The organism is Treponema peruense, assembly GCF_016117655.1.
GTDB classification, from domain to species: domain Bacteria; phylum Spirochaetota; class Spirochaetia; order Treponematales; family Treponemataceae; genus Treponema_D; species Treponema_D peruense.
Map to the genome: position 1 here is coordinate 2,129,055 of NZ_CP064936.1, position 113,039 is coordinate 2,242,093.

A 113,039-nucleotide genomic window follows, 5' to 3' on the forward strand; every position below is an offset into this window, starting at 1 on the left:
GTCATTCCAAGCATGGAAGCAATCTCGTCAAGTTCCTGAGCCTCAGTCTTTTTTGAAGAACCTGATACGGCTTTTCTTGCTTTTTCTATCTGAAGAATTTCATTTGTTCTGTTCATCGGAAGGCGGATTGCGCGGCCCTTTTCATAAACAGCCTTAAGAATTGACTGGCGGATCCACCATACAGCGTACGAAATAAAATGATATCCACGGTCTACATCAAAGCGTGTAACAGCTTCAAGAAGTCCAACATAACCTTCACTTATAAGGTCTTCAAGATCAAGACCCCTGTTCTGGTACTTTTTTGCTACATTGACAACAAAGCGCATGTTTGAAGAAACCAGCAGATCGCGTGCAGCCTTGTCTCCCGAAGCGGCTTTTTTTGCAAGTTCTACTTCCTTTTCATTTGAGAGAAGAGGAATCTTATTGATTTCGTTCAGATGAAGTTTCATTACGTCTAAATCTTTGCAAAAACTGTCTTTCATATTGCCACCTCGTAAAATATTTCTTATACTTTATATATAGCATATAGTGTGCCAACATTTAAAAAAGACAAAAAAAAATCAAAAAACTTAAAAAAAAGCGGATTCTGGCGCAAATTCTGTGTCATTTTAGACACAAAAAATTTGTCAGAAAAAAAACTGAGTCAAATTTTCCCGCCGCAAAAAAAAGATAAAAAAAAGTGCGTCATTATGACACACTTAAACAGAATAATATGGAAATTTAAGACCGTCGGAATAAATTCTGACGATCTTTTTTCATTTTATAAGAAAATAAACTTACTCTACAACAGCGATGATATCAGAGTTCTTAAGAATAAGATAATCTTCACCGTCAATTTTTATTCCGGTTCCGGCATACTTGTCATAAAGAATCTTGTCACCGACCTTTACAGTAATTTTTTCATCTTCTGTTCCGGGACCTACAGCCTCTACAGTTGCCTGCTGGGTTTTTTCCTGTGCTGTGTCAGGAATAATAAGTCCGCCGGCAGTCTTTGTTTCTGCCGCAACCTGCTTTACCAATACACGATCTGCCAATGGTCTGATTTTCATAAAAATCCTCCAGAATTAAAACTATTTTGAAAATTCAGCATGTTCATCCAGTATTACCCGGAATTTCACGCTTTAATCTGCATTTTCGTATTTATAAGTTACAAAGATTCGGGCAAATAGTCAAATTTTTTTATTGTCTTTGGGACTGTATTTTTCTTAAATAAAGTGCAGCCTTTCTGTGGGACGGGTTAAGCGAAAGTGCATACTGAAGGGAGCGTATTGCAGAAGCTTTCTGCTCATTTTCATACTGAACGCAGGCTGTTCTGTAAAGGATTTCGGCCTTAAGGGTTCCTGCAGGCGTTATGGAAGAAGCTTTGTTCAGATATTCAAGGGCGCGCGAAGCCTCACCGGAGTCCTCACATATTGCAGCCATGTTTACAAGTGAACGTATTACACTTTTCCTTGTATCCGGGGAAAAAGCAAAGTCCGCAGGCTTACCGTACTGACTCTGAATTGCATCATACAAAGAAAATGCTTCTGATACATTGTTTTTTGAAGCAAACCAGGCCGCATATTCCCTTTCCCAAAGTTCACAGTCAGAAAAATCACAGCCGGCACCGTATTTACCGTAAATATAGCCATCAAAAATGCGGCCAGCATCCTCTTCATTACCCGCCGCGCTAAGTTTTTCTACTGCATAGCGCACAACCGGCTCTGGGTATGAAAAAGTTCCGTCTTTGGCGTTGCTTTCGTTGTTTTCAAGAAAGGTCCACACTCTTGGCAAAAGAAGTGCAGAGCCTTCACTTTCATGAATATAAGAATAAAGTTTTTCTGCAAGAACACTCAGAGCGGCAAAATCCCTTCCTGCAGCTTTTTCTGATTCTGCAGCCTGCGTAATGTGCAAAAGTGCATCTTCTGCATAAACCGCAGGAATTGAATCCTTTTTTTCCATAGAGAGAGTTTTCAGTCCAACCTGCCTGAGTTTTTGAATCAATTCAGATTCAGGAGGTTCTGCTGCCAGATCCAGCGCAAAATCTGAATAGCAGGCAAGAACACGTTCATTCACCGGAAATTTTTCCAATGCCTCCGAAACATACTCATACCGTTTAAGTTCATTGTTCTCACGAAATGCATATGAAGCCAGATTAACATAGGCATTAGCTAAATCAGAGCGCACAGATTCATCTGTTTCAGGAACAGAAGCGGCTGCCTCAGTCAAAGTTTTGGAACAAAGCGCCGAACTTTTATAGTCCTCCAAAAGATAATGCAGGTCTGACTCAAGGGAAAGCGCTTCAAAATATGCAGCATAATCAGCGCCCGTTGCATAAGAAATGTCTTTCGTTTTGAGAACATCAAGACTTTCTGCAAAAAGCCCTGAATCATAAAAAACTTTTGCCCAGAAAACTGCAGAACGGCCGTCATTTACCCCGTCCTGAAAAAGAGACACTGCCTTTTCAAAGTTTCCTCTCTTCAAATAAACGGCTGCAGCATTCATAATCCACCGGGAATCTTTTGAACCGTTCCACGCATTCAGGTAAACCGGAATAAAACGTTCTTCCTGAAACACGAGTTTTTTTTCGTCTTCACCGGCAGAAGAAAATTCAGTATAAAAAGCTTCACTCAGAACCGCTTCTGCCAGTACAGACGAATAGGGTGTATCAGCCAGATTCTTTGCAACAGAAGCAGCAAGTGTATAATTATTTTCAGAAATAAGAATATCGGCATAAACAGCGCAGATTTCGTTATTTTCGGGCAGACTTTTATAGGCACGTTCAATTACTTTTCTTGCAAGTTCGTTTTCGCCAAGAATTTTGTATCTTTTGTAAACAGCAATTCTTTCAAAAGAACTGTATGAGTGTTTTTGGGCACGTTTCAATTCAGTCATTGCATCAGAAACATTTCCCTGTGAAATACAGTTATCTATGGAATTAAGAATGGCGGTAAAGGAGTCGCCTTTGGAACGGGAGGAACATGAAATAAAAAACGACACCAGCAAGGCCAGTGCCGTAATAAATACTTTTTTCAAGAAGCAGTCTCTTTGCGGATATTGTCCAGCACTGCATTAATGAACCTGAACGAGTCTGTTTCGCCGTAATCCTTTGCAATGGCAATAGCTTCGTCAATAACAATCGACGGATGCACATCTTTTTGAAAAAGAAGTGTAAAAATGCTTATTCTAAGAATTGCAAGCGAAACTTTGTTTACACGCTCAAAATCCCAGTTGTCTGACAGATGCTTTTTTATAAGAGCGTCTATTTCTTCCTGATGGTTAATCGTGCCCGAAACGAGAATACGGGCAAAATCATAACTGTCTGGTTCTGTCTCAGAGCCTTCTTTTTTATCCCACTCAAAGCGAAGAAGTTCATCAAGCGGAACTTCACCGACATCATGGGAATAGAGAGCCTGAAAAGCCAGAATGCGTCCTTTTCTTCGTGACACTTTTGTTTCCTTACCAGTTAAGCAGTTTTACAAGATCATCACCGGTTTTCTTGCGTTCAACATTTTCCGGAGTATCCAACTCTTCAGCTATCTTCTGTACAGATTCGGAAAAATACTGGCTCTGCTTCTGGGATGTAAGATTCTGCTTGATGTAGTCATAAACAGTTACTGTTGTTTCAGGCTGAACCACATCGCTCAGAGCAAGCATTTTTGCATCAAATTTTTTGAGAACAGCATAGAACTGAAAGTCTGTGTCTGTTTCTGTAATTTCACTGACAAATCCAATGTCCTTGCCGAAAAGTTCTATAATTTTGTCATAAGACCAGCCAAGCTGCTGTGCCTGCTGTGCAGTTTTGGCTACTGTAAGATCACCGGCTCTGTATTTTTTTCCGTTGTCTTCAGAGACCTTCATCTTGGACCCCTGTTTGTTGTCCTTTACATACTGGTTGCGAAGGTCAGTGGCAAGAGCGCGTGCTGCGACCTTGTCGTCACCTGCCGGAACAATAACAAGGAAAAGTTTGAGCATGTCATTCCATACAAAAGTTGACTTGTTCATCTCGTAGGCATTGCGGATTTCATCATCTGTTGCAGCCACTTTCTGAAGCTCGTTCTGCTTTTTTGTATAAACATACTGCTGTGCAATCAACTGGTTCTTGAGATAAGCCTTGTATTCGGCTGTACCCATTCCGCTGTTTTCCTTAAGGTATCCGTCCAGAGTAAGGCCGGTACGCTGTTTGATAAGATCTTCAAGCTGTGCTTCAGTAACAGAAGTACCAAGCTGCTGGCTGAATGTATTAAGGAAAGCACTTGTCACCTGACTGTCGGTAACAGACATTCCTTCTTTTGCCGCTGCCTGAGTAATAAGCTTTTCGTCAATAAGATTCTCGAGAATCTGCTTTTTCTGGTCGGAAGTCAGTTCCTTTATTCCGTAGGGCTTATACTGTGTAAGAACAAAATTTGCTCTTGTCTTAAGCTGTTTTAAAGTTATTGTCTCGGATTTATTCAGCTTCACAACTGCCAGCGGCTGAAAGTCATTCTGTGCAAAAACACCTGCAACAGCCGAAAGAAGAAGTGCAAATCCAATAGCTAATCGTTTCATAAAAACCTCTGCAAAATTTTTAAACGCACGAACACGCACGATTCTTTTTAATATAACATTTTTTTTGCTGTTTTGTTACAGTCTTTTAAGGCAACCTTAGTCAATAACAGCCCTGATTCTTCTTACTCCTGCAGAAGAAGACTGTTCCTTTACAATATGGAAATGACCGATAAGTCCCGTATGCTGAACATGTGGTCCGCCGCATACTTCCTTACTGAAGTCACCGATTGTATAAACAGAAACCTGTTTATCGTACTTTTCACCGAACAGGGCTCTTGCGCCTGATTTTTTTGCAGCTTCAAGATCCATAACTTCCATTGTTACGGGAAGATCTTTTGCAATCTGTTCGTTTACGATATCTTCAACCTTCTTTATTTCTTCTTTTGTCATTGCCCTTTCAAAAGAGAAATCAAAACGCATGCGCTCTGAAGTAATATTTGAACCCTTCTGTGCAACCTGCGGTCCGAGTACGTTGACAAGTGCCTGCTGAAGAAGATGTGTTGCAGTATGATATTTTGTAGTTATCTCGCTGTGGTCAATAAGTCCGCCCTTGAACTGCTGTCCGCTGGTGTCGCGTGAAAGTTCCTGGTGCTTCTTTTCGGCTTCCTTGAATCCTTCAACATCAACTTTCATTCCGTTTTCTTCGGCCATTTCCTGTGTAAGTTCAATTGGGAATCCAAAGGTATCGTAAAGACGGAATGCCACACGACCCGGAATTATCTTCTGCGGGTTTTTCTGAAGATTTGGAAGAAGCTTTTCAAATTCAGCCTCACCCTTTTTGAGTGTGTTGAGGAATTTCTTTTCTTCGTTTTCTATTTCTTTGAAGATAAAATCTTTGTGTTCTTCAAGTTCGGGGTATGCATTCTTGTATTCTTCTATTACAACAGCAGCAGGAGCGGTAAGGAATGTTCCGTCAAGGCCCAGTTTTCTTCCGTCTCTTACAGCGCGACGGATTATGCGGCGAAGAATGTAACCTGCACCCACATTGCTTGGTGTAACGGCCTGTGGGTCTCCAAGAATAAATGTTGCAGTTCTTACATGATCTGCAATTACGCGGAATGAACGGTCTGTTTTTTCGTCAGTTCCGTATTTTTTTCCAGAAAGTTCTTCTATTTTGTTTATAATAGGAACAAAAACGTCTGTGTCATAAACAGTTGCCTGTCCGTTAAGCATTGCTACGGTTCTTTCGGCACCCATTCCGGTGTCAACACATTTTCTTGCAAGCGGAGTGTAATGGCCTTCTGCATCCTTGTTGTACTGCATGAAAACGTTGTTCCAGATTTCTACGAATTTTCCGCAGTGGCAGCCAGGTTTACAGTCAGGTCCGCACTTTGGCTTTCCTGTATCATAGAAAATTTCTGTATCGGGACCGCAAGGACCTGTCTGACCGGCAGGACCCCACCAGTTGTCTTCTCTTGGCATAAAGTAAATGCGTTCGCGCGGAATGCCCATTTCTTCCCAGCGTGAAGCAGCTTCGTCATCGCGCGGAATTTCTGTTCCGTTTGCATTTTCGCCTTCAAAAACTGTAACTGAAAGCTTTTCTGAAGGAATTCCAAGATATTTTGGATCTGTAAGAAATTCGTAACTGTACGCAATGGACTCCTGCTTGAAATATGCACCCAAAGACCAGTTTCCCAGCATCTCAAAGAAGGTAAGATGAGCCGGGTCTCCGACAGAATCGATATCTCCTGTACGGACACACTTCTGGTAGTCGGTAAGTCTGGTTCCCGATGGATGCGGTTCGCCTAAAAGGTACGGTACTAGCGGCTGCATTCCGGCAGTCGTAAACAAAACTGTAGGGTCATTATTTGGAATAAGTGATTTTCCGCTGATTTCAACGTGTCCCTTTGACTTAAAAAACTCAATATATTTTGAGCGAAGTTCATTAACGGTCATAGTAGTTTATAGTAGAATATACTGCCGTTTTAGTCAAGAAAGTAACAACAATCGCACGTCTGAGGTTTCTTTGTGATTGTCGGAGAAAACTCGGTTCTTATACATATTCACAAGCTGGCTTTCAGGATTCAAAGCGTCATAAGGAGCGTCAAACCACGCCGTCACGCTGATCGTTCCCCGCATGTTCCTTTTAGCCAGATGGACAATCAACTCATCACGCAGAACTTCATTTTCACTGATAGTATGCTTTAAATATTCCCCAAAAGATTTGCCAACCTAGGCGATATCGTAGAATTTACAGACCATGAGGGACCTCCTGATTTTTATTTGGCCGTTACCTTCTAGCCCCAGAAAGAAATTTCTTCCGATACATCACGGATTTTTACTGCCCTACCCTTTCCGGTTATGGAACATTCCCAAACAACGCCAACACGCCAGCCGTCTTTTTGAAGCTGCTCAATTTCGGCCTTATCACGCTTTTTGTTGCGGTCGATAAATGAAAGCTGTTTTTTTGTTATCATTTTTCAGCTCCCCTACCTTAACCAGTCTTCTTCAAGCAGAAACTGTTCAATTCCAATATATTGAATTCCCTTGTCATCCTGCCAGGGTTCAATATTGTCTTTAACTACCACTATCTTGCTGAAAGAATCATCAATACGGTTAAGAGAAGCTGTTTCCTGCTCTTTTTTCTGTTCATCATCAATATTCAAAGCTGACTGTATATAAAATTTCTTGCTTCCAAGATTTGCTATAAAATCAACTTCCAATTTTGAACGCTGGCTTTTGCCTTCTGAATCCTTGTAGTTATATTCAACAACTCCAACATCAACGTTAAAACCGCGGAGCTTGAGCTCGTTGAATATAATATTTTCCATTACTTTTTGAATTTCATCCAAAAAAACATAGTATTGTTTTGCAGAATCTTTTGTACATTCCCTAAAGGACGTGTCTGCAAGTCATTTTTGGAAATTTTTGCGTATTTACACAAAAAGACCTATTTAGCCTTTTCAGCACATAAAACAAATTTCAACTCCTTTGCCGGAAGTGTGTAGATATATTTCTCAAGTTCTTTTTTTGACATTTCTTCTATTTCTGAGGGAACAGAATCAATAACAGGTACCTCTTTGTTACCAACTTCAAGACTGTTTATTTTTGTAACAGTCAAACCAACCCTATTAGCAAAAGATAAAATCTTGTCATAAACTTCTACCCGAGGGCGTAAAATTAAAAACATTTTGCAAATGGCTTCTTGAGAAAAAAGAACGTAAAATTCTTGAAAGCTCAAAAACAAGGCAGGCAATGAATTACTGTCTGAACCGCTGGGAAAACCTGACGCGTTATCTGGATTATTCATTTCTGACTCCGAGTACCAACGAAGCGGAGCGCACTGTAAGACCGTTTACGCTGCTTAGGAAAAATTCGTTGTTCTACGGAAGCGGGAAAGGGACCGAAAGCAGCTGCTGGATTCTGACATTGATTGAAACTTCAAAAATCCACAATTTGAGCCCGGAAGATTATCTGCGTTGTATTTTTGAGCGCACACCTTACTGCGAAACAACTGAAGACTGGCAGAAACTTTTACCGTGGAATATTAAAATTACACCGTTCCAGCCACAGGGCCAATGGCTTCCTGATTAAAATAAAAAGCATCCGCTATTGATTTTGGATGTTTTTTTTGTGCGTAAATTTCAGGGTTGATTTGACGGTTACTTTATAAAAATTACTTTTACGATTTCATAGTGCATATTTTTTTCTTGCCTTTATATATCAATTATGATACATTATATTTATGAGAGAAGAAACTTCAAAATACAAGGTACTTGTCAAAAGAAAACTTAGCCAAAATATTGGAAAACTTCCGGAAAATGTTCAAGACTTATTTGATGAACTGACCGATGACTTGGAAGCAAATGGTCCTGAACAACCTTCTTGGCCTAATTATTCCAAACTTTCAAAGACAACGTATCATTGTCATTTGAATTATAGCTATGTGGCTTGCTGGAAATGCGAGAATAACAATATTGAAATTGAGGTATATTATGCAGGTAGTAGAGAAAACGCGCCATATTAATGCAACATTCAACGGACATGGAATTCCACTTATTAAGGAAGCAATTTTAAAAGCATATCCAAATGCACAAATTATAGAAGATGAAAACGATGATGAACTTCTTGAAGAATGGAAAACTACAGATGTTGCTAAGGAAATCAAAGCAAGAAAGACTCCTGGAAGAATACTTTCAATTTATCGTGAACGCTCAGGACTGACACTTGTTCAGCTTGCAGAAATAGTTGGAACTAAATATACAAATCTTTCTGCAATGGAAAATAATCGCCGTACTATCGGTCTTGCAATGGCAAAAAAACTTGGTAAAGCATTGAATGTTGATTATACAAAGTTTTTGGAGTAAATAAAGCCAAGAACAAAAAGATCAAACTATAATTCCGATAATATACTCATGACATACGGATATATCAGAGTAAGCACCGACAAACAGGACGGCGCAAATCAAAAACTTGGAATTGAGGATTTATGCAAAAAGAAATAGAAACTTTTCTTGAAGTCTCGCACCCGACGACAAACGGAATAATCAAGCGTTTGGAAGAAAAGCAGCTTGTAAAAACAGAAATGACAATAAAAAACGGAAGAATGTCTAAAAATGTCGCCATAACAGAAAAAGGAATCGAGCTCTGCACAAAAAATGACGCGGACAAAAATCTGCTGGAAAATAAATTTGGCGAATGGCTTTCGGAAGATGGAAAAAACACGCTTAGAGAACTTCTATTAAAAATCTATGAAAATCTTGAAAGCAAAAAATAGCTTCCTGCGGATGTGGAAGTTTTAGAAAATCTAAAGGAACTTTTTTAGGCGGATGCGGTAGCGCTGGAAGCAATGCCGAAGGCAGTCCGAACAAAGTGAGGACCGCGCGCAGCAAGTTGCGGACATAGCGCCGGCAAGCGCCGGAGGTGATTGCCGGACCGCCACGTATGCAAAGCATTGTGGGAACGCCAATTTATTGTATATATTATTTTTTCTTTAATTCTGCTATTGCTGCATAATGAAGAACGTCGAATTCTTCTGGTGCTATCTGTTTAAGAAGTTCTCTGTGTTCTGTTTCCCATGCAACAATTTCTTCTTTTGAAAGCGAAGCGCCGATTCCACGGCAGGCTTTTATCCGTCCATTCCATGATTCGCGAGTAAAATGAACCTTTAGTGGAAATTCTTCGTGATGTACAAGTTGAAAATATTCGTTGTAGATTTCTGGAATTTGGATTTGATGGATTGTTTCTCGTCCACCACTCCAATTTGGGCTATATTTTAGAACAAGATCCTCACTGGCTCTTGCAATTTTGTCATCGAAAGGAAGCCAAGCCATATAAAGAATCAAAAACCGGCCTTCTTTCTTTAGTATTTTGTGAAAATTTGGAGCTGTTACTTTGTGTTTGAAATACCAAAAACACTGGCATGCTGTTATAATATCGAAAGTTTCATTTGGAAAATTTAAATCTTCTGTTAAGCTTACAAAATAATTAATTTTCTTTCCAATTGAAAGAAGTTTTGCCTGTTCTATCTGGTTTTCTGAGATGTCCGCTGCCGTCCATTCTGCACCGTAGTGGTAAAGATTACGTGGAATAACTCCAGTTCCCGTTCCAATATCGAGTACGGACTGTCCTTTTATGCAAAGCTTGCGTTTTATAATTTTATCGTAAAATTCTTTCGGGTATATGTCGCGGTATTTTGCGTAATCCGATGAAGTCCGTCCCCAGTCAAAAGCCTTTCCTTTGTCAATATTTTCGTCTTTTATTAACATTCTGTACCTTTTAATTTAAAAAGAAAATTAAAATCAAAATTTTTATTCAAATTTATGTTTAGTTTTATCCGCAGGTTGTTTTCTTATGCTTGTTATTTCTCCGCAGATTCCGCCTTTTTTAGTTCTGCCGCAAGGTCGGAAAATTTTACCGTTGCAAGCTTTTGCTCAAACACTTTCTGTGCGTCCGCAAGGTGGGAGTCGAGTATGTTGTGAATGTTTCCGCCAACAGGGCACGCGGGATTCGGCTTCTCGTGAAAACCAAAAATATTTTCTTCCATGCTGCCCGAAGCCTTGTAAATGTCAAAAAGTGTAAAATCCTCCGGCTTTACCGCAAGCTCAGCTCCGCCAGTTCCGGCCGCAACGTTCACAAGACCCGCCGCCTTGAGCGAAATGAGCGTCCGCCGTATAATCACAGGATTTACGCCCGTGCTTCCGGCAATAAAATCCGAAGTAACCTTGTATTCTTTGTTAAAACGGTAAATGCACAACAACGTATGAACCGCCACCGTAAATTTGCTGCTTATTTTCATACGCCAACTTTAACAGATTTTTGATGTAACTTCAATTATTACAGGAAAACGATTTTATTCCATCTGATTTTTTTTAAGAATGTCCGCAATTTCAGAAAGAATTTTTCTATTTGCAGGAGAAAGATTGTTTTTCAGAGTTTTTATTTCATCGTTAAGATAAGAATTTGACTGAACAACCGTGCCGTCAAGCAGCTCTGAAAAATTACAGTCCAAATATTCTGTTATTTCCGAAAGCGTGTCTAAACTGATTTTTGTAACTCCGCGTTCAATCTGGCTGACATATCCCACCGAAACCGAAAGTGCTTCCGCCATTTGTTCCTGCGTTTTGTGAAGTGTTTTTCGTCTTTTCTGAATCCTCTGTCCTACAGTAAAAAAATCAACAGCCATAACTTTATTAAATAGCTATTGCTAAAATTTTACAGATACTTATAAGTATAATTATAGTTATTACTATTGATTTATTTTTAAATTTATGATATTGATTTCTTGAATTTGCAAAAGGACAATCTGAATGAACAATTCTTTTAAATTGAGTTTTTTTATTTTTACAGGCTTTATTTGTGTGTCATGCGAATCAACACGGCTTATCTCTAATTTTTCAGGATATGATTATAAAAATCAGACTAATCTAAATTTAAAAGTTCGACCTGAGTGGACTACAAAAATTCCGATTGAAGAAGATACTGTTGATGGAAAAATTTATCATTTTATAGGCTCTTATTCTGCATCTGAAAAAGAAGCAAACGGAAGCCAATTGGAATTTGTAAGAACCAAGGCAGCGGAAGATGCTAGAATTCAAGTTTCTAATTTTTTGAACAGCGAAATAAAATCAACTGTAAAAGATTTTGTTCAAGAATCAGGTGTATCTTCTGACAAAAATATTAACGGAAAGAAAACTTCCGTTGAAAACCGAAAATCTGAAGATGAGCTTTACATTGAATCCTATTTCAAATCTTTCTCTTCTTTTGGCGGACTTATAAGGCGCAATGAATTTTGGGAATGCTACGAAAGTCAAAAGAAAAAAGACAGAAAAACTTTTTACAAAAGCTGGATTCATTACACAATAAGCCAAAAAGATATTGACAAGGCAAAATCCGAAATGGAACACAAAGAGAAAATTTCAGAAAAAGAAAAGCGGATGTTTGAAAATTATTCTTCCCGCTCAACTTACGTAATCAAGTTGATTCAAAATACAAATTTTTTAGAAAAAGAATCGGAATATAAAAATCTATATTTTGAACTATGCGAAATAAATTCTGTCTTAAAAGGTTTGACTTATTACAGCACGTTGGATCTAGCTGACGAAGAACACCGCAAATATGAAGCTTGCCTTGAAACAATAAAAAAAACATTGGAAGAATTTGATCCGACCGATGTTCAGAAACAGCAATATTTGTATGTGATTAGAACTCAGGCCTCGGAACTTGAACAAAAATCTGATTACATACAAAAACTTGAATCTGACATTTCTTTTTTAAAGCAAGAAAAATCTGGAATTGTAAAGGAATTTGAAAATCAACTTTCGCTGAAAAATGAAAAAATTGAGCTTACAAACAATCTTATAAAAGAGTTTCAGACTGGAATTTATGATGAAATTTCAGAACTTCAAAAACAGGGAATCCGTCTTGTTTCAACAAATATTTTTGCAGTTTATCCAGCAAAACCTGAATTAAAAAACTCTGAAAACGGTTTTCAATATTGCGTGAATGCAGTTACAAACCGAGAATGGATTTCTTTTCTTACAATGAAAGGAATGGCTGATTATTCAAAAGCGGAAAACGGACTGGACGAGCCTGTTCAAAATTTGAGTTTTTATGATGCGGCATCCTACTGCAACTGGCTAAGCCGTCTTTATGGTCTGCCAGAATTTTATTCTATTGAAGAAGATAAAATTGGTTTCAACAACAATTCCGGGTATAGGCTTCCATTTAAAAGTGAGATGAACGAAATCCAGAATGAAAAAATATTTTCAACTTTCTCAGAAACATTCTCTTGTTGGACTAATGATTTTTGCGTTTATTCTAGCAGTTTTGGAAAGTTGCAGATTCTTTCAGAAGAAATTCCACCTTCCATGTTAAAAGAAAAACTCGCCGGATTAATAATTGCAAGGTCGAACGATGCAGATAAATAAAAAATGCTTTCTTGCAGTTTATTTAATTTTCTCAATTGCAAAATGTTTTTCAGAAATTTGCATGAATGAAAACACATTCAGAAATTTCCTTGAAAGCAATATTTCCGGTTACAAAACATATCTTTCAGTTGAAGAATTTTCTGAATTAAAGACACTGCAAGAAAGTTATTTTTATCTTTTAAAAGCCGGGGAAACAAAACTTGCTGAAAACATTTTAAATTTAAGCAAAGAAAAATATATTCCACTAAAAAATTCCGCAGATGAAAAATTTTCGCTTCAAATTGAACAAACTGAAAATCGTTTGAAAATTATACAAAAAAAATTTCCAGACAATAGCATTTCAAAAACACAAAGTGAATTCTTAAAACTAAAACTGCATTTTTCAGACACAAAAATTGTACCGCCCCAAAATTCAGTCTTTTTGGAAATTGACCGTCTTTATAATTTTGCAATGATTGAAAAAATTGCAGAAAAATATGTTGTAAAGAAAAATGACTGCCTTGTAAAAATTTCAGAACAGAAATTCGGAACATATAAAAAATGGAAAAGCATTTATGAACTTAACAAAAACAAAATGCCCTGGCCTGAAAATCCAGATTTGATATATCCCGATATGATTCTTGTTCTGCCGTAAAATAAAAAGAAAGCCTTGTTGCTTTTTATAAATTAAATTGGAGGATAAATCTTATGAAAAAGATTGCCAATGTAGTAGGCTTTGCTCTTGGATGTGCAATAGCCATGATTTCTGTTGCAGGCTGTGCTTCAACTCCCGCAAATTCAGCACCTACTGTTGAAGCGCCAAAACGTGTGATTGGAGCAGAAGGAGTTCCCATGCCAGAATGGGTAAGAAATATTCCTGTTGCAGAAGATGTTATGTATTTTGTCGGCGAAGGCAGAAATGGAAAAACTGTAACTGCAAAAAAGAATTCAGCTGTTCAGGATGCCGCAAGACAAATCGGCGAATGGAAACAGTCTGTTATAACGAGTTCTATAAAAGATTATGTTGAAGAAAGCGGAGAAACTGGCAACACGCAGTCTTTGGAAAATTTGGAAATTGCTTCTATTACAAAAGCAAAAGCGAATACAAGCGGAATAAGACAATCACTTTCCTGGATAAATCCAGATGGATATTACATTGTTCTTGTTGAATATCCAAAAGAAGATTTGAAAAAAGACTTTAAATCTTCTTTGAATGAGTTTGTCAGAAATGAATCTGCGGCATTTGCAGAATTCAAAGCTGATGAAGCATACCGTGCTCTTGAAGATAATTTGAAATAAGTTATCAGATTCAGTTTGACAAAAACAGGCGGCAAAAAATTGCTGTCTGTTTTTTAGCATATTTTTAGTATGAAGTTTTTCCTTATTCTTGTATTTTTTACTGTTTCTCATTTCAGTTTATTCTGCGAACCTAAGAATTTTATGCAGACAAGAAACACTTTAAATTCTGTCCAAACAGAAATTGAAGAAATAAATTCAGTCTTGAACACTACGGAGCATGGCAACTTTACATACATCGGTTTGTCGCCAAAAATGGCGAGCCACAAAAAAGAAATTCAGCAGGCGAAAATTCATATTGCAAATCAAATTGCAATGAACCAGAAATGCAAAATTGATGTCGGATTCATATCGCTTTATACAGAAAATTCTTTTAAAAGCAACAAAGATTCATTTATTGATTATTTCGACGGGGAAACAAAATTTTTTGTTGATGACATAGAAATTTCTGATGTTTACTATTTTTCAAATTTGACGGTGGTTGTCGGAAAATACAAAAACGCGGCAACAGAATGTGAATTAAAAATAAAACGAAATTTTGGCGAACGGCCAGAATGGATTTACAATATTCCAAAAATAGACGGATTTTATGTTGGCGTGGGAATGTCTGCAAAATATTCTGTTCCATATAAATCGATGCTTGTTGCGGATGTTGCGGCGGTTCAGCAAATTTCCATTGAAAAAAATGCTTTTTTATCTTCATTTTATTATGAAAATATTACGAGTTCGTCCTATAAATCTCTAAATTCAGAAAAAATTTCAGGCGGAGATTTGAATCTGTCGCAATCTGAATTATATGGATTTTATGTCATCGACAGATGGATTGAGCCTGACGGTTCAACTTTCTATTCACTTGCAATAGCTGAAAAAAAATAAATCTTACAGGAGTTTTTATGAAAAAATCTTTTTTAATTTTGCTTGTTATGTCTGTGTTTTCTATTTTGCACGCTGAAAATGATTCTGTTTATAAGGCGAGGATTCAGCAAAAAATTGCGGAACTAGAATTTGACGGACTTCTGTCGCTTTGGATTACTGACTGCGACACAGGAAAACCTGTCCAAGAGGCAACGGTTGATATTTCAAATGTCGGCGCTTTTAAAACTGACAATAATGGAATCGCGTCATTTCCCGCACTTGCAGATGGAATTTATGATTTTGCAATAATTCATGATGAGTATGTTCCTACAACTGAAAAATTTGAAGTCTTTGGAGAAAGCATTTTTTTCTACAAATATTCTGTTCCTAAAAAAGTAGATTACAAATGTATAAAAATAATTCTTGACTGGGGAAAAACTCCCAAAGATTTGGATGCGCATTTGATAAAAGAAAATTCTTATCACATTTCATTTCGCGACAAAAGAAAAAGCGATGATAAAACAGTTTGGCTTGACAAAGATGACATGGACAGTTTTGGTCCAGAAACAATTACAATAACGGAACTTGATACAAATTCAACTTATAAATATTTTGTGTTCAATTGGACAAACCGAAACGATTCAAACAGTCTTAGCCTCTCAAAATCAGGAGCAAAAGTCAGAATCTATGCGGACAATAAATTTTTGCAAACATTCAAAATTTCCAGTCAAAAGCAAGGAATAAAATGGGACGTGTTTAATATTGAACAAGGCAAATTTATTCCTGTAAACGAAATTGAATAAAATATTTATATTTTATTTGCATATCATATTCTCAATAAATCAGCATGAGTTCCGGTGCGTGAAAGCGTAAGAATCAGTTCCGTCTTGTTCTTTATATAGACCAGAATCCAGTCGGCTGAATGTGCAGTTCCCGGAATTTCTTCAGCTTGCCTTTCAGCTGGTGGTCGCAGTACTTTTCGGGGAGCTTTTTGCCGCTTTTCAGCCATTCCAAAACTTCTGTAAGAGCATTCATGTCAAGATGTCTCTTTTCTGCAAGACGAACATCTTTTTTGAACGATGATGTATAAATCAGTCTATATGTCATGGTTTGTACTCTGGCTCATCCTCTGCTACAGAGTCGCTGTCGCCTGGGGCATTTTTTGAGACAAAGCCCTTGATTTTTGCTCCATTGTTTTTACAACAAAGCCGTGTTCTATCATTTTTTTGCAAGAATCAAAGTGTAATAACAACCGTCGCTGACATTATTTGCTCCAGACTTATTTACACTGCTGACAGCAAACCAATTCACATCTGGATTTTCAAGATTTTTTCTGGTTCGGGAATTTGAAGCCCAAAGATTTACAATTTCATCGACTGCAGCATCATCCATAGTCATAATCTTGCTAAAAGCAACATTTTGAGCAACGAATTCATAGCCATCAGATATTTTTTTCACATTTATATTAAAAATCTGCTTTTTATTTGCCATTTTTTTTGAATGAGTTTTGCAGATTTCATACAAGTCCCAATCCCAGCACATGATGGAAGCCAGACCTTTTTGTTTTCTGTATTTATAGATTGCATCAAAAATTTTCTTATCATAAGCACCGCAATTATAGAAACCGTTTGTCGGAGCACTGGCTTCATCCGCAAGCTTTTGTTCCATCACGGACTGAAATTCTTCTGATGTTATTGAATTTATATATTCAGAGTTTTCCTCTGCCCATGAAACTGAATCGCATGAAACTAAAAATCCAAAGGAAAACAAAGAAATCAACAAGGATGCCAGCAAAAATCTTCTATTAAACATAGATTTATTTTAATGCAAATTGATACTTTGTCAATCTTGCATAATAAGCTGTTATTTTACGACTGTTTTTCCCTCTTTGTATTGAACCAAATCTTTCAGAACAAGCGGAGCTGCGTCTTCAACATTTTTAATAAGTTTTTCTTCTATAATATTGCGTCTAAATCCACAGAAGAATTTTTATTTGCTTCATAGTGATATATTTATAGAAGAAAAAGATTTTTCGATAGACTTTGATAGCTGGCGAAAGGATTTAAAAGATGAGCGCGCGAAAACAAATGTTTGAATTTGTTCTGGGGCGAAGCCGTAGCCCGCAACAACGTAAAACCGTGTTTTCTTGCAGGCTTTTTTATAACCTGAATAAAAACATTTCTTGTTTCCATTTCGTTCTCCTTGCAGGCATTAAACTGCCTATTTTGGAATTTGACACCTGTCGGAATAAAGTACGAAACCGGAATAGGATGTGTTGAATATGTCCCCGGGTTACAGCCAAACTTTGAAGCTAAGTGCAACCATCACGGGGAACATCATAACTGATTTATTCGCTTTTCTACCATGCCTTCTTTTCTTTTGAAGAATTCTGCTGCTTCTTCCGCTCTTCAACCATTTTTACGAACCATTCCACCATTGCAGGATCCTGATGACTGAAGAATGAGCTTGTTGCAGTATCGAGAGCAGTAATTTTTGCCATCTCTTCGGCAGTGAGGGTAAAATCAAAGACATTCAGGTTTTCTGCCATGCGTTCCTTGTGGGTTGATTTTGGAATAACCACAATTCCTCTCTGCAAGTGCCAGCGAAGCATTACCTGAGCGGTTGATTTTCCGTGAGCGGCTGCAATTTCCTTTAAGACAGGATTTTCAAAAAGCCCTCCACGACCTTCCCCAAAAGGAGCCCAGGCTTCTAGCTGAATGCCGTATTTGTCATTCCATTTTTTCGCCTCAATCTGCTGATTAAAAGGATGACATTCCACCTGATTCACCATAGGCTTTATGCGGTTGAAGGACGCAAACTCCACCATGCGGTCGGCATAAAAGTTGGAGATTCCGATTGCCTTTAAAATTCCTTTTTCATAAAATTCTTCAAGAGCGCGCCATGCACCGTAAGCATCACCAAAAGGCTGATGAAGAAGCATGAGGTCAATGTAATCAGTCTTGAGTTTCTTAAGAGACTCTTCCACAGAAGCCTTGCAAGAGTCATAGCCGTAATGCTCAATCCAGACTTTTGTTGTAAGGAAAATGTTGCTCCGGGCAATGCCCGATTTTGCAATTGCATTCCCCACTTCTTCTTCGTTGAAATACGACTGCGCCGTGTCAATGGAACGGTAGCCGACTTCCAGCGCATCCGAAACACAGCGTTCAGCCTCTTCCTTTGTCACCTGATACACACCATAGCCCAAAACAGGCATTTTAATTCCATTAGATAAAGTCTTATATTCCATTTTAGGCCTCCTGTTCCTGCGCGAGTTTTCGCGAAGCGGAAACTCGGTAAGTTCGCGTTAGCGAACGACGCATTTTTATTCCGTTTGATAATGTTACATAATCCATAATAATATCTCCTAAAAATTATTTTCCTAACCCAATCTTTTTGAGCCAGGCATCCACTTCCTTTTGGTTTGGATTTGTTGTTCCTAAGCCTTCAAGGTGCTTTGCAGTCGGCGTCGCGTCTACAAGAGCCTGAAGCGTTTCGTCGCGGTAGGTCGCCATATAGGTCAAAAAAGGAATGACAGTTTTGCCCTTAAGGTCGGCAGAATGATTTTCAAGGAAATGAGTCATAAGGGTTGGTGCTGTATGCCACCATACAGGAACTCCTACAAAAATTGTATCGTACTTAGAAAAATCCGGAGCCTTTTTTACCTGGCGGAATACACCATTATCCAGCTCTTCTTTTACAACTTCAGTACAAGGAGTGTAGCTTGTTGGATAAGCCGTTGTCGGCTCAATCCTAAAAAGCTCCCCGCCGTTAGATGAGGAAATCATCTTTGCCATTTTTTCCGTTGTGCCACCCCAGCTAAAATACATAACCAGAGTTTTTGAGTTTTGTGAGTTTTGTGCAATCAGACCGCATGTTGTAAGCATCATAATCGCTGTTGCCATAAGAATTGATTTTAATTTCATCTTGTGTCCTCCGTGTGATTAAATGATAGCAGAGATATACCTGCCTTGAACAATCAAACTTTCGCAAGGTGCTATTCGCCGTGCGCATAGCTCACAAGTTTATAATTTCCTTGCAGAACGAGCCGTAAGGCTCATTCGCCGTGCGCATACTCGCTTCGCTCGTCTGCATGTAGGGAGCGACACCGTGATACGGTGTAAAAACAGTCCAGTGGACTGTTTTTAGCGAGTCTCCGAGCAGCTATGCTGCGAAGGCGTGAGGAAATTATTTATCACGCCGCTCTTGCGACTTGCGCATACTCAGGGCTCACACATTTCAGCTAGTCATTCTGCTTTTCCCAAAATTTTACCGCATTGTCTATCCAGCCTTCAGCAACGGTTCCTTGTCCAAGTCCAAAGCCATGTCCTAAACCACGGAAAACTTCTATCTGTGCATCTGTTCCGTTTGCCTTGATTGCATTTATGCGGCGTTCCATTGTCTTGAAGGAAGCAATTCCATCGTTCGTTCCAACGCAGTTATAAGTGGGCGGTTCATTTCCGTAGACTTCGCTCAAGCCTGTGTACTGCATGATGACAGCGGCGGGTCGAGGATACGACTGTTCACCAAAGTATTCTGTTCCCAGTGAGCCTAGCCAGGCTGCCATTCTTGCTCCTGCACTTCCGCCCCAAAGAGAAAAGCCTGTCATATCAATACCAAGGGGGAATGAGTTCTGGTGAAGAAATGCAATTGCCCGTGCAAGGTCCTGGCAGGCCGTCTGTGCGCCGGGTCTATAAATCAGAGCGAATGCGTTGTAACCTTTTTTTGAAAGCTCCAGTGCATGTGGCAGGGAATCGTGCATTGCCCCAACATAGGCAAAGCCGCCGCCAGCATTGCAGATTGCAGTCTTTGCGCCAGGTTTACCTCTGAAAAAGAAAAGGCCTGTATTTTGTTTTGCAGGATCGGCGCGTTTTTCTGCCTCGCTGTAAATGTCAAAAAAGACCTGCTCGCCCGAAAGCGTATGCTCCTTCATGTAGCGCACAATTTCTACAGTCTTCTGCGGATTTATGTGGCTGTACCAGGTAAGATGCAAGTCTCTAAGCGTATCGCCCGACCAGTAGCCTTCGCTTGCAGGGAAAAGAAGCCGTCCCCAGTCGCCAAGAATAGGATTTAAGATGATGTCGCGGATTTTTGTTTTTGTTATTATGTCGCTTGCATTCATGTATGTTCCTTTGCAAAAAAGAAAAAATATTGCTGTCAGTACTGCTAGTTTTGTTCTGCACAAATAATCCGTTTGTTGCAGCAATTGCAATAAATGCAGTTAAGATAATTGATTTGATTTTCATGAGTTTTCCTCTGTTCTTTTACAGCTAGAAGCTATTTACCACTCATATTCCGGTGCGAGCAGTTTTAGCAGGGGTTCGTCGTGGTGGTGGGTAAGAATGCTCTTTTCATCCAGAATCATCACGGCTCCGCTTTCTTGGGTGTAGGCTTCCCATTTTCCTGTGAGCGCGGTTTCGGGTTTTCCTGTCTTTGCAAATGAAGTCCAGGCTCCGCTCATCAGTTCTGCGATTCTTTTGTCTTTTTCAACATCTGTTGAAATTGTTCCCATGACGCTGGTTCCAGCATTATTGAATACATAAGGAATTTCAAAAGTATGGAAGCTGAAAGGAGAACCGTAGCCGAAAATGTATGAATAAACATCTCCTGATTTCTGGTCAGCTTTTGCCGCAGTTATTTTGAGAATTGGAAGGCGAATCATTGTATCTATTAAAAGTGCGTTGTAGAGCTCCTTTTCAGGATATGCATTTTTGTACTCTGCAATGACTTTTTCTGCCTTGTCTCCGTAGAGTTTTTGTGCCTCTGCAAGAATTTCAGTTTCAGAGAGTTTTTCAAGACGGGCTTTTTCTTCAGCTGATTTTGCAAGGAGTGGAACACTTGTCCACTCGTTCAGGTTGCTTCCGATAAGAAGAGAAATTCCCTTTCCGCCAGAAGCAAAGCCATCTTTGGAAACCGGGTCAGTAGGCATAAAGTCGCCGTCTACAACCGGTTCCCACATAAGGGCAGTTCCAGGTCCAAAAGCTCCGTCAATTTCTAAATCTTTTGCAGCCTTTGCAAGCACTGCTTCTCCGGCTGTAAGAAGGCGTTCAAAAGGCACTTTCTGAATTTCTTCTATATTGTCTTGAGTAATTCCAAGTGATTTGAGGGTTTCGTCTGTTACATAACGGGCAACATTCTGTTTTGTAAAGACAACTCCCATAGTATCAGTTGAACCGCTTTCAATGATTCCCTTGTGGAAAAGACCTTTTGCATGTGGGCTTGTCATAAGGGTGAGCACTTTCGCTCCACCGCCAGATTCTCCGAATATTGTTACATTGTTCGGGTCACCGCCAAAGTTTACGATGTTAGCTTTAATCCATGTAAGTGAATCGATGATGTCCTGAACCCCAGCGTTTCCAGAATAGCGATATTTTTCACCGTATTTAGAAAGGTCAAAAAAGCCAAGAATGTTCAAACGATGATTTACGCTTACTACAACCACATCGCCTGCTTGTGCAAGGTTTTCGCCGTCATAGGCAGTCGTTTCCTGCGCGTTACCCGATGAAAATCCGCCTCCGTGAAGCCAGACCATGACCGCCCGCTTTTTCTTGTCGAGACCAGGAGTCCAGATATTGAGGTTCTGGCAGTTGTTGTCTGAAATCTCATCGCTCAGCATGTTTGAAGACATGAATTCCATCTGAGGAGAGATTTTTCCGTATTCGGTCACATCGCGAATTCCCTCCCATTTCGCCACAGGCTTTGCAGGTACAAAACGCTCGTTGGCCTCAGCATAGGGAACTCCCTTAAACGAAAGAACACCGCTTTTTGTAACACTTCCGCGGATTTTTCCCGCCTGTGTGGAAACCACAGCATTATCAGTCGGACTGTTCTGCGATTTTGCGGACGCACACCCCGAAAGAACAATAGAAGCTGTCAGCAATGTGATTGATAAAATAGTAGAAAAAGTCTTTCTCATGTCTTATTCTCCTAGTCTAATTTTCCGTAGGCTTCGTCGCTTACTGCTTCAAGCCAGTCGGTTCCGCTTTTTCCGCTTCCGTCGTCTTTGGGAACAGAGATGCTTAAATGGCTGAACCAGCTGTCTTTTGCAGCTCCATGCCAGTGTTTAACGCCAGGTTCAATGCAGACTACTTCGCCGGCATTGAGGGGTTTTGCTTCTTCTCCTTCAATCTGAACCCAGCCTCGTCCTCCAACGCCTATAAGAATCTGGGCTTCGGTATGGTGAATGTGCCAGTTGTTGCGGCAGCCAGGCTCGAATGTTACATTCGCCACGAATGCGGATGAAGTATTGAGAACTTCAAGATAGCTGTCTCCGCTAAAATATTTAGAAAAAGCCTCGTTTGGTTTTCCGACAGCGAACATAGATTTTTTTGCATAATCGTTTATGTCTGTCGCCTGTACTGAAGTTTTGTTTTCCAATTTAATTTCTCCTTTCTGACTTTCATTTTTTGCGCAGGATATAAGGCTCAAAGACGCGCACAATGCGAATAATATTTTTTTCATGCCTTTCATTACTTTGCTCCTGTTACCTGTTTTACGATGTTTTCTGCATTCCTGCCTTCTTTTTTTCCGATCAGTTTGCCGACAATCAAAGCCATCTCTTCAAGTTCTTCTTTGCTGTTTCCGTTTTTGAAGGCTCCCTGAGTGTGTGAAGTAAACATCGGGTTTACATTGCCAAGAGATGCGAGCATTGTCGCTGTGGAAAGTTCCCTTTCCTTGTCCGAAAGAACGCCCCTGTAAAAAATGTCAGTAAAGAGATGTTCTTTCAGGAAAATATCGGTGGAAGAATTGTAGTCTGTGGAAACCGGACGGCTCTGTTTTGCGTTTCTGCCAAAGAGAGAATTGATTTTTTCTCTGCCGTATTCGTATTTTTCAAGGTCAGACGGAACTTCTTTTGCTTTCTCACCCCATTCAAGTTCCTTTCCTTTTTCGTCCGCTTCTTTTACAATCGAAGTCAAAACACCTTCTGCAAGAAGGCTGCGTGGAAAACCTACGTAAGCATAAGACTGTACGCAGAGTTCTCCAATTTCGTTTACAGAAAGCCCTGCTTCAAGCCCTTCTTCCATTGCCTTTTTTAATCCGTCAAGATTGCTTACTGCAATGTAGGCTGAAATTTCTACAATGCTTTTGCTCCTGCTATCCAATGCCATAGTATCTCCCCTGGATTTTGCGCTTACGCTAAAACAAAATGCCATGCTGATTAGAATTGATAAAATTTTCTTCATATTAAAGCCCCCTTTCATTAAGCCAGTTTTCTATGTGGTCTGCAATTTCCCTGTTGTTGGTCTCCTGGAACATAAAGTGGCTGTTGCCCGTGATGCCCGCTTTGGGAAGGTCTACCACAGTCGCGTCTCCGCCGTCGGCATTATAGTGTTCAGCAAAATCAATGGCCGTGTCGCGGACATTCTTCCAAAAGCCTGTGCTCATGATGTTTTCAGGTCCGTTGTCGATGTAGTCGCCGAAGTAGATGACCATAGGAATTTTTGCCGCAAGGAATTTATTGTATTCTTCGCTTCCCACAACTGGAGTTCCGCCCGGCTCGATTGCAACGATTGCCGCCATGTTCTCGGTGTCGGTCTGCCAGCCCACTCTGCCGCCCTGTGAGTGGGTGATGTAGATTGATTTTTTGCCTGTCATTGCCTTTGCGTCAGAAAGAACCTTGCTCAAAACAGAGCCGAAAAGTTTTTCATCATAGTCGCCCGTGTTTGGTGTCATCTGACGGAAAAACTGGTTCTGCGCTTCTTCTCCGGCAGGGAAAGCAGAGCCTTCGTAACGCTCTGGAGAGACAAGTCCGATTCTAAAATGTGTGTACCATGCCTGGTCTCCCGGCATGTAGGATTTTCCGTCTTCTCCCCATGCGTCAATTCCGCCTGCGCTTGCCATGCGTGAAGTTGAGCCTGCGGAAGCGCGGCGCGGCTGGTCTACTAAAAATGCAGGGTAGCCTTTGCGAAGGAAAATGTCGCTCCAGCCTTCGCGACCATCAGGCGTTGTCTGCCAGCCGGTTCTGCTCTGTCCGTAGCCGTGAAGGTAAACAATCGGATTCTTTGTTTTTCCAGCCGGAATCTGATAGAAAGTATTTGCGTGATCAATGTGGGCTGTGTTTCCTGCGCGGGTCGGGTCAAGCCAGCTTTTTTCCGGCGCATAGTTTCCTGCAACAGGTTCTGTTACACTTCCTCCAGATGTGAACACGCCCTGCTTTTGAATAACAAGAGCGTCTTTACCTTTTGAACAGCCTGCAAAAGTAAGTGAGGCTGCCATTGCCAGCGCGGCAATTTTTACCGTGTTTGAAATTGTCTTTTTCATAAGTTTTCCTCCAGATATTTATGTGTAAGATGCGCAAGGGATTGTAGCACCTGCGAAGCAGTTCCGAAGCGTAAGCGTAGGAATGAGCCGCGCAAGACGGCGAAGTGCGAAAAGCCCGACCGCCGCTTGCCGGCGGTTGCGCCCAGATTTTATTTTTTAAGCCCAAGCTTTGTAAGCCACTTTTCTACAGACTTGCCGGCACCGACTTCTGCTTCTTTCATAGAAACAGCAAGCCCTTCAAGAACGGTTGCGCCCCTTGCCTTTTCACGAACGGTTTTATAGGTTCCGCCGTCTCTGCTTCCCATGTGGGTATTGAATGGAACGAGTGTTTTTCCCGAAAAATTAACAGTGTCAAAAAGCGTGTAAATAATCATAGGGAAGGTGTACCACCACATCGGGTAACCGATAAAAACAGTGTCGTAGTCAGAAAGGTCAATTGCATTTTTGATTGCAGGACGCTGATCTTCGTCGTGTTCCTTTTTTGCATAGGCTGCCAGCGCGTCATAGTGGTCGCGGTTTTTGTCATAAGGAATTACCGGTTCAATTTCCAGAAGGTCGCCGCCAGTCTGACGGGCGATTTCTTCTGCCAGGCGCCGTGTTGAATCGTATACTGAAAAATAAAGAATAAGTGTCTTTGCCATTTGTTTGCTCCTTGTGATTTTTAATATAACCTAAGGAATCGTCATTTGAACAATCAAAGTTTTTTATCACAGTATACGTTGCACGCATACTCGCTTCGCTCGTTTGCATGAGTAGAAATTATTTAACACGCCGCTTTCGCGGCTTGCGCATAGCAAATCTCATGCTAAAATATTAATATGATAGAAACTTACATCCTTCAAAATCTTGTCGCCTTTGCTGACAGTGGAACGCTTGTTGCCGCAAGTGAAATTGTGAATGTAACGCAGCCGTCACTTACGCGTTCTCTTCAAAAACTGGAAGATATTCTTGGAGTACAACTTTTTGACAGGACGAAAAATACAATCTCTTTGAATCAGACCGGCCGACTTGCCGTGGACTATGCCCGCCGAATTATTGCGCTTCAGAACGAGATGGAAAATGAGGTTCTTGATTTTTACAACAAGACCCGGGAAATTAAAATTGCTTCAATTGCGCCAATGCCGCTTTATGTTTTGACTCAAAAGTTTAACAAGACTTTTCCAAAGACTAAAATAACCGGCCAAGTGAAAAACGAAAATGATGAGCTTTTTTCACTGCTGGAAAAAGACAAGGCTCAAATTATAATCACAACAATTAACCGCTCGGACGAACGCTTTTTTGCAACAGAGATTTTTGAAGAACATCTCAAAGTATTGCTTCCAAAAAGTCACAGCCTGGCCAATCGTAAATCTGTAAAACTCAAAGAACTTGCAGGCGAAACCTTCATAATGCTTTCAGAACTTGGATTCTGGTCCAATGCGGTTAAGCATGCAATTCCCGATGCAAAGTTTATTGAGCAGGATGACATTACAGACCTGAGGGATATAATTGCATATTCAACACTTCCAGCATTCGCAACGGATTACAGTGAACAGGCAGACCATCTTCCTGCCTTAAAAAAAACAAACCGTGTAGCTGTTCCAATTGAAGACGAGGAAGTGAATGTTAAGTTTTATGCCGTGTGCAGGGTTGAAATGATGAAACAACTGAATTCTGTGCGTAAACAACCTTGAGCTCTAAATTTAACACATGACGGGAAAGCTGGTGAATGAGTCACAAGAACCCTTTGAGTTTGACGACCCTCCAATTTGATTGTCATCAAACTCAATATTCTGAATTTACTGCGCTTTCACAGCTACAAGTTCTATATAGCCGCGTTCGCCTCGTGGTTCAAGCTGAATTCGTGGATTTTCTTTATCCCATTTGTAGCCTACAACAGAAGGATCATATTTCTTTTCAGATTCCCAGATAGCAGTAACAGCCTCTTCAAAATCTTCTTCGGCAAAAGGTTCGCCCTGGAACATAAGATAGTCACACTCCGGTAAATCAATTACATCAAAACCTTCCGGAATAATTCCTTTGTAGTCTGGTGCAACTTCAACACCCTGAACATATTCACTTTTTCCATCACGCAATTTTTCAGGAAGCCACAGACAAACAGGTTCTCCACACAGGCTATCCATTGAAGTTAAAAGTCCCCATACGTCACAGCCTACTTCTTCGCAATACGCAAAATATTCAGTCGTTTTTTCACCACGTTTGAAACGAGTTTTCAAAGAAAACCTGTAAAAAGCCTGACAGCAACTTTTTGCCGGATGCCCCTGAATTCTATCTTCTGAAAACTGCCTTGAATATTTTTTGAAGGTTGAATTTTAACTTTACGCCGAATCCGTTTCCGTTGCTTTTGATGTCTGCGACTGAATCTGGCAAGTCGCTGGAAAAAACAGAAAAACGGTAGCTGTAATAAATATCGACAAGGACGTAGTCGTAAATGCTTTGTTTCCAGCCGATTTTTGGGGCAAGTCGAATTAAAGAGTCCTTTTTGTGGTCAGACGGAACGTCGTCGCCTGAGTACATAAGAAAATCTGTTCTGCAGCCGAACCCGACGTAGAGAAAATTAAGACCTTTATTGAGTGGATAATAAAATGCGTTCAGAGAAATTCCGACTGTTGTTATGGTTAGGTCGTAACTTGTGGGGAAAATTGTCACGTGGGAAAAATCGCTTTTTATGGAAAGGAACGGAAGCACAAGCTGCTCGTAGCCAAGCCCCAAGCCCCAGCCGTTATTTTTTAAGCCGGAAAGAAGATACGCTGTGTCCAGTGAAAAAATCCGGTTTTCTTTGAAGTTGAAATTCTGGGAATTAAAAAATGAGATTTTTTGTTTTTGCCGAAGAGACGGAATTTCTTGGCTAGGACTTTGAATTTCCTGTGATTGCCCCGGCTTTTGCGGGTCTGCAAGAGATTGCCCTTCCGCATGGGCAGAAACTGAAGGAATAAAGAGCAGAAGAAATATTAGATTTTTTATTAGTTTTGAGGCTTTAAACATTTGTCATGTTTCTGTTCAATTTTTTACATCTGTTCCAGTTTTGACTTTAAAATATAAAGCCTTTCTTTAAGTTTTTGCACTTCGTCAAGGCTGTTCATGATTTTTGAAGTCATATATGCGTCCACGAAAACGCCGTCAAAGAAGAAATCGGCGAATGTCAGAAAGCCGCCGAGCTGCATTCTGTAATCGTTAGGAATTTCAAGGCTTCCAAGTTCACGGCTCAATTTTTGCATAAGACAATTTATTTCGTTCATGGAATCGCTGGCTTTGTTCAACTTGTGGTATTTAACCAAATCAGTCAGAAAGCCGCCGCCTAAAACATCAAGAAAACTCCAGTTGCGCGCGCTTTTAAAATGACGCTCTGCATCTTCCACAAGCGGAACAAGGCGATTTACAGTTTGCAAGGCATTTTGGATTTGCGAACTAGACATTTTTCTCCCGATATAGTTTTTTAAGATACTTAAAATATACTAAAAAAACAGTCATTCTGAAAGGAAAATTTTTAATTGGGGAAGGACTTCTCAAACATCTGCTCCAGAAGATATTTTCCGCTTGCGGTCTTGAACACATTTTCTTTCATCGCCGGAACTGACTCGCGCTTGCAGTAGCCTTCCATAACGTTCACGATAAAGTACGTCTGGTCAAGACACGTTCGCTTCCGCTCGCTTAAAGTCTTGACTCAGCCGTTTTCCGGTTTTACTAAAAATTCTAAAACCGGAATCCGCCTCAACGAGAATCTGAAAATCCAGGCCGTCGATTGCCTTGTACGTGTGGTGGTGCCCGATTATAAAGCAGATTCGCTCAACATCGGCACAAGGAAGCGAGAACGGCTCAAGGAGTTTCCGCGCGATTGCAGGTCCTTCCGCCTCCTGATGCTGAGGCTGGCTGTTTCCATATTTTTCCTTGCTCACCTTAACGCCGATGTCGTGAAGATACGCCGCAACTTCCGTTATAAAAAGCGTATGCCCGTCCACGTTTTCCATCTGCGCGATAAGCCGGCTGTAGCCATGCACCGCCATCAAATGATGAATGTTCGGTCCGTCCGGGTCGTAGTCGAAGATTGATTTTAGAAGTGGGGTTAGGTTTATGTTCATAATGTAATTCCAAATTTCCTAAATGTAAATTAAACGTTGCAATTATACCATGAAATAAGCGGATTTTATAGATTTTCCAAAATCGCAGTTACATTTTATTGTATCACTCCACTACTGATTTCTTTACAAATTTAATTTTTCTTTTCGTAGAAAAGCTACGGTATCTGAGAAAAACATGACAGGATAATAACCCAATACGATGAGTCATACCACAGGCCAAGGAGCCTCCCCGTTCAAAGAGCCCGGTCAATTTCTGTTTAACGGTTTCTTTTTCCGGTATTCTCTGTTCCTCGGATTTCCTCATGATAGAAATAATCTACGATCACCGGATGTCCCTGCAGAACTCTGCCATAAGGCATTTCATTATCCACAAAGGGACAATCATACTTCTTAGCCATTTTCTCAGCTTTTACTTCAAGCGCTTCAAAGTAGCTGCGGTTATGCTTGTTATAGATCTCATCGTAAAGCGGTACAAGATCAGGATGTTTTCCGGCGATATAATCCATAATCGTCTTCTTGAAGCCACCCCGAAGATTGAGATTTTCGAGCCAGAACAGATCGCACTGATCCTTTACCCTCTCAAAGATAGCTTCAAAGTCCGTGATACCTGGGAATACCGGGGATACGAAACAGACTGTACGGATACCTGCTTCATAAATCTGCTTCATAGCGGCGATACGACGCTCAATGCTCGAAGCAGAATCCATATCGTTCTTGAAATTTTCATCCAGTGTGTTGATCGACCATGAAACGGTTACTCGTCCCAGATTCTTCAGCAAATCAATATCCCGTACCACAAGATCAGACTTTGTGCAGATCAGAATATCTGCGTCACTGCCGATCAGCTGCTTCAGAAGTTTTCTGGTATTCCCGAATTGCTCCTCCTGTGGATTGTATCCATCCGTCACAGAACCGATGACCACCCGCTGTCCGGCATATTTCTTCGGATTTTTAATTTCCGGCCAATGCTTCACATCAAGGAAAGTGCCCCACTCCTCCTTGTGTCCGGTAAAGCGCTTCATAAAAGAAGCATAGCAATACTTGCAGGCATGTGTACAACCCACATAGGGATTGACCGAGTAACCGCCTACCGGCAGACTGGACTTAGTCATGATGTTCTTTGTTTCCACCTCATTAATGAGGATTCCATTTATTACTTCTTCCATGATTTCTGTACCTCTAACACTTTATTAAATTCTTCCGGCATTTCCTGAATCATATTTTCATCCCCTATGATAGGGACAAGGTCTTCCTTCATAAACACCGGAATGCCGAGCTTATGTGCCTGGTCCGTCAGAGACCATGCCCATTCCGGCTCCGTATGAATCTTCCTGCTCTGAGCTCCGGTCATGGTGCCGACAACGATCCAATTGATTCCTGAAAGGTCAACTATGCCGGGATCGTCGAATAACGGCTCAAAGGTAACATGGTAATGTTTTGCTCTGACGTTTTTCCGAAGGGCGTCGATACGCCACAGTTCTGCTTTCCTCGTCACCGTAACGCCAAACCATGCGTTTTCCAGATCGGTATCAAAATCCAGCAAATCAGGTCGCTTGGTAAGGAACAGGAACTGATGCTGTGGATTTTCACGGATCTTTGCAAATACCTCGTCTCTCCATTCCGGCTTCCATCCGGAGAGATCGCTCATGCCGGTAAGAAGAAAGTTCTGCGGACGTTTCTTTTCCATCATCTTGAGCTTACCCGGAAAGAATTCAGGGGCAGCGAAGTCATCAATCATATGCCAGCGTTTCACGTTGTTGCGGGCATAGCAATATGCACACCCCACTGTGCAGCCAATGACGATATTCATGTTCTGAATCTGATCTTTGATACAAATACTCATGACTTCTGACACTCCTCAAGATTCTTTCTGATGCGGTCGAGGCATTCCTCAAACCAGGTAATTTCCTCCTCTGAAAAATCTTTGTAGTAAATACTGCCCATCTCATCAGATACAGAATCGTACTCGCCCTTTAAGGCATGTGCTTTCTCAGTCAGAAACAAAATTGTTTTCCTTTTATCCGTTTCAGACTGAACACGTCTTATCAGCCCTTGATTTTCCATTCTTTCCAGCATCGTAGTAAGAGATGTTATAGCTAATCCACATTTGACCGAGAGTGACCTGATTGGGATTCCATCCTCCTGCCACAGCACATAAAGAATACGCCCCTGGGCTCCATTAAATGCATCAATATTCTTTTCACTGAGAATCTTCTCGAAAATCCGGTCTCCAAGTTGTTTTATTTTGGTGACAATAAATCCGCCATTCATTTCCATACAAAAACTCCTATATAGTAGTTTTATTAAATCATACTATATAGGAGCGTTATTGTCGACAGTTTATATGTCTTAATAGAGGTAAATTGCGATTTTTTCAATTCTATACAAACTGGAATTTTTCACTCTGTTCAAACAACAAAAATCGGAATATGTCAGATCGTTTTCAGGAAAGCATCAACTTCCTGATTAAATGCCGCTGGGTTCTTGTTTGCAATAAAATGATTTCCTCGAACGATGGCTAATTTCGCATTTGGAAGATGTTCAGCGATTTTCTTTGTATGTGATTCTTTGATTATATCCTTTGTTCCGCAAATGACCAACGTAGGCATCGAGATTAGCGACAATTCAGACGGCTTGATATTCGGCTCGTTTACCATTAAACCAAGCATTTCGGCATTTCTTTTGGCATCTGCCGATTTACCAGCAAAGTGGCTTGCAATCTTATATCCGATTTCAATCGGGATTTGCGTTGTTCGTTTTACTCCCATTGGTTCGAGGTTGCCGCCGTTCAAGATTAAACCCTTCACCATACTGGGATGCTTTATTGCGAATTTCATCGCAATGTTCGCCCCATCCGAAAACCCCAAAATTATCGCATTTGAAATTTGATGCCCCTGCATAAAATCGTATAAATCGCAGGAGAATTGTTCAATGGTAAAGGGTGCATCACCTCTCGGAGATTTTCCATGACCTCTTGTATCTATCGCAATTACATGGTATGCATTTTGAAAATAATCTATTTGATTTATGAAGTAGGAGCTATCTTCGCCGTTTCCTTTTTCCTGATAATATAATTTAATATCCATTTTGCCCTCACAAATTCCGATTTGTTAATTTGTTTTATTATAGCACATGCAAGCTCATTCAAAATAAAAAAAGAGCAACCGAATTTTCTCGATTACTCTCTGCTCATTACTTCCGTGATAATAATATCATAGCTTTCTTTTCAAAAAAAACTCTCAATACCGTTTATAGTTTTGTAAAAATCATTGGTTTTCATAATTTTTTTGCACCTACTTTATAGATTTGGAACTCACGTGCCATACTTCCCCGCCATCTTCCGGCATTCCTCGCAAATCTCTTCCCTCAACCTTGCAGGTTTTATCACTGTGACGGAATCGCCGAATCCCATTGCCCAGGTGAATACCATCTGCTTCTGGTTCGAACTGAATTTAAGAAGAACCGAGCCGTCCTCGTGCTGAGCGACCAGCTGATTTTTGTGCCATTCGCGCTCACAAATGCAGCAGCAAAAAGTGCAATACCCAGCGTTTCCCATAGCCACGAAAGTTCATGTAGGATTTTCATGCGCTCATCATCTCCTGTTCGTTAAACTGGAATTTTCAAATTAGTCTTTGCAAATAACCTTTGAACCTTCACCATCAATTACAATTCCCTGACGGTTGTTAATTGGGCATAGATTCAAATCCGAAAACTCAGTCATTATTTTCTCGGTAACTTTCTTAAATGGTGCTGTAAGATAATGCGGAAGAACATAGAAATCAATCAAATCAAGCCCTGCGTCATCTTCTTGCGAGTAGTCCTCCGGCTTTTCATCCATTTGTTCAATATATTGGATAGTTGGAGCGCATATAATCGCACCCGCCGATTCACCGATCATCAGTTTTCCATTTGCCAATTCCTTCTTCAATAGCTCATCCGTTCCCGTTTTACGGAGCTGGTCCATAAGGAAGAAAGAATTTCCACCAGTAAAATATATCACATCCGCATCTTCAAAAACGGACTGTATCGTTAAATAAGCCTCCGTTGAAATATCAATTTCCGTTACGGTTGCCCCCAGTTTATTGAATAGCTTTCGAGCCGAGCCGACATAACCGGTATAGCCTTCACGCAGCGAAGCTGTTGGAATAAATGCGACTTTTTTATTTTCAATTTCTTCCTTTATCAGACTTCCTACACTTGAAAAGTGCGAACATAAAAACAGTTTCATCAATAATCTCCTTTATAAATTTGTTGCTCAATTTCGTGTTCAATTTATACCATAAAACTTGTGAACAATTCTACCTCAACTTTTGTGAGATATGAGAAAAGTCCGAACAGTTTTCTGCCCGGACTTCCTCGCTCAATCATAAATCAATTCCGCTTTCACGACTTCCTCTGCCTGTGCCTTGCAAGCATTCATCTCATCCCGAAGCCGCTCAAAATCACGCTCAACAGTCCGCTTATTCACGCCGAACTTAAAAACCAGCTCGTCCATTCCCACAAAAGCCCCTCCGCGGAGCATCTCGTCAATCTGAATAATGCGTGTAGTGCGGCGGATGTCGTCGCGTTTTTTGTCAGAAGCCATGTTTGATTCCATAATAAGCAATTATACCACAGTTTTTCTTTGGGTGTGTCCGCAAAACAATTTGCGGACCGGGCTTTCCATGGCTACGGCTTCCGCCTCCGACCAAACGCAAGCGTTTGTTTTCGCGCATTTTACAAAATGCGCTCACCATTCCAATCCCTCACACAAGAAATTCCTACTCCCTCAGCAGCTTTTTTACCTTCCGTTTCAGCAAAAAGACAATCAGAAATTCCGTCAAAGACAAAAGCAAAATCATCAAAAAAAAGAACTGCGTTTTCCATATCTACTCCAGCTTACATCTACAATTCAATTTTTAAAACGACATTCCGGCAATCAATTCGCATAAGCTGCGCCTTGAAAGACTTTTTTCAGGTTTTGCGGCGCGGATTATTTTTGCGGCGGCGGCACGGACATAACCGGCTTTTTCAAGCCCTGGGTTTCCGGCCATTTTTGCGTCAATGCTTTCCGACATAACAACCTCCAAATCTCGCGGCGCAACTTCACAAAAAACCGCGCGCTCGCTTTATCTTTTTTCATTATAAAACGCAAGAACGACATGGAGTGTCGGAGAGAGAAAAAGAAGAGCAGCGGACACTCTAAGAAGTCATATTACAGAAAGCTTTTAAACACTTGAAAAAAAAATTGTTTAATGTAATATTACGGCAGGTTTGTTGAATAAATACTACTAATGTTCTAAGTTCTGCCGTAAAAAGTTTGAGGTTTATTGGAGGGGGTTAAAGTACAGGAGATATATAATGAAAAAACAAAATTTAGCCGCGTGTTTTTCCGTAATCACCATTGTATTTACAATAATTGGTTGTAAGATAGAATCAACTCCCAAAACGGATTATGAAGAAAAACTTTATGTTTCAGCAGTAAAGTTTGAGGCAGAATCTTCCCCAGACGATACAGATAGATATAGCGTAAAAATTACAATGTCCACTGAAACAGACGGTGCAGTAATTTACTATAGCATAGATGGAACAGAGCCAACCGCAGAAAGCACAAAATACAAAGAACCATTATATTTCAATAAAGACACACAATTAAAAGCTTTTGCAATAAAGGAAGGTTTAAAAAACAGCCCGATTTCACTAGCAACTCTTTCAATAAGTTCAAAAACAATAACGAAAAAAGTTTATATATGTGCAAAATGCAAAAAAGAATATAATACAGCACAAGAAGCCGCTGACTGTTGTGCGGAAAAAACAGACACATCAATTCCTTCAGATGTTACAGAATTGAAAGCCCATCCAAAAGATTCTGCAGTTATACTTACCTGGAAAGATGCTTCTGACAATGATATTTTCGGCTATATTGTAAATTGGGAAGTTTTAGATGCAAGTCGCAATTTATCTGCCCTTGAAAAAGATAGTTTTATTATTGCCAATAAAAAGGAAAGTTGCATTATTACAGGTCTTACAAATGGCAAGGAATACACATTCACCGTAAAGACAATGGACACAAGCGGAAACATAAGCAAAGGTGCGACAAAAAATGCAGCACCAAAATCTATTCCTGCCGGCAAAGTCATGGAAATCGAACTTGAGGTTCCAAACGCAAAAAGCAATACAACTGTTACAGTAACAGTGAACATCTCGACTAGAGCAGAAAAAATTGAAAAGGTCGTATACAAGAAAGACGGAAGCGAGAATGCTGCAAAACTGCTTTCAGATGCTGAAGCAAAAGAAGCAAATCAAAACAGCAGCAACAATAAAGAATGGAATTTTGTGCTTAAAGCCACAGATGAGAGCGCCAACGGAACATATACTGTTGCAGTTCTTGATTCAGACGGACGCGAAAAAACATCGCAGATAACAATTGAAAACTTTGACTTTACCCCTCCTGAAAAAATAAAAAACGTCACTACCAACTATTCAAGCGAATCAAATGTTATAACACTAAACTGGGACACTCCTATCGACAGTGATTTTAATCACGTAAAAATATCTTACACAACAAACGACGGGTCAACGGATTCAGAAAGATCCGAACCCATAAACGAAAATACCGACAGCAGGACATTTACTGGAATAGATAAAACAAAAAACTATTACACATACTATATAAAGAGTGTGGATTCTGTCGGAAATGAGAGTTTAGAAATAAAATATAAAGTAAGAGTAAATAAAACAAAGAGTCACGTACCAGAATACTTTGTAAAAATTCCTGCCGTTTCAATAAACGGAACTGAAAGCATGAAACCTAGTTCAGAAGTATTTCTAACCAACCGTGCGATGGAAATCGCTTCTTTTTACATGAGTGACCACCCTGTAACAAGGGCTGAATACAAAGAAGTTATAGGCAGAGATCCAAGCACAGCCAGCGCATACGATGCAAATGGTAATATTCTTACAGGAAACGCAACAGCAAATAATCCAGTTAATTATATAAACTGGTATGATGCAATAGTTTACTGCAATATGCTTTCTTTGCAAGAAGGACTTTCTCCTTGCTATAAAATCAATGAGTCTACCAACCCTGACAATTGGGGAAATGTTCCGGGTTCAAAAAATGACATATGGAACAGCGTAAGCTGCGACTGGAATGCGAACGGCTACCGCCTGCCTTCAGAAGCTGAATGGGAATGGGCTGCGCGCGGTGGCGAAAGCTACATTTATGCAGGAAGTAATAATATAAATGAAGTCGCATGGTATGGCGTAAACACCAATTATACAGGAACAAGAGAAGTAAAGGTAAAAAAAGCCAATGGCTATAAACTTTATAACATGAGCGGAAACGTTAAGGAATGGTGCTTGGACTGGTATGGAAGAATATCCGACAAATCAGATATTACAGGACCTTTGTCGGGCAATGTCCGCTGTCTCCGTGGCGGTTCTTGGAGAAACAGTACAGGTACAGGCGTGAATGTTACAGGCCGAGAGTATAAATATCCGCACAACCGTTCTGGCGAGTATGGATTCCGTGTCGTTCTTAATGCAAACTAAGGAATTCTTAAAACCATCGAATGCCTTACGGAAAAATCAAGTTCCTTAGACTCGAGTGTAAAATGACTCTTTTTAGGAAGTTTGTACGTTGAATCTTAAAAAAACGAATCTGCTTCAGCTGGTGGTCGCAGTATTTTTCGGGGAGCTTTTTGCCGCTTTTCAGCCATTCCAAAACTTCTGCAAGAGCATTCATGTCAAGATGTCTCTTTTCTGCAAGACGAACATCTTTTTTGAACGATGATGTATAAATCAGTTTATATGTCATGGTTTGTACTCTGGCTCATCCTCTGCTACAGCAAGCATGTCATTCACCATTTCCTTTACAGAATCATACCTTTTCGCCTTGATTTTTCCCTTGCTTATGTTCAGCGCCTCCTTGCAGGCCGCAAGTGTTTCGTCGTTGTATTCCTCTTCCGCCCTGATTTTAAAAGGAATCGTCCGCGTGCGGTTCACCGCCTTGATGAAAATATTGATTGCGGTGGAAATGTTCATTCCCATTTTTGCGCAGATTGAATTGAAAGTGTCCTTGTCGCTCTGTTCCACATTTACAGTTATTGCCGCCATTTTTGTCCTCAATATATTGTAGTTTACTAATATAAAAATATTTTATATATATAATATAAGATATTACTGTTATAAATGCAAGGAAATTCGGTGCAAAATTTGAAATTTCATAATTTCGCCATTGCCGTGCTCCGACACTACAATCTCCCGTGTCATTTCCTGTCATAATCCCGCGGCGTTTTCAACACAAAACTGCGATTTGTGATACAATTGCAACTAATCTCTCAAATCTTCAGAACCAGAGAAGGTAAAAAAATGTCGGCAGGAAAAATCTTTCATAAAACATTCATCTGGTGCAAAAAGGAAATTATCTTTTGCATCACATTTTTATTCGCGCTCGTTTCAATGTTTTTTGTAAAGCCGGATGCAAAATATATTTCGTACATCGACTTTGGGACGCTTCTGACTCTTTTTTCGCTGATGGATGTAGTTTCAGGCTGGCGGCGGACAGGACTTTTCGACGCTCTTGGAAAAACCGTCTGCCGCAAAGTTCACAGTCAGCGCGGACTTTGCCTTACTCTTGTTATGCTTTGTTTTTTCACAAGCATGATTATTACAAACGACGTGGCGCTCCTTACATTTGTTCCGTTCGCGATTGTCCTTCTTTCAGGAACGAGCGGTTTTCTTCTATTATATACCGTCGTTCTTCAGACTCTTGCGGCGAACCTTGGAAGCATGATTACGCCGATTGGAAATCCGCAGAATATATTTTTGTTTTCAAAAATGCCGCTCGGCACAGTCCAGTTTATGAAAATTCTTTTTCCGTACACATCGCTTTCTTTTGTACTTCTGATTTTTTCAACCCTGATAATAAAAAATGAAAAAACGCAGATTGAACAGCAGGAAGCCAAAGCTGAAAGCACTAGTTGCACAGGAAAAAATATTCTGTACACTGCCCTTTTTATATTGTGCCTGCTTTCAGTTGCGGACGTAGTTCCAAAATGGGTGGCGGCAGTCCTTGTCGCGCTTTGCGTTCTTGTTTCCGACCGGAAAATTTTCTGCAATATCGATTTTATGCTGCTTCTGACATTCACGGCGTTCTTCATTTTCACAGGAAACATCGCGAGGCTGGAAAGTGTGAACACTTTTCTAAAACGGATAACCGGAGGAAACGAATTTACCGCAGGCCTTGCGTTCAGCCAGTTGATAAGCAACGTTCCCGCAACACTTTTGCTTCATCCGTTCGCGCAGAACACAAAGGAGCTTCTGCTTGGCGTAGACATCGGCGGACTTGGAACACCGGTGGCATCTCTTGCAAGCCTTATAAGCCTAAAACTCTACACGCAGGAAAAAGGCGGCACCGGAAAATTCCTCGCAGTCTTTACGCTGATGAACATTATTTTTCTAGCCGCCCTCTGCGCAATGAAAGCGATTTTAAAAGATTGACGGAAAGAAAAAATGGACACATTGAACGCAGAGCAAAGAAGCCTGAACATGGCAAAAATCCACAGCAAGGACACAAAGCCCGAAGTCTTTTTAAGAAGCGCGCTCCACAAAGCCGGATTCAGATTCAGAAAAAACGACAAGCGGTATTTGGGAACGCCGGACATTTTTCTTCCGCATTACAACGCAGTTATTTTTATACACGGATGCTTCTGGCACGGACACAAGAACTGCCGGCTTTTCAGGCTGCCAAAAACAAATGTTGAATTCTGGAAAAATAAAATTGAAAGGAACATTGCGCGCGACAGAAAAGTAATTTCAGCCTATCTTGACAACTGCTACAGAGTCGCTGTTGTCTGGGAATGTTCAATAACAGGAAAACAAAAGGAGCAAAAACTTTCAAAAGTGACGGAAGAAATTTCCCTGTGGCTTGAAGAAGATTTAACAGAAAACTACAGGGAATTTTAAAGTTTTTATTTTTGTCCAGACCAAATGTGAGCCATCCGTTTCCGTTTTGAGCGTTTATCGCGGAAAAATACTGTTAAGGAAGCCTTGAATGCAGCGTTTTTTTGGAAACTTCAAGGCTCACGACAATTTTTTCCACAAGATTTTTTGCGGTTGTAAGAGTTTCCGTCTTGTCTTCAATCAAACCGCTTTTTCCGTCGAGCGAGCCTGTTCCAATAAGCTCCAGTTTCGCCTCATGATTTTCAAGGTTGATTTCGGCGCGGTAAACTGCGGAAGGCTGACCGTTCACACCGGAATATTCCGCGGAATTCTTCCCGGCGTCTTTTGGATAGAATTCGTTGTAGTCAAAGCTTTTGTTCACTTCCGCAAAAACAAAATATTTTTTTCCTTCCTCAAGCTGAATTTTCCGAGAAACATCAAAGCTGCCTTTTGGAGTTGCCGAGCTTACCGCATCCATATCATTCTTTGATTCCGGAACGTAGAAATTTTCGCAGGAATGATACCACACAGGAAGCGATTCCGGGCGGCCGTCTTTGGGCGCGAAAATCCATTTTTTCTTCGAGGCCCTTTTTGTGGCAAAAATTGTCCGGCTGAAGTTTCCGTCCGAATCCTGAATCCACAGCGCAAACTGCGGCGGAAATTTTCCCTTCCATTCGCCGCCCGGAGTTACAAGCACCCTAACCTTTGCAGTCCGATTTTCAGAATTCTCTTCCGCCCAAACCTGCTGAAAAACCAGAAGCGCAAAAGCCGCTACAAAAATTTTCTTGATGATTGATTTTAAAATCATAGTTTTCTCTTGTTTTCTAATTTACAAAAATATTTTCCACCCACATACTGATAAAACGTTCTGTAAACGGCTCGGAATTTTCCCAGTATTCAACCTCCGACTTGCGCGAAATCACGGACTGAAGACAGCCCCAAAGTCCGAATACAAGAACACCGACATCCAGCCGGGGATTTTCAGAACGCGCCACTCCTTCTGCAATACAAAGCTCAAGAAGTTTTTCTCCAGTGCGGTTGCAGACATAAAATTTTTCAGTTTCTTCCGGCGGAAGATTCACCGCGGATTTTATTTTTTCCATCACAAGAGAGGCAACCCGCGGATTTTTAAGACTCCAGTTGCGAAACGCCCTGATTGCGGCAAGAACCTTTTCCTTTGAAGAAGCGGCTTTTTCCGCGGCGGCTTCAATAACCGAATTTATCTGGTTCAGACAGTCCAGCGAAATCGACTGAAAAAGGCAGTCCTTGTCCCTATAATAATGATAAATTGCCGTGGCTGAAACGCCGCACTTTTTGGCAATTTCCCTCATTCCGATTTCCTCAGGTTCTTTTTCCATGAAGTTGCTGAAAATATAAACGACAATGAATCAGATTCTTTGCTGCACGTAAAAAAAGCATTACAAAAATGCCGAAAAGAAAATACAAATCCCACCTGGAAAATTTTTTATCCGTTCTTAAAAGCGATTCATAAAAAGGACAAAAGATTTTCATTCATCTTTTTGAATCTTTATTTCTATTTGAATTTCAAAAATGCAATAAAATGGCCGTCATTTAAAAAGTCAGATTTGCAAAAACTTGAGTTATTCTGCAAAATTCATCAGAAGACTGACACAGAAAATATTATTCAAGACGCAGCAAGTTTTATCGATGAAAATGTAAATATCCAAAATCTTAAAGACATTGCAGAAAAGGCTTTGTATTTTGATAACCTGCTGAATGAAAACTGCCGCGAAAACTTAATTTCTTTTCAAAACACCATGAATGAACTTAGAAATGAACTGCCACATTCTTTTTCCTTTTGGGAAAACTGGTTCTGCGCAAAGGATTATGTATACAAATATTTGGATTCCGGGAATCTTGAACATCTGGAAAATGCTGTTAAATGGTATGGGCTGGCTTTTGAAAACGGCAAATATTTTATGGGAAAAAGTTCCGGGCAGTTTATACATGAAGCAATAATTGTTTCTGTTTATCTTGACATGAAGAAAAATCCTACAAAAGCCCGAACAAGGCTGCAAAAAACTTCCGACAACAATACAGACACAAAAACTCCTTTAGACAAGACAACAAAAAACTTTTACGATTTTGGCTTGGCGTTCGACCTTCTGCTAAATGACATGAACGATGCTTACAATTTATATTACCACTGCTTTCAAAATTTTTGGAACTGCTTTTCTCCAGAAAGTGAATGTGCGAAGATTATTAAAAATAAAGACTTATTCAAGGCTTCTAACATTGAAACAACAGACACGCCAGAAAATGAGAAAGTCTTAAAATCAAGAGAAACTCTGCTAAAAATCACAGATGCAAAAATAAACAACATTCTTCCAACAACTCACAATGTTGCATACACGCCAATTTCAAATGCAATAATTCAAGGCTATTTTGACATTGTTGAATTGTATTTGGATAAATCAAAATATCCTTCATTAAACTTAAACATTCCAAACACAAACAACTGCTACCCGATTCATGAAATTGTAAGTCAATATTTAAGAGGAAACAATCAAGAAAAAATAAAGCCGCTTATCTTACAAATTCTTGAAATAACCGATAAGAAAGTTTTATTCACGCGGACAAACAGACAAAAAATATCGCCACTGCAAACCGTAATTCAATCTTTGGATTTAGACCTTAACAAGCGTTTTTTAGATAAAATGTTTAGCACAGAAAAAATTCCAGACGACTTTATAATATCAGCAGATGAAGTTTCTCCGATATATTTTGCACTTATGATAAAATATCTTTTCAACAATCCGTTTGAATATGCAGAAAAAAGAAATATAAAAGAAATTTCTCACGACTCTGATATTTCATTCATTATGGAAACTTCAAAAAATCTGGAAAATGAAATTCCAAAGGAAATCCGAGACAAACGCAAAGAAGAAACAAACGAAATTGTTGATTTATATATAGAAAGAACTTCAAATGTTGACGGATTTATCAGCTACAGTATGCGCGACCCGATTGCAAATAATCAAGGCTGCACCGCATTGCTCTACGCTTGTGAATGGGATGATGTTGAAATCTGCAAATCACTAGTTTTCGCAGGAGCAGATTTACGCAAAGAAATCGGGAAAACTTCCGAACTTACGTTGCCAAATGGAAATATGCTATTTCTTCCCAATAATTTTATACACCGGACAATTTATTTTAAAGCATGGAACTGCTTGGAATGGTATCTAAAAGACAATAAAAATATCGCTGCTGAATATATGCACAAAAAAGAAGAAAATATGACTTAGCTGGTTTACTTTTTGTTAATGCAGCAATTTGAAGTTATGCAAAATCCACAAAAATGTCTGGATACTCAAAATAATATAAACAGGTTTCTTCCCCTGTTTCTTGAAGGAGTTATTGTCAATTGTTGTGGATTGAAAAAAAGTGTCTTTTTCATCAGGTAGCCTTCATTTGTTCACCGTCCACAAAAATTATATTTTTGGCGACAAGTTCAAGTTGTTTAAATCCCCTGAGCCGTCGCCAGTTTTTCTCTGCCTGAAGACAAAGCTTGAAAGCCATTGCAACAGAAGCAGCGGAAGAGCCGTTTCCTTTTGTTGACTTGTGGAACCAACATCTCTGAATTTTTAGCTGGCCCCAGATTTCATCAACTGCATTTTGAAACCCAATCGCTCCGTCGCAGACTGCCAATTTTGGCGCTTTTGTCAGTCCGCGGAATTTCAAATCAAGCAAAACTCCACGCCAACTTTCCGTTGACTCGCGAATTCTGGTCTGTACAGCCACAAGTTCTTTTTTGCCTTCAACAGTTACGCCAATTATTACCAGAAGGCAGGTCTTTTCACCGTCAAGCCGGGACTTTACGTAAATTCCGTCTGCCCAAACATAAACGTATCCCTTTCCGGAAAGATCACGTTTGCGCCATTCGTCATATTCAGCCTGCCATTTTACAGTAAGCTTTGTTATGACTGACGGACTCAGGCTCTTTGCTTCTTCAAGCAAATCAATCGTTGGACTATCGGAATTTTCTTCAATTTCCAGTATTCTTTTCATAAGAGGTCTCCTTCGGTGTTTATTTTTTTTCCAAAGAAAACTATACCTTAGACTGACCTCTTTTTCTATGCCTTCTCAGGCAATCCACAACTTTTGATTATAACTCTACCAGAGAAGTGTTGCGGGACATTTTTTTATAATCTGTTGTGCTTCGTTTTTTGCTTCTTTTTGCATTTTATTTCTTTTATGGTCATTCCGCTCCTTATTTATAATCTTTACGCCGTCTTTCCAGCCTTTCTTCCTCTCATTTCGTATTCAAAATAGAATTTTGCCTCCCAGGCGGCGCCGTAGGAGTCTTTGTCGTATTTTGCAAGGTGGGTTAAATGGTATGAGCCGCAGTCGGAGCAGAAGTATTTGCGTCTGGGTAAATCTTTGTTGCGGCCAAGGTGGTCGCTGCTTCTGTGGCGGTGGCATGAATTGACGATTGAACCGGCTTCGCGTTCTGAATAGCAGCGTTTGCCGCTTACCGGGCAGAGTTCAACGCCATCTGTGAATGTTTCTTCCTGAATTGTTTCCATAATGTTACCTCGTAAAAGTTTTGATTAAGCCCCATACGGAGCTTATACTTTTTATTGTAACACACCATGGTGACAGGAAGTGTCACTGTAAAACTATTTTTCTACTCGGGGTCTGTGTAGACGACGGACTTTTTGTTTTCTATTTCGTTGCTTGAAAGGTGAAACTGTTCCATTCCGTGATTCACAAAAATGTGCAGTTCTCCAGTGGCAGTATAAAGCGTGTAGGCAAAAACGTAGCCCTGACTTACGCACGGAAGATGAACACAGACTGCAAAAGTGATTCCTTCGGTAAGCGTCTGCATGTCGTCATCAATATTGGTAAACCACTTGCGGAACATTTCCTGAGTCTTTAATCCATTCAGCATGACGGAACTCAACTACTGTCGGAAATCCGTCAAACTCTTTTAGGAGAGCCGCAAGGTAAAAGCGGTTGTCTCGGGTGTAATGAAAACTCTGGGGAAGCTGGAAAAGCACGGAACTCAAAACGCCTTTTTTCTGCAAAGGTTCCACCGCATTAAACTTGGTCGCATAGTAAGAAAGAAAGTTTTTTCGTGCAAAGTTCTTCGGGTAAAAAACGCCCTTCCACTCGGGATAGTCGTAGCCGGAAGTTCCTATGAGGATGTATTTTGGTTTTCCAGTTCCTCAATGACAGTCAGAGTGTCTTGCCAGCTGTTTAAAATGAGTGTGTAAAACGACACAGAAAAAGGAGCAGATTTAAGGTGCAAACAGCCGATAAATTAAGCAAGGCGGTTAGCACATGGTAAAGAAACGACAGTCATTCAGCAAGGATTTCAAGGCAAAAGTTACACTTGAAGCATTACGAGAAGAATCTACGATTCAGGAAATTGCAGTAAAGTACGGCGTCCATCCGAATCAGATTTCCCAATGGAAAGCGCAGGCGATTGCCGGAATGGCTGACATTTTTGAACGGCCGAACAAGAAGTCAGAAGAAACGAGAAAGCAGGAAGAGGAAAAAGACAGTCTTCTGAAAACAATCGGTGAACAGAAAGTCGAAATTGATTTTCTAAAAAAAAAGTACAAGCAGATATACGGCTACGATCCAATCTTGTAGAACCTGCTTACAAGGTTTTAAGCATTTCAAGGCAGTGCAGGCTGCTTGGGATTTCACGGAGCCGGTATTATTACGAACCGGGTCCAGGGCATGATGAAAAAGATTTCAATCTGCTTGTGAAAATCAAGGAAGTCCAGATTGAGCATCCGTATTACGGCTACCGCAGAATCTGGAGAGAGATAAACAAAAACGGCGGAGACACTACAGAAACAACTGTACGCCGTGTAATGCGAAGATTCGGGATTACGGCGGTATTTCCGGGCAAGAATCTTTCCAAGGCCTGTAAATATCACAAGAAGTATCCGTATCTTCTGAAAAACAAGGTAATCAGATATCCGAATCAGGTATGGTCAACGGATATCACTTACATAAAGCTGCCGACAGGGAATGTTTACCTGATGGCAATAATCGACTGGTTCTCGAGGAAGGTCTTGAGCTGGCGCGTATTCAACACGATGGATGCGATGCAGTATGCAAATCTTCTGAGGGAAACAATCGAAGAATACGGCTGTCCTGCAATCTTCAACACAGACCAGGGAAGCCAGTTTACATCTGATGTTTTTATCAAAGTTCTTGTCGATTACGACATCCAGATCAGCATGGACGGAAAAGACCGGGCTTTGGACAACATCAGAATTGAGCGTCTTTGGAGAAGCCTCAAGTACGAGGACATCTACCTTAAACGCTATGAGACAATGAAAGACTTGAAGGCCGGCATAAATGCCTACTTCAACTTCTACAACACAGCGAGGTTTCATCAGTCTCTGGATTACAACGTGCCTGATGAAATGTATAAATGCTTCCAGTACAATGAACTGGAAAGAAAACGGGCTGCATAAATTTTTACACCTTAAACCTGTAAAATTTTTGTGTTGACTAAATAGCGCATTTTAGTTGAACAGAATTGCGGTACCGCCGGCTTCTTTCCATTCGGCGATATTCTTTTTGTAATCATCACTCAGAATAAAATCTTTGCCATGACAGAAGTTCAGTTTTTCTGCACGAAGGACTGCATTCACTTTTACTTTTGGTAAAAGATATTTTTTGACCCATTCAATCTTATCGGGAGTGGCAAACGGAACATTGCGGTTGGTTGAATATTATACCACACATTTGGCGCTTATTGAACGCCCAGTATTCCCCACCATTCCTCCGGCAGCGCAACATTTTCCAAAGCCTTGCACCCTTCAAACAACGGCGCAATTTCTTCATCAGTAAAACCCGCAATCCCGCAGCCGATTCTTGTTACAAGAAAATCATATTCAGTGTGGGCAGAAGCAAACTTTACAAAGTCATCAACATAAGGCTTGATTGTTTCTACCCCGCCCTGCATTGTGGGAATTGCATACGACTGCCCCTGAAGGCCTACTCCCTGCCCCCAGACAGCGCCGAACCTTTCCATAGCAGCAGCCGCAGCGCCGCCCGCGTGTTGTCCGGCAAGATTTGAACCGAACACAAAGATTTCGTTCTTTTCAAGTTTTGTAATTCTTGGATTTGTTACTCTGTTTGTCATACTGTAATTATACACCCTCTTTTGCTAATCCCAACAAATAAATTCTTCTTCCGTCAGAATCCCTTTACCGCACTTGGGACAAATAATATCATCCTTCCCGATTCTAACCTGATGCATCCGCTCTTTGCAAACCAGACATTCCTGCTGAACCGTCGGCATCAACATTCCGATTCCAACAAAGTATTCACTTTCAAAACCGCATGAACCTTTCAGTCTATAACCCTTTCCCATACTCAGCCTTCTACGCCCAAACAGCGACCTTCCCCTTGTCCTGAACCCGCTTAATCTTCACATTGTCAAATTCCATCAAAACCCTGTGCATATCTTCCGTAGTATACTGCATTACAGCCCGGCGCAGATCATCGTTCATTCCGTAAAATGCTTCTCCCATGGCAGTGGCAATATCGGTCAAAGTGTCGCAGTCTCCGCCCAATGAAACTGCCGTTCTGATTACATCTTCCAAGTCTTTTCCTTCAAAAAATGCAGTCATTGCTTCGGGCACAGTCTTCTGGCAGGATTCCTGATGAAAATATTCAGGGCGGATTTCATCACAGGTACGGCTAAGGTCATATCCGAACTCGAGTATAACGTATTCTTTGATTTCATCTTTTGATTTACCGTTTCTTGCCATCCAGATTACTGCTGCAACAGATTCAGCACCCTTCACTCCTTCCGGGTGATTGTGAGTAATCTCTGCAGACCATCTTGCAACTTCTCTTGTTCTTTCCAAAGTTTCAAAAAGCCATCCGACACTTGCCACCCGCATTGCAGAGCCGTTTCCGTATGAGCCGTAGGGCTTTGTGCTTTCTTTTGCAAGCCACAGGAAGAATCTTCCGCCGTAACCGGCATGCGGATATTTGTGTCCCCAAAGCTGGCAGGAAGTTATCATCGCAGTTTTCATAGTCTGCTCATCTGCGTCCAATCCTGCTTTCAAAATTCCGTCGCAGATTGCAATTGTCATTACGCTGTCATCAGTCCAATGCGGCACCTTCGCAAAAAGCGGAAAATCCTTTGTCTTGTTTCCACGGTCAAACTCGTAAGGCTGACCAATTATATCTCCTAAAATTGCTCCGTACATGTATGCCCCCTATCTATGCTCTTTCTCGTAAGTTTCAATTCCTTCTTTCCAGGCCTTGCTCACTTTCCTACCGCACCTGACTTCTCCAACAGCCAGGCTGACGCACTCAAAGTTTGTAACAGTCCCGGCTCCGTCGTTAATGTAACGGGCAGCATTTTCAGCCCTGATTCCAAGCTTTCCTGCTTCCCCTATGGCATCCATATTTGCTCCGAGGAAGATGAACTCCCAGCCGTATTTTTGAGTCTGACGGCTTATCATCTGTTTGATTCTATCGTAAGAATATTCAGAACTTGAATTTTCTTCGCCGTCGGTTGTAATTACAAAGATTGTCTTTTCAGGTCTGTCTTCTTCACGCGCATATTTGTGAACATTCCCGATGTGATGAACAGCACCACCAATGGCATCCAAAAGTGCCGTGCAGCCGCCTACACTGTAATCTTCTTCAGTCAGATTTTTGATTTCGCTAAGCGGAACCCTGTCATGAAGAACTTCGTCCCTGTCGCTGAATAAAACTGTAGAAACAAAAGCCTCGCCTTCAATCTTCCGCTGCTTTTCCAAAAATGCGTTGTACCCGCCGATAGTGTCTTTTTCAAGTCCGCCCATTGAACCGCTTTTGTCCAGAATAAATACGATTTCTGTTAATCCCTGTTTCATTTCCGTTACCTCCGTTTCCGTGTTTGTAACTTAAAGATACAGGATTCCATCTCTCATTTGGTCGCGAAACCGGCGACATCTTCAACCGCCTAATATTTTCCGAAGCACTCCTGGCCGTGGTCATCAAGAATCATATCGACTTTAACAATATTGTAAATTTTGTTCATAACGCAGTATTTAATGATAAGGTCAAACCTGTCAGACGGCATAAAAGCGTAACCTGCCGCTGCAAGAAAACGTTCAAAATCCTCAAGCGGAAGTTCCAGCGCAAGCCCCAGAGCCATAACCGGCTTTTTCTTTGGTACATAATCTTTTGTGCTGATAATTTTAGAAAAGAATTTACGGTCCATGTCAGCCTTTTTCCAGATATCCGCATTCGGAAGGTTCCGCTCCGCAATGAGAGACTGCAAAGTGTCCTGAAAGTTTTTTGTCTGACCTTTCTGAATAAATGCGTCCACGTCAACCGGTGCTATGGTCGCTTCACACGCAGATTCCAAGTTATGAATTACCGGGATTTCTGCAGAAGTAAGTGCTGCACCAATTATTGGAGATGATTCTCTTTTCTTTATTCTTTGAGCCTGTTTTTTTCTGCCAATCCGTTCTCTTTCTTCTTCAAAATCCTCACTACTATCAATTTTACAACTTTTAAGAGCGTCACTTAAAAAATCTGATTCGTCTTCATCAGTCAGATTTTTCTGCAGATAGTCTTCAACATCAGAAAAAAGCTTTTCAGAAATCTTGAACGATTTTCTGTCATAAACAATGAGTTTTACATCAATTTCATTTTCAAGAAGGAATTTGCTGATTTCTTCTACAGCAATCTGAAGGGCAAGTTCTTTAGGAAAGCAGTATGAACCTGTGGCAAGAAAAGGAATCGCAATGCTTTTACAGCCCAGGTCCACAGCAGTTTTAAGCGAAGTTTTGTAGCAGGAACGCAGAATATCAGTTTCACCCTTACTGCCACCCTGCCAGAAAACTCCAATAGTGTGGATTATGAACTTTACGCCGTTCTTCTCAAGTTTGAATGAAGGAGTTACCCTGGATTCTCCCCTCGGAATTACACCGATTTTGCGCCTTTCTTCAATCAGTTCTTCATAGCCCGCTGCTTTATAAATTGCAGTATCTGTTCCCGCTCCCACAGTGGGCATTGGGTTTGCTGTATTTACAATTGCATCTGCCGAGACTTTTGTAATATCATTACGTTCTATCTTAAAAGACATTTTCCTCTATTCCCTAAACTCTTTTTCTTCCATGTTTGCTCCTGTATTATAACCCAAAAACCCAATTATGATTACATTATAGCACCGCGTGGTGACAAGAAATGTCACTTTATTTTACATTTTCCGCAAAGACGGGTGATACTTGTCCTCCCCTTTCGCCACTACTACGGTACCCGATGCCCGATCTTCCAAACCAGGCAGGCGACAGCCAAAATGTTTTTTAGGAGCGTTCCATGCGCCGTACCTCCTTGTCCAAAATCAACCAGCGTGAAATTGGGCAAGGCAGGGGGGTGAACGGGATACCACCCTCCAAATGGGAAAGGTGATTGCCGTTTTCGTCGAGTTCTGCAACTTCAAGATAACGGTTTACAACTTCTTCGGTGAGCTTTGGCGCGTTTGCAAGAATCCCGGAATTTTTGATTGTCTGCTCGTAAGAAAAGGCCGGGATTTTTATGGTTACAGTTTGGATATCCGTATTTTTGATTTTGACAACAACTTTATACTTCTCATCATCCTGCTTTACAACAAATGCAGAAAGTTCAAGATGACAAATATCTTTAATAATGTTTTCAAGCCTGTCTTGTTCAGCTTTTACAGAATCTTTTTCTACAACTTCAATATCACTTATATCAATCTGCTGGAAAGGATTTTTTTCAGGGTCAGAACCGAAAAGACCATATTTGAATTTTTGCAATTATATTTGTAAGCATTGACTCAGACTAAAGCTTCTACATTCTTGAAAAACCCATTATGTGTAGCATTTGCTGAGCCAAAATATAAGAGAGAATCTTTTTTATAATCCATGAGATACATTTTTGCATGTATATCCTGATTCTGCTTTATTTCTTCTGAATTGGAATCTTCCGAAATAATTCCTTCACCTTCAAAAATGCTGTCCTTTACCGTATATACATCAAAGTTGCTGAGATTTTCATTCCCGATAGTTTTTAATGAGAAATCTCTTGCTATCAAAGTTCGTGTGTGCTTATGAGTATTTCTGCTTTGTCTGTTAAACAACTTCATTATTTCATTCGAAACGAAAGGAGATATAACAACCAAATCATCGAAATTCTTATATTCATTTTTTATTTCAAAAAAATTTCGCTTTCGAAAGAAGTTGCAGAATCGGTTTTTCCGACAAGAAGAATTTTCTTTGATGCTTCGTCGTAAGAAGAATAAATATTCAGCTTTTCACCGAGCATGGCTTCTTTTGAATAATTAATCCTGAAATCAGAAATCTGAGTCTTGTCCAGAATGTCTCCAAGCGCGTCAGAAATAAAAGCCCCGTATCTTGAATTGTTTGTATGACCGTTTGCGTCTATGTCAGAACGGCGGATTGTGCGCTCGTCAATCTGTTCAATGTTTTCGGGAACAATTATTTTTGACACGGGAAGGCAGTCATGTTCTCCTGTAAATTCTGTCGGATTCCTCATGGTAAACTTTTTTGTAGGAAGAATTCTTCTTGTGGAAAGATCAACTACAAGCCATGAACTGGAGCCGCTTACAAGGGAAGTTCCGTTTTCGTCCAGAATTTCATATGCCCTCATAAGTTGAAGCGGTTCCGGTCTTTCTTCACGGGTAATAATTTCTATTCTGTCATTTTCTCGGGGCATTGAATGTATTCTGAATGAACATCTCGAAACCAGAATTGCGTATCCGTTCTGCAAAAGAACTTCGCGCGACATTCCCTGCTGCCTGTAGTCTTCGACCGCAATGTCTGAAGTAATGCGCAGAAGTTCGTTAAGACTGAGCTGCTTGTTTTTATCGCACTGGCTGAAGTATACATTTGTTCTGGCATGAAAGGATCCGGTTTCTTTATCATGCCACTGTTTATAGTTTAAATTATTTTCCATAATAGTAGATTATAGATTTAGCGCCAAAAAGTCTACACTTAAGAGGGTTTTCATTTTTTCTGGGTCTGAACGCAAACCAGTTTTTTTCTTATAATGATATAAGCGGCAATAAGCATAATTCCGGTAACAAGCCATGAGAACGGGTATACTGCCATAAGAACCCTGAAGTCAGGAAAAATTTTGAATACCGTAAGCAACCATACAATTCTCAAAAGACACGAACCTATCATCGTAAGCACAGCCGGTAGCATTGAATAACCCATTCCGCGCAGGGCAGAAGCACTTATTTCATACGAACACGGAATTGCACCGAACGATTCTATGAAAACAAGCCTCATTGCACCGTAAACAAGAACTCTTTCGTCTGATGTATAAAAACGCAAAAAAATATTTCTTCCCAGAACAAAAGATGAACTCATAATTCCTGTCATGACAAAAGACGAAATCATGCAGAGTCTGTACACTTTTGAACAGCGGTCCATTTTTCCTGCACCAAAATTCTGGCTTATAAATGTAACCGCCGCCTGATTAAATGAATTGATTACAAAGTAAGAGAAAAATTCAAAATTCTGTGCAGCTGCTGAACCGGCCATGGCATCAGGCCCGAAACTGTTTATCGCTGACTGAATGCAGACGTTTGAAAAAGAAAAAATCATTCCCTGGATTCCGGCAGGAACACCTATTTTTATTACGCGCAAAAGTATAGGAACATTAAATGACAGTTTTGAAGGATAAAGCCTTAATGAACTGCGCTCACCCAGAAGAAAACAGGCTATCATAGACGCACTTACAGCATTTGCAATAAGGGTTGCAATTCCAACTCCTGCAACACCCATTCCAAGTACAATTACAAAAAACAGATTGAGAAGTACATTGACAACACCGGATACAATCAGGCACAAAAGTGGTCTGTTTGTATCACCCCTGCTTCTAAGAACAGCCGCGCCAAAATTGTAGAACATAAAAAACGGCATTCCCATAAAATAAATTCTCAGATAAACCGAAGCAAGACCTATGACATTTTCAGGAGTTTTAATCAGTTCAAGGAGAGGGGCCGTCAAAAACCATCCTATAAAAATAAGTGCTATTCCGGTTACAACAGAAAGCAGCATTACCGTATGCACCGCGCGTGAAACCTGTTCTTCCTTTTTTTGTCCCAGGAACATTCCTATTACAACGTTTGCACCTACAGACATTCCGACAAAGATATTGATAAGAAGATTTATTATCGGAGTATTGCTTCCAACTGCGGCAAGGGCTTCACTTCCGGCAAAATGTCCTACAACAGCAACATCTGCAGAATTGAAAAACTGCTGTAAAACGCTGCTGGCTGCAAGAGGAAGTGCAAAAAGCAATATTTTTTTTAACAAAGGTCCGTTGAGCATGTCAACGCCAGAATTTTCAGTTTTGGTATTCACGATGAGTGCATTCTATCGTTTATTTTAACTTTAGTGTATATGAAAAAGCCGCGTTGTTTGTAAAAAACGGACGTATTTTCATGTGTGCTTTCGCGCTCGAATTGAACTCAATCGCAAGTTGAAACTGAATTTTTATAGAATTTCTGTTTAATTCTCAAATTGAATTTACGATTTTTTTCTTATATAATTTTTTCTATGAAACTGAATTTCAACAATTTTTTTGTTCCTCACTTCAAGAAAAAGCTTGCAATAATGCTTTCTGCAATTATTCTTATGGGAATTTTCCTTTCATTTCTTATTGAAATTGGATGGGGGTCTGATCCGTTCAGCTACATGAATCTGAACATAGCCTCACTTCTAGGCTGGACGCTGGGAAACTGGCAACTTCTTCTTAACGCAATTCTTCTGGTTATAACGGCGGTTTTTGCATGGAATCTGATAGGGTTCGGAACTATAGCAAACATGGTTCTGATAGGATACACGGCAGATTTCTGCTGCTTTATATGGAATAAAACAAGTCTTCACGAATTTATACAGTCATCAGGAACAGCAGTTCACGTACTTGTTTTTATTCCGGCAATTGCAGGATTTGTTGTAGTTGCTTCCATTTACATGAATGCTCAGATGGGGCTTTCTCCCTTTGACGCAGTTGCAAAAATTCTGAGTCTTAAAATAAAAAAAGTTCCGTTTTTTGCCGTAAGAATGTGCTATGATCTGACCACAGTTGCAATAGGTTTTGCAGCAGCCATGATTTCAGGTACAGGTTTCCAACCTGCTCTCATCGGTTCAATAGTTATGTCACTTTCCCTGGGCCCGGCAATAACTGCAGTCGGAAAATTTATGAATGCCCATATTCTGAATTTCGAAGACTGATTTTTTCTGTCTTTATTCAAAAACTTTTAAAATGCGATGTTCTAAATCGCGATATTATAGCGACTTAGAACTCAACGGCAATCTCAAAAAAAACAGTTTACTGGATTTTTTGAGATGCCTTTTTTACCTTCTATTCAGATAATTATGCTTCATCCTCATTCTGAAGAGCATCGTATCCCGACTCGCCTGTGCGAACCTTAACTACATTTTCTACCGGGTAAACGAAGATCTTTCCGTCACCGATGTGTCCTGTGTAGAGAGCTTTCTTTGCAGTCTCTACAACTTTTTCTACAGGAACCTTGGCAACAACGATTTCAATTTTTACCTTCGGAAGAAGTGTCATTTCAATAGGAACTCCGCGGTAGTACTCGCTGGCACCCTTCTGCATTCCGCATCCCATTACGTTTACAACAGTCATACCTGTTACACCGATAGAGTTCATTGCAACCTTAAGCTGGTCGAACTTGCTCTGTCTTGTAACAATAACAACCTTGTGTGCAGAAATATTTGTCTTTGAAGGAACAGTATCGGGTGCAACAAGAACAGGAACTGTATCTTTACTGCCGGCAAGGTCAAATCCTGCTTCGTGTGCTTCTGCAACTTCTTCTGCTGAATATCCAAGACCAAATCCTGCATATCCTGAATCGATACCGTGCTCAAGCTTGTCAAGACCGATGATTTCTTCCTTGGCTGTAACACGAAGTCCAACAATGGCCTTGATTACAAGGAATGTAATTGTAATTGTAACTACTGTCCATGCGGCAACACTTGCAAATCCAAGAAGCTGGATTCCAAGAAGTTCAAATCCGCCGCCGTAGAAAAGTCCCTTAAGCTGTACACCCTGAGCATTTGCAATTGCATATCCGGGAGCTGTCGGTGTGGCAAAAAGACCTACTGCAATTGTTCCCCAGATACCGTTAAAACAGTGAACTGCAACTGCACCAACCGGGTCATCAATGTGAAGTACGTAGTCAAGGAACCATACACCGAATACTACAAGAAGACCGGCAACAGTACCAATTATAATTGCACCAAAACAATCTGTTACATCACAGGGGGCTGTAATTGCTACAAGACCTGCAAGTGAAGCGTTAAGACACATTGTTACATCAGGCTTACCGTACTTGATCCATGTAAAAATCATACATACAACAGTTGCTACAGCAGGAGATACAGTTGTTGTAAGGAAGATTGAACCGAGCTGTTCTACAGAAGTTGCAGCAGCACCGTTGAATCCGTACCAACCCAACCAAAGGATAAATACACCGAGTGCTCCGATAGGAAGGTTGTGTCCAGGGAAGGCATGAACTTTTGTTACTTTGCCCTTTTCGTCATAGTCAAATTTTCCGATACGCGGTCCAAGAAGCTTGGCACCAATAAGAGCAGAAATACCACCGACCATGTGAATTGCGCACGAACCTGCAAAGTCGTGGAATCCAATCTGTGAAAGCCATCCGCCACCCCAGATCCAGTGTGCTTCAATCGGATAAATCAAAGCAGAAATAACTGCTGAATAAATACAGTATGAAAGGAACTTTGTGCGTTCTGCCATAGCTCCGGAAACAATTGTTGCTGTAGTTGCACAGAACACAAGGTTGAATACAAAGCTAGAGAAGTTGAAATTCTCATATGCAGTAAAAATATCGAAACCGGGTTTTCCGATAAATCCAACCAGATCTTCTCCGAGAAGCAGACCAAAACCAATAAGAATGAACATTACTGTACCAATACAGAAGTCCATCAGGTTCTTCATAAGAATGTTACCGGTGTTCTTGGCACGGGTAAATCCCGTTTCTACCATTGCAAAACCGGCCTGCATCCAGAAGACCAACGCTGCGCCTATCAAAAACCAGACGCCAAAAACCAGACTACTAGCTTCTTCCATAATTTACTCCTTTCTGGGTATAAAAAAAACGTGCATAGAATTCCGCCTCTGACCAGAAGAAGAAAACTATGCACGTCTTTGTGCAAAAATAAAAATGTCCCTAAAACTCTCTCTCTTAACCCGCTGCAGAATCATCATTGATCAGCAGCAGGCTTTATTTTTTAACTTAGATGCGGAACAAAAGGTCCTCGTATGACGGGAACGGTTTGTAGTCCTCTCCGATAAGAGGCTCAATCTCATCTGCAACAGCACGTGTTTCTGCCATAGCCGGAATAACCGAAGAAACATATTCTTTGGCAACAGCCATGCAGTCTCCAGCCTGTTTTGCAGAAATATGTTTTTTGGAAAGGTCTTCGGCCTTAACAGCAAGCTCATCAACAAGAGCAGAAAGCTTTGTAAGAAGAGCACTCTCAGAAGCACACTTTGCCGAAGGAACAACAGACTTAAGATCAATTACAGTCTTGCTTACAGCGTTCATGTACTTGAATGCGGCAGGCATAATGTCCTTGTTAATCATCTCGAGCATTGTCTCTACTTCGATGTTAAGAATCTGTGTGTACTTTTCAAGCTTAATCTCAAAGTGGCTCTTCATTTCTACATCGGTATAAACGCCCATCTCTGTAAAGAGTTTGATGTTCTTTGCATCAAGGTAGCGTTCCATTGCTTCAGGAAGAGTACGCAGGTTAAGAAGTCCGCGCTTTTCTGCCTCTGCAATCCAGCTTGAATCGTATCCGTTTCCGTTGAATACAATCTTCCAGTGTTCTGTAATTTCGCGCTTGATAAGAGCGTTAAGGGCACTGTCAAAGTCCTTTGCACTTTCGAGTTCATCAGCAAACTGCTTGAGTGTATAAGCAACAATTGCATCAAGAGTTGTGTTTGGACCTGAGATAGAAAGTGAAGAACCGCATGAACGGAACTCAAACTTATTTCCTGTAAACGCAAACGGTGATGTTCTGTTGCGGTCTGTAGAATCCTTTGGAATCGGAGGAAGTACATCAGCACCGATAGACATCTTCTGCTGTGACTTGTCGTCATAAGGAGTTCCGTCTTTGATTGACTTGAGAACAGCTTCGAGTTCATCTCCAAGATACATAGAGATAATAGCTGGCGGTGCCTCGTTTGCTCCAAGACGGTGATCATTTCCTGCAGAAGCTACAGAAATGCGCAAAAGATCCTGATTTTCATCAACTGCCTTTATTACAGCTGTAAGGAAAAGAAGGAACTGTGCATTCTTGCGCGGTGTATCACCGGGTTCAAGAAGGTTTTCACCTTCGTTTGTAGACATTGACCAGTTGTTATGCTTTCCGCTTCCGTTAAGACCGGCGAAAGGCTTTTCATGAAGAAGACATACAAGTCCGTGTCTGCGGGCTACCTTTTTCATTACTTCCATTGTAAGCTGGTTCTGGTCAGCAGAAAGGTTTGTTGTAGAGAAAATAGGTGCCATCTCGTGCTGTGCAGGAGCGACTTCGTTATGTTCTGTCTTTGAAAGAATTCCATACTTCCAGAGAGTGTTGTTAAGGTCTTCCATGTATGCAACAATTCTTGGCTTGAGTGCTGCAAAGTACTGGTCGTCCATTTCTTGACCCTTTGACGGTTTTGCACCAAAAAGCGTGCGGCCTGTCATGCGAAGGTCTTTGCGCTGGTTGTAGAGTTTTTCATCAACAATGAAATATTCCTGCTCAGGTCCAACTGTTGTAGAAACATGTGTTGTTGATGTATTGCCAAACAGTTTAAGGATGCGTAGAGCCTGCTTGTTGAGTGCTTCCATTGAGCGCAGGAGTGGAGTCTTTTTATCCAAAGCTTCACCTGTGTATGAACAGAAAGCTGTAGGAATACAAAGAGTATGCTCCTTTACGAAAGGATATGCTGTAGGATCCCAGACAGTGTATCCTCGTGCTTCAAATGTGGCGCGGCGTCCTCCTGACGGGAATGAAGATGCATCAGGTTCTCCCTTTACAAGTTCTTTTCCGCTGAAAGACATTATGACAGTACCGTCACTCTGCGGAGTAATAAAACTGTCGTGCTTTTCAGCAGTAATTCCTGTAAGAGGCTGGAACCAGTGTGTAAAATGTGTAGCTCCCTTCTCTATTGCCCATTCTTTCATGGCATGTGCAACCTGATTGGCTACATCAAGATTGAGCGGTTCGCCATCATCAAGTGTTTTTTTAAGGGCCTTAAAAGTTTCTTTAGGCAATCTTTCCTTCATAACTTTCTGGTTAAAAACCATACTGCCAAAAAGTTCCGGTACGTTGGGCATAAATCCTCCTGCTGGAATATTATTCCATAAATAAAAAAGGCGATGCGAACAACTGCATATTATTGCCTTGTTCGCATCGCCTTTGATGCTTATGACTTCATCTTAATGAATCATAAAAAAAACGTCAATACCTTTTGGAATATTCTTTTCAATATCCAAAAAATTATTCGGGTGAGCGGAACTCGAATCCGCGACCACTTGCCCCCCAGACAAGTAAGCTAACCAACTGCTCTATCACCCGTTTTTTTTAGTGCCATTAATAATGACAATACCTAATAATATCATAAAAGGGAAAAGAATTGCAAGACCTATTCCGAAAGAAAGTTTGCCGCCCATAAGACCTGCCGCAAGCCCTACAAGAGTTGGTCCCGAAGAACAGCCGGTGTCGCCTGCAAGAGCCAGAAGCGCATACATTGCCGTTCCGCCGCCGGGTATTCTTTTTGCAGCAATGCTGAATGTTCCCGGCCAGAAGATTCCGACAGCAAACCCTGTAAGAGCACACGCAACAAGAGCTGTAGCAGGAACAGCCGACAGCGCAATAACAAGATAGCAGACTATGCACATAACAGAACAAAGAAGCATCGTTTTTTCAAGAGGCAACCTGGTACCGTACTTTCCGTAAATAAAACGCGACACTCCCATAAAAAAAGCAAAAGCACACGGACCTGCAAGATCGCCCAGCAGCTTTGAAACGCCAAGAGCTGACTCTGCAAAAGCCGAAGCCCACTGCGAAACGGCCTGTTCCGAAGCTCCTGCGCAAATCATTATAACCGCAATAAGATAAAAATATTTGTCAGACAAAAGTTTTTTTAACGGAACCTTTTCTGTTCCTTCTGAAACAACAGGATAAATCGGAACCAGAAGAAACAAAACTGCATTCGCGGCCGGCATCAAAGACCAGATAACAGCCATCAAAGGCCAGTTTTGGATTCCGGCTGATTTGAAAAATAAAGCTGAGGCCAAAACTACAAAGACATGTCCCCAGCAGTAAAAAGAATGCAGCATGCTCATTACCGTTGCTTTATTTTCAGTAGGACAGGATTCAACAATGGGACTTACAAGAACTTCAAGAATTCCGCCGCCGACTGCATATAAAATTACAGAAACAATTATTCCCGTGTAGCCGCCAAGAATTTGCGGTAAAAAAGAAAGGCCTGAAAGTCCGGCAAAACAAAACAGATTTGCCAGGACCATGCTTAATCTGTAACCGATTTTATCTATAAATTTAACAGACAATAAATCTACCAGAAGCTGAACCGAAAAATTTATAGTTGTAATAAAAGTAATTTCAGAAAGGGAAAGACTAAAGTCAGAAGCAAGTGTAAGGAATAAAAGCGGAACAAAATTGTTTACGACAGCCTGTGTTACATATCCAAGATAGCAGGCTCTGATTGTATACTTATAATTTTTGCGGATATTACTGAGCATAGGTTGAATTGTATCATTGTTCGGAATAAAAGTCATACAAAACAAAAAAATTATGTGTTATTTCAGAATTTAGTGATATAATAGTTATAAATTCAATTTTCAGGAGTATTGTATGGCAAAAAAGAAGGTAAATATCATGGACTATCTTTTCTTAATCGGAATGCTTGTCACTGCAGTGGGTTTCTTTCTTCCGCTTACATCACATTTCGGTGGAAACGCAAACGGTAATTCAGCATTTTCAATTATCACAGGAAGCGGCAAAGGTCTTGTAAAAGTAGGGTCAATAATCACCCTCGCAGGAGCTGTTGCAGGAATTATCCTTTCTTTCGTTAACCTGGGAAAGTCTCAGAAAATTGCAAAGCTTGTTTCACTTATCGTTTCTGTAGCAGGCGGCCTTTACATTTTCTTTAACATGTCTTCACTTGGAAAAGATATTGTAAAGTTTGCGGCAAAGATTTCGGGTTCAGGTTTTGGCGCAGGTTTCTACATTATCATCGCAGGATGGATTATTGCACTCATCGGCTGGATTACAAGCAGGCGCTAAACTGAATTATTTTGAATTACAATGGCTGCCCTTTTGGACAGCCGTTTTTTTTTATATACTGAATTCGTCTATCTGCGAACCGATTTCAGAAATAGACTCTTCCATCTGGACAGAAATTTTCTTGAGCGCATTTTCGGTTTCCCCGATTTTTCTCGCACCTGTATTCATTTCATCCATTCTTGAAATCATCTTGTCGGTAACATTTCTGAGATTTTCCATCTGTGAAAGAACTGTCCTGTTGCTTTCTGAAAGTTCCTCAGAAGAACGTCGCACGTATACTGTAGTATCGTTCATTGACTGCAGCGCGGAATTTATCTGGCGTGAACCTTCATTCTGTTCCTGCATTGCCCCGTTAATCTGTTGGACAAGTTCGTCAGTATCACCGATGCGCTCTGTAACTTTATTGAATGCTTCTCCTGAACGTGACGATGCCACAACCATGCTGTGAATTGTTTCAAGAATCTCTTTAAGCTGCTGGCCGATTGTACGCGACTGGGCAGAAGAAGTTTCGGAAAGTTTTCTGATTTCGTCTGCAACGACAGAGAATCCGCGTCCGGCATCTCCTGCATGTGCTGCTTCTATTGCGGCATTCATTGCAAGAAGGTTTGTCTGTGATGCAATGGAAGCAATTGCCTTGTTTGCAGACTGAAGCATGATACTCTGTTTTTCTATCTGGTGTATGCGTTCGTTAACATCGTTCTGAAGATTTGTTCCTTCTGAAACACTCTGCGTAAGTTCTGTAAACGACTCTGCCATCTTGTCCATAGAATTGTTTACAGAAGCAATGTTTCCTATCATTTCTTCTACTGCAGCAGAGGCTTCTGCAACACCGGCAGCCTGAGTCTCGATCATTTTTTCAAGAGCGTCTATCTTGTTAGAAGATTCAGTTACAGAGGAAGCCGTCATTTCTACACTAGCAAACTGACTGTTCATATCTTCATGAACCCCGGCGATGTTTGCAATAATCTGCTGAATGGCGGCGGCGGTGTCGTCAATACTTTCAGTAAGCCTTGTTCCAGCAGAGCCAAGTGTATTTTTTGAATTCTTTACTTTTGAAATAATGACATGAAGTTTGTCTGTAAAACTGTTGAATCCGGCTACGACTTCACCTATTTCATCTTTTGAAGTCTGGGCAATTCTTTTTGTAAGATCAGCATTTCCGCTTGCTATTTCGGCAATGGAATTTTTGACTACGTTCAGATGCTTTATTGTCATGGTTACTACAACAATACAGAGAACAGAAGCAATCAGAATGGAAACAATAATTGTAAGAACCATTACAAATGACATATGCTGGAGCGATCTGAAATAATCAGAATAAGGTGCGGCACAAAAAACAGCCCATCTGCAGGTTGAACCCACCGGCTGGAACGCACAGGTCATTTTTCTTCCTGTCTCGGGGTCGCGGTAAACGTATACACTGCTTTCACCTTCGCAAAGACTGTTTACAATGTTCTTCATATCCCCGACAGCAGAAGTTTTTATATTCATTCCGTCTTTTATCCTGTCAAGATTTTCGTGCCCGACAACAAGGCCTGTGTCCATATTTACAATAACAGGATGCGAATTATGACCGACCAGAATTCCGCGACAGATATCTGACATGCGCGTTCCTTTTACCATGGCATAGACGGCGCCTGCGGGCTGGAGATTTTTGTCAAAAATCGGAACAGCATAATACATAACAATATCGCCGTCGGTATAAACAGGGTTTCCGATGTGTTTTTTTCCGCGCATAACATCCCTGTACATTTGTGTAGAAGAAACACTCATGCGGTTTCCTTTGGAACCGTAAGTCCACCCTTCTTCATCAAACATGGAAACGGTAATATAATTTTTATCAATATTTGTTGCTGTCGACGACATGAATTCAATTCGTTCTTTTATGGGAACAGAAGTATCCCTCATGTATTCAAGCGTGGCAAGTGTTGTAAGCATACGAATTTCGCGTGCATTTATTTCATCAATCTGGATTGCGATTCTTGAAGCAACTGTCGTCAAAACAGAATCTACAGATTCGTTCAAAGAAGTTTCGGCAACATTTCTGGTTACGATTCCCAAAGCAAGGTTTGAAACAACAACAATTGCCAGAATTGTTGCAAGAAGTTTTGTCTTTATGCTTTTAAAGGCAATTTTTTTAAGTACCATACAACGTCCTTTTAAAAAATGAAATTAAATCTGCACAACTACTATGCTAGCATGGAGTTTTTGAAAGGTCAAATTTTAAGGCATTATTATACAAACCGCGAACATATGCCGTTTATTATCAATTTTCTTCTATATAAACAGTATTTTGACTGCATTCAGGCGGTTTTATTCACCGGGACATTCAAAATCCAGTAGTGTTGAAAATAATGCGCCAAAACTGTATATTTTAAATTAACTTACAACAACTAGACTGATTGGAGACATCATGAAAAAAATCATAAGCGGAAAAGTCCGCGAAGTTTACGATTTGGAAGACGGACGCATGGTAATTGTTACTACAGACAGAATTTCGGCATTTGACGTTATTCTTCCTACAATGATTACCGGCAAGGGAAAGGTTCTTAACGCGCTGTCAAATTTCTGGTTTGACTACACAAAAGACATTGTAAAAAACCACATGATTTCATCTGACCTTAAGGACATGCCGACTGAATTCCAGAAGCCCGAATATGAAGGCCGCACAATTCTCGTAAAAAAACTCAAGATGATTCCTTACGAAGTAATCGTCCGCGGCTACATGTTCGGAAGCATGTACGATGCTTATAAAAAAGGTGAAAACTTTTTGGGCCATAAGTTTGACAAAGAATACCAGCAGGCAGAAAAACTCGACGAGCCGATTGTTACTCCTTCTACAAAAGCTGCAGAAGGCCACGATATAAATGTTACAATTGAATATATGAAAAACGATCTTGGTGAAGAACTCGGATCAAAAATCGAAAAAACTGCAATTGCAATTTACAAGAAGTGTTACGAACACGCTTACAAAAATGGAATTATTATTGCCGATACAAAATTTGAATTCGGTCTTGATGAAAACGGAGAACTGGTTTTGGGTGATGAAGTTCTTACTCCTGACTCAAGCCGTTTCTGGAATCTGGCAGAATACAAAGTCGGAACATCACCAAAAAGTTACGACAAACAGTTTGTACGCGACTGGCTTAAGGAAAACAATCTTGCCGGTGATGCAAACATAAAAAGTATTCCTGCCGAAATTGTAGAAAAGACAGCTGCACTTTACCGCGAGTGTCAGACAAAAATCTGCGGAAAATAATTTTTTGCATAAATAACAGGGGGTACAAGTTATGAAAAAAATCGCTTCTATTCTTCTTGCAACAGCAGGATGCGCACTTATTTTTTCCTGCGCAAGTACAAAAAATGTTGCAAAAGAAACTGTACAGCCGACTGGCGACTGGGAACTGATTCACTTTGAAAAGTCTGGGGTTACAAGACAGATTGCCGTTTCTACATTAACAGTGGAAGAAGAGAAAAAAGGTGAATATTCCGTAACAGGATTTTCCGGTGTAAACGACTTTGGCGGAAAATTTACCGTAAACGGAACAGCCGTTTCACCTGCCGCAAATTTCATTTCTACAAAAATGATGGGACCCAAAGCAGCAATGGAATTCGAAAACGAATACCTTGCTTTCCTGACAAGCGCAGAATCGTGGAAAACTTTTGCAGAAGAAGGAACAGAAGTTCTTGAAATTGCCAGCAAAGATTCTACTGCACGCTTTAGAAAAATGACGCTCGAAGGAACCTCATGGAAAATAAATGCAATAAATACAGGCAACGCACTTGTTTCTGTAGAATCAGATGCAATGCTCAGTTTTACAGACAATGGTGAAGTGAACGGCAATACCGGAATCAATATAATTAATTTTCCCTACACGGTGGACAACAAAAGCCATTCAATTAAATTCGGTCAGGGACAGATTACAATGATGGCAGGAAGCCCAGAAGAAATGGAGACAGAAAAATTATTTCTGGACAATTTGGTGAAGGTTAAAAATTATTCACTGACCGGAAAAACACTCACACTCTATTCAAAGGACGGAGCTGCACTTCTTTCTTTCACAAAGCAGGATCTGCTGTAAAAAGAATGACGGGTAAAATTAATTTTGCAAAGATTTTAATTCTGCTTTTGGGAGCTTCTCTGCTCTATTCACAAAAGCAGAATATAAATTCAAAATTAACTTACCCGTCACTTGATAAAACCCTTTCAGAAACAAATTCAAATTTACAAACAAAAAATCTTTCAGACACAGAACTAATTCACTCTGCAATGGAATTTTCAGAATGCAGTCCCGAAGAAGAAAAACAGATTCTTGAAAAATACAATTCTATAAAAACTCGGGTTATGAAACTGGCAGAAACAGAAAGTTCAGAAGAAAAACTTGGTGAACAAATTCTTCTGCTCATGTATGAAAATATATTGAACCAGTACAAGCGCAACGAAACAACAATGCAGGCCGCCTTTCTGAACGGAACATACAACTGTGTTTCTGCAAGCGTAATTTTTATGGCGCTTGCAAAAGCCGCAAATCTTAACACAACAGGGCAGATTACGCCGAACCATGCTTTCTGTACACTAAAAACAGAAAATAAAACAATAGATGTAGAAACAACGAATCCATACGGTTTTAATCCCGGAACAAAAAAACAGCTGCCGTCAGCAAACAATTCTGCTAAATATGCCGTTGTTCCTGCAAGATATTACAGGGCAAGAAAAGAAGCCGGTGATAGAATGTTTGTAAGCCTGATTGCAAAAAATCTGTGCAGCACTTACAATGACAAAAATAATTTTACAAAAGCTGTTCCGCTTGCATGCAAAAGAGCAGATTTTTTAAACGGCGCTTCTGACCAGGAACAGAATGCCGCCCATGACGACCTTTATCTTCTCTGTTCAAATTATGCAGCATTGCTTTCACGCAGCGGACAGTCCCGGAATGCACTTGACTGGCTGGACACGGTGTTTGAAAAGCGCGGGTACAACGCATCACTTTTGAAAACATACAATGATATTGCATACAACACTGCTGCGGAACTTTGCAACAAAGGACAGTACAAAACAGCCGCACTTATTCTGGAAAGCAGAAAATCTTATTTAACATCAGCAAATATAAATGAAATTGAACATATGGTTATTGCAACAGAATTGAATGAAGAAACAAAACCGCTTGCGGCAGATGAAGCACTGGTTTATCTGAAAAACAAACTTTCAGAAAACACCGCACAAATTCAAAATCCTAAAATACAAAAAACAATACAATCTCTTTACGAATATTATGTTCAGATAAAAGTAAATGACGAACAGAAAAACGGCCGCTATATTAACGCCGCCCAAATTGCCCGTGAAAATCTGAAAATATTTCCGCAAAGCAGTATTATTAAAAACCTCTCTGAACAGGCGCTTAAAAATCATGCAATTTCCGTTCACAATAATTTTGCAGAAAGTGCAAACAAAAAAGATTATGAACAGGCAAGAAAAATTCTTTTGGAAGGGCTTTCCCAAAATCCCGCAAGTTCAATATTAAAAAACGATCTCCTTACCCTTGAACAGATTACAGGCTCAGCCAGATGAATGAAATAAAAGACAATGTATTTCTTGAACGGCTGGATAAAATTCTTGTCAGAAACAAAATATCTACATTCAGAAGAGTCCGCAGGCTTTTGCAGACACATTGCCTTGAAGTTAACGGACAACAGATTTTTGACACCGGTTTTATGGCAAGTCCGGAACATGATACATTCACGCTGGATAAAAAACCGCTGGATCTTTTTTGCGAGAAATACATTGTAATGAACAAACGGGCAGGAACTCTTTGCACAAAAAAAAGTGAAAGTATACCAACCGTTTATGATGATTTGAATAAAAATGAATTCAACGAAGAAGAATTTCAAAAACTGCATTCTGTCGGGCGACTTGATATGGACACCGAAGGACTTCTTATTCTTACAACAAACGGTGATTTTTCATACAGACTCACCGACCCTAAATTTCATGTCAACAAAACTTACTTTGTTGAACTCAAAAATGAATGCAATGAAGAGAAGCAAATGGAATACAAGAATAATTTTCAGAAAGGAATTTTTATTCCGCAGGAAAAGAACGAAAGTGCATTTGTTTCAAAACCGGCTTTTCTTGAATGGAAAACCAAAAACTCCTGTCTACTTACAATAAGCGAAGGCAAATTCCACCAGGTAAAACGAATGTTTTGTGCACAAAAAAATACTGTCACTTATTTGAAAAGAGTTTCAACCGGCACACTTGAACTGGACAAAAATCTTTTCCCCGGTGAATACAGAAATCTGACTGACGCAGAGCTTCTGAATCTTACCGGAGAAAATTTTAACGCTACAAGGGCTTAAAGTCCGATGCAGGATGTTTGCAGATCGGGCATATAAAATCGTCGGGAAGCGTGTCACCTTCGTAAATGTAACCGCATATTGTACAGATAAATCCTTTTTTGGGAGCCGAAGATGCTGCAGGTTTTATATTCGAATGATAGAAAGCGTATGTTGCAGAAGGATTTGAAGAAAGTATCTGTCCGTCAGTTACGTCTGCGATAAACAAAGTGTGGCTTCCCAAATCTACTGTTGAACAGACTTTTGCAGAAACATAAGCATTGCATTCATCGGTAAGATAAGTGATTCCGTTTTCTGAACGGTTATATTTTATTTCAACCATTTTGTCTGAATCACGGCCGCTTTTGAATCCGAAGTTTTTGAACGTTCCGAATTTTGCGCTTTCATCAAGAATTGAAATATTGAATTCACCTGTCTTTAAAATCATATCATGAGTGTAGTTGGACTTATTAACGGCAATTGCAATTCTGTTGGGGTTTGCAGTAACCTGCATGGCCGTATTGATAACACAGCCGTTGTCTTTAGTTCCGTCCCTTGCTGTAAGAATAAAAAGTCCGTAACTGATTTTGTTCATTACTTTTAAATCCATAATAGCCTCCGTAAAAAAAATCAAGACAGGCAGAACTCAGTTTTTATCCTGAATATTCTGTCTGTCTTTTAAAGAGTATCAAATCAAAAAAAACTTTTCAATATAAAACGCGGTTCCGCAACAGCAGAATCCTGCACCTTATTTACTAATTTTCTTCTGTTTCTCCCAATCCCATGCGTACAGCTTCTGTAACATTTACTGCGTGGTCGCCAATGCGTTCAAGATATTTTGCAATCATCAGCGTATCAAGAACCTGTTCTGCAAAGTTTCTGTCATGCTTTTCACCGCTTGTAATCATGTTAAGAACATCATCCTTAACCTGGGTAAAAAGTGCATCAACTTCGTCATCCTGTCTTGCAACCTGAACAGCAAGTTGTGCATCGTGACGGACAAAAGCGTCAACACTTCCGGTAACCATTTTGATTGTTGCATCGGCCATGGCCGCAATATGGGAAGAATTGCTTCTGATATCAATGCTTGTATGTCTCAAAAGTTCTGCAATATCGCTTCCCTGATCACCAATTCTTTCAAGGTCGGTTATCATTTTAAGAGCGGCACTTACAGTTTTAAGATCCCTCGCAACGGGCTGCTGTGTATAAAGAATTTTCATACAAAGGCTCTGTATTTCCCTTTCACAGATATCAGTCTCGTGTTCAAGTTCAATGGCTTTGTCGCCAAGTTCTGAAGAACCTGTAAGAAGAGCCTGTGTTGCACATGTTATGCAGTCCTCGCAAAGAGACCCCATATTCTGAAGACTCTTATTCAATTCTTTTAACTGGCTGTCAAAATATTGTCTCATAAATTCCCTTCTGTGGTAAAATGAATCCGGTTAATAAATCAACCGAATCTTCCTGTTATATAATCCTCAGTCTTTTTGTTATGGGGATTGCTGAAAATCTGTTCTGTCTTTCCGTACTCAATAACTTTTCCCAAAAGGAAGAAAGCTGTTCTGTCACTGACGCGTGTAGCCTGCTGCATGTTATGGGTAACGATTACGATTGTATAATCATTTTTGAGTTCGGTAATAAGATCTTCAATGCGGCTTGTGCTTATCGGGTCAAGGGCAGATGTAGGTTCGTCCATAAGAAGAACTTCAGGTTCAACGGCAAGGGCACGTGCAATGCAAAGTCTCTGCTGCTGTCCGCCGGAAAGTCCCAGCGCATTTTTGTGAAGACGGTCTTTTACTTCATCCCAGATTGCAGCGCCGGTAAGTGCACGCTGAACAATATCATCAAGATCAGATCTGTTTCTAATTCCGTGGGTTCGAGGACCGTAAGCAATATTGTCATAAATGCTCATCGGAAAAGGATTCGGTTTCTGGAAAACCATACCAACTCTTTTTCTGAGAAGGTTGACATCAATGTTTCCGTAAATATCCTGATCGTTAATTTTTATTGTTCCGTCAATTTTGCATCCGTCAACAAGATCATTCATTCTGTTGTATGTTCTGAGAAGAGTTGACTTTCCGCAACCAGAAGGTCCTATGAACGCAGTAACCTCATGCTCAGGTATATCAAGATTAATGTCATACAAAGCCTGAAAGTTTCCGTAAAAAAGGTTCAGATTTTCTGTCAGTATCTTTGTTTTCTGTGCTTCCGGGTTCTGTGATTCGCTCATAATTTTCTCCATAAGAATCGGATTTTTTTTTGTGTTTCCTTTTATTGCTAAAGATGTATTCATTTTTTCACTCCGTTATGCAACCAGATGTTTTGTAACTGCTTTTTCCAAAAGTCCGCTCAGCCAGTTCAAAATAAGAACGATTACAAGCAGAATAACAGCTGTAGCATAAGACTGACCGGTGTTAAGGCCCTCACACCAGAGTGCATACAGGTGAACAGCAAGTGTACGACCGCTTCCCATAAGATTTGGCGGAATTTTAGCAACCGTACCTGCCGTGTAAATAAGTGCTGCAGTTTCTCCTACAACGCGTCCTGTTCCAAGAACAACACCGGCGGCAATTCCTGGAACAGCAGAAGGAAGTACGACTCTGAATACCGTTCTGAGTTTTCCGGCGCCAAGTCCAAAACTTGCTTCCCTGAAAGAATCATTTACTGCAAGAAGGGACTCTTCTGTTGTTCTGATAATTACCGGAAGAATCATTATTGCAAGAGTGCAACTTCCGGCAAGAAGAGAATAACCCCAGCCAAGCGATGTTACAAAGAACAAAAATCCGAACAATGCATAAACGATTGAAGGAATTCCTGCAAGTGTCTCTGTCGTAATTCTGATAACCTTAACAACACGGCTGCCTTTTTTGGAATATTCAGCCAGGTAAATTGCAGCTCCTATTCCGACAGGAACAGCAATGATAAGTGTAAGGGCAACGATTGTAAGAGTATTGATTAAAGCAGGGAACAAAGAAACGTTCTCGCTGTTGTAAACAAAACTGAAAATCTTTGGACTCAGATGCGGAATACCCTTGAACATAATGTATGCCACAAGTCCAACTATAGTAACAGAACATATTGCAACTGCAAGCCACACCAAAAAGCGCAGCATACGTGACTGGAATGTCTGTGAATGTTCAGAAACAAGTGATTTATTTTTCATGCTTTATCCGATTTGTTTTTCACTACAGTGAAAATAATATTGATAATCAAAATGAATACGAACAGAACAACAGCCGTAGCAATAAGTGCATCTCTGTGAAGATCTGCAGCGTATCCCATTTCCAAAACAATATTTGCAGTAAGTGTACGAACACCTTTTACAAGACTCTGCGGCAGAATAGCCTGGTTACCAGCAACCATGATAACAGCCATAGTTTCACCGATTGCCCTTCCTATTCCAAGAATAATTCCTGAAACAATTCCGTTTTTTGCAGCTGGAAGTTCTGCACAGAAAACGCTGCGTTCCTTGCATGCACCAAGGGCAAGTGAACCCTCGAAGTATCCGCCGGGAACAGCACGGATTGAAGTTTCCGTTGTCTGAACAATTGTCGGCAGAATCATTATTGCAAGAACAATGCTTGCTGCAAGAATACTGGTTCCGCTTCCGCCAAAAACATTTCTGATGGCAGGAACAATAACTGTAAGTCCAAAGAAACCGAATACTACGGAAGGAATGCCCGCAAGTAATTTTATTCCGCTTTCAATAGGTGAATAAATTTTTGAAGGACAAAAGCGTGCCAAAAAAACAGCAGTAAAAACTCCAAGCGGAACACCAAGAATAATGGCACCAAGTGTTACTACAATGCTTCCTACAATCATCGGAAAAATTCCGTACAAATCAATTGACGGCTTCCATCTTAATCCCAATAAGAACTTGTCCAGTCCTATTTTTGCAATCGCCGGAATTCCGTTGGCGAACATAAACACGCAGATAAGAATCAGCGCCGCAATGGAAACAAGGGCAGACAAAAGAAAAACACAATGCATTATTTTTTCTGTAGGTTTTCCGCCTGTCAATATTTTCGTTCTTGCGCTCATAAAATATTCCTCCCAGATAAATCCAGGGCTTTCAAAAAAAATATCTCTAAAAAGAACCGGCAGAATCCCCGGAACAAACCGAAGATACCCGCCGGTTTAACAGAGGGTGATTATTTTACATCGCCCCACTTTGTGATAGAACCAGTGTAGATTCCGTTGATAGAATCTTTTGCTGCGTTGTTAAGAGTATTTTCTTTGTTTACGATAACTGCGATTCCGTCAAGGGCAATCTGTGTTCCCTTGGCACCCTTTGCAGTTTCGCTGTCTTTGATTCCGCGGCTAGCCATTCCGATGTCACAAACACCGCTGATTGCGCTATTTACACCGGTTGTACTGTCAGACATCTGAATTTCAATGTCCATTCCGGGGTTAAGAGCCTTGTATGCTTCTGCAAGTTTTTCCATAACAGGTGTTACTGAAGATGAACCTGCTACAGTAATTTTTCCTGTCTTTCCTGTAGCAATGTAAGCCGGATTCTTTACTGCAGAAATGTATCCGTTCTTTTCTACTACGCTCTGTCCGTCAGAAGAAAGAATGTAGCGGATAAAGTCCTGTGCATTCTCTGAAAGTCCGTCTTTTGTAACAATGTTGAAAGGACGTGAAATCTTGTAGGCACCGCTCTTGATGTTTACAACAGTAGCATCTGCTCCGTCAATCTGGAGAGCCTTTACTGTGTTGTTGAGTGAACCAAGTGAAATGTATCCGATAGCTGTGTTGTTTCCGGCTACAGATGTAAGCATAACTTCTGTTGAGTTTGTGATATCTGCACTGTCGATTGTATAATCAACTTTCTTTCCTTCGGCATTCTTCTTTTCAATTCCGAAAAGTTCGATAAAGGCTCCGCGGGTTCCGCTGCCCTCTTCACGGCTGATTACCGTAATTGTTTTCTTTGAAAGATCAACAGCTCCGCTCTTGGCAGTGCATGACGCAAGTCCGAGTGTTCCAAATGCAATAGCCGCGATTCCGGCAGTCAGTAAAAGACCCTTTTTCATTTTTTTAGTACCTCCTAAAATTGTACTGACAACAATCTAATTTTCGTTTGTAAGATGTGTATTTTAATTGTGTTAAAATTCCGTTAATTTATAACAGAACAAAGTCTGCGAACCGCCTCTGCTGCATTTAAAAATGTGTTAATTCCGCCCCAAAAAATTTGAAAATCACCCTTTTTTTTATATATTTAAATAATATGGAAAAGAATCTTGTTATAAAAAACGCACTCAGCGACAACAGGGGAATTCTTAGCAATCCCGATGAAATAATAAACACTGCCGTAGAATTTCAGCAGCTTCTTATGCTTTATGAAAGCGGAATCAAGCAGATAACTACAAAATTCGAGATTCTGGAAGATGAATTTGAAGGCAAACATGAACGCAATCCAATAAGCACAATCACCAGCAGAATAAAAGAACCAATGAGCATTGCCGAAAAGCTTCAGCGCAAGGGACTGAGGGTTTCGCTGGATAATATGATAACAAAACTTTATGATATAGCCGGAATACGCGTAACCTGCCCGTTTATAAGCGATGTCTACAGAGTAATGCAGATGCTTTTGCAGCAGGACGACATAAAGCTTATAGAAATGAAAGATTACATAAAGAATCCCAAAAAGTCCGGTTACAGGAGTCTGCATGTCATTGTTACGGTAGGCGTGTACTTCAGCGACCAGAAGCGTGAAATTCCGGTTGAAATTCAGATAAGAACCATTGCCATGGACTTCTGGGCAAGCCTTGAACACCAGCTTCACTACAAAAAAGACTACACTATGCCTTCAAACATAAGCGAAGAACTCAAAGCCTGTGCAGACTTAATTGCCAGTACCGACATAAGAATGCAGGAACTGGCAAAAAACATTCCGGGCTTTGTTGACTACAGCGAATAGGATGAATAAAGTCGGCCCGTAGCAAATGTATGTCAGAATTGCCCCTGTAGCATTGATTGCCTGATTGTAAAAAACTGCAGTTTGTAAAAACTGCATTTACTTTTTATTGTGCCGTATGTATAATCTCATTCAACTATGAATTCAAAAAAACTTGATCCCTGCAGCGGACCTCTTGCAAAGAATATACTCGCATTCAGCATTCCGCTTATTTTTTCCAATTTACTGCAGGTTTTGTTCAACATGTCAGATATCGCTGTTGTAGGACGGTTTGCCGGTTCTATTCCGCTTGGTTCGGTTGGCTCTACAACACAGATTATTTTTTTATTTACGGGAATTCTTATTGGTCTTGGAGCCGGAATAAATGTCATTGCGGCATTTTACATCGGTTCAAAAAACAGCAAATCACTTTCGGACACAATACACACAGCCGCCTTTATATGTCTTGCAGCGGGAATAATCCTTCTTGCAGCCGGAACAATCCTTGCACGCCCTATTCTTGCGGCAATGAACACAAAGAGCGAATTAATGGAAGGCGCTGTAGTTTACCTGCGCATTTATATGCTGGGAATGCCGGCCCTTGCAATATACAACTTCGGAAACGGAGTTCTGAGCGCAACGGGTGACACTAAAAGGCCGCTTATTTTTCTTACTGTCGCCGGAATAATCAATATTCTGCTGAATCTTTTCTTTGTAATTGTATGCAATCTGGGCACGGCAGGAGTCGCCCTTGCAAGCATTATTTCGCAGTACATTTCTGCAGCACTAATTCTGCTTACAATGACAAGGGAAAAAGGTGCGGCGAATCTTGTAATTTTCAAAATCAGGCCCAATTCCCACATGTCTCTTAAAATCCTTAAGATCGGACTTCCTTCGGGTCTGCAGAATGCTGTTTTTGCCTTTGCAAACATTTTTATCCAGACCGGAGTAAATTATTTTGACGCTTCCATGGTTGCAGGAAATGCCGCCGCTTCAAATGCAGACCCGCTTGTTTACGATGTAATGAATGCCTTTTACACAGCCTGCGCCACTTTTATAGGCCAGAACTTCGGTGCCGGAAACAGAAAGCGTGTGCTCAAATCATATTTCATAAGCCTTGCATATTCTTTTACAATAGCACTGGTCATGGGAGTTGGAATTTTCTGCATAGGACGGCAGTTTTTGTCACTCTTTTCTACAGACGCGGCTGTTATTGACGCGGGAATGCAGCGGCTTTCTATAATGTCGCTTTCGTACTGCATTTCTGCCTTTATGGACTGCACAATCGCGGCTTCAAGGGGACTGGGCAAAACCGGAATTCCGTCATTCATTGTAATAATGGGTTCATGCGTGTTCAGAATTATATGGCTGTGCACGGTTTTTGCCTGGTTCAGGACAATTCCGTCACTTTTCCTGCTGTATACCTTCTCATGGGCAATAACTGCCGCTGCAGAAATTGCATATTTTATTCACATTTACAAAAAAAAACCTTCTGTTATTTAAAGGGCAGCACAAATTTATTCCGGACAAAAAAAGTATTGGAACTCAAAATCCCGGAACAGATGTAAAGCCCGACAAAGAAAGTTATGAATTTGTTTTAGGCAACTTCAATAATATGATTAGTGGAACCGTATTGTACTGCCCCTTAAAAATGCTCATACCTATATATTCCAGAAAACAACACCTCTGGTGCCCTTACAATCCGTAACGCATTTACACTTATTCCTTAAATTTCAGGAATAAGTCTTCCACAGCCGTAAAATGTTTTTTTCCAGTAATTTTCATTCAAACCGCTGATAATTACACCAGTTCTTGGACCGCCACTTGCTGCATTTAAAAACAAATTCTGTTTTCCAAAGTCATTTTCTCCAGGATTTTTTCCTAGATAAATACCGACATGCGTAATTCTTGAATCAGAAGCACCCTTAAAAAAGATTAAATCGCCTGGAAGAGCTTCGCCCAAGGAAACAGGAGATGTCTGATTGTAAATATCCTGAGCGTTTCCCCTTACATCTATACCAAGGCTCTGTTTTGCCGTATATGATACAAGTCCAGAACAGTCAAAACCCGGTCTTGGAGTTTTTCCGCCCCAAACATAGTTTATGCCTTTATATCCCATTCCAAAATCAATAAATTTTTTACGCATATCTATAACAGAATCCATTCTTTGCTCGGATTCTTCAATCGTCATAGTTTTATTATTTTCATTCTGCTGTTCTCGCAATTTTTTCTGTTCATTCTCTTTTATAAAAGGCTTATTTACCGAAGTTTTTCTTTTTGAATCTGATTCCAGATTCTTTGCAGTTTTGTTTTGTTTTTCTAAAATTTCTTTTTCGACATTTTTTTTCTTAGGATCTGTCCTTTGTGTCTGGTTTACAAGAGTATCTTCTTTTTTTTCCTGCATCGTAGAATCTTTTTCATTATTTTCAGTTTTTGTCTTCGTTGTATTTTTTGCAGGCTTATTTTTTAAATTCGCCTTGTTTTTTTCAAGTTCCGCCTTTGCTTTTTCTTTTGCAGAAGAAATCTGGCTTTTTGAAGAAGCAACTTTCTGACGTTCATTTTCAATTTTTTTTAGAATATCGAGTTTTTTTTGCTTTACACTTTCAAAAAATTTAGAATTTTCAGTTTCTATTTCTTTTTTTGAAGGTTCAACGACTATTTTATAAAAATCGCCCTCTTCAACTTTTTGATTTTCAAAAATATCATCACCCTTGTTATCTGCCGCATAAACTGCAAAAGATGAGACAAAAAAAACTAAACTTAAAACAAATACTTTTCTTTGAAAATTTTTCATATAACCAGCCTGAACAAAAAAAATCGAATTCACCAGATTTTCTTCTAAAAAAAATAAAAACTTTGCCTGCAAAAGAGACAAAGTTTTTATCAGAAAATCAAATCACATAAACTAAATAATTCAATCTTACGCTAAATTATTCAGCATCAAGTGTCTCTTCAGCCTCAGTATTAACTTCTTCGTTATTTGAAGTAATCATCATATTCTGAAGTTTAAGAGAAAGAGATTCTTTCAATGCCTTTCCTTCGTCAGTATTGTCTTCGATAGAACTCAAGGCGCTCTGAATCTGAGCATCGTAAAGTTTTTTAGTCATGCCCCAAACAGCATAGTATTCATAATAAACTTTTGATTCCTTTGCTTTTTTTGAAGTTTTTACTTCTTTCTGAATCCAATATGAAGCAATTTTTTCAAGACCGTTAAGTTCAACGGCAGAAACAGCCTGCTTGTACATATTCAATTCCTGCTCCAAAGAAGTTGGATCTTTTACATCGCCAGACTGTTTTGAGCGTCCTTTCTGAGCAGCAGAAACAGCTTTTCCAACAATTCTCTGCATTTCATCGCCAACCTGAACTTCTACGTCAACCAAGTCAGCCCACTGCTTTGTAAATTCAAGGTTATCACCACGAGAAACTACAACAAAAGGTTTTTTGCCAGCAATTCCTGGCATAATTGGAGAAAGATATTCTGCAGAATAATTTCCGTTTCCAATTTCAACAACCCACTGAGGAATTTCTGAACCAAACGATGCTCCCTGATAGTCAAGAATTGTTACGTAATTCTTCTGAACTTTAGCAGCATTGCCTTTGATTCCAGAACCAGAAACTTTTGTAGTTCCACAGCTACTGAACAGAACAGCAGCTACAACAGAAAGAATAAAAATACTCTTTTTCATTTTATTTCTCCTACTAAAAATTTGCAGAGCAAATTTTACTTTTTAACAAACCGCCAAAAAGACGGACTAATCCTAAATAAAAAAGTTACTTAAAAGAAAGATTATTCATATAAGAATCAAAATTTTTGCTGAATTCTGTTCCAATGTTTTTTTCCAAAACCCGATAAGTTCTATTTTTGGCATCGGATTCAGAAGAAGCACCTTCTCTTCCTTTTAAATTTATTGCAAACAGCGACTCCGACTTCAAATTATCAGAAAAATCTAAGTCCAATGTATAAACACAGTAAGTGATTTTTCCTTTTTTTGAAATTTCGGAAGAATAACTGCCTTCAAGCCCATATTTTTCTTTTTTAGAAGAAGATGTTTTAAATCCGTATTTTGAAAAAACGTTTTGAAAAGCAGACTTTATTTTATTTTCCCTGTCGCCACCAACCCTTATATAAATCGTAATCCCTTCTGCAAACTTCTTTTGAGTAGCCTGCATGCTTTGAAGCGAAACGATTTTTTTACTGATCGCATTTCCCTGTTCAAAATCAATTACTGTAAGATTTTTAAGCAACCTGTTGTTTTCAGAAGCAATGTCGGTTGCAAAACAAATTTCACTATAACCGTAAAAAGAATGCGGATTTTTTTCAGACTCTGCTGCAGACTGTCTGACAACTGCATCGTTTTTCTGTATAAGATCCAGATAAACAGCGGCTGTTTTTTTTCTGTCGAGGATTGCAATTGCATACCATTTTTTTTCGGATGAATTGTAAAAATATTCTGCAATTTCGATTCCAATCAGATTTTCTGCCTCGATTTGGCTTGTTATATTCTGCTGTAAGTTTCCTGACGAAGAAAAAGAAATTTTTCCGTCAGAAAGAGCCTGTTCCATTTTTTTTGATGCGAGACTGTTAGACTTTACAGTCTGCCCAAAAATAGAAGAAAGGTTTTTTACGGCTTCAAGTTCTGCACTTTCCCGATTTTCTCCAGAGCCAGTTCCGTTCATATAAGTTTCCGAAGGATAAACGCTTGCAGGAAGAGTTATCCATTCAGGCATTTTCTTTTTTGCGCCAAAAACCAGACAGGCAGAGAATATAAAGGAAAAAACAAAAATTCTTTTCTTCATAAAAATCCTTAAACTTTCTTACGTTATTAAGTTTTGCAAATTGTTAGAATTTTACAGCAGATTTTTTTATGTATTTTTTTATATCGTTGTTCTGATCAGACCAGATAATTCTGTTTGTTTCCAAATCAATCAACTGCATATCAACCTGATATGTTCTTACCTGCTGTCTTCCGTCAGTATCTACAATTGTCGTAACAGTGCCCTGGAGCATAAAATCTGCGGCAATTTCGTTTCCGATTGATTTTGCAGTTTCATAAGCATTTTCTGCCTGATCATATTTTTCTGCACGGAGCTCTTCTCTCTGATTTGCATCTGCAACAAATTCCAAAGTTCCGTCATTAATAATTACATTCTGAAATCTTTTTGAAAGAATTGAAGTGTCAATGTGTTCAACGCTCTTGTTTTTGATAGTTCCAATAATTACAACAGGAGTTCTGCCTTTTGCGCTCTTAAAATTTGCAACGCGTTTTGATTTTATGCACGAATCAATCAAAGTTGTACAAACCTGATTAACATCGTTGTCGTTCCAATATCCGCTCAAATCTTTTACGCTTTCTTCTGCTCCATATCTTGTTACAGAAGTCGATCCGCAAGAAAAGAAAAACAACGAAGAAACAACCAATAAATTTGCCAATACTACTTTTATTTTCATAAATTACCTCTCAATAATAAATCTATTTTATACAAGAAGAAACAACCAATGAAGGCCTTCCTTCTTTTACTTCCGTTTCAAACGGTTTTTCGACTATACTTCCGTCAGAAAAGCGATAAATCACCTTTCCCTTGTACAAACCAGCAGAAACAGTAAAACCTGCGGCATTTACGGTTTCTGGAAAAAATTCTCCCTGCCGAATATCAGCAGTTTCGGTCAAATCAATAGCTGAAAGTCCTGCTGCTGTTGAAGAACAAAGCGCGTCAAAAGCTACCGAAGACAAAGTATAAGCAATACTTCTTCCAGAAAGCAATTTTAAGCCTTCATAACTGGCGTTTATACTTGCAATTCCTGCCACAATTCCACTGACTTTTTTTGTAATACTGCGGTTCATACTTGCAACATATTCTTTTCTAGCTCTAAGTTTAACAGATTTTTCCAAATTTGCATTAAAATTTTCTATTATAACGGCTCTTTTGGTTCCCACATTATTCAGTACAACATCAACTCCGCTTACAGTAGATTTTCCTGCATAAAACGGATAGACAAATTTAAACTGAACTGGAAGACGACGATAAGAAGAATTTCCTGTCGGAACATAAAAATATGTAGATTTTGAAGGAAAATAAACTTCTTTTGCAGTCTGCGTTCCAATAAGACCTGCAAGAGCAAGAACGTTAACACGGCCTTTACCAGAAGGAATTGCAGAATCAACAGAATCAAAATCTTTTACAAGCGACTTTAAGACAATAGAATCAGAATCAATCTGGCTTTTATCGCCATCGGCCTGTCTTAAAATTAAACTTAAGTATCTGGCAAGAGATGATTCTTTATAAACGTCTTTTTCGGTTGGCTTTTTAGGCAAATCGGCCGTAAAAACAGAAGAGTCAATATTGTAAGCGTTCAGAGATTTTGCGTCCTTATCAAGCTTTTCGCGGGCAGAAGGATCCAGACCGTTTTTTACCAAAACTTCACCATAAAGACGTCTGTATTCAGGAAGTTTTACGGTAGAAAGCTTTGTGAGCTGATTTACAGCATTATTTAAATCTCCCTGCAAATAATAACAAAGGGAATTCATCGTATTTACAAGAAGATACTCGTAAACATTGCCCGTATATTCTTTTATATTTTCGTTGACAATCGCTTTTCCAATTGATTTCGTAATGCTTTTTGTAAGCGCATCAAACATCTGCGCGTCGGTCTTTTCAAAAACAGTTGAAGCCTGAGCATATTCGCCAGTAATAAAATAAAGCATGGCAAGGTCAAGATTGTCTCTTATATCTGCTTTTTTTTTCGTTTTGTACAGCATCATTCCAAGACAAGTAGAATAATTTCGCTGATTGTAGGCTTTTTTATACTCTTCTTCGTTGTATTTAATCGGCTTTATTTTTTTAGAATTTTGTTTTTTTTCAGTCGAAGCAATATTCTCTGATTCTGAATTTTCAATTTTTGAGGAAGAACATGAAACAAAAAAACATGCCAACAGAAGTATAAAAACTTTGATAATTTTTTTCATTCTAAACTCACAATCATGAATAATTTTCAAAACTTTTTTAATTCCTCAGATCCATTATAAAGTATGATAGATATAAAATCAACCACTTCATCAATAACATTGTCTGGAGTACTTGCTCCTGCCGTAAGCCCGACTTTTTGAAGAGAAAAAAATTCTTCAGGAATTTCATCTGCTTTTTCAAATTTTTGCAACCGCCCCAATCATGTTGAAAATCTTCTTTAATAAGAGTAGAATTACGGCATGAAAAAAACATTGGCCCAGATTTTACCCTCGTTCACACACACACTGGTCGCGGAAGACGGAATCACTTTCGCAAACGAACAGACAGTTTCTGCCGCGAAGGCAGTTCAGATAGAAAATCTTGCATTTGACAGCAGAAAAGTAACACAGAATTCAGTTTTTTTTGCACTTCCCGGAACACACACGACAGGAAACAAATTCATACCGCAGGCAATAGAAAACGGTGCGGTGGCAATTGTATTTCAGGACACTTTCTCGGAAGAAGAAAAAGAGCAGATTGCACTTGCAGTTTCAAAAGCAAAAGCAAAAGCAAAGCCTGTATTCATAAAAGTTGAATCTGCACGTTTTGCAATGTCACCGGCATCGGCATGTTTCTATGATAATCCGTCAGAAAAACTTGTCATCTACGGAGTAACAGGCACTGAAGGAAAATCTTCAACAGTTTCATTTATATGGCAGCTTCTTCGCCTGTGCGGAATAAAAGCCGGCTTCATTTCTACAGTCCAGTATTCTTTGGGAGAAGATGCCGTAAACAACCCGGAACACCAGACTACGCCGGAAGCACCCATCGTCCAGCGGGAACTTTATGAGATGCTTCAGAACGGCTGCACCCACGCGGTAGTTGAATCTTCATCACATGGACTCAGCAAACGCACAAACCGTCTTGGGGACGTTCACTTTGACTGCGCAGTTTTTATGAACGTAACCCTTGAACACCTTGAATTCCACGGAACATATGAACAGTACAGAAGCGACAAGGCAAACCTGTTCCGCGCACTGGACACTTTTGACCACAACAAAATGATTGCAGGCAAAAGCGTTCAGGTTCCGTCCTTCGGAATTGTGAATCTCGAAGATCCTGCAGCACAATACTTTGCATCCTGCACAAAAAAGAAAATCACGGGCTTTACTACAGAAGGTAAAGCTGGAAAACAGGCCGCAGAAGAACTCGAAGCAAAGCCCCTTCCGCATATACCCGACGACATGCCGTACATTTCTGCAAGAAACATTGCAGCCGCAAGATTCGGCCTCACATTCAGCATACACCGCTACGAAGACCACGACTCGCTTAAAGACGGCAACAGGGTAATTCACGTAAAAGCACCTGTTCCGGGAGCATTCAACGCATACAACATAATGGCAGCCCTTCTTGCAGTACACGGAACTACAGGAAAACCGCTCGAAGAACTGGCACCCCTTGTAGCATCGCTCGAAAGTATAAAAGGAAGAATGACTGTTATTGATGAAGGACAGCCTTTTGAAGTAATAGTCGACTACGCACACACACCGTCTTCTTTTGAAACAATATTCCCGCCTTTAAGAAAACGCTGTTCCGGAAAAATGCTCTGCGTCTTTGGTTCAGGCGGTGAACGCGACGTAAAAAAACGGCCGCTTCAGGGTGAAATTGCGGCAAAATTCTGTGACACAATAATACTCACCGACGAAGATCCGCGCGGCGAAGACAGAGTCGCCCTTCTTGAACAGATTGCCGCCGGGGCTGAAAAATACGGAAAGCAGAAAGAAAAAGATTTGTTTATTGTTCCTGACAGACCAAAAGCAATAAGATTCGCATTCAGCAAAGCGGGCAAAAATGACATTGTGCTTCTTTTGGGAAAGTCACACGAAAATTCAATAATTTACAAAGATCACGTTATGGAATACGACGAAATTTCTGAGGCAAAAAAAGCGCTTGCAGAAATTGGATTCAATAGTAGCGGAGAAACAAAATGAATGTAGTATTATTTTACGGCGGAAAATCCGGTGAACACGAAATTTCCCTTATTTCATGTGCAGCAGTAGCAAAGGAAATTTCTTCCGAACATAAAGTAAGCCTTATTTCGGTATCAAAAAGCGGAAAATGGTATCTTGAAGAAGATTCCGTACTCGAAGACCTCCGCAGCGGCAAAACATCTGCCCTTGAAGTACACGAAAAAGAAGAAAATGCAGTATCTGTATTCCCCGGAAACGGAAAAGACAAATCACTTTTTGCAAAAGGTGCATTTATTCCGTGTGACGCGGCTTTTCCTGTAATGCACGGAACATTCAGCGAAGACGGAACAATACAGGGCCTTTTTGAAATGTGCGGGATTCCGTTTGTAGGAAGCGGCGTTCTTGCTTCTGCTGTATCAATGGACAAGGAAACTGCAAAAATTCTCTGTTCCGCAGCAGGAATTCCTGTCGTGCCGTATGTCTGTCTGAGACGCGGTGTTGTCAACGACAGCCGTGCTTTCGACAAAGCCATAGAAGAAGCAATACAGAAACTGGGACTGCCCATTTTTGTAAAACCGTGCGCCGCGGGTTCCAGTGACGGTGCTTCACTTGCGCAGAATGATCGCGAACTTTTCGCTGCAATCGGTGAAGCATTTTCGTGGGACAACAAAATTCTTCTTGAAAAGGCAATAAATGCACGCGAAGTGGAATGTTCGGTAACAGGAAATTCGGTTACAGAAGACTACTTGGTAAGCGAAACGCTGCTCAAGGCATACGGCCCTGGCGAAATTGTTCCCCGCCATGAATTTTATGACTACGACGCAAAATACACCGACCCAAACGGAGCCGACCTTAAGATTCCTGCCCTTCTTCCGGAAGAAAAACTTTGTGAAATACGCACTCTGGCAAAAAAAGCATACGCGGCTCTAAACGAGTCTGGTCTTTCCAGAGTTGACTTTTTTATAGACAAAGAGAACGGTTCACTTTACCTGAATGAAGTAAATACACTCCCTGGCTTTACCGGAATAAGCATGTTCCCCAAGATGTGCGCTTCAGAAGGACTTGATTTTACAAACCTCATTGATCTTCTTCTTAAAGAAGCCGTTACTGAATTTGCACAGAAAAACGTGCTCCGCACAAGCCGCTGACAGGAGGAACAGAATGGAAGCTCATGTTTACCCGAAAGGATGTGTTTTTGAAATACTTGAAGACATAAAAAACAAGCGCGTTACCGTAATGGGACTTGGTCTTAACGGTGGCGGAGAAGCCTGCGTAAAATTCTTTCTCAAGCACGGTGCATACGTAATTGCAACCGACATGAAAACAAAGGAACAGCTTGCCCCGACAATCCAGTCCATTTCAGGTGACAAAACCTTTGACCACTCAAGGCTCACTTACGTTCTTGGCGGACACAGAATTGAAGACTTTACAGGGGCAGACTGCGTAATCAAAAATCCGGGAATACGCATTGAAGGAAACAAATTTCTTGCGGCCGCAAAAGCAATAGAAACAGACATAAGCATTTTTCTTCATTTTACAAAAGCACCGATAATTGCAGTAACCGGCAGCAAGGGAAAATCAAGCACGGTAAGCGCAATAGAATACGGACTCAACGCGTCGGGATTCAAAGCGTTTCTTGGCGGAAACATAACTGTAAGCCCGCTCACGTTCCTTGACCAGACAGACGGAACAACACCCGTAGTTCTGGAACTTTCAAGCTGGCAGCTGGCCGACTTGAGGGGACGCGGCGCACTCAAACCAAAAATCGCTGTAATAACAAAAATTGTTCCCGACCACCAGAACTGGTACCACGACATGGACAGTTACGTCAACGACAAAAAACTCATTTTTGCAGACCAGGACGAAAAATGCTTTACAATACTTGATGCAGACAGCGACGGATACCTTACCGAAACTGCAAATCCAAAGCCTGAATGCAAATGCTGGGGAGACCTGTTTGCCTCTGAAACAAAAGGACAGGTTTTGCGCTACAGCACTAAACAGCTTAAAAAAGGAATGTACGGCGTTTTTCAGAAAAAAGATGATTCCGGTAATTTCTGCGGAATTCTTTCGCTTCCTTTTGAACTCAGAAACCGCCACGCACAGACACACGGTCTTGAAACAGAATGCATAATGAAAAAACTTCTTGTTCCCGGGGACCACATGAGACTCAACGTGCTGAATGCATCCCTTGTATTCTACCTCATGGGCATTGTTCCGCAGCAGATACAGACAGTAATGGGTGCATGGAAGGGAATACCGCACAGACTTGAACTGTTCCACGAGTGGCCTGTTACAGAAAAACATAAGGTAATATTCTACAACGACAGTTGTGCTACTGTTCCTGAAGCAGCCGCGGCGGCATCTCAGTCTTTTTCAAAAAGAGTTGTAATCATCTGCGGCGGAACAGACAAACAGCTGGACTTTACCCCGCTTGCAGGTACCCTTAACTGTGAATGCGGAACAAAATTCAGGCCGCTCGCTGTCTACCTTCTTTCAGGGACAGGAACAGACAAACTTACACCTATGCTTGATGCAAAAAAAGTTCCCTACGAAGGACCGTTTGACTCCCTTGAAGTCCTGCTCAATGTTCTCAGGACAGACATTCTTTCAAAAAGGAGCATCTTTACTGAAAATGACACAAAAAATGTTACCGTAGTTTTTTCACCTGGAGCAACTTCATTCGGAATGTTCACAAACGAATTTGACCGCGGCAACAAGTTCAAAAAAATTGCAGCCGAAATATTCAAATAGGGAAATAAAAAAGACTGCCTGTATCTTTACAGACAGTCTTTTTTATTTCAAGAACGGTGGAGGTACCACCGCTCTTGAAAACTACAGTTGTTGCACAACTGTCTTATTTACGTGTGCGCTTACGCGCACTAATTGAACTCAATCGCAAGTTGATACTTGCTCAATCGTTCAATTTTAAGGAACGTATTTCAAGGACGGTGGAGGTACCACCGTTCTTGAAAACTTTATTTTTTCCAGGGATTTTTGCGTACAAAAGTCTCGTCGCGCTCGTATCCTACAGAAATAATTCCAACCGGAGTACCTGTGTAGTCTTCAATGAATTCTACATAGGCGCGGGCATTCTTCGGAAGCTTCTTGTAAGAGCGGCACTCTTTGAGTGAAGCCTTCCAGCCTTGGAACTTCTGGAGAACAGGCTTTGCAGCATTGAGTTCATCAACATTTGCCGGGAAATCAGTAACAATTTTTCCGTTAATGTCGTAAGCAACACATGCTTCTATCTGATCCATTTCGTCATAGATATCAAGGTGTGTAAGAACAAGGCTGTCAAGGCTGTTAACGCGGCATGCATATCTGAGGGCAACAAGGTCAAGATAACCGCAGCGACGTGCACGGCCTGTAGTAACACCGTACTCGCGTCCAGTGTCGCGCACATACTGGCAGAGTTCGCCTTCGCTTGTTTCATTGAATTCAGTAGGCATAGGACCGTTACCGACGCGTGTCTCGTAAGCCTTGAAAACTCCAAGAATATGATCCAGATCATGAGGACCAATTCCGCAGCCTGTAGCAGCACCGGCAGCACAAGATGCCCCGGAACTTACATAAGGATAGGTTCCGCTGTCTATGTCAAGCATAGCTCCCTGTGCACCCTCAAAGAGAATGTTGTCCTTGCGGTATTCCCACATCTTTGAAGTAAGATCTACGCGCATAGAAAGAAGCTGGTCACGATATTTGTTAAGGTAGTCAAGATCTTCTGCGTCAAGGTCGGCAATCTTTTCTTTCCAGTCAAGGTCGGCCAGTCTGAGTCCGTCTCTGTGTGACTTTTCGCTGTAGGCAATTCCTATTCCGCGGCCTGTAGTTCCGATAGGGCGTTTGCGTGATGCATCGCGTTCCTTATCCATACTGCGGTACTTTGGAAGAATAAGATGAGCCCTGTCAGAAATAAACACACGGCCTTCCCAGTTGATTCCGTTTTCCTTAAGCATGGCAAGCTCATTGAACAAAGCTTCCGGATCAATTACCATTCCGGCACCAAGGAAAACCTTCTTTTCAGGATAAAGGATTCCGCTCGGAACCTGATGAAGGGCAAACTGTTTTCCGTCAACAACAATTGTGTGACCGGCGTTCGGGCCTCCGGAATAGCGTACTACGTACTTTGCATCCTCGGCAAGATAATCTACAATCTTTCCCTTGCCTTCATCGCCCCACTGAGCGCCAATAATTACAACCTTCATATTTCCTCCATTGCATTTCCGATGCATTCAGCGCCGCAAAACGCAAAAAGTTAGTAAGTTAAAGCAGCCTGTCAGCTGTGTATGGACGTATTCTTGACAGTAACATCGTGGGCACTGCCTTCATCAATAGTAACCTGGGAAACAAGCGTAAGTTTTGCCTTCTGCTGGAGTTCAGGAATAGAAAGTGCACCGCAGTTACACATTGTATGAACAACCTTGCTTACAGTCATTGCCACATTGTCATGCAGACGTCCGGCATACGGAACATAGGAGTCAACGCCTTCTTCGAAGGAAAGACCGGATTTTCCGCCCAAATCGTAGCGCTGCCAGTTGCGGGCACGGTTGGAACCTTCACCCCAGTATTCCTTAACATAGTTTCCGTTTATGATAAGCTTGTTTGTAGGAGACTCGTCAAAGCGTGCAAAATAGCGTCCGAGCATAACAAAGTCGGCACCCATGGCAAGAGCCAGAGTAATATGGTAGTCATGTACAATTCCGCCGTCAGAACAGATTGGAACATAAATACCTGTCTTTGCATAATATTCGTCGCGGGCCTTTGCAACTTCGATTGTGGCAGTAGCCTGTCCGCGTCCGATACCTTTCTGCTCGCGTGTAATACAGATTGAACCGCCGCCGATTCCGATCTTTACAAAGTCTGCACCGTTTTCGGCAAGGAACATAAAGCCTTCCCTGTCTACAACGTTTCCGGCACCAACCTTTACATTCTTTCCGAACTTTTCATGAATGTCCTTAAGGGCGCGTGCCTGCCATTCAGAATAGCCTTCTGAAGAATCAAGACAAAGAATATCTACGCCTGCATCAAGAAGTGCAGGAACTCTTTTCATATAGTCGCGTGTGTTTATTCCGGCACCGACAATATAGCGGTGATTGCTGTCAAGAAGTTCAAGCGGGTGTGTCTCGTGGCTGTCAAAATCCTTTCTGAATACAAGAGAAACAAGGTGATTGTTGGAATCAATGACAGGAAGCTGGTTTACTTTGTGTGTCCAGATAAGGTCGTTGGCATCACTCAAAGAAATTCCGTCTTTTCCGGTAATAAGGTCTTTGAAAGGTGTCATGTAGTCGCTTACCTTTGAATTTGCCGGAACATGATCAATTCTGAAGTCGCGCTCAGTGATAATTCCTTCGAGTTTTCCCCTTGCTGAACCATCATCGGTAACGGCAATTGTACTGTGTCCTGTCTTTTTTATAAGCTCAACCACTTCTTCCAGAGTCTGGTCGGGGCGGATGTTTGAGTCAGATGTAACGAATCCGGCTTTGTATGACTTTACACGGGCAACCATGGCAGCCTGGTCTTCAATTGTCTGTGAACCGTAAATAAAACTGATTCCGCCTTCTTTTGCAAGTGCTATAGCAAGCTTGTCGTCGGAAACAGACTGCATGACGGCACTGACCATCGGAATGTTCATGGAAAGAGCAGGTTCTTCGCCGGCCTTTTTGTTGTAGCTTACAACAGGTGTCCTTAAAGTAACATGCTCCGGAATACAGTCCGCGGAAGTGTATCCAGGAATAAGCAGATACTCACCGAATGTGTGTGACGGTTCTTCGTAAAAAAATGCCATATTGCCCTCGTTAATAAAAATTTCATTTTATTATACCGAAAACAACTTTCTCTGACAATAACAGAAGCTTTTCCCAGCCTTTTTCAAATAAAAACCGCCAAAATCAGACCTGTTTAATTGACAAAGATTTTATTCTGATGTATTCTCTATGAACATTAGGGCGATTAGCTCAGCTGGTAGAGCAACAGACTCTTAATCTGTGGGTCGGGAGTTCGATCCTCCCATCGCTCAAAAAAAAAGAACTCAAGCCTTGCTTGAGTTCTTTTTTTATTTACTGCTGTTTGCTGTCCTGTTCCCTTATTTCCACGCGCCTGATTTTTCCGCTTATAGTCTTGGGCAGTTCATCCACAAACTCAATTATTCTGGGCTGCTTGTAACCGGCTGTCCTTGTCTTTGCAAAGTCAAGTATTTCAAGTTCAAGTTCACGGGAAGGCTTGTATCCCTTTGCAAGAACAATGCTTGCCTTTACAGCCTGTCCCCTCTTTTTGTCAGGAACACCAGTAACTGCACATTCCATTACAGCAGGGTGCAGCGAAAGAACGCTTTCTACTTCAAAAGGACTTATTCTGTAGCCCGAACTCTTTATTACATCATCGTCACGGCCTTCAAACCAGATGTATCCGTCTTCATCATAACGGGCGCTGTCACCTGTTCTGTAAAGGCCGCCTTCAAAAGCAGCAGCGGTCATTTCTTCGTCGTGGTAATATCCCGAAAAAAGTCCAAACGGCTTTCCGTTGCGTATGTCTATAACAATCGAACCAACCTGCCCCGGAGCACACTTTTTTCCATCCTGGTCAACAATAAGCAGATCGTAACCGGGGGCGGGTTTTCCCATTGAACCGGGCTTTGTCTCCATTCCGGGGAATGTTCCTGCCATAACAGTTGCCTCTGTCTGACCGAAAGCCTCATACAGCTTTAGTCCGGTAAGTTCCAGAAGTTTGTCGTAAATATCGGGATTAAGCGCTTCACCTGCAGTAACGCAGTACTTTAGCGCAGAAAGGTCGTATTTTGAAAAGTCACGACGCACAAGATACCTGTACACTGTCGGAGGGGCACAGAATGTTGTTACACCGTAGTGAGCCATTTTTTCAAGAAGAAGGTCAGGCTTAAAACTTTCCATGTCATAGGCCATTACCGCCGAACCGCAAAGCCACTGGCCGTACAGTTTGCCCCATACTGCCTTTGCCCAGCCCGTTTCTGCAACGGTAAGGTGAAGTCCGCCGTCAATTACATTCTGCCAGTATTTTGCCGTAATAATGTGTCCCAGCGGGTATAGGAAATTATGCACAACCATTTTGGGGTAGCCCGAAGTTCCCGACGTAAAGTAAAGGAGCATAATATCTTCGTTTGAAGTGATGTTTTTTCCTTCGGGAATTTCAAAACTGTCTGAACAGGACTGAACTTCCTTTGTATAATCAATCCATCCTTTTCTTGAACCAGTTACCGTAACAAGACTTCTTACTGTTGGACACTGGGGAAGCGCTTTTTCTACTTCTTGCTGGAGTTTTCCAGTTTCAAACGAAACAATCATTTTTATTCCGGCAGCAGAACATCTGTATTCTATGTCCTTCTGCAGAAGTTGTGTTGTTGCAGGAACAGCCACGGCACCTATTCTGTGCAAGGCAAGAATAAAAAACCAGAATTCATAGCGGCGGCGCAGCATAAGCATAACTGCGTCTCCCTTCTTTATTCCGTTTCTTACAAGAAAATCAGCGGTTTTCCTTGACTCCCTGCTCATGTCTTCAAAGGTAAATATTTTTTCGTCACCATGGTCATCACACCATACAAGCGCACGTTTTTTGGGGTCTTCCGAAGCATAACGGTCAACCACATCATAGGCAAAATTGAAATTTTCAGGGATTTTGATTTTGAAATTGTTCTTTAAATCTTCATAACCGTTAAAATCACGGGCTTCTTCCAGAAATTCTTCATAAAGTTTCATACACACACCAGATAAAATAAATTGAACGCAAACGCAGCTGTTCCGTAAGTTTGCGAAGAAAACTGAACTCTTGTTCAGTATGACCTCATTTTTTTGACACGCAGAATATATTCAGGTTGCAGAAAATATTCCGATTACGGAAATTTAAAACTCCCAGACATGATAAACTTTTTTAGCGCTAAACTCAAGACACAGTTATTCCGATAATATTAAAAATTCCACATGAAAATTGGAGTATACAATGGCATACAATCCCTACGAGACAAACTCTTACGGCGGCTACAGTGCATACAGACAGATTGGCGTCAAAACCGCAAGCCAGGGAAAACTGGTAGTAATGCTTTATGACGGTGCCGTAACAAACCTTGAAAAAGCCATGAACCTTATAACCGGTGACTCAAGTATTTCTCCCGGAAGCGTGGAACCTTACGGAAACTATATTCAGAAAGTGATGGACATTATTACCGAACTTCAGGTAAGCCTTGACATGGAAAAAGGCGGTGAAATCGCAAAAAACCTCATGTCCCTTTACGTTTACTTCAACAAAGAACTTCTTGACTCAACAATAAGCCACGACAAAAAAAAGCTCTCGCAGATTCATGAAATGCTGTCACAGCTCAAGGAATCGTGGGAAACCGCCGCCAGCAGCACTGCAAACACAAAAGTAAAAGCTTCACAGGCTGCACCTTCGCTCAATATTACAGGCTGAACAAACAGGAGAGCCGTTTATGGAAGAAAAAATTTCACAGGAAGAACTGGACGAACGCGTGGCAGTTTTAAGAAGGCTCAGAACCCTTCTGGAACAGCAGCGTGAAAAATTCAGGCAGTACCTTAAAGTGCTGGAACTTCAGGAAACAAAAATAGAAGCAGAAGACTCAGACGCAATTATGGCCCATACCGAACTTGAAGCCAAAATAATGGAAGGAATCGGTTCGCTTCAAAAAGCAATTGTTCCTATGCAGGCTTTGTGCAGAACTTCCGGGGCGGCATCTTACAATCCGGCAGAAGCTGTTCCCGTAGAAAAAATTCAGGGCGAACTTTCCAGACTGCAGCAGATGGTTTTTAACCAGAATGAAAAAAACCGCGAACTTCTAAAAATACACATGACCAGCCTGCGTGTGCAGATAGACGGCTTTAAAAACCCGTACAAAGGAAGACAGTCTGTTTACGCAAAGGATGCCACAGCTGGAACCAGACTTCAGATAGAAGTGTAGACTGTTGCAGGTCAGAGCCCGCATTTTTTGACGCCGTTTATTTTGCGGTCGTTTAATATTTCTGCAGAATGTGCTACAATTTTTGCATGGAAACAAAAAACACTCCGACAGCAGATTTTTCAGAAGCCGATACAGTCTACATACTTGACTCTTACGGCCTTATTTACCGCGCATATTTTGCACTCATAAACCATCCGCTTACAAACATAAGCGGGCAGAATATAAGCGCCGTTGTTATCTTTTTCAGAAACCTCAAAGCCCTTCTTTCAAAATACAAACCGTCTTTTCTTGCGGCAGCATTTGACTCGCGCACACCTACATTCCGCCATGAAATGTATGCAGAATACAAGGCAACAAGGCAGAAAACCCCCGAAGATCTACACGCGCAGGTTCCGTGGATAGAAGAAATCCTCAATTCACTTGGTGTTCCTGTACTCCGGGCAGACGGTTTTGAAGCAGACGACATTATTGCATCAGTAGCAGAAAAATGCCGCAAAGAAAAACGGCCGTGCAGAATCCTGAGCGGTGACAAAGACCTTCTTCAGCTGGTTGATGCACACTGCAAAGAAATGCAGCCCGACAAGGCAAACGGCGGATGGCTTACCGACGGAACAGAAGAAGTAATCCAAAAGTGGGGGCTGGGTCCAGAAAAAATTCTTGACTATCTTTCGCTTACAGGAGACAGCGCAGACAATATTCCGGGAGTAAAAGGAGTCGGTGACAAAACTGCACTCAAGCTTCTTTCGCAGTACCAGACTCTGGACGGAATTTACGCTCACGCAGACGAAATAAAAGGCGCGCTGGGAGAAAAAATACGCGCAGGAAAAGAAGACGCATATTTTTCAAAAAAACTCATCACACTCAGAACAGATGTTCCTGTTGCAATAAATTTTGATGACTTCACGACAGACAATCTGAATTATGCGGCCGCTGCAGAACTCCTTAAAAAATTCGGCGCGCTGGCTGTGGCAAAATCCTATGCTACTGCAGAAACAGATGCCGCCCCGAACGCAAAGTCTTCTCCCTCGCAGAACGTACAGAATATACAGCAGAATACAGAAGCAGAACAGGTTGCAGTTCCTATAAAAAAGAATTCAGGCAATTACCGCGCCGTCACTAACATTGCAGAACTCAAAAAATTCATTGACGAAACGCTTGAAAGCAGTGAAAAAACAGTTGCCTTTGACACCGAAACAGACAGCCTTAACGCACACGAAGCAAATCTTGTAGGATTCAGCCTGTGCACAAAAACCGGTGAAGCCGTTTATATTCCCGTAATTCTCCCCGGTGGAATGTTTGCACCCGAAACAATAGAAAAAAGAGCCGCCCTGGAACAGATTTCAAGAATCCTAAAAAGCCCCGGAATGACACTCGTAATGCACAACGGAAAATTCGACCTTGAAGTTCTTGCCACCAACGGACTTTCAGAAGAGCCGGAGTGCCGCATTGCAGACACGATGATTGCCGCGTGGATTCTTGACCCGGGCGCTACAGGAAAATCACCTTACGGGCTGGAATATCTTTCAGAAAAAATACTGGGTCTTGCCGGAATAGAATTTGCAGACATTGTAAAAAAAGGGCAGACTTTTGCAGACGTTCCGCTCGAACAGGCATTCAGTTACGGAGCCGAAGACGCCGACTTTACCTGGCAGCTGTGGAATTACTACAGCGTTAAAATCCGCGAAGCCGGGCTTGAAAAACTTTTCTTTGAAACAGAAATGAAAATTCTTCCCATTCTTGCAAAAATGGAACGCAGCGGAATACATCTGGACAAAAAAACGCTCGAAGAATACAGTGTGGAACTTGCCGCAGACATAGAAAAAATGAAGGCAAAAATCTACGAAGAAGTCGGGCATGAGTTCAACATAGCATCAACAAAACAGCTGCAGACTGTTCTCTTTGAAGAAAGAAATCTTGTTCCCGGAAAAAAGACAAAGACAGGCTACAGTACAGACACGGCTGTTCTTGAAGAACTTGCAGAAAGAACAAGCGATCCTGTTCCGCAGGCAATACTTGACTACCGCTCCTATACAAAACTCCAGAGCACTTATGTAGAAACACTTCCGCGCCTTACCGACAGAAATGCACGCATACACACATCATTTCTTCAGACAGGAACAGCAACAGGAAGACTTTCCAGCAAAGACCCCAATCTTCAAAACATTCCTGTCCGCAACGAAGCCGGAAGACGCATACGCTCGGCCTTTACCGCAGTTCCCGGAACAGTTCTCATTTCTGCAGATTACGCGCAGATTGAACTTGTCGTACTGGCACATCTGAGCGGTGACAAAAACTTATCAAAGGCTTTTATTGACGGAACAGATGTCCACAAATCAACAGCAGCCCTTATTTACGGAATAAGTCCCGAAGAAGTTACACCACAGATGAGAAGATTTGCAAAGACAGTAAACTTCGGTGTCATGTACGGAATGAGCGCATTCAGGCTGTCAAACGAACTGGGCATATCACGCACCGAGGCAAAAAATTTTATTGACCAATATTTTGCAACATACGCCGACGTAAAAGCCTTTATTGCAAAAACAATCGAAAAGGCACAGCAGAACGGGTATGTAGAAACAATCACCGGCCGCAGAAGACAGACTGCCGACATCAACAGCAAAAACAAACTTATACAGCAGGCAGCGCAAAGAATCGCAATAAACACGCCCATCCAGGGAAGCGCAGCAGACATAGTAAAAACAGCAATGATTTCTGTAGACGAAGCAATAAAAAAAACGCATAGTCCGCTCAAAATGCTTCTTCAGGTTCACGATGAACTTATTTTTGAATGCCCGGACGACAGCACCACAGTTGAAAATGCCGTTTCGCTTATAAAAAACTGCATGGAAAACGCCATAAAGCTTAAAGTCCCGCTCAGAGTAAGCATAGAAACCGGAACAAACTGGGGGGAATTCCACTGATGATTCTGTGCGTTACAGGCCCCATGGCAGCCGGTAAAAATGTAGCGGCCTCTATTCTTGAAAAGAAAGGTTTTGCGGCAATAGATGCCGATGTTCTGGGACACAGGGCCGTTAAGGAATGTACAGAACAGATTCTTTGTGAATTCTCGGACGAAGCTCAAAAAAGGGGTGTTTCCCTTCTTTCTTCAGACGGAACGCTCAACCGCCGCGTACTGGGCTCCATTGTTTTTGAAAGCCGGGAACTTCTTGCACGGCAGGAACGCATAGTCTACCCGGTAATACGCCGTCTTCTTGCTGAATTTATCAGAGAAAACGCAGGAAAAGACATAGCAGTAAACGCAACCGTTCTGTACAAACTTCCCGACATGCAGAATATAATAGAAAGAATTTTATATATCGACGCTCCCCTTCCCTTAAGGTTTATAAGAGCCATGAAGCGCGACAAAACAGGAATTATTCAGATTTGCAGGCGGTTTTCGTCACAAAAAAATCTTTTTGCTAAATATAAAAATACAAATACCGATATTAGAAGAGTATGGAATACCGGCACGCGGCAAAGTCTTGAACGCAAGATAGAAAAATTCCTGAGCGAATGCCGGCAGGGGATATAGGTATGGAACAGAAAAGAACTCTTTGGATAGTACTCGCAGCAGGTTTTTTCCTGCTTGTTGTCATAGGAGCTGCACTGATTCTCTATGCACCGGACGCAAACAGAAACAGATCTGACTTTGGTCATATCAGTGCCCAAAACGTATGGATGGCACCGTCACAGTCACCTGAACAACCTCAAAAAGAAGTATCTACCCTTCCACGCGGAACAGATGCTGAACCGTACACCGCCGAACAGACACCGGTTCCGTCAGTTCCTTCAATAACAGCCGATCTTGTTGCACCGGCCGAAGCAAAAGAAACATCACCAGCCCAAGATACAAAACAGGTAGAAAACCTCACGGTAATTGCACAGGGAACAACAAAAGTTTACGGTCTTGCAGAAACCCCATCTTCACTGGCCGGAACAACAACAATTGATCTTAACGCACCCGCAGCAAAGACAGAAAGCAATGTTACCCCGCAGAACAAACTTGCGGCCGATGCAATGTCAGAAACACGCGCTGCAGTCCGCATCAAGGAAACCCAAACTGCTGCATCCCCGCGTATGACAGAAACAAAAACAACTGCCGCTTCAGAAAAAGCACCTGCAGCAAAGAGTACATCATCAACAAAAACTGCCACAAAATCTTCTTCGGCTGCAACAAAATCCGCAGCAGCAACTGCAACAAAAAAAGTTCCGGTAAAAACTGCGGCCGCAAAAATTCCTGACAGATACTGGGTTCAGGCTGCATCATATTCAGACAAAAAAAATGCAGATGAAGCACGCGCAGTACTGGACGAAAACAAAATCCAGTGCGAAGTATTCACGTACACAGATGCAAAGAATGCACTTCACTACCGCGTAAGAGTCGGTCCCTACACAACAAAAAGTGAAGCCGAATACTGGAAAAAAAGAATTGAATCCCTTCCGCAGTTTGCAAAGACAGGAAGCTACGTAACAAACTCAAGCGCAAAGGCCGTGAATTAAAATGAAAAAAACAAATGCAATGCGCATTCTTGATGCAGCAAAAATTCCGTACAAAACGCTTGAGTATGATGACGACGGTGAACACGAACTTGAACGAGGGGCTGCCGGAGAAACTGCAAAAAAACTCGGAATAGATCCGGCTTCTGTATTCAAGACAATTGTAATGCGCACGGAATCAAAAGAAACCGTTGTTTTCTGCCAGAGCGCAGAGCACGAAATAAATCTTAAAAAAGCACGCACCGCCGCCGGGGCAAAGGAAGTAACGCCCGTAAAACAAGACGAACTTCTGGCTCTTACAGGATATGTACGCGGCGGATGTTCACCATTGGGAATGAAGCGCAAGTTCCGCACCTTCATTGACGAAAGTGCCCTGCTTCACGACAAAATCCACATAAGCGCAGGCGTACGCGGACAGCAGATAGAACTTTCACCGCAGGATCTTGTAAAAGAAACACAGGCTGTTGTTACAGATCTTGTTCTTTGATTCCGCTATTTCTGTGACATTGTAAATACTCCGTCCCATACAGACGGGGTGCCTTCCCTTAGAAAATCACTGCATCGTTTTATAAAAACATCCGAAGACAAATCTTCAGGATAGCATTCGGCAGCCTGTTTAAAACATGCAATTGCTTTTTTAAAGTCTTCGTGATTTTTCTTTTCCGCCGGAGTTTCAATTCCGTTAAGATACCACTTCATACCTTCGTTAAAAAGTTGTGCCGCTTCAAGACGTGCAGAAGGAATGTCCCCTTCAAAGCCAATCAAATTGTGTATGCGCACAGGCTTGTCTACATTCACTACGCGCACAAAATCCATATGGCGTGCAACAAGATTTTTCGCTTTGTTTTTTTCAGAAGAAGATGCTGCCTTCCATGTTGAATCAGAAGCCATAATCCACGAACCGTAAACTTTGTTTGTTCCCTCAAGACGCGAAGCAAGATTCACATTGTTTCCCATTATTGTATAGTTGAGTTTTTTTTCGGTTCCCATATTTCCTACAACCATGTTTCCTGTGTTAAGGCCAACGCGCGAATGAAGATAAAAAGGCTCTCCGGTAGACTTTATTACGGGAAGCATATCTTTGTATTCAATGTTGAACTTTTCTTCGGCCTTAAGCATACGTACAGCCGCTTCACAGGCAGAAAATGCATTGTCGGGATCGTCAATCGGCGCCCCGAAGAAAGAAACAATTTCATCACCAACATACTTGTCTATTGTTCCTTTGCAGTTCATTATCTCATCACTCAGCGCACCAAGATAAATATTCAGGATTTTTACAAGCTGTTCGGCTCCTGCATCTTCACCCGCAACATTGTTGATTGTTTCTGTAAAGCCCGAAAAAGTCTTTACGTCAGAAAAAAGTGCAGTCATGATTTTGCTTTCACCGCCAACAAGCTTTGCCTTTTCGGGATGGCGTTCAAGTTCGGCAACAACAAGCGGAGACACGTAAGAGCCAAAAGAAGTGCGCAGGTGTTTTTTTTCACCGTTAACCCTTATGAAATTGACAACAAGTTCCGCAATATAAATACAAACCGCAAGAAGTAACGGAATAAAAACGGGAATATAAATTCTCAGGAAAACCATTGCTGCAACAATTATACAGACAGTCGCAATCACATAGCTTAAACCGACTGCATTTTTTTTACCCTGAGTCATGTTGCGGCACAAAACAATACACAGCATTGAAAATACAAAAGCCAGTGCAATTCCCCAGAGTGCGCTCAGTTCAGTAATGAATGCTTTTTGAAGGATTGTGTTTACGATATTTGCGTGCGTTCCAAGATTCGGGTAGCGCTTTGAAAACGGTGTGACTCCAAGGTCAGTGCTCGAAGTTGCAGAATTTCCTATAAAACAGAAAGAACCTGAAAGCATTTCTTCAAGAGTCTGTGAATCCCTGCAAAATCCTTCGGAGGCTTCGCACAATCTGCTTATTTCAGGAACACTTTCCGCAGAAGAAATATTTTTTACAGACTGTGCAAATTCATTCAGACGAGAAAAGAATTTCCGCCTTCTAGAAAAATAATTTTCGTAATCATCATCAGTTATTCCGCCTTTAAGAGCTTTTCCGTTTACATCAAAACCGCGGCATTTTCTTAAAAGACGTGATTTTTCATGTTCCAGATTTTTGTATTCATAAGCAAAATCCTGTGCAGACAGAATCTTTTCCCTGTCTTCTTCATTGAGTAAACCCAAATCTGCAGACAAAAGATTCTGCACTGCCCCGGCCAGAACTGCTTCTTCTTTTTCCATATTGTAAATTCGCCAGATGGGAATATGAACAAAACTGTTTTCGTAGGGTTCCATCAGCCAGTTTATAAGCATGCGGCCGTGAGAGTCCAGCGGAATGCGCACGTCGTGCCGTGTTCCGTCAGAAGAAAGAACTCCGCGCAGCAAAAGTGAATGTGAAGTTCTTTCCATAGACTGAATATCAAGCATGGCTGCAAGAGGGGCAAATGCCAGCTGTCCCACATATTTTCCTTCGTGTTCGCACAAAAGTTCCACGCGTCGTCTGGTTCCGTCTTTGTCTACAACAACGTTTGTAAAACCTACACCGGCAGCACGGCGCACAAGCCTGTCCAAAGCCGGAATAAATCCTGCAGAAACAGTTTTACCTTCTTCCCTTACAGAATATGCGTTTCCTGAGGCAATCAGATTATGCGGGTCAGACACGTTTGAAAACAGAAATCTTTCGTTTACATAAGCATTCTCGCTGTCTTCGCGGCGTATTCCTATATTCCGCATATTTACGGTAAGGTTGGCATTTCCAAAAAACTGTATCGCACGTGCAAAATAATCGTCATTGTCTTTGTTGAACCCGTCCTCAATATTCCGCTTCATTTCATAAAGAACGCCGCCGATTGAATCTTCAAGTGCAGTCTTTGCTTCATCAGAAGAAATGGTCCCCTGCGACACGGCTTCAAACAAAGTGTCCACTGACTCTGTAAGCGACTGTCCCGCGCTGTCTATTTCGTTTCTTGCAGTCTGTTCAAGGTCATCGGCAACGGCTTTTTCGGAAGGTGTAAGGTATTCAATATCAAATACGGCTCTTGCGGCACCGAATTCCTTCATTCTTATAAGAACGTCAGCCATAATGTCACGCGGCCACGGCCAGTTTTTATCTATAGAAGCAATTGACTCGTCATCAATGTCAACAATAACAAGATCCTCAATATGTTCTACTTCAGGAGAAAGTCTGAGCATTATGTTGTAAAAGCGCAAATCCATCTTGGAAAAGGCATGAAAAATTGCAGCAAAAGCCGCAAGCACAAGCAGGACTACGGGAACAAGAACGTCTGCATGTTTACTAAAAAAAGATGAACCTTTATTTACGCTATTTGCATTTGTTTTCATGACAAAAATTATATCATATGTTATAATTTAAATCGATTAAAACTCTGTTCAAAAATGATTCAAAACTGCAATAAAGGAACAAAGGTTGTTATGAAAAAAGTAATTATGTTTATATCAGTGCAAATTCTTTTTTGTCTGGCAGCATTTTCGCAGTCGGCAGACAAAGTTTCACAGCTTATTCAGTCACAAAAGGTAACTTACGGACAGGTTTCATATCTTTCGGCCGTGTCACTCGGACTTGCACAGAATGACAGCACCGAAGCAGAAGCAATAGATCTTCTCAGACGCGCAGGAATTCTTTCAAATGACATTCCGGCGCAAAAAGAAATAAATTATGCAAATACTGCGTGGATTCTGGTAAATACATTCAAGGCAAACGGAAGTCTTTGGCTCAAAATGTTTCCTTCACCAAGATATGCATTCAAACTTCTCAAGGCACAGGGAATAATTTCTTCTGCCGCAGACCCGCACCAGATTCCGGCCGGACGAGACATACTCAATATGTTTACCGACGGAATGTCTTTCTACCAGCAAAAAAATGCTCATAATATGGAATAAATATGAACAAAAGAACAAGAAATATAATTTCGGCAATAGCATTAGTAATTCTTCTCCAAAGCGCAAACGCCGCAGAAACAAATTTTATTCTTTCTGACTCAACTGGAATAAAATTCAACTCAGGAAAATTCAGCGAACCTGTTCTTAAACAAAAAGAATCTCTGTCGCCCTCAATAAAAATTCCTTTTACGCAGGACGGAACAGTTTATTTTGTAACAGAAGCACAGGTTGAACATACCTTTGACGCAACTTTCAAATCTTCAAACAATACCCTGGACAATTCAATAACACTTGACCTTCCGCTATTCAAAGCCGCAGCCGCATTTGATGTACAAAACGGGGCCTCTGTTCTTGCTGCTGCCGGAAGATTTTCTGTCTCGGATTTGACAGCAGTAATTCTTTCACAAAGTGCAGACGGAATCTTTGCATCATTTGACTCACCAAGATTTACTGCCTCTGCATACGCGGGTTTTACGGGCCTTCTTAACGCACGTACGGTTTCTTTTACAGACAGCGCCGGAACAGACCTTTCCGACAACACTTCGTCTTCCCCGTACACACTTGCAGACCCCTACACGTTAATCATGCTTTCATGCGGAATGCCGTATCTTGTTTTTAACCAGTCACTTTCGCTCGAAACACTTGCAGTATTTGGTCCAAACGACGGCAAATCACGAATATACGCAACAGTGGGGCTAAACGGACCGCTGGCACAGTCAGTTTTCTATTCTGCATCAACAACACTCGGCGCAAAAAATTTTGAAGAATTTTCAAATCTTTCCATGATGAGCGTAGAATTTTATCCCGACTTTCTGGACTCACGCGCAGTCTTTTCCGCAGAATACGCTTCAGGAAACAACGGCGGTCTTTCTGCATTCACGGCTTTCACAAAGAGTGCCGCAACACTCGCAGCCGACGAACCGGCACACAGCGCAATCTTAAAGTGCGGCGCGTCATATTCTTTGTGTCCTCAAGACAAAGTGTTCTGCCAGTTAGGTTCCGGTGTTATATTCAAGGTTCCAGGCAACAGCGCAGAATACAGCGGAATACAGATACAGGGTTTGGTAAAATACCAGCCCTTCACTGACCTGAGTATTTCATTTTCAATAGAATCATATCTTGCAGACAAAAAGGAAGAAGACCGCACAAGCGCAACCTTCTTTGCATCCCTTGCTTTCTAGAAGAATTAACGGAGAATTTTATGAAGAACAACATCAAAAACAAAACTGCATTTATTCTGCTTGCCTTTGCTGCATGTATTCCGGCAGCTGCCTTTAACGCAACTGTTCTTTCTGTACAGGGAACAGCCGAAGTTCAGGACGGAAGCATTTGGGAAGAAATTGTCCAGGGAGACGAGCTTGAAGAAGGTTCGGTAATTTCAACCGGATTCAAGTCCAGCCTTGTTCTGAAAATCAAAGAATCCACAGTTACCGTAGGCCAGCTTACAAGGGTAACAATAGAAGAACTTTCAGAAAGTCAGGCTTCTGACAACGTATGCGTATACATCGACTCGGGCAACATCGATGCCAGTGTCGGAAAAGAAAGCGGTAAAAAAGTGGGATTCAAGGTACGTTCCCCTGTTGCAACGGCTTCTGTAAGAGGAACTTCATTCAGCGTAACATCTTCGGGAAAACTCAGCGTTACAGACGGTCTTGTAGGGTTCCTTCCTGCAGAATCCAAGGGCAGCAAAGCTTTTTCAGAAAACATTGTGCAGAAAGAAGCAAAAGAAGACAATCCTGTTTCATCTGTATTCACTTCCTCAAGTGAAGCCGGCGGTTCTTACGGGGTTCCGGTATTCAGGGGACAGTCCAGTTCTACAGACCCGCTTACAGGAAGAAGATCTTCTGCACGTACAGAAAAAGCAAAATCTGCCGAAAAAAGTTCTTCTTCAACAAAACCCCAGTCACAGACAGAAGCAGTTCCTTCTTCAACAGGCTCAGCTCCGGCAGATACAACATCCGCACCTTCTTTGTCAGGAACAGCTACAATCAGCATAAAACTCAACTTTCCTGAAAAATAAGGGGATTCTGCCTGCTATTCAACAAAATCGATTAATATAGTAAACTTAAGGTATGAAAAAAACATGCATTAAAGCCGCACTTAAGGCAACCGGTCAGGTACTGGCACTACTTGCAGCGGTTGTCATGCTTTCGTGTGAAAATAAAAACAAACGCAGTCCGGCAGAACAAACACAGCTTTTAATAGAAGAATCATTACCGCAAACACAGCTTGCCGCAACAACGGCAGAATGGACACGCGTCACTGAAGGAAAAATTGTTGTCGTATTCGGTTACGGTTTTAACAGCGACAGCTTTTACGAAACGGCAGTAAACAGAATAAATTCAGTATTCGGAACAGAATCAGGCATTCCGCAGGACAAATACGGTCTTGTAGTTCCGTTAAGATTTCCCGATGATTTCAGAAACAGAATAATGAATCTGGCAACCCTCATAGATTCCATTGATGTAAAAGCGCTTATTCTTCTTGGCGCACCTGAAAACACACATTACGCAATTGCAAGAATCCAGGATGAGTGGAACAACAGAATTCCCTACAATATTATTTCTCTTTTCCCGCAGGATGATGTACTCGGTGAAGAAGCATCGTGCAACATAGTTATTGACTACAAACGAAGTTCCATTGACGAACTTTTTTCAGAAGAAATTGACCAGACGCCGCAGACAGACATTATTCCCGTACTTATAAAAGCCGTACGCTACTGTGCAGAGCTTCCAGGAACAATCAGTGCAGATTCAGAGCTGGAACCGCATGCAGCCGCAATTGCTGGAAAAGTTGAACGCCACACCGATGTAGAAACCGGGCTTCAGTCAGTAAACCATTTTGTAATGACAGCCGGAGCCGAATAAAATTGAACTCACTTTCGCAGCACCAGTCAATGCTTCTTGGAAGCGAAGAGGCCATAAACGCACTGGCACAAAAAGACCATGCAACAATTCTTGCTGTTTCGGACTCACACGGGGCATATGCAAATCTTTTTTTTATACTGCAGGAATATGCCAAACAAAACGGGCATGAATGTGACGCACTTATTTTTTGTGGAGACGGAATTTCTGACATAACGGCAGCCGTAGCTCAAGCAGCAGCAGATTCAGATTTTGCACAAATACTTCCGCCTGTAATAGGAATTGTAGAAGGAAACAATGATGCCGACCTTTACCCGATGAAAAATCCGCTCAGAGTAAAAAATCCCCGGGAGCCTTATTTTGTCCAGATAAGAGTGCCGCTTTCACAGACAATATGTGCATGCGGACATAAAATTTTCTTTACGCACGGACACAAATTTGCACTTTATTCCGGAATCGGCGCTCTTGTAAAAGCCGCAGCAGAAGAAGTGGCAGATGTTGCACTTTACGGTCACACACATGTAGCAGCGGTTCAGTACATATCACCGGGAATTTTTGCAGTAAACCCCGGCAGCTGTTCAAGACCGCGTGCAGGACAGCCGCAGACTTACGCTCTCATTGAACTTTCAAGGCAAAATCCGTATGCGTCAATAAGTTTCAGGGAACTGCGCCCCACGGGAAGCGTTCCGTTCAACCCCGAAAGCAGCAGTTTGTATTAGAAATTTTCAGAAAAGCAAAAACCTGTACGGTCGTGTCCGGGATAGACAAGTGCATTTGCAGGAATTTCATTTCTCAGCCGCAAAAGGCTCTGTCTCATCTCAAAATCGCTGCCGCCAGGAAGATCTGTGCGTCCAAAACTGCGGTAAAAAACGCAGTCGCCCGAAATTAAAATGTTTTCTTTGGAGTTAAACAGACAGCAACTGCCTTTGGTATGGCCTGGTGTATGAATTATGCGCCAATCGCCGCTTTCACTGCAGGAAAAATAATCAGAAAGCAAAGCATTGTCTTCAAGAAAAGCCGTTGGCTCAGGAAGATTTGAAACAAAAGGAACAAACTCTTCAAATCCCATGTAGCTAAGACCGCGGGACTGAAGAACGCCTGAATTTTTCCCGATCAAAGAAGCATCATCCCTGTGTATCAGAACAGGAAGACCGGGGTAACATTCCTTTAAAAAAGAAATACCCGCCACATGGTCAAAATGTCCGTGAGTCAGAACGACAGCCTTCGGAACAAGTCCCGATGCAGCAAGATATGCCGTAACTGCAGTTCTGTCGCCCGAAAAATCGCATGAGGCAGGATCAACAATAAAAACGTCAGAACCGCCGATGCTTACAATAAGAGTATTGACACCGAACGGCCCTGTATGAATCAGTTTAATCAATATGCAGCACCGTCACCAAAATGTGACTTTACCTGGCCGTCATCTGAAGTTTCAGAAAACTGTGGTGCACTCTCTGTTTCTTCATGTGCAGCAGAAGACTGGGCTGCGGCAAAAGCATTCTGTTCTTCGGCAAGTTTTACGGCTTCTGTGTTTACAGAAGTATCTGCGTGTGCATCATTTGTAACTCCGGCCGGAATATGATCATCGGCAGCAGAAACATCTGTATTTTCTGCAGAAACTGAAGCAGGGGCGCTGCCTTCAAAAGACTCGTCCTCTCCCTTCTTGCGTGAATAGCTTACACTCAGTTTGCGTCCTCTAAAGCTGTAACCGTCAAGAGCCTTGATTACCTTCTCGCAGTCTTCTGCAAAAAGCTGGATAAATGAATAATTGGCAAGTGTACGGATATCACCGATGCGCATACGGTCAAGTTCAGCAACGCTTACAAGAAGACCAACGAGATCCCTTGCAGAAACACCACGATTGCGTCCGGTGCTTATAAAAATTGTCTTTGCCAAAGCATGATCTATCTGAATACGCGGAGTTCTTGCGGGCTTTTCTTCTGAACCCTCTGCATTTCTTTCCTGGCGTGTATCGCGTGTTCTGCGGTCTGCATTTTTCTGCTGGAAACTGTCATTGCGGAAACTGCCGCGCTGCTCATTGCGGTCACGGTTAAAACGATTGCTTCTGAAACCCTGTGTTGCCTGTTTTACAAGAAGAGCCGCAACGTACTTTCTGCGTGAAAAAGGAACATTCTTCTTAAAAAGTTTTTTAATCTGCTCAAAAGTCTTGATGTCTGCATTGCTTGCATTCTCTACACGTGAAACTGCATCTTTAAGAAATGCTGCTATCTGATCTTCATTCAAAACATATTCATGATTATAAGACATTTAATTTACTCCTAATAAATTTAGTACGAAACCTGAACCGACTTTTTCAAAGCCGAAGCGGACAAGAAGCGGTTCCAGAAATTTCGGAAAAATTGAATTTAACAATAAAAAACGCTGAATTCCGCAGTTTTTAAGCAGGGCTATACATCTTGAAAGAAGCTCCTTGCCAATACCCAACCCGCGGTAATTCTGAGGTACGAAAAAATCTGTCATCAAAACAGTTGATTTCGCATTTAACGGACAGAAGGAATACAAAATACAGCCTGAAAAATCTCCGGAATGAGAACGACATAAAATTCCGCGTTTCTTTTCAAAAGAAACATAATCGGACTGCCGCTTAAAGGCTTCTAAAAACGCAGATGCCAGTTCACCGTCAAATTCATCTGCAAATTCCACTGCCATAGATTCTATTTCGAGAGTTGTACAATCCGCATCACAAGCAGGATTGTATTCACAGAATTCAAAGTCATCCTGAATAAGTTCATCTGTTTCATCCTTTGCGTCACAGACAGAACTTTCAATCTTCTCCAAACCCCATGACTCACGAAGATTATTGTACCAGTCGTCTATACGGACATTCATTCTGGCATCCTTAAAAAAATGCCACTGTCTCTCAACTTCCGGGTACGTTTTTATTACATCCTTAAATTTTCTGAACACCCCCCTTCCGCCGGAAAGAACACGTCTGAGTTCAGTTCTGGCCAACGGAGAATAAAGTTTACCCGTAAAAGATTCAAGAAGGTCGTAACCGTCATCGCTGTTCCATGAAGGAAGCGCATAAAAACGGCTGTCATCGACATTCATGCTATCATCAAACTCAACCAATTCACCGGACTGTGCATCAACTACACGACACACGGTCTGGTCTTCCATAGAGAAACGTATATTATCACGCAGGAAATCAGTGAGTTCAAAAAACATTTGAATAAAGCCCGTCAGGCAAGGTCTGAACGCTTTTCAATAACGCGGCTTATAAGTCCGTATGAAACAGACTCTTCTGCATTAAGCCAGTAGTCGCGGTCGGTATCTTTTGCGACTTTTTCTATTGAAGTTCCGGTTTCGTTGGCAATAATCTCATTCAGTTTTGCCCTTGTTTTGGCAAGTTCAGCCGCGTGAATTTCAATGTCAGTAGCAACACCTTTCATTCCGCTTGACGGCTGGTGGATAAGATAATGGCTGTGCGGCATTCCAAGACGTCTTTCTTTTGGTGACGCCAGCAGAATAAGAGCCGCTGCACTTGCAACAAGACCCATTCCGACAGTATATACAGGAGCGTTTATAAAGCGGATTGTATCAAAGATAGCAAATCCTGCATCTACATCTCCTCCGGGACTGTCAATATAGATATAAATAGGTTTATCGCTGTCTGCCTCAAGAATAAAAAGCTGTCTTACGATTTTTTCAGCAAGTTCTTCATTGATTTCGCCACTGAGCAAAATCTGGCGTGTCTTCAAAAATTTCTCAAGAAGGGGATCTGCATTTTCGCTCTTCTTTACGTCCTTTTCCTCATCTTCACACGCAATTTTAAAAAATGTGTCTTTCATCTGCACTCCAAAAGCGGTTGTCCGCATTATATCTTAAATAATACTAAAAAAATATGAATTTGTCCATAAATCCAAAATTTCTGATTTTACGAATATTAAAGCCCATTTTGTTTTGCTTCATCCCAAAGGTCTGTCATAGATTTGCCCGAATCTTCTTTCATTCCGTCGCAGACAAACTTATAGCGTCTGTAAAATTTAGAAACTGCACGTTCCAGAGCCACATCTGGGTTTACAGAAAGCATCCGGCACATATTCACAACTGACAAAAGCAAATCACCGACTTCTTCTTCAAGATGTTTACTGTCCAACCCCACGGCTTCTTTAACTTCCTCAAATTCTTCCTGAACTTTATTGAATGAACAGTTAACATCGGGCCATTCAAATCCGTTTTTTGCAGCTTTGGAAAGATATTTGTATGCTTTAAGTACAGGCGGAAACCCCTTCGGAACTTCATCAAGAACAAAATCACACTTACGGCCTTCTTCGTTTCTTTTTATCAAATCCCAGTCTTTTTTTTCGCCGCCAAACACGTGCGGGTGCCTGCCGATAAGTTTTGTGCGTACATCATCAGCCATTTGCGAAATTGAAAAGTCACCCCGCTGTTCATAAATGTAAGCCGTAAGAATCAGATTGAATAAAAGATCGCCAAGTTCTTCTTTTGCATGTGAAGGATTATTTTCAGTAACAGCATCCACTGCTTCAAAAGTTTCTTCAACAAGAGGTCCGCGCATTGACTGTGGCGTCTGTTTTTTATCCCACGGGCATCCTTTAGGGGAACGCAGAGTTTCGACAAGTTCACACAAGCGGTCAAGAGCCGCTACCCTTTCTGAATTATTTTCCATTTGAAGCAAGCAGTTTTCTTTTTCCCCACTCGGGAATCAGGGTATTTGCATCTTTACAGGTAAGAACCTTTGCAAACAAATTGGCAGCCTGAACAAAAATCTGTGAAAGAATTATTTTTTCGTCCGGAGTAAAAGACCCCAGAACATAGTCTGCAATATTACCGTCAGCAGGTTTTCCGACACCGAATCTGAGTCTGAAAAAATCAGCTGTTCCGAGTACAGCCTTTGCAGAACGCAAACCGTTGTGGCCTCCAAGCCCGCCGCCAAACTTAAGGCTCACTGTTCCTATAGGAAGTTCAATCTCATCATGGACAACAAGAATATCCTGAGCGGGAATTTTATAAAAACGTGCAGCCTCACCGATTGCATCACCGCTTAAATTCATATAAGTGAGCGGTTTCATAAAATACAATTTTGAAGGAGCGTTATCAGGAACAGGAAGGGAACCGTCTTTTCTTTCTTTAATCAAACCGCAATTTTTAAGCCAGAGGGCAGCAGTAGAAAAATCCACGGCCGCAAAATCAGACTTAAACTTCTTCTGCCAGTCAATTTTGTCAGAAAAAGCAAGCGACGACTCAAAAAGCCAGGCCGCATTATGACGGGTATCAGAATATTCTTTGCCAAAATTTCCAAGAAACGCCACAAGTTGAATCATAAAATTTTCCTTTTACAAACTAATATTCAGTTTTTCTGCCAAATCTTCTGCAGTTGTAAATTGAATTGCCTTAATCCCCAAAGAAGAAGCTGCTTCACAATTTTCTTTACGGTCATCAATAAAAACAGAAGCTTCAGGTTCGGTTTCTTCTGCAGAAAGTATCAGCTTCCAGAACTGCGGGTCGGGCTTTGAAACACCCATTGCGCAGGAACTGTAAGTCTGGTCAAAATAAGCATAATCGCCCCGTTCCAGATGTGTAGAATAATGACAGGACATAGTATTTGTTCCGCAAACGACACGGTTTCCCTGTTCCTTAAGTTTTTTTACTATAGAAACAGTTTTATTGTTCAAAACAGGATGAAAAAGCCATCTCCACCAGTCTGTATTTACAGAAATTCCGCTGTGCAAAGAGAAAAGTTCCCAGAATTTTGGGGAATCAATAAATCCGTTGGAAACCATTGAAATCAAATTCATTTCCCGTGGATGAAATTCTCCGGTCAAATCTGAACAGCCGCAGTATTCAAAGAATTTTTCCTTTGATAAACCTAATAGTTCACAAATCTTGGGAATTACTACAGCGGTTGATGTAACAACTCCGCCCATATCGAATATATAAAGCATTTTACACTCCTATAAAAAGTCAATGAGTAAATCTTCAGATTTACTCATTGACTTTTTAAGTACATTCGCAACAAAGTGAGAATGTACAATTTGATTACAACCCTAAAACAGACTGAAGTTCGGGAAAACTGCTGATTTTTTCTATATAAGTACTTGCAGTTCCAAAACCGTATGAAGCCCAGATAAACGGAACAGAAATTTGAAGGCAGGCATCACAGTCTCCCTGTGTATCACCGACATAAACGGGATTTTTTACAGAATTTCGTGCAGCCAGCATCAGAATGTTTTCAGCCTTTCCCTTACCTGTTCTTCCGTAACATTCAAAATCTTTCACATAGTCAGAAAGACCTGTTTTTTCAAGCATAAGTTCAATATATCCGTTCTGACAATTACTTACAATATAAACATTCAGTGCCAAAGAAATTTTCTTGATTGAATCAATTACACCGCTGTAACATATATCAAGTTCATTATTTCTGAGTGCAATCTGCTCTTCTGTGCAGCAATGGGAAAGAAGAATATCGCGATCCGAATCAGAAAGTTCGGGCCATAAATCCTGTGCAATAACATTCATTGTTTTTCCAAATTCTTTCTGAAGAATTTGAGCATTAACTTTTTTTACTTTATACCCGGAAATATCTATAGCTTTGTTCCAGGCTACAGAAACGATTCCTGTAGTATTCCAGATTGTTCCGTCAATGTCCAAAATTAAACCGTCAAATTTTTTATTACACATATCGCACCTTTAAACAAAAAAAAGCCGGCGGCCACCTACTTTCCCGCTCTCGCAGTATCATCGGCGCAGGGGAGCTTGACTTCCGTGTTCGGAATGGGAACGGGTATTTCCTCCCCGCCATGGCCACCGGCATCATAAGAGCCGCATCAGAGGCTGAAAACTTTGTCTCAGGGAAGTACCCTTCCAGGCTGCAAAGTCTTGGCGGAACACTGTCCGCAGAAAGAAACAAAATGATTTTTGAAGGAACAATATGGCCAAGCCTCACGACCTATTAGTACCGCTCGGCTGTGCACGTCGCCGTACCTGCACCTGCGGCCTATCAACCGGGTGGTCTGCCCGGGGTCTACAGGGGAGTCATGCTCCCAGGGATGTCTAATCTTGAGGCGGGCTTCCCGCTTAGATGCTTTCAGCGGTTATCCCTTCCGAACTTAGATACCCGGCACTTGCTCCTGGCGGAACAACCGGTACACCAGAGGTTCGTCCACCTCGGTCCTCTCGTACTAAAGGCAGCTCCTCTCAAACATCCAACGCCCGCAACAGATAGGGACCGAACTGTCTCGCGACGTTCTGAACCCAGCTCACGTACCGCTTTAATTGGCGAACAGCCAAACCCTTGGGACCTGCTCCAGCCCCAGGATGCGATGAGCCGACATCGAGGTGCCAAACTTTCCCGTCGATGTGAACTCTTGGGGAAAATCAGCCTGTTATCCCCGGAGTACCTTTTGTCCGTTAAGTGATGGCCCTTCCACTCGGAACCATCAGATCATTAAGACCTGCTTTCGCACCTGCTCGAGATGTCTCTCTCGCAGTCAAGCCCCCTTGTGCCTTTACACTCGCGCCCTGATTCCCAACCAGGGTGAGGGGACCTTCGCGCACCTCCGTTAAACTTTGGGAGGCGACCGCCCCAGTCAAACCGCCCGCCTAGCACTGTCCGCTCTCCCGCTTCAGGGAAAGCGTTAGAAATCCCATCCGTCAGGGCTGGTATTTCACCGGCGGCTCCGCGCAACCTGACGGCCACGCCTCTCTGCCTCCCAGCTATCCTACACATGACGAATAGAATCCCAATGCTAAGTTGCGGTGAAGGTTCACGGGGTCTTTCCGTCTGATTGCGGGTATCCGGCTTCTTTACCGGAACATAAATTTCACCGAGTCTCGCGTTGAGACAGTGCCCAGAATCGTTACACCATTCATGCGGGTCGGAACTTACCCGACAAGGAATTTCGCTACCTTAGGACCGTTATAGTTACGGCCGCCGTTTACCGGGGCTTCGGTTCGCACCTTCGGATTGCTCCTGAGCGCTCCCCTTAACCTTCCGGCACCGGGCAGGTGTCACCACCTATACGTCCCATTGCTGGTTCGCAGATGGCTGTGTTTTTGATAAACAGTCGCCTGGGCCTGCTTTCTGCCGCTCCCAAACCTTTCGACCGGGAGCCACACTTCTTCCGAAGTTACGTGTGCATTTTGCCGAGTTCCTTAACGCGAGGTCGCTCGTGCGCCTTAGATTACTCATCCTTCCTACCTGTGTCGGTTTCCGGTACGGTTCCAATCAGCCTGACCTTAGACAGTATTTCCCGGCACCTTGACTCTGTCCGCTTCGTCCCTCCGTAAAGGGAATCGCTCTCAGCTCAGCTCAGCATACGGATTTGCCTGTATGCCTCTTCACCTTGCCGCCTCGACGGGAACTACCGTTCTCCCGCCGGACTTCGCCTCATGCGTCCTGCCTTCGAAACTGATTGAAGTGACGGAATATTCACCGCCTTCCCATCGGCTACGAGTTTCCTCCTCGCCTTAGGGGCCGACTTACCCGGGGCAGATTGCCTTTACCCCGGAAACCTTAGGTTTTCGGCGGACGGGGATCTCACCCGTCTTTGCGTTACTTATGCCTGCATTCTCTCTTCCGCTTCCTCCAGCACCCCTCACGGGCATGCCTTCCTGGGTTGGCGGAATGCTCCCCTACCAGTCATACCTTACGGTATGAATCCGCGGCTTCGGTATCATGCTTAGCCCCGCTACATTGTCTGCGCACGGGTGCTCGACCAGTGAGCTGTTACGCACTCTTTCAAGGAATGGCTGCTTCTAAGCCAACCTCCTGGCTGTCTGTGCATCCGCACTTCATTTCACACTCAGCATGATTTGGGGACCGTTAGCCGGCGGTCCGGGCTGTTTCCCTCTCGACTACGAACCTTGTCGCACGCAGTCTCACTCCCGTGGGCTGGTTTGTGGCATTCGCAGTTTGATCGGATTCGGTAGGATTTGACTCCCCCTCGGCCGTCCAGTGCTCTACCTCCACAAACTTTCCACGAGGCTGTCCCTAAAGGCATTTCGGGGAGAGCCAGCTATCTCCATGTTTGTTTAGCCTTTCACTCCTTACCACAGGTCATCGCTACCTTTTTTAACAGATTACCGTTCGGTCCTCCACAGGGTTTCACCCCTGCTTCAACCTGCCCATAGTAAGATCACATTGGCTTCGGGTCCACGACGTGTGACTTTTCGCCCTCTTCGGACTCGCCTTCGCTCCGGCTCCGGGACTTCTATCCCTTGGCCTCGCCGCACACCGTGACTCGCAGGCTTATTCTACAAAAGACACGCCACAGGCAGCTATTCCCGTGACATCTTGCCGGTCCATGGTTTCAGGTTCTATTTCACTCCCCTCACCGGGGTTCTTTTCGCCTTTCCCTCACGGTACTTCTTCACTATCGGTAGCTGCGCAGTATTTAGCCTTGGATCGTGGTCGACCCGGATTCAGACAGGGTTTCTCGTGCCCCGCCCTACTCAGGTACCGCACCACGGAGTGGGATCGCGTTTCGCGTACGCGGCTGTCACGCTCTTCGGCAGAACTCTCCGGTTCCTTCCGCTACGCATCCCTTTGCTTTCTCCGCGGGTCATCCCCGTGCGGCCCTACAACACCGCTTATCGCGGTTTGGGCTCTTCCGCTTTCGCTCGCCGCTACTTACGGAATCTCTTTTGATTTCTTTTCCCGGATTACTTAGATGGTTCACTTCATCCGGTCTGGCTCCGCCAACCTATTTTATTCAGTTGCGCGGTGACGGAATCTCTTCCGCCGGGTTACCCCATTCGGTTATCCGGGGATCACTGGATGTGTGCTCCTTCCCCCGGCTTTTCGCAGCTTGCCGCGACCTTCTTCGCCCCGCAGCTCCATAGGCATCCGCCATGGACCTATTTTCGCTTGGCCATATTGACCCTTCCGCATCTATCTTTCAATCGATGCGCCTTCATTTCGTTTCCTTCCCTCTGTATTTCAAAGAACTAACTCTATGGAGATTAGGGGACTTGAACCCCTGACCCTCGGCTTGCAAAGCCGATGCTCTAGCCAACTGAGCTAAATCCCCACGACGTGAGGACGGTTCCGGAAACAAAGACCCGTGTTCAAGGACTGCACCGTACACCGGTGCCTTTACCTTTCTCTCAGAAAGGAGGTGATCCAGCCGCACCTTCCGGTACGGCTACCTTGTTACGACTTCACCCCCCTCGCCGGGCATACCTTCGGCAGCGGCCCCCGTTTCCGGTTAGCCTGCCGACTTCGGGTATCCCCGACTCGGATGGTGTGACGGGCGGTGTGTACAAGGCCCGGGAACGTATTCACCGCGCCGTGCTGATGCGCGATTACTAGCGATTCCAACTTCATGGAGTCGGGTTTCAGACTCCAATCCGGACTACGGCCGGTTTTCTGCGCTTCGCTCCACCTCGCGGTCTCGCTTCGCTCTGTACCGGCCATTGTAGCACGTGTGTAGCCCTGGGCATAAGGGCCATGATGACTTGACGTCGTCCCCACCTTCCTCCGGCTTGTCGCCGGCAGTTCCGCCGGAGTCCCCAACTTTACTTGCTGGTAACCGACGGTAGGGGTTGCGCTCGTTGCGGGACTTAACCCAACACCTCACGGCACGAGCTGACGACAGCCATGCAGCACCTGTGCACGGTTCCATTGCTGGACCCCCGGATCTCCCCGGTATCACCGTGCATGTCAAACCCAGGTAAGGTTCCTCGCGTACCATCGAATTAAACCACATGCTCCACCGCTTGTGCGGGCCCCCGTCAATTCCTTTGAGTTTCACCCTTGCGGGCATACTCCCCAGGCGGCACACTTATCGCGTTTGCTTCGGCACCCACCCTCATGGGCGGACACCCAGTGTGCATCGTTTACTGTGCGGACTACCAGGGTATCTAATCCTGTTCGCTCCCCGCACCTTCGCACATCAGCGTCAGTAATCTGCTGGCAGCCTGCCTTCGCCATCGGTGTTCTTCCAGATATCTACAGATTTCACCCCTACACCTGGAATTCCGGCTGCCCCTCAGCTACTCTAGTTGCACAGTTCCCGGCGCATCCCGAGGTTGAGCCTCGGGCTTTCACACCAGGCTTGCGTAACCGCCTACATGCCCTTTACGCCCAATGATTCCGAACAACGCTCGCAACTTACGTGTTACCGCGGCTGCTGGCACGTAATTAGCCGTTGCTTATTCGCAGGTTACAGTCACCGTACCGGCATTCCCTCCGGTCCTTATTCCTCACCCGCAAAAGGACTTTACAACCTTCCGGCCTTCATCGTCCACGCGGCGTCGCTCCGTCAGGGTTTCCCCCATTGCGGAATATTCTTAGCTGCTGCCTCCCGTAGGAGTCTGGGCCGTATCTCAGTCCCAATGTGTCCGTCCACCCTCTGAGGCCGGATACCCGTCATTGCCTAGGTGGGCCTTTACCTCACCTACCAGCTGATGGGCCGCGGGCCGCTCCTCCGGCGCCCCCGTAGGGGCTTTCCATCCACATCTCTAACCTGTGGATTCGTATCCGGTATTATCCTGTATTTCTACAGGCTATCCCCGTCCGAAGGGTGCGTCACCCACGTGTTACTCACCAGTCCGCCGCTCTCGCAGATAGCAAGCTATCTGTTCCCGCTCGACTTGCATGCTTAAGACGCGCCGCCAGCGTTCGTTCTGAGCCAGGATCGAACTCTCCATGATTTATTCCTCGGCCCGAAGGCCTGGGATTTCTCATTTTGTTACGAACCGGCTCCATCTCATACTGACATGGAATTGGTTTTTCTTTTTCCTTGCGTCACCTTCCTGAACAGTTTTTCCTGCTCATTCTGTCTTTGTTTCCTTCCCTTGTCATCTCAAACATCGTTGCAGCGTTGTTTGCTGCAGGTGAATGAGATATTACCATTCAGCACTGTTTGTGTCAACACTAAATTCTTCTTTTTTTTAAAAATTTTTTGAAATTTTTCAATTTGCTTTTCCGCCTTTAAAAATGAGAATTTTATACCTTAAAAACTGAATAATAGCTTATATAATGAAAGAAAATGTTCCTTAAAATTGAAATCTGCCGGAAGTTATGCAGGTTCGGACATTGAAGTTGCCATAGAAATTGCAAACCGTCTGGGAATGAAACCGTTCCTTAAACCATACCTTGACTCAAGTAATTGTGCTGACAGACAGATGAAAAATATTATCAGAAATTCCATTTCGGATGAGCTTACGGGACCAGACACGCTTTTGAAACAGATACAAATGAACTGCGCGAAAAACTGTGTGAAGATCTTATCGTTTTTTCTTTTGATTCGAACGGTTTGAAAAAAATAAATAACACTTACGGTCATAGTGCCGTCGATAAACTTTTGCGGCTGGCAGGAATTTGCATTGATTATTCATTCGGCAAATACGGAAAAGTCTACCGTTACGGAGGGGATGAATTTATTGCACTGATTTATGTTGACAGCAGAAAAATAAATCTTATTCTGGATAATTTCAAAAAAAATTGTGGCAGAAAACAGGGAATTTAAATATGAACTGAGCATTGCCTGCGGTTTTGCTTCCCATGCAAAAAACAAGAATCTAACCATTGACGAACTGATCCAGACTGTAGACAAAAAAAATGTATATAGAAAAAGAGAGCTATCATAAAAACCAGAGTAATCTGTCTGACTGAATTGAATTCTGGAATATTCTTTTTACTATTTTTTATTTTCTTTATCCAAAGACGAATCTATGAGATCGAGTGCTGTTTTGGAAAATTCCTGCGGAAATGAAATTTCTGTAAACCTGTAAAAAGGAAAAACACGACCGCAAGAATTATTTTTTTTACTTTCATTGCGCTTTTAACCTTCTTCGTATTTAATAAGTTACAATCTGTTTTTGTGATTTTTTTACTGACAGATTTTTATTGTAGAGATTTTTATTCAAATTCATTATAATGGAAGAATACAGGAGAATTAAATTGAATTATTCAAATTATTTTGTACAGAAAAAAAAATTATCGATTAAGGTACAGTCACTTGCCGTGCTGGGATCTGTTGCGGCATGCGTTATTCTTCCACAGATTTTTCACCTGATTGGAAAAATTTCAGGCAGTGGAACAGCAGCCGGAATAGTGTTCAGCCCGA

The 113,039-nt window shown here is 41.7% G+C and carries 122 protein-coding genes, 3 tRNA genes, 3 rRNA genes and 1 pseudogene (2 of these 129 cut by a window edge); 42 read left to right on the forward strand and 87 right to left on the reverse strand.

Features of this window, described 5'->3' with window-relative positions:
• The 9 genes from IWA51_RS09660 to IWA51_RS12695 form a co-directional block, all read right to left on the reverse strand.
• On the reverse strand, positions 1-482 hold the 5' portion of the coding sequence (locus tag IWA51_RS09660) for a sigma-70 family RNA polymerase sigma factor (RefSeq protein WP_177527708.1). It extends 376 nt beyond the left edge of the window; only the first 482 of its 858 coding nucleotides appear in the window; its start codon is at positions 480-482; the stop codon falls past the left edge of the window.
• Between the two features lie 294 nt (positions 483-776).
• Complete coding sequence (locus IWA51_RS09665; RefSeq protein WP_177527709.1) at positions 777-1,049, reverse strand: co-chaperone GroES; 273 nt, start codon at positions 1,047-1,049, stop codon at positions 777-779.
• Positions 1,050-1,179: 130 nt separating this feature from the next.
• A complete protein-coding gene (locus IWA51_RS09670) occupies positions 1,180-3,015 on the reverse strand; it encodes a tetratricopeptide repeat protein (protein WP_198442251.1) in 1,836 nt (611 codons plus the stop codon).
• Positions 3,012-3,428, reverse strand: coding sequence for a transcription antitermination factor NusB (gene nusB, locus IWA51_RS09675; protein WP_177527711.1), 417 nt, complete (start codon positions 3,426-3,428; stop codon positions 3,012-3,014). Before nusB ends, IWA51_RS09670 begins: the two co-directional genes overlap by 4 nt.
• Before the next feature lie 10 nt (positions 3,429-3,438).
• Complete coding sequence (locus tag IWA51_RS09680; RefSeq protein WP_268969364.1) at positions 3,439-4,566, reverse strand: MOSP complex formation periplasmic protein, TDE1658 family; 1,128 nt, start codon at positions 4,564-4,566, stop codon at positions 3,439-3,441.
• A gap of 57 nt (positions 4,567-4,623) precedes the next feature.
• Positions 4,624-6,423 carry an alanine--tRNA ligase gene (locus tag IWA51_RS09685; protein WP_198442252.1) on the reverse strand — a complete coding sequence of 600 codons (1,800 nt, stop codon included), beginning with the start codon at positions 6,421-6,423 and terminating at the stop codon, positions 4,624-4,626.
• A gap of 341 nt (positions 6,424-6,764) precedes the next feature.
• A complete protein-coding gene (locus IWA51_RS09690) occupies positions 6,765-6,944 on the reverse strand; it encodes a PDDEXK family nuclease (RefSeq protein ID WP_177527715.1) in 180 nt (59 codons plus the stop codon).
• Positions 6,945-6,956: 12 nt separating this feature from the next.
• Positions 6,957-7,319 (reverse strand): ATP-binding protein, encoded by a 363-nt coding sequence (locus IWA51_RS09695; protein WP_198442253.1) that lies wholly within the window; start codon positions 7,317-7,319, stop codon positions 6,957-6,959.
• Positions 7,320-7,417: 98 nt separating this feature from the next.
• Positions 7,418-7,777 carry a hypothetical protein gene (locus IWA51_RS12695; RefSeq protein WP_230402646.1) on the reverse strand — a complete coding sequence of 120 codons (360 nt, stop codon included), beginning with the start codon at positions 7,775-7,777 and terminating at the stop codon, positions 7,418-7,420.
• Between IWA51_RS12695 and IWA51_RS12935 the strand changes: the two genes are divergently transcribed.
• The 4 genes from IWA51_RS12935 (at position 7,693) to IWA51_RS09720 (ending at position 9,244) form a co-directional block, all read left to right on the forward strand.
• Positions 7,693-8,061: an IS66 family transposase gene (locus tag IWA51_RS12935; protein WP_353867124.1), complete on the forward strand. Its 369-nt coding sequence runs from the start codon at positions 7,693-7,695 to the stop codon at positions 8,059-8,061. The genes IWA51_RS12695 and IWA51_RS12935 overlap by 85 nt on opposite strands.
• A 151-nt stretch (positions 8,062-8,212) precedes the next feature.
• Positions 8,213-8,494, forward strand: coding sequence for a hypothetical protein (locus tag IWA51_RS09710; RefSeq protein ID WP_198442255.1), 282 nt, complete (start codon positions 8,213-8,215; stop codon positions 8,492-8,494).
• Complete coding sequence (locus tag IWA51_RS09715) at positions 8,463-8,834, forward strand: helix-turn-helix domain-containing protein (RefSeq protein WP_198442256.1); 372 nt, start codon at positions 8,463-8,465, stop codon at positions 8,832-8,834. The genes IWA51_RS09710 and IWA51_RS09715 overlap by 32 nt, the downstream gene beginning before the upstream one ends.
• A 122-nt stretch (positions 8,835-8,956) precedes the next feature.
• Positions 8,957-9,244 (forward strand): MarR family winged helix-turn-helix transcriptional regulator, encoded by a 288-nt coding sequence (locus IWA51_RS09720; RefSeq protein ID WP_198442257.1) that lies wholly within the window; start codon positions 8,957-8,959, stop codon positions 9,242-9,244.
• Positions 9,245-9,449: 205 nt separating this feature from the next.
• Here IWA51_RS09720 and IWA51_RS09725 read toward each other — a convergent pair whose 3' ends face one another.
• From IWA51_RS09725 to IWA51_RS09735, 3 genes are all read right to left on the reverse strand, one after another.
• Entirely contained in the window at positions 9,450-10,235 is a 786-nt protein-coding gene (locus tag IWA51_RS09725; RefSeq protein ID WP_198442258.1) for a class I SAM-dependent methyltransferase, read from the reverse strand.
• A 92-nt stretch (positions 10,236-10,327) separates the two neighbouring features.
• A complete protein-coding gene (locus IWA51_RS09730) occupies positions 10,328-10,765 on the reverse strand; it encodes an Rrf2 family transcriptional regulator (RefSeq protein ID WP_198442259.1) in 438 nt (145 codons plus the stop codon).
• Positions 10,766-10,819: 54 nt separating this feature from the next.
• Complete coding sequence (locus IWA51_RS09735) at positions 10,820-11,152, reverse strand: helix-turn-helix domain-containing protein (RefSeq protein WP_198442260.1); 333 nt, start codon at positions 11,150-11,152, stop codon at positions 10,820-10,822.
• A 124-nt stretch (positions 11,153-11,276) separates the two neighbouring features.
• On the opposite strand from IWA51_RS09735, the gene IWA51_RS09740 reads away from it, so the two are divergent.
• The 5 genes from IWA51_RS09740 to IWA51_RS09760 all read left to right on the forward strand — a co-directional run bounded on the left by IWA51_RS09740 (position 11,277) and on the right by IWA51_RS09760 (position 15,829).
• Positions 11,277-12,896 carry an SUMF1/EgtB/PvdO family nonheme iron enzyme gene (locus IWA51_RS09740; RefSeq protein ID WP_198442261.1) on the forward strand — a complete coding sequence of 540 codons (1,620 nt, stop codon included), beginning with the start codon at positions 11,277-11,279 and terminating at the stop codon, positions 12,894-12,896.
• Positions 12,883-13,530, forward strand: coding sequence for a LysM peptidoglycan-binding domain-containing protein (locus IWA51_RS09745; RefSeq protein WP_198442262.1), 648 nt, complete (start codon positions 12,883-12,885; stop codon positions 13,528-13,530). Before IWA51_RS09740 ends, IWA51_RS09745 begins: the two co-directional genes overlap by 14 nt.
• A 53-nt stretch (positions 13,531-13,583) precedes the next feature.
• The gene (locus tag IWA51_RS09750; protein WP_198442263.1) at positions 13,584-14,174 is read left to right on the forward strand and encodes an LPP20 family lipoprotein; all 591 of its coding nucleotides are present in this window, start codon (positions 13,584-13,586) and stop codon (positions 14,172-14,174) included.
• A 69-nt stretch (positions 14,175-14,243) separates the two neighbouring features.
• Positions 14,244-15,047 carry a hypothetical protein gene (locus IWA51_RS09755; protein ID WP_198442264.1) on the forward strand — a complete coding sequence of 268 codons (804 nt, stop codon included), beginning with the start codon at positions 14,244-14,246 and terminating at the stop codon, positions 15,045-15,047.
• 17 nt (positions 15,048-15,064) lie between these two features.
• Positions 15,065-15,829, forward strand: coding sequence for a YfaP family protein (locus IWA51_RS09760; RefSeq protein WP_198442265.1), 765 nt, complete (start codon positions 15,065-15,067; stop codon positions 15,827-15,829).
• 91 nt (positions 15,830-15,920) lie between these two features.
• Here the strand turns inward: IWA51_RS09760 and IWA51_RS09765 are convergent, their stop codons facing one another.
• The 11 genes from IWA51_RS09765 to IWA51_RS09815 form a co-directional block, all read right to left on the reverse strand.
• Entirely contained in the window at positions 15,921-16,133 is a 213-nt protein-coding gene (locus IWA51_RS09765; RefSeq protein ID WP_013702100.1) for a type II toxin-antitoxin system YafQ family toxin, read from the reverse strand.
• Between the two features lie 111 nt (positions 16,134-16,244).
• Complete coding sequence (locus tag IWA51_RS09770) at positions 16,245-16,694, reverse strand: CAP domain-containing protein (RefSeq protein WP_198442266.1); 450 nt, start codon at positions 16,692-16,694, stop codon at positions 16,245-16,247.
• Positions 16,695-17,038: 344 nt separating this feature from the next.
• Entirely contained in the window at positions 17,039-17,218 is a 180-nt protein-coding gene (locus IWA51_RS09775; RefSeq protein ID WP_198442267.1) for a hypothetical protein, read from the reverse strand.
• A gap of 167 nt (positions 17,219-17,385) precedes the next feature.
• Positions 17,386-18,273, reverse strand: coding sequence for an aldo/keto reductase (locus tag IWA51_RS09780; protein ID WP_198442268.1), 888 nt, complete (start codon positions 18,271-18,273; stop codon positions 17,386-17,388).
• A 124-nt stretch (positions 18,274-18,397) separates the two neighbouring features.
• Positions 18,398-18,949, reverse strand: a complete 552-nt coding sequence (locus IWA51_RS09785; protein ID WP_198442269.1) for a flavodoxin — start codon at positions 18,947-18,949, stop codon at positions 18,398-18,400.
• 317 nt (positions 18,950-19,266) lie between these two features.
• Complete coding sequence (locus IWA51_RS09790) at positions 19,267-20,145, reverse strand: alpha/beta hydrolase (RefSeq protein WP_198442270.1); 879 nt, start codon at positions 20,143-20,145, stop codon at positions 19,267-19,269.
• Positions 20,146-20,304: 159 nt separating this feature from the next.
• Positions 20,305-21,939 carry a carboxylesterase/lipase family protein gene (locus tag IWA51_RS09795; protein WP_198442271.1) on the reverse strand — a complete coding sequence of 545 codons (1,635 nt, stop codon included), beginning with the start codon at positions 21,937-21,939 and terminating at the stop codon, positions 20,305-20,307.
• A gap of 11 nt (positions 21,940-21,950) precedes the next feature.
• A complete protein-coding gene (locus IWA51_RS09800) occupies positions 21,951-22,400 on the reverse strand; it encodes a cupin domain-containing protein (protein WP_230402647.1) in 450 nt (149 codons plus the stop codon).
• Positions 22,401-22,492: 92 nt separating this feature from the next.
• Positions 22,493-23,206 (reverse strand): carboxymuconolactone decarboxylase family protein, encoded by a 714-nt coding sequence (locus tag IWA51_RS09805; protein WP_198442273.1) that lies wholly within the window; start codon positions 23,204-23,206, stop codon positions 22,493-22,495.
• 1 nt (position 23,207) lies between these two features.
• Positions 23,208-24,284 carry an alpha/beta hydrolase gene (locus IWA51_RS09810; RefSeq protein WP_198442274.1) on the reverse strand — a complete coding sequence of 359 codons (1,077 nt, stop codon included), beginning with the start codon at positions 24,282-24,284 and terminating at the stop codon, positions 23,208-23,210.
• Between the two features lie 149 nt (positions 24,285-24,433).
• Positions 24,434-24,925 carry a flavodoxin gene (locus IWA51_RS09815; protein WP_198442275.1) on the reverse strand — a complete coding sequence of 164 codons (492 nt, stop codon included), beginning with the start codon at positions 24,923-24,925 and terminating at the stop codon, positions 24,434-24,436.
• Between the two features lie 177 nt (positions 24,926-25,102).
• On the opposite strand from IWA51_RS09815, the gene IWA51_RS09820 reads away from it, so the two are divergent.
• Positions 25,103-25,957, forward strand: a complete 855-nt coding sequence (locus tag IWA51_RS09820; RefSeq protein ID WP_198442276.1) for a LysR family transcriptional regulator — start codon at positions 25,103-25,105, stop codon at positions 25,955-25,957.
• A gap of 105 nt (positions 25,958-26,062) precedes the next feature.
• On the opposite strand, the gene IWA51_RS09825 is transcribed toward IWA51_RS09820, so the two are convergent.
• The 13 genes from IWA51_RS09825 to IWA51_RS09885 all read right to left on the reverse strand — a co-directional run bounded on the left by IWA51_RS09825 (position 26,063) and on the right by IWA51_RS09885 (position 33,420).
• Positions 26,063-26,500: a hypothetical protein gene (locus tag IWA51_RS09825; protein WP_198442277.1), complete on the reverse strand. Its 438-nt coding sequence runs from the start codon at positions 26,498-26,500 to the stop codon at positions 26,063-26,065.
• Positions 26,501-26,552: 52 nt separating this feature from the next.
• Positions 26,553-27,269 carry a hypothetical protein gene (locus IWA51_RS09830; RefSeq protein WP_198442278.1) on the reverse strand — a complete coding sequence of 239 codons (717 nt, stop codon included), beginning with the start codon at positions 27,267-27,269 and terminating at the stop codon, positions 26,553-26,555.
• Positions 27,270-27,292: 23 nt separating this feature from the next.
• Positions 27,293-27,700 (reverse strand): hypothetical protein, encoded by a 408-nt coding sequence (locus IWA51_RS09835; RefSeq protein ID WP_198442279.1) that lies wholly within the window; start codon positions 27,698-27,700, stop codon positions 27,293-27,295.
• A 210-nt stretch (positions 27,701-27,910) separates the two neighbouring features.
• Entirely contained in the window at positions 27,911-28,363 is a 453-nt protein-coding gene (locus IWA51_RS09840) for an HD domain-containing protein (protein WP_198442280.1), read from the reverse strand.
• 257 nt (positions 28,364-28,620) lie between these two features.
• The gene (locus IWA51_RS09845) at positions 28,621-29,529 is read right to left on the reverse strand and encodes a radical SAM mobile pair protein B (protein ID WP_198442281.1); all 909 of its coding nucleotides are present in this window, start codon (positions 29,527-29,529) and stop codon (positions 28,621-28,623) included.
• Positions 29,517-30,206 carry a radical SAM mobile pair protein A gene (locus tag IWA51_RS09850; protein WP_198442282.1) on the reverse strand — a complete coding sequence of 230 codons (690 nt, stop codon included), beginning with the start codon at positions 30,204-30,206 and terminating at the stop codon, positions 29,517-29,519. The genes IWA51_RS09845 and IWA51_RS09850 overlap by 13 nt, the downstream gene beginning before the upstream one ends.
• Positions 30,203-30,640: a radical SAM mobile pair system MarR family transcriptional regulator gene (locus IWA51_RS09855; protein WP_198442283.1), complete on the reverse strand. Its 438-nt coding sequence runs from the start codon at positions 30,638-30,640 to the stop codon at positions 30,203-30,205. The genes IWA51_RS09850 and IWA51_RS09855 overlap by 4 nt, the downstream gene beginning before the upstream one ends.
• A 155-nt stretch (positions 30,641-30,795) precedes the next feature.
• Positions 30,796-31,449: an alpha/beta fold hydrolase gene (locus tag IWA51_RS09860; RefSeq protein ID WP_198442284.1), complete on the reverse strand. Its 654-nt coding sequence runs from the start codon at positions 31,447-31,449 to the stop codon at positions 30,796-30,798.
• A gap of 227 nt (positions 31,450-31,676) precedes the next feature.
• Entirely contained in the window at positions 31,677-31,919 is a 243-nt protein-coding gene (locus IWA51_RS12940) for a WYL domain-containing protein (protein ID WP_198442285.1), read from the reverse strand.
• A 69-nt stretch (positions 31,920-31,988) separates the two neighbouring features.
• Positions 31,989-32,591 carry a Type 1 glutamine amidotransferase-like domain-containing protein gene (locus tag IWA51_RS09870; protein WP_198442286.1) on the reverse strand — a complete coding sequence of 201 codons (603 nt, stop codon included), beginning with the start codon at positions 32,589-32,591 and terminating at the stop codon, positions 31,989-31,991.
• Positions 32,592-32,723: 132 nt separating this feature from the next.
• On the reverse strand, positions 32,724-32,960 hold the full coding sequence (locus IWA51_RS09875) for a hypothetical protein (RefSeq protein ID WP_198442287.1): 237 nt from the start codon (positions 32,958-32,960) through the stop codon (positions 32,724-32,726).
• Between the two features lie 119 nt (positions 32,961-33,079).
• Positions 33,080-33,229, reverse strand: a complete 150-nt coding sequence (locus IWA51_RS09880; RefSeq protein WP_198442288.1) for a hypothetical protein — start codon at positions 33,227-33,229, stop codon at positions 33,080-33,082.
• Between the two features lie 32 nt (positions 33,230-33,261).
• The gene (locus tag IWA51_RS09885; RefSeq protein WP_198442289.1) at positions 33,262-33,420 is read right to left on the reverse strand and encodes a hypothetical protein; all 159 of its coding nucleotides are present in this window, start codon (positions 33,418-33,420) and stop codon (positions 33,262-33,264) included.
• Between the two features lie 283 nt (positions 33,421-33,703).
• Between IWA51_RS09885 and IWA51_RS09890 the strand changes: the two genes are divergently transcribed.
• Complete coding sequence (locus IWA51_RS09890; RefSeq protein WP_198442290.1) at positions 33,704-35,896, forward strand: SUMF1/EgtB/PvdO family nonheme iron enzyme; 2,193 nt, start codon at positions 33,704-33,706, stop codon at positions 35,894-35,896.
• A gap of 25 nt (positions 35,897-35,921) precedes the next feature.
• Here IWA51_RS09890 and IWA51_RS09895 read toward each other — a convergent pair whose 3' ends face one another.
• Positions 35,922-36,161 (reverse strand): type II toxin-antitoxin system mRNA interferase toxin, RelE/StbE family, encoded by a 240-nt coding sequence (locus IWA51_RS09895; protein ID WP_198442291.1) that lies wholly within the window; start codon positions 36,159-36,161, stop codon positions 35,922-35,924.
• Positions 36,158-36,460 (reverse strand): type II toxin-antitoxin system RelB/DinJ family antitoxin, encoded by a 303-nt coding sequence (locus tag IWA51_RS09900; RefSeq protein WP_198442292.1) that lies wholly within the window; start codon positions 36,458-36,460, stop codon positions 36,158-36,160. The genes IWA51_RS09895 and IWA51_RS09900 overlap by 4 nt, the downstream gene beginning before the upstream one ends.
• Before the next feature lie 255 nt (positions 36,461-36,715).
• Between IWA51_RS09900 and IWA51_RS09905 the strand changes: the two genes are divergently transcribed.
• Positions 36,716-37,846 (forward strand): SLC13 family permease, encoded by a 1,131-nt coding sequence (locus IWA51_RS09905; RefSeq protein ID WP_198442293.1) that lies wholly within the window; start codon positions 36,716-36,718, stop codon positions 37,844-37,846.
• A 12-nt stretch (positions 37,847-37,858) separates the two neighbouring features.
• Entirely contained in the window at positions 37,859-38,311 is a 453-nt protein-coding gene (locus IWA51_RS09910) for a very short patch repair endonuclease (RefSeq protein ID WP_198442294.1), read from the forward strand.
• Between the two features lie 73 nt (positions 38,312-38,384).
• On the opposite strand, the gene IWA51_RS09915 is transcribed toward IWA51_RS09910, so the two are convergent.
• Entirely contained in the window at positions 38,385-39,095 is a 711-nt protein-coding gene (locus tag IWA51_RS09915) for a DUF2271 domain-containing protein (protein WP_198442295.1), read from the reverse strand.
• A gap of 16 nt (positions 39,096-39,111) precedes the next feature.
• Entirely contained in the window at positions 39,112-39,645 is a 534-nt protein-coding gene (locus IWA51_RS09920) for a TetR/AcrR family transcriptional regulator (protein ID WP_198442296.1), read from the reverse strand.
• A gap of 180 nt (positions 39,646-39,825) precedes the next feature.
• Between IWA51_RS09920 and IWA51_RS09925 the strand changes: the two genes are divergently transcribed.
• Positions 39,826-41,553: an ankyrin repeat domain-containing protein gene (locus IWA51_RS09925; protein ID WP_198442297.1), complete on the forward strand. Its 1,728-nt coding sequence runs from the start codon at positions 39,826-39,828 to the stop codon at positions 41,551-41,553.
• Between the two features lie 151 nt (positions 41,554-41,704).
• Here the strand turns inward: IWA51_RS09925 and IWA51_RS09930 are convergent.
• The 4 genes and pseudogenes from IWA51_RS09930 to IWA51_RS12945 form a co-directional block, all read right to left on the reverse strand.
• Positions 41,705-42,331: pseudogene (locus tag IWA51_RS09930) on the reverse strand (transposase); the annotation flags it as partial.
• 200 nt (positions 42,332-42,531) lie between these two features.
• Positions 42,532-42,834 (reverse strand): hypothetical protein, encoded by a 303-nt coding sequence (locus IWA51_RS09935; RefSeq protein WP_177528216.1) that lies wholly within the window; start codon positions 42,832-42,834, stop codon positions 42,532-42,534.
• Between the two features lie 101 nt (positions 42,835-42,935).
• Complete coding sequence (locus IWA51_RS09940; RefSeq protein WP_198442299.1) at positions 42,936-43,199, reverse strand: hypothetical protein; 264 nt, start codon at positions 43,197-43,199, stop codon at positions 42,936-42,938.
• Positions 43,144-43,344, reverse strand: coding sequence for a DUF72 domain-containing protein (locus tag IWA51_RS12945; protein ID WP_408059000.1), 201 nt, complete (start codon positions 43,342-43,344; stop codon positions 43,144-43,146). The genes IWA51_RS09940 and IWA51_RS12945 overlap by 56 nt, the downstream gene beginning before the upstream one ends.
• Before the next feature lie 247 nt (positions 43,345-43,591).
• Between IWA51_RS12945 and IWA51_RS09950 the strand changes: the two genes are divergently transcribed.
• Both IWA51_RS09950 and IWA51_RS09955 read left to right on the forward strand, forming a co-directional pair.
• On the forward strand, positions 43,592-43,906 hold the full coding sequence (locus tag IWA51_RS09950) for a transposase (protein WP_198442301.1): 315 nt from the start codon (positions 43,592-43,594) through the stop codon (positions 43,904-43,906).
• A 50-nt stretch (positions 43,907-43,956) separates the two neighbouring features.
• Positions 43,957-44,745 (forward strand): IS3 family transposase, encoded by a 789-nt coding sequence (locus IWA51_RS09955; RefSeq protein ID WP_230402733.1) that lies wholly within the window; start codon positions 43,957-43,959, stop codon positions 44,743-44,745.
• Between the two features lie 51 nt (positions 44,746-44,796).
• On the opposite strand, the gene IWA51_RS12810 is transcribed toward IWA51_RS09955, so the two are convergent.
• The 10 genes from IWA51_RS12810 to IWA51_RS10000 form a co-directional block, all read right to left on the reverse strand.
• Positions 44,797-44,925 (reverse strand): hypothetical protein, encoded by a 129-nt coding sequence (locus IWA51_RS12810; RefSeq protein ID WP_268969366.1) that lies wholly within the window; start codon positions 44,923-44,925, stop codon positions 44,797-44,799.
• 101 nt (positions 44,926-45,026) lie between these two features.
• Positions 45,027-45,419 carry an A1S_2505 family phage non-structural protein gene (locus IWA51_RS09960; protein ID WP_198442302.1) on the reverse strand — a complete coding sequence of 131 codons (393 nt, stop codon included), beginning with the start codon at positions 45,417-45,419 and terminating at the stop codon, positions 45,027-45,029.
• Positions 45,420-45,443: 24 nt separating this feature from the next.
• Positions 45,444-45,650, reverse strand: coding sequence for a hypothetical protein (locus tag IWA51_RS09965; RefSeq protein WP_198442303.1), 207 nt, complete (start codon positions 45,648-45,650; stop codon positions 45,444-45,446).
• 10 nt (positions 45,651-45,660) lie between these two features.
• A complete protein-coding gene (locus IWA51_RS09970) occupies positions 45,661-46,497 on the reverse strand; it encodes an ADP-ribosylglycohydrolase family protein (protein WP_198442304.1) in 837 nt (278 codons plus the stop codon).
• 9 nt (positions 46,498-46,506) lie between these two features.
• Positions 46,507-47,151: a vWA domain-containing protein gene (locus tag IWA51_RS09975; protein WP_198442305.1), complete on the reverse strand. Its 645-nt coding sequence runs from the start codon at positions 47,149-47,151 to the stop codon at positions 46,507-46,509.
• An 89-nt stretch (positions 47,152-47,240) separates the two neighbouring features.
• Positions 47,241-48,371, reverse strand: coding sequence for a macro domain-containing protein (locus IWA51_RS09980; protein WP_198442306.1), 1,131 nt, complete (start codon positions 48,369-48,371; stop codon positions 47,241-47,243).
• A gap of 220 nt (positions 48,372-48,591) precedes the next feature.
• Positions 48,592-49,065 (reverse strand): hypothetical protein, encoded by a 474-nt coding sequence (locus tag IWA51_RS09985; protein WP_198442307.1) that lies wholly within the window; start codon positions 49,063-49,065, stop codon positions 48,592-48,594.
• A 20-nt stretch (positions 49,066-49,085) separates the two neighbouring features.
• Positions 49,086-49,343, reverse strand: coding sequence for a phospholipase D-like domain-containing protein (locus IWA51_RS09990; RefSeq protein WP_198442308.1), 258 nt, complete (start codon positions 49,341-49,343; stop codon positions 49,086-49,088).
• Positions 49,344-49,456: 113 nt separating this feature from the next.
• Positions 49,457-50,224 (reverse strand): acyl-[acyl-carrier-protein] thioesterase, encoded by a 768-nt coding sequence (locus tag IWA51_RS09995; protein WP_198442309.1) that lies wholly within the window; start codon positions 50,222-50,224, stop codon positions 49,457-49,459.
• Positions 50,225-50,274: 50 nt separating this feature from the next.
• Entirely contained in the window at positions 50,275-51,642 is a 1,368-nt protein-coding gene (locus tag IWA51_RS10000) for an MATE family efflux transporter (RefSeq protein ID WP_230402648.1), read from the reverse strand.
• Between the two features lie 195 nt (positions 51,643-51,837).
• Between IWA51_RS10000 and IWA51_RS10005 the strand changes: the two genes are divergently transcribed.
• Positions 51,838-52,515 carry a YczE/YyaS/YitT family protein gene (locus IWA51_RS10005; protein WP_198442310.1) on the forward strand — a complete coding sequence of 226 codons (678 nt, stop codon included), beginning with the start codon at positions 51,838-51,840 and terminating at the stop codon, positions 52,513-52,515.
• 142 nt (positions 52,516-52,657) lie between these two features.
• Here IWA51_RS10005 and IWA51_RS12705 read toward each other — a convergent pair whose 3' ends face one another.
• From IWA51_RS12705 to IWA51_RS10025, 4 genes are all read right to left on the reverse strand, one after another.
• Entirely contained in the window at positions 52,658-54,400 is a 1,743-nt protein-coding gene (locus tag IWA51_RS12705) for an ammonium transporter (RefSeq protein WP_198442311.1), read from the reverse strand.
• A gap of 166 nt (positions 54,401-54,566) precedes the next feature.
• The gene (locus IWA51_RS10015) at positions 54,567-56,657 is read right to left on the reverse strand and encodes a glutamine synthetase III family protein (RefSeq protein ID WP_198442312.1); all 2,091 of its coding nucleotides are present in this window, start codon (positions 56,655-56,657) and stop codon (positions 54,567-54,569) included.
• Between the two features lie 167 nt (positions 56,658-56,824).
• Positions 56,825-56,898 (reverse strand) — tRNA-Pro (locus IWA51_RS10020).
• Positions 56,892-58,085: an MFS transporter gene (locus IWA51_RS10025; RefSeq protein ID WP_230402649.1), complete on the reverse strand. Its 1,194-nt coding sequence runs from the start codon at positions 58,083-58,085 to the stop codon at positions 56,892-56,894. The genes IWA51_RS10020 and IWA51_RS10025 overlap by 7 nt, the downstream gene beginning before the upstream one ends.
• A 112-nt stretch (positions 58,086-58,197) precedes the next feature.
• On the opposite strand from IWA51_RS10025, the gene IWA51_RS10030 reads away from it, so the two are divergent.
• Positions 58,198-58,629 (forward strand): hypothetical protein, encoded by a 432-nt coding sequence (locus IWA51_RS10030; RefSeq protein ID WP_198442313.1) that lies wholly within the window; start codon positions 58,198-58,200, stop codon positions 58,627-58,629.
• A gap of 51 nt (positions 58,630-58,680) precedes the next feature.
• Here the strand turns inward: IWA51_RS10030 and IWA51_RS10035 are convergent, their stop codons facing one another.
• Positions 58,681-60,777 (reverse strand): methyl-accepting chemotaxis protein, encoded by a 2,097-nt coding sequence (locus IWA51_RS10035; protein ID WP_198442314.1) that lies wholly within the window; start codon positions 60,775-60,777, stop codon positions 58,681-58,683.
• A 265-nt stretch (positions 60,778-61,042) separates the two neighbouring features.
• On the opposite strand from IWA51_RS10035, the gene IWA51_RS10040 reads away from it, so the two are divergent.
• Genes IWA51_RS10040 through IWA51_RS10055 form a run of 4 tightly spaced genes read left to right on the forward strand, consistent with a single transcriptional unit; the run spans position 61,043 to position 64,986 of the window.
• Entirely contained in the window at positions 61,043-61,888 is an 846-nt protein-coding gene (locus tag IWA51_RS10040) for a phosphoribosylaminoimidazolesuccinocarboxamide synthase (protein ID WP_198442315.1), read from the forward strand.
• Between the two features lie 31 nt (positions 61,889-61,919).
• The gene (locus tag IWA51_RS10045; RefSeq protein ID WP_198442316.1) at positions 61,920-62,711 is read left to right on the forward strand and encodes an META domain-containing protein; all 792 of its coding nucleotides are present in this window, start codon (positions 61,920-61,922) and stop codon (positions 62,709-62,711) included.
• Positions 62,712-62,716: 5 nt separating this feature from the next.
• The gene (locus tag IWA51_RS10050; protein WP_198442317.1) at positions 62,717-64,198 is read left to right on the forward strand and encodes a hypothetical protein; all 1,482 of its coding nucleotides are present in this window, start codon (positions 62,717-62,719) and stop codon (positions 64,196-64,198) included.
• On the forward strand, positions 64,195-64,986 hold the full coding sequence (locus tag IWA51_RS10055) for a pseudouridine synthase (RefSeq protein WP_198442318.1): 792 nt from the start codon (positions 64,195-64,197) through the stop codon (positions 64,984-64,986). The genes IWA51_RS10050 and IWA51_RS10055 overlap by 4 nt, the downstream gene beginning before the upstream one ends.
• Here IWA51_RS10055 and IWA51_RS10060 read toward each other — a convergent pair.
• The 6 genes from IWA51_RS10060 to IWA51_RS10085 form a co-directional block, all read right to left on the reverse strand.
• Entirely contained in the window at positions 64,973-65,572 is a 600-nt protein-coding gene (locus IWA51_RS10060; protein ID WP_177528237.1) for a flavin reductase, read from the reverse strand. The two genes, IWA51_RS10055 and IWA51_RS10060, sit on opposite strands and share 14 nt — an antisense overlap.
• Before the next feature lie 145 nt (positions 65,573-65,717).
• Positions 65,718-66,371: a phosphate signaling complex protein PhoU gene (gene phoU / locus IWA51_RS10065; RefSeq protein WP_198442319.1), complete on the reverse strand. Its 654-nt coding sequence runs from the start codon at positions 66,369-66,371 to the stop codon at positions 65,718-65,720.
• Positions 66,372-66,409: 38 nt separating this feature from the next.
• Complete coding sequence (gene pstB, locus IWA51_RS10070; RefSeq protein WP_230402751.1) at positions 66,410-67,189, reverse strand: phosphate ABC transporter ATP-binding protein PstB; 780 nt, start codon at positions 67,187-67,189, stop codon at positions 66,410-66,412.
• 75 nt (positions 67,190-67,264) lie between these two features.
• Positions 67,265-68,122, reverse strand: coding sequence for a phosphate ABC transporter permease PstA (pstA, locus tag IWA51_RS10075; RefSeq protein ID WP_177528239.1), 858 nt, complete (start codon positions 68,120-68,122; stop codon positions 67,265-67,267).
• Positions 68,119-69,000 carry a phosphate ABC transporter permease subunit PstC gene (gene pstC, locus IWA51_RS10080; RefSeq protein ID WP_177528240.1) on the reverse strand — a complete coding sequence of 294 codons (882 nt, stop codon included), beginning with the start codon at positions 68,998-69,000 and terminating at the stop codon, positions 68,119-68,121. Before pstC ends, pstA begins: the two co-directional genes overlap by 4 nt.
• A 110-nt stretch (positions 69,001-69,110) precedes the next feature.
• Positions 69,111-69,992: a substrate-binding domain-containing protein gene (locus tag IWA51_RS10085; RefSeq protein WP_198442320.1), complete on the reverse strand. Its 882-nt coding sequence runs from the start codon at positions 69,990-69,992 to the stop codon at positions 69,111-69,113.
• A 194-nt stretch (positions 69,993-70,186) separates the two neighbouring features.
• On the opposite strand from IWA51_RS10085, the gene IWA51_RS10090 reads away from it, so the two are divergent.
• Positions 70,187-70,879 (forward strand): GTP pyrophosphokinase, encoded by a 693-nt coding sequence (locus IWA51_RS10090; RefSeq protein ID WP_177528242.1) that lies wholly within the window; start codon positions 70,187-70,189, stop codon positions 70,877-70,879.
• A gap of 135 nt (positions 70,880-71,014) precedes the next feature.
• Entirely contained in the window at positions 71,015-72,358 is a 1,344-nt protein-coding gene (locus IWA51_RS10095; protein WP_198442321.1) for an MATE family efflux transporter, read from the forward strand.
• A 223-nt stretch (positions 72,359-72,581) separates the two neighbouring features.
• Here IWA51_RS10095 and IWA51_RS10100 read toward each other — a convergent pair whose 3' ends face one another.
• From IWA51_RS10100 to IWA51_RS10125, 6 genes are all read right to left on the reverse strand, one after another.
• Entirely contained in the window at positions 72,582-73,649 is a 1,068-nt protein-coding gene (locus IWA51_RS10100) for a C40 family peptidase (RefSeq protein ID WP_198442322.1), read from the reverse strand.
• A gap of 136 nt (positions 73,650-73,785) precedes the next feature.
• Positions 73,786-74,541: a hypothetical protein gene (locus IWA51_RS10105; protein ID WP_177528245.1), complete on the reverse strand. Its 756-nt coding sequence runs from the start codon at positions 74,539-74,541 to the stop codon at positions 73,786-73,788.
• An 85-nt stretch (positions 74,542-74,626) separates the two neighbouring features.
• The gene (locus IWA51_RS10110; RefSeq protein WP_177528246.1) at positions 74,627-75,652 is read right to left on the reverse strand and encodes an LPP20 family lipoprotein; all 1,026 of its coding nucleotides are present in this window, start codon (positions 75,650-75,652) and stop codon (positions 74,627-74,629) included.
• Between the two features lie 43 nt (positions 75,653-75,695).
• Entirely contained in the window at positions 75,696-76,304 is a 609-nt protein-coding gene (locus IWA51_RS10115) for a penicillin-binding protein activator LpoB (protein ID WP_198442323.1), read from the reverse strand.
• Between the two features lie 22 nt (positions 76,305-76,326).
• On the reverse strand, positions 76,327-77,820 hold the full coding sequence (locus tag IWA51_RS10120; RefSeq protein ID WP_177528248.1) for a hypothetical protein: 1,494 nt from the start codon (positions 77,818-77,820) through the stop codon (positions 76,327-76,329).
• Between the two features lie 26 nt (positions 77,821-77,846).
• Complete coding sequence (locus tag IWA51_RS10125; protein ID WP_230402650.1) at positions 77,847-78,011, reverse strand: hypothetical protein; 165 nt, start codon at positions 78,009-78,011, stop codon at positions 77,847-77,849.
• Between the two features lie 49 nt (positions 78,012-78,060).
• On the opposite strand from IWA51_RS10125, the gene IWA51_RS10130 reads away from it, so the two are divergent.
• Genes IWA51_RS10130 through murD form a run of 3 tightly spaced genes read left to right on the forward strand, consistent with a single transcriptional unit; the run spans position 78,061 to position 82,524 of the window.
• Positions 78,061-79,791 (forward strand): UDP-N-acetylmuramoyl-L-alanyl-D-glutamate--2,6-diaminopimelate ligase, encoded by a 1,731-nt coding sequence (locus IWA51_RS10130; protein WP_198442325.1) that lies wholly within the window; start codon positions 78,061-78,063, stop codon positions 79,789-79,791.
• The gene (locus IWA51_RS10135; RefSeq protein ID WP_198442326.1) at positions 79,788-80,918 is read left to right on the forward strand and encodes a D-alanine--D-alanine ligase family protein; all 1,131 of its coding nucleotides are present in this window, start codon (positions 79,788-79,790) and stop codon (positions 80,916-80,918) included. The genes IWA51_RS10130 and IWA51_RS10135 overlap by 4 nt, the downstream gene beginning before the upstream one ends.
• Positions 80,919-80,931: 13 nt before the next feature.
• Positions 80,932-82,524 (forward strand): UDP-N-acetylmuramoyl-L-alanine--D-glutamate ligase, encoded by a 1,593-nt coding sequence (gene murD, locus IWA51_RS10140; RefSeq protein WP_198442327.1) that lies wholly within the window; start codon positions 80,932-80,934, stop codon positions 82,522-82,524.
• A gap of 224 nt (positions 82,525-82,748) precedes the next feature.
• Here murD and purA read toward each other — a convergent pair whose 3' ends face one another.
• Together purA and IWA51_RS10150 are read right to left on the reverse strand one after the other, a co-directional pair.
• Positions 82,749-83,975, reverse strand: a complete 1,227-nt coding sequence (purA, locus tag IWA51_RS10145) for an adenylosuccinate synthase (RefSeq protein WP_177528253.1) — start codon at positions 83,973-83,975, stop codon at positions 82,749-82,751.
• A 71-nt stretch (positions 83,976-84,046) separates the two neighbouring features.
• Complete coding sequence (locus tag IWA51_RS10150) at positions 84,047-85,555, reverse strand: IMP dehydrogenase (RefSeq protein ID WP_198442328.1); 1,509 nt, start codon at positions 85,553-85,555, stop codon at positions 84,047-84,049.
• A gap of 158 nt (positions 85,556-85,713) precedes the next feature.
• Between IWA51_RS10150 and IWA51_RS10155 the strand changes: the two genes are divergently transcribed.
• Positions 85,714-85,786: transfer RNA gene (locus tag IWA51_RS10155), tRNA-Lys, on the forward strand.
• 40 nt (positions 85,787-85,826) lie between these two features.
• On the opposite strand, the gene IWA51_RS10160 is transcribed toward IWA51_RS10155, so the two are convergent.
• Entirely contained in the window at positions 85,827-87,497 is a 1,671-nt protein-coding gene (locus IWA51_RS10160) for an AMP-binding protein (protein ID WP_177528255.1), read from the reverse strand.
• A 241-nt stretch (positions 87,498-87,738) separates the two neighbouring features.
• Between IWA51_RS10160 and fliS the strand changes: the two genes are divergently transcribed.
• The 6 genes from fliS to ybaK all read left to right on the forward strand — a co-directional run bounded on the left by fliS (position 87,739) and on the right by ybaK (position 93,695).
• Positions 87,739-88,206, forward strand: coding sequence for a flagellar export chaperone FliS (fliS, locus tag IWA51_RS10165; protein WP_177528256.1), 468 nt, complete (start codon positions 87,739-87,741; stop codon positions 88,204-88,206).
• Between the two features lie 19 nt (positions 88,207-88,225).
• On the forward strand, positions 88,226-88,711 hold the full coding sequence (gene flgN, locus IWA51_RS10170; protein ID WP_198442329.1) for a flagellar export chaperone FlgN: 486 nt from the start codon (positions 88,226-88,228) through the stop codon (positions 88,709-88,711).
• An 86-nt stretch (positions 88,712-88,797) separates the two neighbouring features.
• Positions 88,798-91,632, forward strand: coding sequence for a DNA polymerase I (gene polA / locus IWA51_RS10175; protein WP_198442330.1), 2,835 nt, complete (start codon positions 88,798-88,800; stop codon positions 91,630-91,632).
• The gene (gene coaE / locus IWA51_RS10180; protein ID WP_198442331.1) at positions 91,632-92,243 is read left to right on the forward strand and encodes a dephospho-CoA kinase; all 612 of its coding nucleotides are present in this window, start codon (positions 91,632-91,634) and stop codon (positions 92,241-92,243) included. Before polA ends, coaE begins: the two co-directional genes overlap by 1 nt.
• 2 nt (positions 92,244-92,245) lie before the next feature.
• Positions 92,246-93,211, forward strand: coding sequence for an SPOR domain-containing protein (locus IWA51_RS10185; RefSeq protein ID WP_198442332.1), 966 nt, complete (start codon positions 92,246-92,248; stop codon positions 93,209-93,211).
• Position 93,212: 1 nt separating this feature from the next.
• The gene (gene ybaK, locus IWA51_RS10190; protein ID WP_177528261.1) at positions 93,213-93,695 is read left to right on the forward strand and encodes a Cys-tRNA(Pro) deacylase; all 483 of its coding nucleotides are present in this window, start codon (positions 93,213-93,215) and stop codon (positions 93,693-93,695) included.
• A gap of 5 nt (positions 93,696-93,700) precedes the next feature.
• On the opposite strand, the gene IWA51_RS10195 is transcribed toward ybaK, so the two are convergent.
• The gene (locus tag IWA51_RS10195) at positions 93,701-96,559 is read right to left on the reverse strand and encodes an adenylate/guanylate cyclase domain-containing protein (protein WP_198442333.1); all 2,859 of its coding nucleotides are present in this window, start codon (positions 96,557-96,559) and stop codon (positions 93,701-93,703) included.
• Between the two features lie 90 nt (positions 96,560-96,649).
• On the opposite strand from IWA51_RS10195, the gene IWA51_RS10200 reads away from it, so the two are divergent.
• From IWA51_RS10200 to IWA51_RS10220, 5 genes are read left to right on the forward strand one after another with little or no spacing between them, the layout of a single operon-like run.
• A complete protein-coding gene (locus IWA51_RS10200) occupies positions 96,650-97,117 on the forward strand; it encodes a hypothetical protein (protein ID WP_198442334.1) in 468 nt (155 codons plus the stop codon).
• Between the two features lie 2 nt (positions 97,118-97,119).
• A complete protein-coding gene (locus tag IWA51_RS10205) occupies positions 97,120-98,298 on the forward strand; it encodes a hypothetical protein (protein ID WP_198442335.1) in 1,179 nt (392 codons plus the stop codon).
• A 20-nt stretch (positions 98,299-98,318) separates the two neighbouring features.
• Positions 98,319-99,137: a FecR family protein gene (locus IWA51_RS10210; protein WP_198442336.1), complete on the forward strand. Its 819-nt coding sequence runs from the start codon at positions 98,319-98,321 to the stop codon at positions 99,135-99,137.
• 52 nt (positions 99,138-99,189) lie between these two features.
• Positions 99,190-99,984, forward strand: coding sequence for a hypothetical protein (locus tag IWA51_RS10215; protein WP_198442337.1), 795 nt, complete (start codon positions 99,190-99,192; stop codon positions 99,982-99,984).
• A 2-nt stretch (positions 99,985-99,986) separates the two neighbouring features.
• Entirely contained in the window at positions 99,987-100,700 is a 714-nt protein-coding gene (locus IWA51_RS10220) for a YfcE family phosphodiesterase (protein ID WP_198442338.1), read from the forward strand.
• Here the strand turns inward: IWA51_RS10220 and IWA51_RS10225 are convergent.
• The 12 genes from IWA51_RS10225 to IWA51_RS10280 all read right to left on the reverse strand — a co-directional run bounded on the left by IWA51_RS10225 (position 100,697) and on the right by IWA51_RS10280 (position 111,621).
• Positions 100,697-101,362 (reverse strand): MBL fold metallo-hydrolase, encoded by a 666-nt coding sequence (locus tag IWA51_RS10225; RefSeq protein ID WP_198442339.1) that lies wholly within the window; start codon positions 101,360-101,362, stop codon positions 100,697-100,699. The genes IWA51_RS10220 and IWA51_RS10225 overlap by 4 nt on opposite strands.
• Positions 101,359-102,249 carry a DbpA RNA binding domain-containing protein gene (locus IWA51_RS10230; protein WP_198442340.1) on the reverse strand — a complete coding sequence of 297 codons (891 nt, stop codon included), beginning with the start codon at positions 102,247-102,249 and terminating at the stop codon, positions 101,359-101,361. Before IWA51_RS10230 ends, IWA51_RS10225 begins: the two co-directional genes overlap by 4 nt.
• The gene (locus tag IWA51_RS10235; protein WP_177528270.1) at positions 102,250-103,122 is read right to left on the reverse strand and encodes a GNAT family N-acetyltransferase; all 873 of its coding nucleotides are present in this window, start codon (positions 103,120-103,122) and stop codon (positions 102,250-102,252) included. It abuts the gene before it with no gap.
• 62 nt (positions 103,123-103,184) lie between these two features.
• On the reverse strand, positions 103,185-103,793 hold the full coding sequence (locus tag IWA51_RS10240) for an ATP-dependent Clp protease proteolytic subunit (RefSeq protein WP_177528271.1): 609 nt from the start codon (positions 103,791-103,793) through the stop codon (positions 103,185-103,187).
• Positions 103,794-103,888: 95 nt separating this feature from the next.
• Complete coding sequence (gene mazG / locus IWA51_RS10245) at positions 103,889-104,635, reverse strand: nucleoside triphosphate pyrophosphohydrolase (protein WP_198442341.1); 747 nt, start codon at positions 104,633-104,635, stop codon at positions 103,889-103,891.
• Positions 104,625-105,290 (reverse strand): aminoacyl-tRNA hydrolase, encoded by a 666-nt coding sequence (gene pth / locus IWA51_RS10250; protein ID WP_177528273.1) that lies wholly within the window; start codon positions 105,288-105,290, stop codon positions 104,625-104,627. Before pth ends, mazG begins: the two co-directional genes overlap by 11 nt.
• A 12-nt stretch (positions 105,291-105,302) precedes the next feature.
• The gene (locus IWA51_RS10255) at positions 105,303-105,911 is read right to left on the reverse strand and encodes an HAD family hydrolase (RefSeq protein ID WP_198442342.1); all 609 of its coding nucleotides are present in this window, start codon (positions 105,909-105,911) and stop codon (positions 105,303-105,305) included.
• 94 nt (positions 105,912-106,005) lie between these two features.
• A complete protein-coding gene (locus IWA51_RS10260; protein ID WP_177528275.1) occupies positions 106,006-106,647 on the reverse strand; it encodes an HAD family hydrolase in 642 nt (213 codons plus the stop codon).
• Positions 106,648-106,669: 22 nt separating this feature from the next.
• Positions 106,670-106,778: ribosomal RNA gene (gene rrf, locus IWA51_RS10265) — 5S ribosomal RNA — on the reverse strand.
• Between the two features lie 119 nt (positions 106,779-106,897).
• Positions 106,898-109,840, reverse strand: a 23S ribosomal RNA gene (locus IWA51_RS10270).
• A gap of 83 nt (positions 109,841-109,923) precedes the next feature.
• Positions 109,924-109,997 (reverse strand) — tRNA-Ala (locus IWA51_RS10275).
• 80 nt (positions 109,998-110,077) lie between these two features.
• Positions 110,078-111,621: ribosomal RNA gene (locus tag IWA51_RS10280) — 16S ribosomal RNA — on the reverse strand.
• Together the 16S, 23S and 5S rRNA genes with 1 tRNA gene alongside form the textbook arrangement of a ribosomal RNA operon.
• A 351-nt stretch (positions 111,622-111,972) precedes the next feature.
• On the opposite strand from IWA51_RS10280, the gene IWA51_RS10285 reads away from it, so the two are divergent.
• The 3 genes from IWA51_RS10285 to IWA51_RS10295 form a co-directional block, all read left to right on the forward strand.
• Complete coding sequence (locus IWA51_RS10285) at positions 111,973-112,230, forward strand: hypothetical protein (protein WP_198442343.1); 258 nt, start codon at positions 111,973-111,975, stop codon at positions 112,228-112,230.
• The gene (locus IWA51_RS10290) at positions 112,200-112,439 is read left to right on the forward strand and encodes a diguanylate cyclase domain-containing protein (RefSeq protein ID WP_230402752.1); all 240 of its coding nucleotides are present in this window, start codon (positions 112,200-112,202) and stop codon (positions 112,437-112,439) included. The genes IWA51_RS10285 and IWA51_RS10290 overlap by 31 nt, the downstream gene beginning before the upstream one ends.
• 434 nt (positions 112,440-112,873) lie before the next feature.
• Positions 112,874-113,039 carry the 5' end (the start) of an ECF transporter S component gene (locus tag IWA51_RS10295; protein ID WP_198442344.1) on the forward strand. Its footprint extends 401 nt past the window's final position, so 166 of the gene's 567 nt are visible here — the first part of the coding sequence; its start codon is at positions 112,874-112,876; its stop codon lies off the right edge, out of view.

What these genes read in the sequence shown, in the direction of transcription:
- IWA51_RS09975 (WP_198442305.1), bottom strand. Translation starts at nt 47,151, where the DNA reads ATGAAACAGGGATTAACAGAAATCGTATTTATTCTGGACAAAAGCGGT.
- IWA51_RS09970 (WP_198442304.1), bottom strand. Translation starts at nt 46,497, where the DNA reads ATGTACGGAGCAATTTTAGGAGATATAATTGGTCAGCCTTACGAGTTT.
- IWA51_RS10040 (WP_198442315.1), top strand. Translation starts at nt 61,043, where the DNA reads ATGAAAAAAATCATAAGCGGAAAAGTCCGCGAAGTTTACGATTTGGAA.
- IWA51_RS09890 (WP_198442290.1), top strand. Translation starts at nt 33,704, where the DNA reads ATGAAAAAACAAAATTTAGCCGCGTGTTTTTCCGTAATCACCATTGTA.
- fliS (WP_177528256.1), top strand. Translation starts at nt 87,739, where the DNA reads ATGGCATACAATCCCTACGAGACAAACTCTTACGGCGGCTACAGTGCA.
- IWA51_RS09940 (WP_198442299.1), bottom strand. Translation starts at nt 43,199, where the DNA reads ATGCTGAATGGATTAAAGACTCAGGAAATGTTCCGCAAGTGGTTTACC.
- IWA51_RS12940 (WP_198442285.1), bottom strand. Translation starts at nt 31,919, where the DNA reads ATGGGAAACGCTGGGTATTGCACTTTTTGCTGCTGCATTTGTGAGCGC.
- IWA51_RS10050 (WP_198442317.1), top strand. Translation starts at nt 62,717, where the DNA reads ATGACGGGTAAAATTAATTTTGCAAAGATTTTAATTCTGCTTTTGGGA.
- IWA51_RS10240 (WP_177528271.1), bottom strand. Translation starts at nt 103,793, where the DNA reads ATGAAAGACACATTTTTTAAAATTGCGTGTGAAGATGAGGAAAAGGAC.
- IWA51_RS10185 (WP_198442332.1), top strand. Translation starts at nt 92,246, where the DNA reads ATGGAACAGAAAAGAACTCTTTGGATAGTACTCGCAGCAGGTTTTTTC.
- IWA51_RS09745 (WP_198442262.1), top strand. Translation starts at nt 12,883, where the DNA reads ATGCAGATAAATAAAAAATGCTTTCTTGCAGTTTATTTAATTTTCTCA.
- IWA51_RS10030 (WP_198442313.1), top strand. Translation starts at nt 58,198, where the DNA reads ATGGCAAAAAAGAAGGTAAATATCATGGACTATCTTTTCTTAATCGGA.
- pstB (WP_230402751.1), bottom strand. Translation starts at nt 67,189, where the DNA reads ATGAGCGAATCACAGAACCCGGAAGCACAGAAAACAAAGATACTGACA.
- IWA51_RS09845 (WP_198442281.1), bottom strand. Translation starts at nt 29,529, where the DNA reads ATGGAAGAAGTAATAAATGGAATCCTCATTAATGAGGTGGAAACAAAG.
- IWA51_RS09835 (WP_198442279.1), bottom strand. Translation starts at nt 27,700, where the DNA reads ATGTCTAGTTCGCAAATCCAAAATGCCTTGCAAACTGTAAATCGCCTT.
- IWA51_RS09980 (WP_198442306.1), bottom strand. Translation starts at nt 48,371, where the DNA reads ATGTCTTTTAAGATAGAACGTAATGATATTACAAAAGTCTCGGCAGAT.
- IWA51_RS10255 (WP_198442342.1), bottom strand. Translation starts at nt 105,911, where the DNA reads ATGCTTTATATATTCGATATGGGCGGAGTTGTTACATCAACCGCTGTA.
- IWA51_RS10135 (WP_198442326.1), top strand. Translation starts at nt 79,788, where the DNA reads ATGAATGTAGTATTATTTTACGGCGGAAAATCCGGTGAACACGAAATT.
- murD (WP_198442327.1), top strand. Translation starts at nt 80,932, where the DNA reads ATGGAAGCTCATGTTTACCCGAAAGGATGTGTTTTTGAAATACTTGAA.
- IWA51_RS10025 (WP_230402649.1), bottom strand. Translation starts at nt 58,085, where the DNA reads ATGCTCAGTAATATCCGCAAAAATTATAAGTATACAATCAGAGCCTGC.
- IWA51_RS10090 (WP_177528242.1), top strand. Translation starts at nt 70,187, where the DNA reads ATGGAAAAGAATCTTGTTATAAAAAACGCACTCAGCGACAACAGGGGA.
- IWA51_RS10235 (WP_177528270.1), bottom strand. Translation starts at nt 103,122, where the DNA reads ATGGAAGACCAGACCGTGTGTCGTGTAGTTGATGCACAGTCCGGTGAA.
- IWA51_RS09860 (WP_198442284.1), bottom strand. Translation starts at nt 31,449, where the DNA reads ATGGATATTAAATTATATTATCAGGAAAAAGGAAACGGCGAAGATAGC.
- mazG (WP_198442341.1), bottom strand. Translation starts at nt 104,635, where the DNA reads ATGGAAAATAATTCAGAAAGGGTAGCGGCTCTTGACCGCTTGTGTGAA.
- IWA51_RS10115 (WP_198442323.1), bottom strand. Translation starts at nt 76,304, where the DNA reads ATGAAAATAAAAGTAGTATTGGCAAATTTATTGGTTGTTTCTTCGTTG.
- IWA51_RS09920 (WP_198442296.1), bottom strand. Translation starts at nt 39,645, where the DNA reads ATGGAAAAAGAACCTGAGGAAATCGGAATGAGGGAAATTGCCAAAAAG.
- IWA51_RS09910 (WP_198442294.1), top strand. Translation starts at nt 37,859, where the DNA reads ATGGACACATTGAACGCAGAGCAAAGAAGCCTGAACATGGCAAAAATC.
- pstC (WP_177528240.1), bottom strand. Translation starts at nt 69,000, where the DNA reads ATGAGCGCAAGAACGAAAATATTGACAGGCGGAAAACCTACAGAAAAA.
- IWA51_RS10130 (WP_198442325.1), top strand. Translation starts at nt 78,061, where the DNA reads ATGAAAAAAACATTGGCCCAGATTTTACCCTCGTTCACACACACACTG.
- IWA51_RS10045 (WP_198442316.1), top strand. Translation starts at nt 61,920, where the DNA reads ATGAAAAAAATCGCTTCTATTCTTCTTGCAACAGCAGGATGCGCACTT.
- IWA51_RS09790 (WP_198442270.1), bottom strand. Translation starts at nt 20,145, where the DNA reads ATGAATGCAAGCGACATAATAACAAAAACAAAAATCCGCGACATCATC.
- IWA51_RS09875 (WP_198442287.1), bottom strand. Translation starts at nt 32,960, where the DNA reads ATGGAATCAAACATGGCTTCTGACAAAAAACGCGACGACATCCGCCGC.
- IWA51_RS09710 (WP_198442255.1), top strand. Translation starts at nt 8,213, where the DNA reads ATGAGAGAAGAAACTTCAAAATACAAGGTACTTGTCAAAAGAAAACTT.
- IWA51_RS09895 (WP_198442291.1), bottom strand. Translation starts at nt 36,161, where the DNA reads ATGACATATAAACTGATTTATACATCATCGTTCAAAAAAGATGTTCGT.
- phoU (WP_198442319.1), bottom strand. Translation starts at nt 66,371, where the DNA reads ATGAGACAATATTTTGACAGCCAGTTAAAAGAATTGAATAAGAGTCTT.
- IWA51_RS10005 (WP_198442310.1), top strand. Translation starts at nt 51,838, where the DNA reads ATGAAACTGAATTTCAACAATTTTTTTGTTCCTCACTTCAAGAAAAAG.
- IWA51_RS10200 (WP_198442334.1), top strand. Translation starts at nt 96,650, where the DNA reads ATGAAAAAAGTAATTATGTTTATATCAGTGCAAATTCTTTTTTGTCTG.
- IWA51_RS10260 (WP_177528275.1), bottom strand. Translation starts at nt 106,647, where the DNA reads ATGTGTAATAAAAAATTTGACGGTTTAATTTTGGACATTGACGGAACA.
- IWA51_RS09795 (WP_198442271.1), bottom strand. Translation starts at nt 21,939, where the DNA reads ATGAGAAAGACTTTTTCTACTATTTTATCAATCACATTGCTGACAGCT.
- IWA51_RS09665 (WP_177527709.1), bottom strand. Translation starts at nt 1,049, where the DNA reads ATGAAAATCAGACCATTGGCAGATCGTGTATTGGTAAAGCAGGTTGCG.
- IWA51_RS09760 (WP_198442265.1), top strand. Translation starts at nt 15,065, where the DNA reads ATGAAAAAATCTTTTTTAATTTTGCTTGTTATGTCTGTGTTTTCTATT.
- IWA51_RS09855 (WP_198442283.1), bottom strand. Translation starts at nt 30,640, where the DNA reads ATGGAAATGAATGGCGGATTTATTGTCACCAAAATAAAACAACTTGGA.
- IWA51_RS10110 (WP_177528246.1), bottom strand. Translation starts at nt 75,652, where the DNA reads ATGAAGAAAAGAATTTTTGTTTTTTCCTTTATATTCTCTGCCTGTCTG.
- IWA51_RS09780 (WP_198442268.1), bottom strand. Translation starts at nt 18,273, where the DNA reads ATGGAATATAAGACTTTATCTAATGGAATTAAAATGCCTGTTTTGGGC.
- polA (WP_198442330.1), top strand. Translation starts at nt 88,798, where the DNA reads ATGGAAACAAAAAACACTCCGACAGCAGATTTTTCAGAAGCCGATACA.
- IWA51_RS09775 (WP_198442267.1), bottom strand. Translation starts at nt 17,218, where the DNA reads ATGGAAACAAGAAATGTTTTTATTCAGGTTATAAAAAAGCCTGCAAGA.
- IWA51_RS09730 (WP_198442259.1), bottom strand. Translation starts at nt 10,765, where the DNA reads ATGAAAATAAGCAGCAAATTTACGGTGGCGGTTCATACGTTGTTGTGC.
- IWA51_RS09965 (WP_198442303.1), bottom strand. Translation starts at nt 45,650, where the DNA reads ATGGGAAAGGGTTATAGACTGAAAGGTTCATGCGGTTTTGAAAGTGAA.
- IWA51_RS09735 (WP_198442260.1), bottom strand. Translation starts at nt 11,152, where the DNA reads ATGGCTGTTGATTTTTTTACTGTAGGACAGAGGATTCAGAAAAGACGA.
- IWA51_RS09755 (WP_198442264.1), top strand. Translation starts at nt 14,244, where the DNA reads ATGAAGTTTTTCCTTATTCTTGTATTTTTTACTGTTTCTCATTTCAGT.
- IWA51_RS10035 (WP_198442314.1), bottom strand. Translation starts at nt 60,777, where the DNA reads ATGGTACTTAAAAAAATTGCCTTTAAAAGCATAAAGACAAAACTTCTT.
- IWA51_RS09750 (WP_198442263.1), top strand. Translation starts at nt 13,584, where the DNA reads ATGAAAAAGATTGCCAATGTAGTAGGCTTTGCTCTTGGATGTGCAATA.
- IWA51_RS09770 (WP_198442266.1), bottom strand. Translation starts at nt 16,694, where the DNA reads ATGGAACAAAAGCTTGCGGATGAAGCCAGTGCTCCGACAAACGGTTTC.
- IWA51_RS09685 (WP_198442252.1), bottom strand. Translation starts at nt 6,423, where the DNA reads ATGACCGTTAATGAACTTCGCTCAAAATATATTGAGTTTTTTAAGTCA.
- IWA51_RS09720 (WP_198442257.1), top strand. Translation starts at nt 8,957, where the DNA reads ATGCAAAAAGAAATAGAAACTTTTCTTGAAGTCTCGCACCCGACGACA.
- IWA51_RS10230 (WP_198442340.1), bottom strand. Translation starts at nt 102,249, where the DNA reads ATGTCTTATAATCATGAATATGTTTTGAATGAAGATCAGATAGCAGCA.
- IWA51_RS09850 (WP_198442282.1), bottom strand. Translation starts at nt 30,206, where the DNA reads ATGAGTATTTGTATCAAAGATCAGATTCAGAACATGAATATCGTCATT.
- IWA51_RS09960 (WP_198442302.1), bottom strand. Translation starts at nt 45,419, where the DNA reads ATGACAAACAGAGTAACAAATCCAAGAATTACAAAACTTGAAAAGAAC.
- IWA51_RS09740 (WP_198442261.1), top strand. Translation starts at nt 11,277, where the DNA reads ATGAACAATTCTTTTAAATTGAGTTTTTTTATTTTTACAGGCTTTATT.
- IWA51_RS10100 (WP_198442322.1), bottom strand. Translation starts at nt 73,649, where the DNA reads ATGAAAAATTTTCAAAGAAAAGTATTTGTTTTAAGTTTAGTTTTTTTT.
- IWA51_RS09815 (WP_198442275.1), bottom strand. Translation starts at nt 24,925, where the DNA reads ATGGCAAAGACACTTATTCTTTATTTTTCAGTATACGATTCAACACGG.
- IWA51_RS10215 (WP_198442337.1), top strand. Translation starts at nt 99,190, where the DNA reads ATGAAAAAAACATGCATTAAAGCCGCACTTAAGGCAACCGGTCAGGTA.
- IWA51_RS10205 (WP_198442335.1), top strand. Translation starts at nt 97,120, where the DNA reads ATGAACAAAAGAACAAGAAATATAATTTCGGCAATAGCATTAGTAATT.
- IWA51_RS09915 (WP_198442295.1), bottom strand. Translation starts at nt 39,095, where the DNA reads ATGATTTTAAAATCAATCATCAAGAAAATTTTTGTAGCGGCTTTTGCG.
- flgN (WP_198442329.1), top strand. Translation starts at nt 88,226, where the DNA reads ATGGAAGAAAAAATTTCACAGGAAGAACTGGACGAACGCGTGGCAGTT.
- IWA51_RS10085 (WP_198442320.1), bottom strand. Translation starts at nt 69,992, where the DNA reads ATGAAAAAGGGTCTTTTACTGACTGCCGGAATCGCGGCTATTGCATTT.
- IWA51_RS09885 (WP_198442289.1), bottom strand. Translation starts at nt 33,420, where the DNA reads ATGTCGGAAAGCATTGACGCAAAAATGGCCGGAAACCCAGGGCTTGAA.
- IWA51_RS09830 (WP_198442278.1), bottom strand. Translation starts at nt 27,269, where the DNA reads ATGTTTAAAGCCTCAAAACTAATAAAAAATCTAATATTTCTTCTGCTC.
- ybaK (WP_177528261.1), top strand. Translation starts at nt 93,213, where the DNA reads ATGAAAAAAACAAATGCAATGCGCATTCTTGATGCAGCAAAAATTCCG.
- IWA51_RS10120 (WP_177528248.1), bottom strand. Translation starts at nt 77,820, where the DNA reads ATGAAAAAAATTATCAAAGTTTTTATACTTCTGTTGGCATGTTTTTTT.
- IWA51_RS09820 (WP_198442276.1), top strand. Translation starts at nt 25,103, where the DNA reads ATGATAGAAACTTACATCCTTCAAAATCTTGTCGCCTTTGCTGACAGT.
- IWA51_RS10105 (WP_177528245.1), bottom strand. Translation starts at nt 74,541, where the DNA reads ATGAAAAAGAGTATTTTTATTCTTTCTGTTGTAGCTGCTGTTCTGTTC.
- IWA51_RS10210 (WP_198442336.1), top strand. Translation starts at nt 98,319, where the DNA reads ATGAAGAACAACATCAAAAACAAAACTGCATTTATTCTGCTTGCCTTT.
- IWA51_RS09905 (WP_198442293.1), top strand. Translation starts at nt 36,716, where the DNA reads ATGTCGGCAGGAAAAATCTTTCATAAAACATTCATCTGGTGCAAAAAG.
- IWA51_RS09765 (WP_013702100.1), bottom strand. Translation starts at nt 16,133, where the DNA reads ATGACATATAGACTGATTTATACATCATCGTTCAAAAAAGATGTTCGT.
- IWA51_RS09900 (WP_198442292.1), bottom strand. Translation starts at nt 36,460, where the DNA reads ATGGCGGCAATAACTGTAAATGTGGAACAGAGCGACAAGGACACTTTC.
- IWA51_RS09880 (WP_198442288.1), bottom strand. Translation starts at nt 33,229, where the DNA reads ATGGAAAACGCAGTTCTTTTTTTTGATGATTTTGCTTTTGTCTTTGAC.
- IWA51_RS12705 (WP_198442311.1), bottom strand. Translation starts at nt 54,400, where the DNA reads ATGGAAGAAGCTAGTAGTCTGGTTTTTGGCGTCTGGTTTTTGATAGGC.
- pstA (WP_177528239.1), bottom strand. Translation starts at nt 68,122, where the DNA reads ATGAAAAATAAATCACTTGTTTCTGAACATTCACAGACATTCCAGTCA.
- IWA51_RS09840 (WP_198442280.1), bottom strand. Translation starts at nt 28,363, where the DNA reads ATGAACATAAACCTAACCCCACTTCTAAAATCAATCTTCGACTACGAC.
- IWA51_RS09785 (WP_198442269.1), bottom strand. Translation starts at nt 18,949, where the DNA reads ATGAAATTAAAATCAATTCTTATGGCAACAGCGATTATGATGCTTACA.
- IWA51_RS12695 (WP_230402646.1), bottom strand. Translation starts at nt 7,777, where the DNA reads ATGAATAATCCAGATAACGCGTCAGGTTTTCCCAGCGGTTCAGACAGT.
- IWA51_RS09725 (WP_198442258.1), bottom strand. Translation starts at nt 10,235, where the DNA reads ATGTTAATAAAAGACGAAAATATTGACAAAGGAAAGGCTTTTGACTGG.
- IWA51_RS10015 (WP_198442312.1), bottom strand. Translation starts at nt 56,657, where the DNA reads ATGCCCAACGTACCGGAACTTTTTGGCAGTATGGTTTTTAACCAGAAA.
- pth (WP_177528273.1), bottom strand. Translation starts at nt 105,290, where the DNA reads ATGATTCAACTTGTGGCGTTTCTTGGAAATTTTGGCAAAGAATATTCT.
- purA (WP_177528253.1), bottom strand. Translation starts at nt 83,975, where the DNA reads ATGAAGGTTGTAATTATTGGCGCTCAGTGGGGCGATGAAGGCAAGGGA.
- IWA51_RS10150 (WP_198442328.1), bottom strand. Translation starts at nt 85,555, where the DNA reads ATGGCATTTTTTTACGAAGAACCGTCACACACATTCGGTGAGTATCTG.
- IWA51_RS09715 (WP_198442256.1), top strand. Translation starts at nt 8,463, where the DNA reads ATGCAGGTAGTAGAGAAAACGCGCCATATTAATGCAACATTCAACGGA.
- IWA51_RS09690 (WP_177527715.1), bottom strand. Translation starts at nt 6,944, where the DNA reads ATGATAACAAAAAAACAGCTTTCATTTATCGACCGCAACAAAAAGCGT.
- IWA51_RS09935 (WP_177528216.1), bottom strand. Translation starts at nt 42,834, where the DNA reads ATGGAAACAATTCAGGAAGAAACATTCACAGATGGCGTTGAACTCTGC.
- coaE (WP_198442331.1), top strand. Translation starts at nt 91,632, where the DNA reads ATGATTCTGTGCGTTACAGGCCCCATGGCAGCCGGTAAAAATGTAGCG.
- IWA51_RS10195 (WP_198442333.1), bottom strand. Translation starts at nt 96,559, where the DNA reads ATGAAAACAAATGCAAATAGCGTAAATAAAGGTTCATCTTTTTTTAGT.
- IWA51_RS09810 (WP_198442274.1), bottom strand. Translation starts at nt 24,284, where the DNA reads ATGAAAAAGACAATTTCAAACACGGTAAAAATTGCCGCGCTGGCAATG.
- IWA51_RS10060 (WP_177528237.1), bottom strand. Translation starts at nt 65,572, where the DNA reads ATGGATTTAAAAGTAATGAACAAAATCAGTTACGGACTTTTTATTCTT.
- IWA51_RS10095 (WP_198442321.1), top strand. Translation starts at nt 71,015, where the DNA reads ATGAATTCAAAAAAACTTGATCCCTGCAGCGGACCTCTTGCAAAGAAT.
- IWA51_RS10160 (WP_177528255.1), bottom strand. Translation starts at nt 87,497, where the DNA reads ATGAAACTTTATGAAGAATTTCTGGAAGAAGCCCGTGATTTTAACGGT.
- IWA51_RS09805 (WP_198442273.1), bottom strand. Translation starts at nt 23,206, where the DNA reads ATGAAGAAAATTTTATCAATTCTAATCAGCATGGCATTTTGTTTTAGC.
- IWA51_RS09950 (WP_198442301.1), top strand. Translation starts at nt 43,592, where the DNA reads ATGGTAAAGAAACGACAGTCATTCAGCAAGGATTTCAAGGCAAAAGTT.
- IWA51_RS10055 (WP_198442318.1), top strand. Translation starts at nt 64,195, where the DNA reads ATGAATGAAATAAAAGACAATGTATTTCTTGAACGGCTGGATAAAATT.
- IWA51_RS09995 (WP_198442309.1), bottom strand. Translation starts at nt 50,224, where the DNA reads ATGGAAAATAATTTAAACTATAAACAGTGGCATGATAAAGAAACCGGA.
- IWA51_RS09870 (WP_198442286.1), bottom strand. Translation starts at nt 32,591, where the DNA reads ATGAAACTGTTTTTATGTTCGCACTTTTCAAGTGTAGGAAGTCTGATA.